Below are 115,343 nucleotides of genomic sequence, written 5' to 3'. Positions count from 1 at the left end.
GATCACCGAATGAGGTCACTTACCACTCATTTCTGATATATTTTTTGCGCATCGTCTGATATCTAGTCATACATCGCTGGGATTTAATACTGCATAATGTGATCGAAGATGCATGATTCGGACAGGGGTTATCGGCGTCGGATACATGGGTCAGAATCACGCGAGAATCTATTCGGAAATTTCAGAACTTGTAGGGATCTACGACGTCGATACCGAGCATTCACGCGCTGTCGCGCGTCGCTTTGGAACCCAGGCGTTTGAGAAAATAGACGATCTGATCCGCAGGGCCGAGGCATTGAGTATCTGCGCACCAACGGCCGAACACTTTCATCTCGCACTCATGGCAATAAAAGCGGGTAAGTCGGTCTTATTGGAAAAACCGTTCACAGGTGACTCAAAAAAAGCGAGCTTGCTGGCGAATGAGGCCGAAAAACAGAGTATCGTCCTTGCAGGCGGATTCGTTGAAAGATTTAACCCCGTTGTTTCTGCGGCTAAGGAGGCACTTGAAGTCGGCAGATTTGGAAAGCTCATATCGATATCTTCGAGGAGGGTTTCCTCATTTCCATCACGAATAAGGGATGTGGGTGTGATCATGGATCTGGCAATCCACGACATCGACGTGATCAGGTATATCACCTCCTCTGAAATCAGTGAAGTTTTTGGCATGGGGGGTAAATTCGCAAATGATAAATTCGAGGATTACGTGAATCTCCTGCTCGAGCTCGAATGCGGCGTGACGGGTCATGTTGAAACAAACTGGCTTACACCTATGAAGGTGAGAAAAGTATCGATGACCTGCAGTAAAGGGTACGTTCAACTCGATTACATCGATCAGGTGCTCGAAGTATCGTCATCAGAAATCAAGGAAATCGATCCAGGTAATTTGTTCCAAGTGCCATTGGAATTCGATGTGCGCCGTATCTCATTAAAAAAGGAAGAGCCGCTAAAGAGGGAACTCCAAGATTTTCTCGCAGCGGTAAGGTCTTCAGGGAAACCGGCGGTAAGAGCAGAAGACGCAATTATGGATCTAAAGGTATGCGAGGCTGCAATCCAATCTGTCCGGGAAAAGAGAAAGATCGAGATTGCACATTAAAGGACCTAAATGGTCATCAAGTTACACATTCGTCCGAAAGATTTCTTTACGCACTTATCGTACTTGGGGTTGTGAGAGTATGCGAATCATCGATTTGCGAAGCGACACTGTGACACTTCCCACAAAGGAAATGCTTCTGAGCATTCTCGATGCCGAGTTAGGCGACGACGTTGCGGGGGAAGATCCAACCGTCAACAGATTGGAGCAGCTTGCAGCTGAGAGATTTGGCACAGAGGCGGCGTTGTTGACGCCGACCGGCACGCAAAGTAACCTTATCGCAGTGATGACTCACTGCCATCGCGGTGACGAAATGCTTGTTGAATCCGAAGCGCATATCTACTATTATGAAGTCGGCGGAATGTCGGCGATTGCCGGCGTTATTCCTCGTTTAATCAGAGGAAAGTATGGGGTGTTCACTGGCGAAGACGTTCAAGCTGCTTTACGGGGAAATGATCTGCATTTTCCACCCTCGACGCTTGTTGAGATCGAGAACACGCATAACAGGGCAGGTGGAACAGTATGGAGACCCGATGAGGTAAGAGGGGTTGCCAGAGTAGCACATGATTTCGGAATGAAAGTGCATATCGACGGCGCCCGGATCTTTAATGCCGCCATTGCTTTAGGTGTTGATGTGAGGGAGTATGCTAGACATGTTGACAGCATCAGTTTCTGTCTATCGAAGGGTCTCTGTGCGCCGGTTGGGTCCGTACTTGTGGGGAACAAGGAGTTCATTGAGAAGGCAAGGAAAGTGAGGAAAATGCTCGGCGGGGGGATGCGGCAAGCTGGTGTAATCGCCGCACCGGGCATTATCGCCCTGACGAAGATGGTTGACCGATTGAAAGAAGATCATGACAACGCGAAAAAATTGGCGAGAGGTCTTAATCAAATCGGGTCATTGAAGGTCGACATGAAAAGGGTTCAGACGAATATCGTGCTACTAGATGTCTCGTCTTTGAACATGAGATCCACGGAATTCGTCCTGAAAGCGAGGGAAAAGGGGCTGCTTGTCACTGATTTCGGAGGAACCACTGTGCGGTTCGTTACTCATTATGGGATTACAGAAGAAGACATTGATGTGGCGATCGGGATTGTCGAATCGATCTGCTGATCAACGGCCCTTGCCGATTCCTCGATAGATGAAACCTTCCTCTCTACACTTTCTGGCGTCGAAAAGATTGCGTCCATCCACGATAATTCTCGTCCGCATGAGTCGTGCCAATTCTTGAAGATCAATCGTATTATATTCGCTGTGATCTGTGACAAAGATGGCACAGTCTGAACCCCTCAAGGCCTCTTTGATGTCTCTTGTAAAATCTATGTCAGTCGGCGGCTCTGCATAAGGATCGTGGACAATGATTCTTGTATCTTTGCGCAGTATGTCGATTACAGCGAGCGCGGGAGAGTTTCTCGTGTCCCCGATGTCTTTTCTGAAAGCGAGACCGAATACCGATACTTTCGGTTTCGACTTATCTATCCCAGCCTCACAGAGTGCCTCCATCGCCAGCGCAGCGAGATGTTCAGGCATCGAATCGTTGATCGCTCTCGCAGTCGAAATCAAAGGAAGCGATCGACCGGTGATCGAACTCGCGAATAACCACGGATCCTTGGTCAAGCAGTGGCCACCGACACCCGACCCGGGCAAGTGCATATCCCTGAAAGGTGAGGTATTGACAAGCCTCCTTACTTCAAAAACATCCACTCCGAGATCTTCACAGGCCAGTGCGACCTCATTTGCGAATGCTATCTGGACGTCTCTGTAGGCGTTCTCGACGGTCTTGACTATTTCAGCCGTTATCATGTCTGTCTGATAAATTGGGGCTTCGACGATGGTTGAATAGATGTCACGAGCGAGCGAGAGCGACCTTTCATTCCGGAAGCCGATGATCCTTGCATTTCTTTTCAGGCTTTCTATAACATTCCCAGGCAGAATTCTTTCTGGGGAATAGGCGATGAAAAAATCTTTATCCGCCTGTAATCCAGAAATGCTTTCTAGGCGCGGAATTACGAAATTATTCATCGTTCCAGGAGGAAGCGTTGATTCAACTACGACTAACGTACCTCTCCTCAGCCTCTTCCCTACTTCCATCACTGCACTTTCGAGAAATGTCAAAACCGGTCGTTGAGATTCGTCTATTGGGACATCAACGCATATGAAGATAGCATCGGCCTTTGAGCAGATTTCTGGGTCTGATGTTGCGATCAGTTTTCCACTATTGACAACATTTAGAAGAATCTCCTTTAAACCAGGTTCTTTCCCTCTCAATGGACAAATGCCTTGGTTAATCGTTTCTACTTTCTTTTTATCTCTTTCCAATCCCACTGTTTCGTAACCTTTATCAGCAAACAAGCACGCCAATGGCAGACCAACGTAGCCTAATCCAACGACGCAAATCCTTCTTGAGATCATCTAGCTTCCGAATTCACTCAGCATCTATAATAACCTTCTACAATTGCTGGTCAATGTAATCCTACTCTCAGAGCAAGTACGTTCGTCCAATTCCTTGGTCGATCTCACTTTTCGCATTAGGTTCAATTAATCCAATTTGTGATTAAACTTTGTCTTTCTCATTTAGAACGATCAACGGCTCTCCGTTCGTGAGCGTTTTTAATAATTGATCAATTCCTTGCAGTAAGTTTTATATCGGTACATTTGTGATACAGGCATCACAATGTTACATAGTGACATGCTTGGCATCTCAGTAATTGATTTGACCTCGGTAGCGCGTAGCAGAGGTATGCCAGGCATGAGTATTTTGAGTATTCGAATGAATTCATGTGGATGCTGGCCGATCAGCTCTGGATCTGGATGTGGATGTGGAGGAGCATCACGGATGCCCTCCGCTTTCCCCGCGCGATCCTGAGCGTCGTGCGGTGAATTCTGGGGGGTGTCCATGTATCGCAAATTATTTACTGTAGGCCCTGTCGAGGTCCGGCGGGAAGTCCTGGAGGCGATGACAAAGCCGATGATTGTGCACCGGGGTAAGGAATACGAGCATCTTCAGGAAAGCATCGTTGAGAAGATCCGCAAAGCGCTCGAAGTGGACATGGATATTCTAATAGCTCCATCGTCATCGACTGGTCTTCTCGAATCGTGCGTGAGGTGCGGTGTCAGGAAGAAGATGGCCGGTATATCAAACGGTGCCTTTGGGGAGCGCTGGCAATCGATCGGCGTTTTGAATGGAAAAACGGTGCAAGGCATTGAGGTACCTTGGGGTAAAGCGATTAGGGGCGATTATGTGATAGATACCCTGCAGGAGGACGTCGAGGCGGTTACTATCGTTGCTAATGAAAGCTCAACTGGTGTTTTCAATCCACTTGATGAAGTCATCAATGCTATACGTTCAAAATGCGATCCTCTCATTTTTATCGATGCGGTGACCGCTGCATTCGCCATCGATCTAAAATTGAGATCTCTGGAGGCAGATGCAGTCGTGTTCGGGACACAGAAAGCACTCGCACTCCCGCCCGGTCTCGCCATAATCTGCGTGAGCGAAAGGTTATTAGAAAAAGCAAAAAGCGTGGAGAACAGGGGATATTATTTCGATTTACTGGAAATGAAGAAGTTCGCTGACAAGAATTTGCCCGTTACGACTCCACCGATTTCTCTAATGTACGCTCTGGATTTCCAGCTTGAAAGGATTTTGAGGGAAGGGATGAGACAAAGGTATGCGAGGCACAAGGCGATGGCAGATGCTGTAAGATCTTGGGCCGCTAAGAGACTCTCTCTTTTCGCCGAGGAGGGATACAGGTCTGACACTATCACTGTGATTTCAAGAGGAAGTGTAAGTTTCGATCAATTGCAGGAGGAGCTTAAAAAGAAAGGCTACGAGATTTCGCCTGGTTATGGGAGAATCAAAGATTTGACCTTCCGGATCGGACACATGGGCGACCTCACTGTGAAAGAAATTGAGGAACTCCTGAGAGCGATGGACGAGGTACTGGAGGCGTCATAATGAAGATACTCGTTACTGATGAGATTTCAAAGGAAGGGCTTGAAATACTGCGCCGAGACTCGAGTGTTGAGGTTGATATTAGGCCGAATATTAGCCACGAGGAACTCATGAAGATCATACATGAGTATGATGGGATTATTATCAGAAGCGGCACGAAGATCACGAGGGATGTAATCGATGCTGGCAAGAATCTCAAAGTCATTGGTCGTGCGGGCGTCGGCGTCGATAATGTCGACGTCGAGTATGCGACAATGAAAGGCATTCTAGTCATGAATACCCCATCAGCCAACATCATCTCGGCGGCTGAGCATACAATGGCAATGATTCTGGCGCTGGCGAGGAATATTGTGTGGGCTGACGCCTCATTAAAGAGCGGAAAATGGGAGAGGGGTAAGTTTACAGGCATTGAACTTAGTGGAAAGACTTTGGCGATTATCGGTATTGGTCGGGTCGGCGCAGAGGTGGCAAAGCGCGCCAAAGCATTTCAGATGAGGTTAGTCGGATACGATCCCTTTATCTCGCCTGAAACTGCAGTAAAAGTTGGCGTTCGGCTATTGCCGCTCGAGAAGGCGCTTGAAGAGGCTGATATCGTCACGATCCACGCACCGTTGACCCCATCAACATATCATCTGATCGGCAAGGATCAGATCAATCTCATGAAGCCAACGGCACTGCTTGTCAACTGTGCAAGAGGGGGCATTGTCGATGAAGAAGCCCTTTATGAGGCGCTGAAAACGAGGAGGATCGCTGGTGCGGCGCTTGATGTTTTCGAAAAGGAGCCACCGATCGGTTCAAAACTCCTTGAACTACCCAATATCGTCACGACACCGCATCTCGGTGCGTCAACGAGGGAAGCTCAAGAAAGAGTTTCACTTGAAATGGCAGAGCATGTGAAGCTCTTTTTGACTGAACATAAGATCACGAATGCTGTCAACGCACCAATTGGTCGGATAGAGCAGAAAATTATTCCATTCATCTCTGTAGCGGAAAAGCTCGGTGCATTCGCATTTCAGCTCGTCGACGGGCCAATAAGGAGAATCGAAGTCTCGTATTCTGGTGAGCTCGCAACACTTGATACGAAAATGTTGACAATTTCTGCGTTAATCGGTGTTCTATCGAACATCACGGGTGAAAACACGAATATTATTAACGCCCAGGTGATTGCAAAAGAAAAAGGTATCCAGGTCATCGAGTCGAGAGTGGAAGAGACGTCTCAGTATTTCAACACGATCAACGTAAGGATTCATTCGGACGGGATCAAACGGGAAGTGCGTGGTACTGCTTTCCCAGCAAATGAACCGCGGCTCCTGGGCATCGACTCATTCGACGTTGACCTACCGCTAGAGGGCGATTTCCTCATGACTACGCATAACGATGTTCCTGGTGTAATTGGTAAGGTTGGTACAATTCTTGGCAGCAGGGGAATCAATATTGCGAGGATGGGTGTCGGGCGCGAGAGCAGGGGAGGTCGGGCACTCATGTTACTCACTGTCGATGATCCAGTTCCATCGGAGGTCCTCAATGAGGTCAAGAAGCTTGGGGAGTTCCACGAGGTCAGGTATATAGCATTGAGTAAGCTAAAACCAAAGGAATACATGATCTTCTAACGAATGATCGCGTTTGAGCGCTCGATGTCGGAAAAATGTATTATGATGACGCTCATTCTTACCAATAATGAAGATCGCCTCGATCATTGGTGCGCGACCTCAATTCATCAAGATTGCACCGCTTAAAGACGAAATCTCGAAAAGGCACGAACATCTCCTGATCCATACTGGGCAGCATTATGATTACGAGATGAGCAAAGTCTTCTTTGAGGAACTCAACATCCCCGATCCTGATTACCATCTAGGGATCGGCTCAGGAAGTCACGCCAACCAAACTGGAAGAATGCTCATGGCGATCGAGGATGTCCTCCTCAAGGAGAAACCGGAACTCGTGATCGTTTACGGTGACACAAATTCAACACTTGCTGGTGCCCTCGCCTCAGCGAAACTATTGATTCCAGTCGCACATGTGGAGGCGGGTTTGCGATCTTTCAATATGAAGATGCCTGAGGAAGTTAACAGGGTTGTCACCGACCACATCTCTTCAATATTTTTATGTCCAAGTGATACTGCCGCACAGAATCTTGCTCGAGAAGGCATAGTCGAAAGGGTTCATGTCGTTGGAGATACGATGATCCAATGCTTAATGGACGTTGAACAAAAACTCTCGAAGTCATTCCTTCAGAACTTTGGAGTCACCGAGAACGATTACATTCTCGCAACGATACACCGGCAGGAAAATGCGGATGTGAAAGAGAGGCTTGTGGCGATCCTCAGAGCGCTTTCGAAATGTGGAATGAAGGTTTTGTTGCCGCTCCATCCGCGAACAGCAAAGAATATTCGGTTATGGGGCCTGGAAGATTTGATTGCATCATCTGGAAATGTAAAGATTTTGCCCCCGCTGAATTTCATCACGTTCACATCCCTTGAGAAATATGCGAGGAAAGTTGTCACTGATTCTGGTGGCGTTCAAAAAGAAGCATACTATTTCGGCGTCCCATGCATCACCGTAAGGGAAGAAACCGAATGGGTCGAGACGGTGAGAGATGGTTGGAACGTGCTCGTTGGTGCTGACGAAGAGAAAATTCTCCACGCAATCCACAGTGCGAAACCTAAGACATCGAGAATAACGAATTATGGTGATAGGAACGTCGCGCAACGCATCGTTGAGTCGCTCGAGAAAGACGTCCAAGGGCTATGCTAATTGATTTGTAAATGAGGTTCGGAGTCGCTCAGGGGTCATGAAGACTGCTTATACGGGTAGTTGTTTATTTTCGCCATTTACTCATTTACTCGAGCTTCTCTCTAACACTTCTCACTTTTTCAGTCATCGCGTCTTTCCGTCCTTTCCTATCATCGATCTTGATAGATGTCAGTGCCCGATCGCACATGCTCATAATCTTCATGTGACATTTCTTGATGACTTCCATGACATCGTCGTATTCGCCCTCGAGGATTGTGCACATCGGTGTGAGCTGATATTTAATGCCGCTCTCCTTCACGATCTTGATACATTCGGCCACGAACCCACTCAGACTCTCTCCCTTTCCTATTGGAACAATACTGAATTCGGCGATCATGATTCCCTCTTTAAAAGGAATATAGGGATACAAAAAGCTGATGGTTTTTTCATTCTTTAGCTAATCTTAATCTATATTAGTAAAGAGAACCTTTTTTCAAAGGTCGGTGTTCGCAAAATGTTTAAATAGAGATTCTCTAAATTTCAATCAACCTTCTATTTCATAGAAAGTTCTAAGAACCCGTTAACTTCGTGCGGAGCGGACCTGTCATGTCACCTAACAATGGCAACAACGGTAAGTCATCAACGTTTACTGTTGATGATTTGGCTAGGGCGATTAGGAATAGCATCGACAGGAATGGCATGCCTGAAGATCAAGCGAAAGCGATGGCTACTCACATCATGAATTTCTTCGGATACAGCGAACGGATTATCGATAATATCCTTGAGCCCGAAGACAGAGATGCGTTTTACATGCTTGAGGACACTGGCATCTTGACAACCGAGCGGGAAGAAACTACGCTATATGATGGAAGAGAATGGAGGATCCATTATTGGCTTTTCAGGAAAGAGAGGATACTCGAATTGCTTGAGATGAATGGATCGAATAAGCATTTCGATAACGAAGTCGATTCTGTGTACGATGAAATTCCAGATGATGTCTGGCAAAGAAATTGAATGATTCGTCATTCAAGTCTGACGGTTTTTGGCATCATCGATAAGTCAACAATTTCGATGACCTCTCCGAAAGGGTATTGTTTGACTCTCAAATGTCATGGATGAAATGGATCTTTTCCCGTATCGTCCGAGGCCTGGTCAGCGCGAAATCGTCGAGGATATTGTCGCTGCGGTAAGGAATAAACAACACATTATCATCGAATCCGGTACGGGGAGTGGAAAGACGATCTGCGCGCTTGTAGGTTGTTTGAGTGCGTCCCTCGATACTGGAAAAAAGATTCTGTATTTAACGCGGACAAACTCTCAGCAACAGCAGGTGCTGAAAGAGCTCAGGCGAATTAACGGGATACGCCCTGTCTATGGTCTAGGTCTCCAGGGGAGGCAAAGTACGTGTCCGCTTGCTCGGCGGGACCCTGAATTGAGGTCTGGTACGCCGGAGGAGCTTTCGAGGCTCTGCGCAGAAAAGAAGAGGCGCACGGTCGATGAGCTCGAAGGCGGGTGCAGGTTTTACGAAGAAACAATCGCGACACCTTTTGATGAAATCGAGAGATATGTGTTTTCTGAGATACCCACTGTGGAAGAATTTGTGGATTACTGCGACGGAAGGGGTATCTGTCCGTACGAACTTGCGAAAGAGCTAGCATCAAAAGCGGTGGTCGTGACAGCGCCTTATGCGTACTTCTTCGTTCAATTCATCCGGGATGCACTCCTCGACTGGATGTCAGTGCCGATTTCTGATTTGGTTGTCGTTGTTGACGAAGCTCATAATCTGCTGGATTATGCGAGAGAAGTGAGAACGCTGAATCTATCAAGGAAATCGTTACGGCATGTGGAGAGGGAAGTGGATGAGTTTGGGGACCTCGAGATTCTTGACGGGGTCAGCATCCTTGACATCGTGTCAGTAATGCACGAAGCCCTCGATTCAGCGGTCGAAGAGTATCTTCTTGATGAGGACGGATTACTGCCAACGAATTTTCTTGAGGAGCGTCTATTGCATGCCTTCACCCTCACATCAAAGATGTTGGAGTTGGCAACAAGAGAGTTAATGGTGCAGGGAGAGATAATTAGGGAAAGGAAAAAGGAAGCAGGGCGATTACCAAGGTCCTACATCTTCTCGCTCGGCGCCTTTCTCAATTTTTGGATGAATATTGAGGAGCGTTACTACGTAAAGCTCATCCTCGGTGGTGACAACCCATCATTTGAGAGCTATTGTCTGGACCCATCGATTGCGTGTGCTCCTCTCCTCGAATGCGCCGCTACTGTTCATATGTCAGGTACGCTCTCCCCTCTGAATGAATATAGGGATTCTATTGGCCTTCCTCTTAATTCGCCCATGAAGTCTTTTCCATCCCCTTTTCCTAAAAGGAACCGTAAGATTCTTTTTGTCGATGACGTAACGACTAAATACGAAGATCTCGCGCAGGACCAGGAGATCGTGGAGAAGATTGAGGATTATATCGTGAACATCTGTAACGGGGTAAGACGGAATACCGTCGTCTTCTTTCCTTCTTTCAACCTTCTGCAGCGTCTTCTCTCGAATGGAATCTTGTATCGAATCAAACGAAAGGTTCACGTCGAAGAGCGTGGCATGAGCCAGAGTGAGTTGATGGAGACGGTGACGCGGTTCAGGGAAGGCGCAGAGCAGGGCGCCGTGCTTTTCGCCGTTGTTGGGGGGAGGGTTAGCGAAGGTCTCGATTTTCCAGATCGAGAGCTTGAACTCGCATTTGTCGTAGGAATTCCTTATCCCAAGCCAACGGCTAAACAGAGAGCCCTTCTCCATTATTATGAAATGAAGTTTGGTCGAGGGTGGGAATACACGGTGAGGGCGCCTGCCTATCGCCGGATGCTTCAGGCCATTGGAAGGTTGATCAGAACGGACACGGATATCGGCGTTGCCATCATACTCGATCGAAGGGCAAGACAATTTTCTGACCGTATCGAACTCGAGCTCACGCAAGATCCCCTTGGTGATGTACTCCGCTTCTTTGAAGAAAGAGAAAAGGAACGAAGAGTTTCAACTGAAGCCACGAAGATGCGAAAAGTTGATACGAAGAGTTCGGGATAAACGGCCTGATGGATTTGTTGCATGTCGCCCTGAGCGGCCTGTGGTTGATGCTCCCCTCTCTGATTCCTAACCCCGCCGCAGTGGTCTTTGGTGGTGGGCCTCCCGTTGATTTTGGCAAGAGTTTCCGCGGGAAGAGAATCTTCGGTGATGGTAAAACGTGGCTCGGCCTCATCGGTGGCGTCTCGGCCGGGGTGTCTTTGGGCATTCTCATGCTTATGATCGCATTCAGTTTCGACCCGCAGAACTTTTGGGGTTTCGAGTCTTGTTCAAGAGGTCTTGGCATCATCTTCCTACTATCATTAGGCTCCCTGCTTGGCGATATGGGGGGATCGTTCATTAAACGGCGTCTCGGCATTGAAAGAGGTGCGAAGGCGCCAGTACTCGATCAATATGACTTCCTCGTTGGGTCGATCGTCCTCGTGGTCATCTTTTATCCAGATTGGTTCATCAATAACTTCATTGCCGGCGAACGCATTTTATCGCTGGTCGTGTTGATCGCTGCCGTTCCGATTCTTCACAGAGTCGTCAATATCATAGGGTACAAATTAGGTAAGAAGAGTGTTCCTTGGTGATTTCATGCAGGGAGTCAAGGATGCATTGTTAAATTGCGGAGCCCTTATGTACGGCGATTTCACCCTCGCGTCGGGGAGAAAGAGCGGATATTATATCGACATCAAAAAGGCGACTACAGACCCTTCCGTCCTTTCAATTATCGCGGATGGTATGTATTCAGTTTTGACAAAGCGAAACATAAAATATGATAAGATCGCGGGTGTAGTACTTGGATCGGTACCTCTTGCAGTCGCGCTCTCTCTCAAAACAGGTGTCCCCTTCCTCATGGTCCGGAAAGAGAGGAAGGATCACGGTACTGGGAAAATGATTGAAGGATCTATTGAAGTAGGTGATCGCGTGGTTGTTATTGAGGACGTCGTCACCTCCGCTCGTTCGGCTGCGGAAGCGGTGATGTTACTAAGAGAGAACGGGGCAGTTGTTGATTTTGTTATTGCCGTCGTCGACAGGGAAGAGGGTGGGAGAGATTTTCTGAGCTCGATAAATGTCGAACTCATACCCCTTCTCAGTTCAACTGATTTGCTGGGGAAACAACATGCGTTTTGACCCCCATTGTCGGCGCTGTCGCTTGTCATCATCTCGGACGCAGGTTGTTCCACCAGAGGGCGATATGAATTCGCCGATATGCTTTCTCGGGGAGGCACCCGGGGAAAAGGAGGACAAGACTGGTAGGCCTTTCGTTGGCAGGGCTGGCAAGATGCTCGACCGCATTATGGAAGAAGTTGGACTTTCGAGGAAAGAAGTCCTGATCACGAACGTTGTGAAATGTAGGCCGCCAAATAATAGAAGGCCTAAAAAGGATGAAATGAGCGCCTGCCTCCCATTCCTTATGGAAGAACTGGTCGGGAAGAAAGTCATTATTGCGATGGGCCGGACTGCATGTCTTAATCTGCTTGGTCGAGATGTGAAACTAGAAGAAGAGGCGAATAGGATTCTGCAGGTGGCAATCGGAAACACAATGTCACTCGTTATTCCGACGTATCACCCGGCCGCTTGTCTTTACAGCGCGCGTGCAAGAGAAGCACTGAGGAGGAGCGTTGAAATTGCAAAGGAGTATTTGCCAGAAATGGTAAATGATGAGGATTAATGTCCAGAGAACCTTTTTCTGAATAGAAACGAGAGATTCTGCCAACCATCTTTCCACGATGAAAGTTTAACCTCTCCTATCCTTTTCCTGTACTCGATTGGCAATTCTATCGCACGGGTTTTCTTGAACGCCTCGATCTTGATCTCCTCAGAAAAGGGCATACCGTCGCTGGTCAAATTCATCTTGCTCAAGCATTCCTTTCTGAAGACCCACATACCTGATTGTGAATCTTTGACGCGGATTCCGAAAAGAATGTTCGTCGTGGCTGTCAGAATCCTGTTTCCAATCCGGTGCTTAAGGCTCATCGCACTTTCCTCCATCTTACCAAACCGGTTCGTTGTGATAAATTCAATGTTTTCCTGAAGGAGAGTACCAATGAGTCGAGGAATCATTTCTGCGGGATATGAGGAGTCGGCGTCAAGTGTCACAAGGATATCGCCCTTCGCCATTTGAAAACCTGTCTTGTAAGCTCTACCATATCCTCTTCTAGGTTCCTCGATAACAACTGCTCCTTTGTCCATCGCAATCTCTCTTGTTCTGTCCCGTGAATTTGTATCAACCACAAGGATTTCGTACTGATAATCCGTGTTTCTCATTGCTAAATGGACGTCATCGATGACTTTGCCGATTGATTCTTCTTCATTCATCGTCGGGATGATGATCGAAACTTTCAGCTGAGCCCCCCGGCCTCTGATTTGTCTTCTCATTAAAAATAAGTTTTTATTTCAGTGTTTGCAGGGTAATCGCCTCTTATTTCTTTCCGTATGGGCCCTTATCGCCAAAGAATTTGAATGCGATATAACCCATGAGGGCGCATGTGAGTCTCATCAATGACCATGCGTTAACTTTTTGTTTGAACATTTTGATTGGATCATAGGAACTCCAGAGTCTGCCGTGCTTGAATGTGAGCTGTTTTCTACCGACACCGTTCCAAAAAGCCTGTCTAAAAAATTTGTAGACAGTGCCTTTCGTCCTGTGGTAAACAATCGCATTGGGGTTGTATCTAATTGAGTATCCTGCTTCAACGGCTCTGTAATTCAGATCAATGTCTTCTGCTGTGATGAACCAGGGATCAAATCCGCCCACTTTCTCGAGAACCTCTCTGCGAAATGCCATATTGCAACTTGGAAAGGAAACATCAAATCCTCTATGATATAATTCGACACGTTCTAAATCCTCCCACGCTTCAGGTCCCAAATTAATCGTCCTCCCTGCGACGATATCAGCCCCTTCTACAATCGTTTTTCTGAGTTCTTTGACCCAGAAAGGATTAACAATACAATCACCCCCCGTAAATGCGATAATTTCTCCAGCTGCCTTCGAAATGCCGTAGTTCGTACTTTCCCCCCTTGTCCCCCACTTAACGTAAAGTTTGATGAATGGATACCTCTCGGCGTATGCCTTCACGATTTCTCGCGTTCTATCCTTGCTGTTTGCGTCTACTACAATGATCTCTACCGGCATTTCTTGAATTACGAGGCTGTCCAGAAGATCGGATATGTTCCTTTCCTCGTTCATTACATTAAGAACAACGCTGACAAGCATCTATCGCTGGATAAGCTCTCAGAAGCTTATCACAATTTCGATGAACTCTATTGATCGTTGATTTGGTGGCAGGTTGTTTTCGACAATATAATTTAATTTAAAGACTCTGGTCGCATAGTTCGACAATAAATATTAATGCCCAGATTGCATTGGTCGATGAAAATGAAGCTCTTTGCCAAGTATTATTCAATTGAGGATTGCACGATCGGGGAAGGAACAGTTGTAAGGGAATTTGTAAATCTTTACGGCTGTACGATCGGTCGAGATTGCAAGATCGCTGCATTTGTTGAAATTCAAAGGGGGGTGAAAGTCGGGGACAGATGCAAGATCGAGGCGTTCTCTTACATACCTTCAGGTGTTGTGATCGAGGACGAAGTCTTCATCGGGCCACACGCTGTTTTTACAAACGACATTCGTCCGAGAGCAGTTGGTGAATGGAAGATTATTCCAACGCTCGTAAAACGCGGTGCATCGATAGGAGCTGGTGCTGTGATTATTTGTGGGGTTACCATCGGCGAAAACGCGATGGTTGGTGCGGGAGCTGTTGTTACAAAAGATGTCCCCCCAAATACGCTTGTAGTCGGAAACCCAGCCAGAGTGGTGAAAAAATTGGAAGATCGTAATGGGGGTGGGATCGACGAATAGAATACCATTAAGTAAGCCAGTGATCACGGATGAAATGATCGAAGCGGCAATTTATGCGCTGAGGAACGAGAGACTTGTTCTCGGAGAGAGTGTTTATCGCTTCGAGGAAGCATTTGCTAGGTACATCGGAACCGATTATGCGATTTCAGTTTCCTCTGGAACCGCTGCACTCACTCTCTCACTTCTCGCACTTAACATTAAGAATCAAGAGGTCATCACCACACCCCTTTCTTTCATCGCGACGGCAAACTCGGTTGTCCACGCTGGTGGAATCCCAAGATTTTCCGATGTTTCAGACCAGGACTTTAACCTCAACCCTGACGAGATCCCAAAGACGATTTCCAAAAAAACTTCGACGATTCTTCCAGTTCATCTTTTTGGATATCCATGTCAAATGGATGAAATCTGTGAGATTGCGCGAGCGAGAGAACTGAGGATTGTCGAAGACGCCGCCCAGGCGCATGGTGCTATATATAAAGGGAAAAAGGTGGGCTCAATCGGGGATCTCGGTTGTTTCTCTTTTTATTCTTCAAAGAACATGACTGTGGGGGGAGATGGAGGCATGGTGACGACCAACGATGATTCCCTGGCAAAAACAATCGCCAAACTACGGGATTGCGGGCGAACCTCCCGATATCTTCACGATGTTTTAGGGTTCACCGCGCGTCTTAATACGGTTAATGCGGCGATTGGTCTCGTGCAACTAAAATATCTGGACGAATGGAATGAGAAGAGGAGGGCCATAGCAAGATATTATATGAAACATCTCCAGGATTTACCGGAGATCAAACTCCCGCCGATGGGTACAAACGATGTCCAACCCGTTTTCCATCTCTTGGTGATACGGTGCAAGAAAAGGGATGAACTGGCAAGACACCTCGAGTCTAAGGGAGTTGAATGTGGGATCCATTATCCAGTTCCGATCCATCTCCAGCCGATATATGTTGAGGCCTTTGGCTACTCATCAGGGATGTTCCCTGTGAGTGAAGCTCTCTCAAGGAGTCTTTTATCTCTACCGATGTTCCCAACCCTTTCCCTTGATGATGTCAAGTATGTGTGCGAGGAGATTTTCAATTTCTACGGAGGATCAGGAGCATGAGACGATTTGAAGTCGGGGTCATCGGCGTCGGATATTGGGGGAGGAAGATCGTCGACGAGTACAGCGGGATACCAGGGGTAAGGGTTCGGGGCGTCGCCGATATTGATGAGAAAAACCTGGAATATTGTAAGGATCGGTACGGTGTCGAGGTGGTCACTCGGGATTATCACGAGATACTCGCCGATGATTCAATCGTCGCCGTGAACGTCTGCGTACCCAATGCTCTACACTACCAAGTCTGTAAGGACGCACTTGAGGCTGGCAAACACGTCCTTGTAGAAAAACCGATGACTTTGACATCTGTAGAAGGCCAAAAACTCGTTGAAATCGCGGAGGAGAGGAACCTGACGCTCTCTGTAGGACACATTTATCGGTTCAACAATGCACTGCAGGAGGTGAAAAGGCTTATCGGAGAGAGATTTTTTGGGCGTATTTTCTTCATGAACCTCTATTGGGTGAACTTCGAACCTCCTTATCCGGATCGGGACGTCATCGTCGATCTGGCCCCTCATTATTTCGACATTATCAACTTCTTATTGGGTGTTTGGCCGAAGAAGATCACCTGTGTTGGTCGCCCGTTCAGAAGAAAAGAGATGGAAGAAACGGCATACATCATCTCAGAGCTGCCTTCCGGTGAGATTGCGAGCGCTTCACTGAGCTGGCTAGCACCAAAGAAAGTGAGGCAGATCGAGATCGTCGGTGAAAGGCGTTGCTGCGTCATCGATGCGGTCGGTCAGGAAGTGACGGTCTACGAGAGTGGATACTGGTACAAACTTGGAATCGAGAGGAATAATACGATAAGGACGGAACTCTTGCATTTTATCAAATCCATCGGTGACCCGCATACTGAGACAATGAATAGTGGATTCGTTGGCGTGAAGACAGTAGAGATGATCGAGAAAGCGAAGCAATCGATGATGGAAGGGAAGACGATTGACACTCACGTATAGGAGAAAGGCGCCGGCCGAGAAAACCGTTCTCATGCTTCTATCAAACGAATACAGGCCAGATCCAAGAGTTGAGAAGGAAGCACTTACTCTCTTGGGTGAAGGATATAGAGTTAGAATAATTTGCTGGGATCGCAGGTGCAAGCAGGCGATAAATGAATCTTCCAATGGAATCGAAATCCGAAGGATTAGGACCCTGCCAGTTAAGGACATTGGATCGCTCGTTCTCAATTTCCCATTCTTCATGGTGAAGATGATTCTTAGAGCGTTGAAAACGAGTTGTGATATAATTCATTCCCACGACTTTGATACGCTCCTCCAGGGCATGATAGTTTCAAGACTCAGGGGTGTTCCACTCATTTACGATGCTCACGAGCATTATGCGAGTATGGTTTTCGAAGATGTCCCACCTTTTTTATCAAACCTCCTTGATTCAATGGAGAAATCGCTCATCGGCAAAGCGGATGTTGTCATTACTGTGAATGAAAAAGTCGCGGAAATCCTTCGTGATCATTCTCACGTTGAACCAGTGATCGTCATGAATTGCATCGATCTCCCCGATTTTCCCAACAACGCGAGACGCCCGCCAGGAGAGCTTGAAAAGCTCGTTGTTTTTTACGGTGGAAGCTTGGAACCACTTAGATATTTGTTAGAGGTCGCCAATCTTGCAGTTTCCTCTCAGTCTTTCATTTTTAAGATTGCGGGATCTGGCCGTCTTGCAAGCCAGCTCGAAAAAATATCTCAAGCGTCCTCGAATGTTGAATTTCTTGGATATTTGCCGCATGATAAATTGTTGGACGAACTGAAAAAAGCTGATGTTGCATTGTGTCTTTTAGATCCCAGGAACAGGAACAACAGGATTGGAACCCCCAACAGGTTGTTTGAGGCGATGGCCCTGGGCGTTCCTGTTATAGCATCGGAGGGCACACTGGCAGGAGATATTATCAGGAAATATTCATGCGGGATTGTCATCGAATGGACTGAGCAGAATTTCCTTCAAGCGATCAATGCGTTGAGGGATCCCATTGTCCGTATGAAGTTTAGTTCTAACGCTCGCGCAGCGGCTGAAAGAGAATACAACTGGGATTTAATGAAATCCCGTCTCATCGAAGCTTACTCCTCTTTTTAAATAAGAAGGTCGATTTTTAATAATCATCGATTTTTCCTGCGAAGCTCCGAGTTAAGGTATTCCTTCATCCCGCTGGGACTCACAACACTTAGGAAGTAATTGATATCATCTCTGGTGAATTCCCTCAGTAAGAAGAGAATTGTCACAAATATACCAAACGACACAATCCCATATCCGACGAGATCATACCATCTCATCAGCGGCCAAATGAAATTCACAAAATAGAGGATACAACCTGTGATAATCCCAGCAACGATGTGGAGAAGGATTCGTGGATTCGACCGTGTGTTCGTCAGTCTTTTCACAACTAGCCTGGTCACGACAAACACGGTGCCGACTGTCACCACATTCGCAATCGCGGCACCGGTCGCTCCCAACCCAAGCATAGTGATGCCATTTATACTTGGGGGGACTAGGATTAGGAGCATTAATAGATTGACGGAGAGTGACACAAGTGTCAGCTTTGCAGTAATATCGGGCCGATCGACAGCGTTAATCTGGCTTGCGTAAACGCCATTTAACAATCCAAGCAGCATGGATAACGATAGGAATCTCAGAGGTCCGCTCGCCTGGACAAAATTCTCTGCAAAAAGGATCAAAGCGATTTCGGAAGGGAATAAGAAAACGACAACGACTATAGGAATCGCGATCATCGAAATGTATCTCTCCGCCATCTTTGTCTTTTTTCTGACTTCAATGAGATTGCCAGCTTTGTGCATTCTGGAAAATGTTGGGAAGGTGATCGTCGAAACAGCAACGCCAATTACACTGAATAGACCAAGAGTTGATTGGCTGGCGGAATAGAAGCCGACATGTGCATCGCTCCAGAACAATCCGATCAAGAGTTTGTCTGCGTTGGCAGATATCGCTCCCATTATCGAAATCAGTGCGATTGGAAAAGCAAATTTAACGTAGGATTTGAAGAGTGTGGGTTTTACAAATCGATACTGTCCCCTCATGAGGATCGCGAGGCTGGTGATTGCAACTGTCAGCCCACCAAGGACGTACGCATAGGCAATGTAGGTGGCGTCGAGTCTGCTGATCGAAATGATTGCAATAAGTGGGATTCTTACCAATGGGTCCATTATCACAGAGACCTGCGTTTTCGCGGTTTCGACCCTTCCATCAAATGTCGTAGTGGCGATTGAAGCAAGGTCGTAAAAGACCGAATAAAGGATGAATAACATGATCAGTTCGAGGGTCGACTGTGAGAATCGTTCGCCAGAAAACGACGACCAAAGTAGTACTGATGCTATGATCGTCAATATCATTATACTTGTCAAGATGGTCTTCACTACGAGAAAAGTACTCAAGCAGTCGTGGATGTCTTTTCCTTCTGATACGCGCTTTATGTGTGCAGCGTTGAAGCCAAGATCAGCCACTGCATTGAATGTATTGACAAATGAGAGGGTCCACGCAATGCTCCCGTAAACATCGGGCGCATAGTACCTCGTCATGAAGTAAAGACCCACGAACGCGAGTCCTGCCGAAGCGAATCGTGAAAGAACGATGAGGAAAGATTTACGCCCTATCAAGATATCATTTGACGGGGATAGGCTGGTCTCTATTTAACATTGTTCCTTTCAGCACTTGGAGAGATCAAAATCGAGTTAAAAATCATTAAATCAATCTGATCTCCATTTCTATTTTTGATGGTTAGTCGATGCCCTGGACGTTACCATTCTGCTTTTTTTTGAACTTAATCCTTCTGGTTAATTATTTAACGGGCTCAAACTTTCTTGAGCTGGACTCGTTTTAAAAAACCATTTTAAGGGATGATTCATCATACTTGGAAAATAGTCTCTGACTGGGATTAGTCCCTCCCCCGTGCGATTCTCATAGAATTCTGGAACGAGGAAATCACACTGCACCAATTAATACTGCAATCCCAATCGTCAGCAAGATAAATAGTGAAATGCTTGCATACCGAAAGTCCTTTTCCAGGAGGAAAACAGCAAGAGCTATTATGACCCTCATCAGCGGCGTTGCGATGAGCAGTACAATGCCTACATTCAAAATTGCGACAGGGTTCCCTTTTAACATTTCACCGGGAATCTGATCAATTGGTATCGTGATATCGTTCCAACCGGATGGGGAGACAAAGAGGGCGGCAAGGCCTATAATTAGTAGTGAAACGCTGAGGACCATACCGCTTAGTAGAACCCCTCTCACGTATGAATCCAGTTTCCCCCTATCTTCCATCGATTTCTCACCCCGTCGGTAGGATTCCCATGCCGCGAAGGAACATGAGTATCGCGATTGAGATCATCACGACCGCAAAAAATTTCCTCAAACCCGTTCCGGTCGCCAAATAAGCGATGCGCGATCCTATAGTTGCCCCAAAGAAGACGCCAACTGCGACGATCGCACTAACGGTCGGCGACAAAAAGCCATAGCCATAATAGATCAGCGCACCTGTGAGGGCTGTGACACCAATCATGAAATTGCTCGTCGCGGTAGCTGCTTTCATCGGGACACCCATCCAAATGTTCATCGCGGGAACCTTGACCAAACCTCCGCCGACACCGAGAAGACCAGACATGATGCCGGCTCCGGCACTCGCCACTAACCCCCGATCAATGTTTTTCACTTCGTATGTGACCTCTTTGTTCAGCCTGCGATCAAAAAATCTACCCCTAATTCTGAAAGATTTTTGTCCAGCTCCGTCTGGAGCGGGTGGCGTCAGACGCTCTGGCCTGCGAATCATATAGATCGCGCCATAGACAAGGAAAACTCCAAATGCAATCGCAAGAAGATGCTGATTCGCATAAACGGCGACAAGGGCACCGATGATCGAGCCCAGTGTTGTCGCTGTTTCCAAAATCATCCCGAGTCTGATGTTCGTCAGCCTCTCGTGAACATAATGTGATGCAGCGCCTGTCGATGTCGCAATGACACCGATGAGGCTTGCCCCAATTGCCACTTGGATCTGATAACCGAAGACAAGTGTAAGGGCCGGAATGATGATGATGCCCCCGCCTAGACCTAATAAAGACCCGAGAAGGCCTGCAATAAGTGCGAAAACGATCAGTCCGACGAAGACGATTAATTCCATTGATAACCGCCTAACAATTCTCCGACATATCAATGTCTGATAGATAACTGTTGCTTAGCCATCTGAAGAGAAGGGATCATTCCTGCTGGTACACGGACGCTGCTCAAATATAATCGTATGTGCTTCACATCAAAATGATGTCGCTCCTCCTCGTTCGTTATGCTGAGGTCGGTCTCAAGAGTGAGTCGGTCAGAAACCAATTTGAGCGGATTCTTGTCAACAACATCCTTGACTCCTTTGCAAAAGAAGGTATTGAATGTCTCGTCGAGCGAGAGCGGGGGAGGATTTTTGTTGAAACCCGCGATATCGATCGCGCAATCAAGTGTCTGAAGAGGATTTTCGGAATCGCATCGATTAGTTCTGTTACGAGTTGTAGCAGTGAACTCGAAGAAATGCGATCATTTGCCGTTGAATATTCTGCACCTCTTCTCACGCAGGGGAGCACTTTTGCGCTGCGTGTGCGACGTACTGGCAGCCATGATTACAGCAGTATGGATGTTGCCAGAGAACTTGGGGCTGCAATCCTTGAGTCACATAAAGATAGGGCGATCAGTGTCGACCTCGCTTCGCCTGATATCGAGATATTCGTGGAGATTCGTGGAAGTAGAGCCTATTTTTTTTCAGAATACATCCCTGGTCCAGGCGGTCTTCCTTTAGGTTCCCAGGGAAAGGTTCTAGCCATTGTTAATCGAGAAAGAGATGTCGTGGCCGCGTGGCTTATGATGAAGAGGGGCTGTCGCGTGATCGTCCTGTCTGATTCGAGGGAATTGATAAAAATTCTCGAGGCTTGGAGTCCACGTCTTACGATCGAACAATCTGGCCAAGTCGAGCAATGTGTCCGGAAGTACAGGGCACTAGCGGTCGTTTTTGGCTACGGCAGCAGTGAAATGGAAGAGATAAAGAAGGTCAAATTATCAGTGCCTGCTTTCTTTCCACTGATTGGATTTGATGACCAAGAGGTTGGGAAGAAATTTAAGGAGATCAGCGCCTGATTTTACTTACCCTGTCTGTTATGGGCGCCGATTGATGGTCTGACTTTCTCCGCACCTCTGCCTTTGTGTCTAAGCCCTCTTCCTTTCTTTCCAGCCGAGGTGAGCCCGCGATACACTCTTCCCTTATTCGCGGGGTCGCATATCCAGTTGATTTTTGGATCACTCTTTATCACGGGGTGATGTGGATCGACCATAATGATCTCAAACCATTCGTGCTTGCCGTCACTCCCGACCCAGTATGAATTCAGAACCTCAAGGTTGGGGTATTTCTTTGCCGCTCTCTCTTCAGCAATTCTCTGTAAGCTCTTTCCAGCTGTGATCTTCACAATCCCGCGGCGCTTCGCCCTTCTTCCTTTCCTTATCTTTCTTTTTTGAAGCGCACCTTTTCTCACTCTGCCTCTGACGAGTACATAGCCTTGTTTCGCTTTGTAACCGAGTTTCCTTGCCCTGTCCAGTCTTGTTGGATAATCAATCCGACAGAAATTCTCTTCTCTTCTCCACTGTATCAACCTTTCGAACTGTAGTTGTTTGACATACGATTCATCTGGATCGTTCCACGCTTCGGCGATATAGTGGTAAATGCTTTTACCAGAAACGAGCTGGGGGGATTCGCTCCCCTCGCCAGAAGATTCCTTTTCTTCAAAATTTCCATGATTCTCTGCCATGTCGTCACCTGCCGTAATATGCGGCGTTTACGGATTCACCCAGAAGGGCACATCTCCAGCGCGACCGCGTCGCGCGACTTGATGCCGCAGACGTGATATCGATATATAAATTTTTGTCTGAAATGCACATTGATCAAACCATAATGCCAAATGCCAGCGACGTCACATGAAGTCTTCTAGACTAAGTTTTCTTTGTGTCTTCTTCGGTTGTTGTCTTTCTTTTTCTTCGCGTTTCGCTCTTTCAAACGACTCGTCGAAGAGTGTGAACTGCTGCGACCCCATCATCAGACTCCGCTCGTCCCATCCAAATACTTCAGTTGCGCGTGCAACGGTCTGAGCAAGTCTCTCCGCGTAGTAGCGCCAGTCGGGTGTCCCAGAGAATTTCTTGCCGCTAATGTACGGCTCGACCTCCTGTGGGGTCTTGTTGGAGTCGGTGACGATCCAGGAGACTTTCATACCTGGAACGAACTCATACCCTAGGGCCATGAGTTTCTTAGCCGCTTGAACCGTAGCCTGGCTATCCGGGTCTTTATATTGGTTGAAGGGTTTGCATGATCTCGAAATGACAAGCTTCTCAATCGGGACTTTCCCCGTCAGTGTATCTGCGACCGCCTGTCGCGCGACTTTCACGGCCTCTTCTGGTTTTCCGTCGAGAATCTGCTCAAAAACGCGCATGAGAACCTCGCTTTGAAGGTCGAAAGAATCGGTTCTTCTCACCTCGTACCCTCTGATCAGTATTTCTTCATTGGGCCAGATCACTCTGCCTACGTACCTCTTTTTCTTTCCATGTGTGAAAAGCGGCTCGATGATTTTTTCAAATTCAAGCGATCGACCTTCGTTCGAGAATCTCGCCGCGATTTCCTGTCCGAATTTAATCGTCTCTTCGAGGTTCTGATATGGAGATTGGACAAAGATCGAGTCCGTGTCAGAATAAATGACCTTATGCCCTTCCCTTTCAAGCTCCGCGATGATACCCTTGATTGTTTCGCGCGCAAAGGCTGTAATCGAGCCACCGATCTTCCGGTCAGTGAACCTATAGAAGGAGGAGGCGAAGACGCCATAAAACGCGTTCATGAGAACCTTGATCGCAGCTTGCAGTCCATCGTAATACTTGTATTCTTCAATGCTCTTCGCTTCCTTCATTCTTCTTTTGATTTCATCACGATCTTTCATTAACTTTGTTAGTATCTGGGGGAGCAAACCTTCTTTCTGCTCTTTACTGAGAAAGCGAACACCTGTCGGACTGACGATATCTCCGTTTTCATTCAGTGTTGTGAAGCAGATGTTTTTTGAGATGATGAGCGAGGGATACATTGATTTGAAGTCGAGTATGCATACCCAGTGGTATATTCCCGGCTCAATTGTATGGACATACCCACCTTCGATCGTCTCCTCGTCTTCAGAGCTTCCAGTCAAGGGAACTCCAACAGGAGGGCGCTGACGATCAGCGGCCCTGATGAGTATTGAGTCGATAAGTTGCGAAGCACCGGAATTGAGTACGTCATCAACTGGCAGGCGCGAAACGGTGGCGAGGTCCATGCTTTTCCTCAGAATATCAACGGTCTCCAGAATGCGCAATGACAGTTCAGCATCTTTCAGACAATACTTAAGGACTTTATCTCTATTGGATATCCATTCCTCGTCGATCTTCCTTGGGTCAACATCGATCTTCTCCTCTCCAAGTAGTAATTTGGCGACATGATTGAGTGTTTCTTGCTTAGGTTTGAGTTGTATTTTTGTTGCCCACCATGCATCCGCAACCAATCTCCCAGTAAGTCGCCAGAACCGGTTCATGATCGATCTGGGCTCACTCAGATCCCTCCCCCACTGTAGTCCCGGAATACCGTGCGCTTTCGCCCTCTCAATGATAATTGGGATATCATAGCCGTCGATGTTGTACCCAGTCACCACATCTGGATCCTCACTCTGCATCACTTTGGAAAAAGATTCAATGATCTCTTTCTCCTCTCCAGTCAAGGGTTCTCCGTGACGAATCTTTCCGTTCTCCTTGATCGCGTAGCAAATTGTATAAATATGATTATCTTTGATGCTGTTCTCAACATCGAAAGCCAGTATCTTCAATTTCGGGTTAAATGACGGAATTTCTTCGAAGCGCGGCCTACCGTCTACCCGATCCATGTCGACAACGATATCTGTTGTGTAACCGGTCTTATCCCTTTCCTGGCCGAAAACGCGGATGCATGCGGGGATGTCAAAGTCATAAATAAATCGGTTGTGGAAGGGGATATCAGCTGCGAGGACTTCGAAATTCATGCGTTTCAATCGTGATCTGTACTCGGGGACAGTCCAGGGAAACTTGAGAACGACCTTTGCAGCCTTGTTCACCTTCCCCCTGTGGAAAAGTTCTATATCTTCGATATCGACGACATTAGGATCTTTTTTTAGTGATTCAATCACTTCTCTCGTTGGTTCGATGACATGAAAATATGGAAGGAATCCAGTAAATCTGATGGCAATCGACCTGCCCTCGGTCGTCTTTCCATACATCTCAATCGTGATGTTGTCGTCTGCGTTCCTTCGGTACGACGCCGTAAGAAGTCTTACGTCCCAGCTACCCACATCAATCACTTTCTCGCAACGATAGTTATTACATCACCATTTTGCAATATATAATCATGACCAACTGTCCTATGCGTTCTCGCATTAATCGCCCTCACGAAATTGTCACCAAGTTCTGTATGTATTTTATACGCGAGATCTCTCGCATTGCTCCCTCTTTTCACGAGGTACGCGTCTGGTAGGACATTTCCATCATGATCAGTGAGCTTGTTATCGTCTTCGACTGGATAGACAACGATCATGTCGAGAAGGTCGTATACCGCTTTTTCTAGGCAAGTCTGTACACCGGTTCCATGACCGCACTTTTTCATGACCTTTGCGAAGTAATCGAGCGCCTTTTTTTGGCTCTCGTTGAGTTTCTGGGGATCGACGATCGTGAAATCTTTGTCACCAGGTATATATCGGACCAGTCCTGCCTTGGCGGCTCTCTTAAGTCCGAGTTCCGATTCTGCGCATACGGGGATCGTGATGTAGCCCTCGAGATTCATCAAACGCGATAGCTGGACCTCGTTCGCAACATCGGCTTTGTTAAGCGCGATGATCATCGGCTTACTTTGTTTCCTTATTGCGTCTGCTAATCTCAGAAGATCTGCGTCTTGCCAGTACATGGGGTTGTCCGGCAATCCTGCGTTCTTTATGGCCATGATGACGTCAGTCTCTGATACCCCGAGCCCCGTCAATCGCTCATGAAGGGCCTTCTCAATCTTCATGCCTTCGAGGTGCGCTTGTCTCGCCACCTTCGCAAACCCTTTTTCGAGGATTCCTTTTATCCAGTATGCTATTTCCCGCTCAAGGAATCTGATGTCTAGAAGCGGGTCGTGAGAACCAGGTGGGAGTTTATTCCCCTCCTCATCCGTACCGCCGCTTGCGTCAACAATATGAATGAGGGCTGCTGCCTGCCGTAAATCGTCTAGAAATTTATTACCTAGTCCCCTGCCCTGCCATGCATCTGGTACAAGCCCTGCCACGTCGAGAAGTTCAATTGGTACGAGCCTAATTCCGTTTTCGCAGGCAGAATTTCTCGGATTGCACTTGATACCAAACTCAGTGTGGGGGCACTTTGCCCGGATGTAGGCAACTCCCCTGTTCGGTTTAATAGTCGTAAATGGGTAGTCTGCAATCTCCACCGTCGCCAAGGTTGCCGCAGAGAAGAAAGTTGACTTCCCCACGTTAGGTTTGCCGACGATACCGATTTGCATGTTATCGGTTGCATATAGATGCCCATGTAAAAATCATTATCTCTGATAGCACAACTCTATAAGTGAAATCTTTTTGCCTGAAAGAATGAGCCCTTTTAAAAGTTTATGCGACAGCGACAGATCCAGTATTTAGGCAATGCGATTCCTCATAGCGAAGGAATTTTTCTGCCCTTGTTTCACCTAGCAAGAGAAAATATCGCCACGAGAGGTTGATGATGCATGCATATTGTGAACGAACAAAGATCAATAAACGGGAGCTCTCAAACCATTTGAGTAATACAGTGGAACTTGAAAATCAAGCATTGTGAGGGGGGATAATTATTTATAAAATAACCTCATAAATAAAACAACGAAGTAATTTCGCAGCGCAGGGTTGATTGCAGATATCATCGGGCATTATTGGTCATGTAGTATCTTTTTCCGCCTGCGTGTTCAATCGCCTCGGTGGTTGAAATGTCTGATGAAGATCTCTATCAAATTGAGGAAGCGCGCTCAGATCAGGTTGAGCTTGGCGAACCTTCTGTCACTGAGAAAATGCAAGTAGCAACACCTCGCGTCCTTAGGGTTCATGAGCTGTTTGAAACGGACCCTGAAATGTACAGGGAAATTGAGAACAGTGAAGATATTGAAGAGGCTCGCGAAAGGTTAATGCAGTTGACGGAGCGCAGGGAGCGACTCTACTTGGACCGTGATTGCTCCATTGAAGCTTTAGAGCGGGTGACTGCTCTAAGTTGCGTTCGTGTCTTGAAGAATTTCCTCTCAAGGAGGAACGAGCAAGTTGCTGGCTGTAGCACATTGAGAGTTCTTTACAATCTTGTCAAGCGCTACGACATTGTCCCCCCTGCTTTCCATGCCTTTTTCCTCGATGTGCTTCACATTGCCAAAGGGTCTCTTGGCAAATCAGGTATTTATAAGGAAGAAGCACCACCGTTTCTCGAATTTGAGGGGCCTGAAGCTGCTCGGGTCCGATCCGAATATCTTGATGAACTGGCAAGGCGTTGCTTTTCACGGATCAATTCATATGCTCATGGCCTTGATCCCAAGGTCATTGAAATCAGAGAGGCTAATAAGAGGCGAATACTCGACGTTCTCGGTGGGACAGAAGACGACTGGCAAGATTATCGGTGGCAGTTAAGGAATGTTTTGAGGGATGCCGATATAATATCGGAAATTATTGACCTCACGATATCTGAAAGAGAAGCGATTAGGCTAGCTGTTGAGAACGGAATCCCGCTTGGTATCACACCCTATTACCTCTCTCTAATGGACAAGGATGCAAGTCGTAAGAATGATCATGCTCTACGAGCTCAAGTGATCCCCTCACTCGATTACGTAGAGGCGATGATCTCATTCAAAGACAAGCGCAATGTCGTCTTCGATTTTATGAAGGAGCGACAAACTTCACCGATTTCTCTCATCACGAGGCGCTATCCCATGATTGCAATATTCAAGCCCTATAACGCGTGTGCCCAGGTGTGTGTATTGTCAGAGGAACTGGGAAATTGATGGGGTTCTGAGTCCTTGCGCGTTAGCGACGAGACAGCAGATCAATGATGCGATCAAGTGGTTTGAAGAACATCCTGCGATCACGGAGGTTCTGATCACGGGCGGCGATCCAGCCGTTCTACCTGACGACCTACAGCGGGAAATTATTGAACGTTTCGCGGCTATGCCACATATACAGAGGATCAGGATCGGTACGAGACTACCAGTCGTTTTGCCAATGCGATTCAACGATTCATATCTCGGAGTTCTTGCTGATGCGCACAATCCGCCGAGTAGGGAACTCTGCATTGTAACGCATTTTGAGCATCCGTACGAAATCACACCAGATGCTGCGAACGCTGTGCAAGCAATCAGAAAAAAAGGAATAATGGTTTACAATCAACAGGTTTTCACTTTCGAAAATAGCAGGCGGTTCGAGACGGTGGCGCTTAGAATCCTGCTCAAGAGAATCGGCGTCGATCCCTATTACACCTTCAACACGAAAGGCAAGGAAGAAACTCGCTGGTTCAGAGTTCCAATTGCGCGAATTCTGCAGGAGGCAAAGGAGGAAGCGCGCCTTATCCCAGGACTCTCAAGAACGGATGAACCCGTCTTCAATATCCCTGCGCTGGGCAAGAACAATCTCAGGGCTTGGCAGCACCATGACTTGATTATGATCACTTCGGAAGGTGAGAGAGTTTACGAGTTCCATCCATGGGAGAAGAACATCGCCATCGCACCTACCTATATCTACAGGGATGTTCCGATTGCGGAGTTCATCGATCGCCTAGCTTCAAGGGGAGAGAACGTCGAGGATTATGAGAGTATCTGGTATTACTTCTGACCAAAATCGTTCTCCACACCATGCACCGTGTCTTTCGCTTGAATAAATGACTCGGTATGAAGGCGGGACTATCATGGTCATCAACTCAGCAATAGCGACAATAAGTCCAATGAATTTCTTTTGATTTAACTAGAGTTATTGTCCTCGGCAATCAATAAGTGCTCCATGACATCCTTGCGTGATATCATACCGACGAGTTTACCTTCATTGTCAACAACTGGTAAACTCCTCAACTTGAATTCAACCATGTATTCAATAGCCTTCTTCAAATCGTCATCAGCGTTGATTGAAATGACGGCTTTTCTCATGATCTCTCCGACCTTTTCAGCGAATAGTTTAAGAAGATCCGTTTTCGAAACGCTTTTCCCAGTTGAAAAGGTCTTCAGTAAGTCCAGTTTAGTGACGATGCCGATGAGGTAACCGTCGCGCACAACAGGGAAACCGTTATAGTCATATTTGTCGAAAAGCGCCTTGAGCTCCGTGATCGACGTGTTTTCGTGAATCGCGATGACATTCTTTGTCATTACGTCCTTAACCCGAAGATCTTCGATAGCTTTCCTAACGGTCATTGCAGCCCTCATTATTCTCAATGGAAGAGGTGATATTGAATGTTAACGATTATGATGAAGTCTCCATTCATATGGGCGTCTCGGTAAAGAAAGCATTATTAATCGGTTTTTCTATAAAAACAAAAAACCGGCTCAAATTAAGTTTTTTTTTGAGCTAGCCCGCTTGTCGATTTCAAAGGTTGGTCACAGATGAAAACGCCCAAAAAAAGAAAGAGATCCAGACTTATCCGCGGGTATCGACAGCAAGGCGAATCGCCGGAAGCAAGCAAACCAGCGAATTCAATCGTATGGCATTCGATTTCGGAGGCAGAGCTTTTTGAAAGACTCAAGACAAGCCCAGGGGGGCTTTCCGTAGATGAATCTGAGAGGCGATTGAAAGAATTTGGTCCCAATGTCCTACCGATGAGGAGGCCACCGTCCATCATCGAAATATTTGTCCGGCAATTTCTTAGCCCCCTCATTTATGTACTCATTGCAGCGGGCCTTGTTGCGCTCTTTCTCGATGAAACGCTCGATGCGACATTTATTTTTATTGTTGTCATGATCAACGCGATTATCGGGACCCTCCAAGAAATGAAGGCGGAGAAAAGTGCCGAACGCTTGCAACAACTCCTAAAAGCGAGTGCGAGGGTGAGAAGGTCAGGGAAAGAATTCGTCATTCCAGCAGAGAATCTTGTTCCCGGTGATCTCGTAGTTTTGGAATCTGGAAACAAGGTTCCAGCCGACATCCGTCTGATCTCGTTGTCGAATTTCACAGTCGATGAGTCTTTACTCACAGGTGAATCGATTCCCGTTGAAAAAGCAGTGACCCTGTTGCCGGAAGAGACTGTTGTGAGCGACAGGAAAAATATCGCATTCGCTGGTACGACGGTCAGCAGTGGTCGTGCGCTAGGAATTGTGGTCGCAACAGGTATTGAGACAGAGATCGGACGGATTGCCGAGGTCGTTACTTCCACTGAAAGTGCAAAACCACCGCTTATCCAGCGCCTCGAGCGCTTCTCGAAACAGATAAGTTTGATCGTCGTGGGCGCAGCGCTTCTTCTTGCAATCGTCGCTGCGGTAAAGGGCATGCCTCTGGATGAAGTCTTCTTTTTAGCTGTTGCACTCGCGGTCTCTGCCATTCCAGAGGGGCTCCCGGTGGCTGTGACAGTTGCACTTGTTGTAAGAGTCACAAAGATGTCAAGGAGAAATGTGCTGGTGAGAAGGCTCGCAGCGGTAGAGTCCCTAGGAAGCTGTACATGCATCGCAAGCGACAAAACAGGAACATTGACGGTAAATATGCAGACAGTTAAACTAGTTTACCTTCCAGTTGATTCAAAATTTCACGTCACAGGCGAGGGCTATTCGGTGAGGGGCGAGGTGACCCGTCTATCGGAAAGTCCCATCGGGAGCGTCGATATGGAGAGACTCAGAGAGTTTGCCGTGGCAAGTACTCTCTGCAACGATGCCTCACTGACTATTTCAGGTGACGATTTGGCTGCGACGGGAGATGCCGTTGATATCTCGTTCCTTGTTTTTGCGCACAAGGTCGGTATCGATCCTTCGGATTTGAGAACGAAGTTCCCCATCATCGGGGAAATTCCTTTCGAGTCCGAGAGACGCTACGCTGCTAAATCCTACCTTATTGATGGAAAGGTACGCGTCTTTGTTAAAGGGTCTGTTGAGGTGGTTCTGGATTTCTGCAAGATGATGAGGACCAATAACGGAATCAGTCAAATTGACAAAAAGGTCATCGAGGATGAAGCGAGTTCAATGGCAAGTAATGGGTATAGGGTACTTGCAGTCGCGTCCGGGGAAACTGAAATCAACCCAGATGGCAACCCTCTCGGAGAAGAAGGCATTCCTCCACTCACATTCCTCGGACTCGCGGGGCTCATTGACCCCCCTAGACCAGAGGTCAAGAAAGCCGTCGAGACATGTAAATGTGCAGGAATTGACGTGGTCATGGTCACAGGGGATCATCCCTCAACCGCACTCGCAATCGCAAGAAATCTTGGGATCGCCGAATCTGAAAACGAAGTCGTCACAGGCAGCCAATTATCCCAGGTTAATTCATCAGATGATCGTGAATTTGTCGATTTAGTTAAAGGGAAAAAGGTGTTCGCGAGAGTGACGCCTGTTCAGAAGCTGCAGATTGTTGACGCGTTGATGAAGATAGGCCATTTCGTGGCTGTCACTGGTGACGGAGTCAATGATGCACCCGCACTCAGAAAGGCCAATATCGGGGTGGCGATGGGATCTGGAACCGATGTAGCAAAGGATGCGGCATCGATTATTATCACCGATGACAACTTTGCGTCAATCGTCGCTGGGGTGGAGGAAGGCAGGTACGCGTACGAGAACATCAGAAAGGTCACATATCTGTTGGTCTCAACAGGCGCTGCAGAAATCCTGCTCTTTATTCTCGCAATTTTCATTGGCATCAAGGCTGAAGGCGTTCATCTTGCGATACCATTACTAGCTATTCAGCTCTTGTGGCTCAACGTGGTTACGAACGGGATCCAGCATGTTGTCCTTGCAATGGAGGCCGGTGACCCTGGTGTGATGAGGAAACCTCCGCGCAATCCATCAGAAGGCATCTTCGATAAACTGATGATCCGACAGGTCGCCCTGTCCTCTATCACAATGGGGTCGCTCGCTTTTATTCTATTTTACTATCTAATTGTGGTCGATGGTCGCTCGTATTTCGAAGCATCGAATCTCACGTTCCTCTTCATGGTGCTCCTTGAGAATGTTCATGTTTTCAATTGCCGTTCAGAATATGAGTCGGCATTCAGAGTTCCGATCAGCAAGAATTATTATCTCCTATTGGGTGTGTTAGGCGCCCAGGGCATTCACATCCTGGCGATGCATGTACCGGTAATGCAGGAGGTCTTGAGAATCGAGCCCGTATCGATGGAAGAATGGCTCATGTTGCTTTCGCTCGCGGTGATCCTCCTCCTAGTCATGGAGGTATTCAAAGTCTTTGTGAGAAAAAAGCAAAAGAGGATCAGTTGCCAGGGATGATCTACCCCTCAAAAACATTCTTTCCAATGATGAAGAGTTCCAGACTTATAACCTCACCAATGAGTCTCCCCTGGTCGTCGACAACTGGAAGGTCATTGAGGTGATTCTCAATCATCAGTTGCAATACATCTGTTAGCCTCGTCTCCTTCTTGACAGCAGTACTCTTCTGCATCACACTCAGGACATCTTCTTTAAGGGCGTCTCTGAGAAATCTATAAAATGATATTGCACCCCCCTCCCTCACACCAACGCGATAGCCCAAAAGTCTGAGTATCGTTTCAGTGGTTACAGTTCCCATGAGTTTGCCATCATCATCGACGACGTATACCTTCCTCGAGATAGGATTTTGAAGCATTTCTTCTATTGCGTCCCTAATTTTCGCGCTCGGCTTGACGGTTGATGGCCGTTTCACAATCTGGTCATAAACATCGCCAACTATCGTATCCATGAACCGCTTTGATATCCGATCCATGTTTTAGACGATTGAAAACTGTAGTAATTGATGTTTTTGTTTTATGATATCAGCTTGGACAATTTTTATTAGCCATGCCGGCCCTTTGTTATCTGGGAAAAAATGGAAATTGGGACTTTGGAAATAATTGCGGTGATTCTTGTTGCCCTCACTCCTTCTGTGTTGTATATCCTTTGGATCCGGAATACAGAAATGTGCAAGCGCGAACCCCTTTCTTTCGTATTCCTGGTACTTTTTTATGGATCAACAGCTGCTTTTGGAATCGCTTTCGTGATTGAAACTTCGCTTATTTACTTATTGTTTGAGAATGGGAGTTTGCTCAACAGATTCATATGGGGTATTGAAGGCCCTAGCCCACAGGTGTACCTTTTTCTCCTTGCAGTGGTCATTGCACCGATAGTTGAAGAATTCGTCAAGGCGAGCGGTGTTTTTCTTGCTTATAGGCGCTTAGCAGAACTCGAAGACGGGATGATCTATGGCGCTGCCGCAGGCCTTGGGTTTGCGGCGGCAGAGAACGTCATCTATTTCGGAGACGCGTTGCTCGCTGGCTTCGAGGTCTTCTTAGTCACTGCGGTCTTAAGAACCTTGACTTCGACGGTCCTTCACGCAAGCTCGACCGCGATTTCTGGATATGGAATTGGCAAGGCTAAACTCTTCAGACAGATCGGACGTCGTTCTCGATGGTTGCAGTATGTGATCCTCGCCGTAATCATTCATGCTCTGTTCAATTTCTTCGCCATATTGGGAGTGATCTTTTCACAGGGAATGGAAATTTATTTCGCTGGTCTAATCGCAAGTTTTGCTATCGCAACGATCGCTTTCAGGATCATGAAATTGAAAATTCGGGAATTCGACATGATGTTTCCTGGCGAGAAAAAATAAGGCCGAAAGGTTGAGTTTTTTAACTTTAAGAAATAATGATTAGTTTGCGCATATCACCAATGGCATCTATGTTCTCATCCATTGATACAAGTGAATTACTCGACGAACCTCTATGCGCATTCATGATAATCTTCATTGGGACATCCTGACAAATCAATCAAAAGGAAATGGTATATTTTTCGCCGTCCCCTGTTCATCTGAGGAGCCATTCATTTCCGATATTGACACGTCTAAGGCCGGCATCTCTTGCGGCTTCAAGACATCTTTGAGCGTGCGCTCTTGATGTCGTTGGCAAATCGGACATCAAATATTCTGGGTGAAACGCCAGCAGCGAATATGGAATATCTCGATCAAGATCAGCAAGAAATGATGCAATGGCTGATATTTCTTCCTCATCGACATAACCAGGTATGAGCGGGGTTGAAACGATCAGGAGCGGTACTTCTCTTCTCGAGGACGCCATCTGAGAAAGTAGTTCAATATTTTTTACGGTCCATTTATTCGTTGTTCCACAGAGAACGCGGTGAAGGCTCTCATTCCATGCTTTCAGATCTATCTTCACGCAGCCACCCGTTTCAAGGGCGACGTCTCCAATTTCTTTGGCATGGTTGACTCCCATTGAGCCGTTACTTTCCCAGCAAATCCGCAGAATGCGACGTGAGTTGGCGAGGGCATGTCTTGCTGTTGAGATCGAATGATCAATAAAGGGCGTCGGATCACCACCGAAAAAGCATATGCAGGACGTTTCGGTATCGACCATTGAAGCCAGCCTTCTTGCATCCAATCTCGGTGAAGAGGATCGACACAAGTCCTTGTAATGCCAGTTTTGGCAAAAAAGGCAATCAAATGTGCACGCCCCATAGAAAACGGCGAGATTTTTGTAACCGATTTCTGGCCCTCTTTTATATGAATACCTGGGGAAGCCAGCGCCGGTACCGCCAGGACATACCCATGAAGCTACACAATTCGTCGGCAATGGGTCATAATAGGCTATCGCAATTGCCTCGTCACCTGTCACATTCTCAATCTTTCCCGATACGTTCTCTCTAACACCGCAGTATCCTCTCTCTCCATCGGGTATGCAACATTCATTGACACAACGCCCGCATTTCTTGCCATCAATCGGCGGGAAAATGGGGAGACCGTATTTCCTCCTGACATTTGATCGAGCGACGATGACGTGATTGCATTCATTTGAGTTTATGATACATTCTCTACACAGTCCAATACTTTTTGAGATTATGGCAGTCTCAGTTCCGCACGATATGCATTTCGCCATTTTTCCTATCGTCCAGGTCTTTATTCAAAATATGACTTGCTTTACTTCCGTTGGCAGAAAATTAAGAAAAGATAAGATTTTGCAGGATACAATGCTCGCAAATGAGTTTACCGAAAGTATTTCTCAGCGCCCTGTGATAGGTTCAACAAATACTCTGACAGATTCTATTCGTCTTTGAGACCCTTTTTAATGCCCTTTCCAAGCTCTTTGGTCACTTCGACTCCCTTTTTAATGCCTTTCCCTATCAATTTTCCGGTTTTTTCTGCAGCTTCTTCAGCTTTTCCTTTCTTCTCCTCGCTCATTCCAATCCTCCTTTCTCTGTTGATAAATGATGGTCATGATCATTTATATTTTTCTAGCGGGAGATTGCGCTCATCCCGTCCGTTGTTTCTTTAATGGTTGCATTATGCCTGAGATAAATTCTATCCATCTTGAATATATCAAATTCCAAATATCCCGTTGGTGGAGTGTTAAAATGATACTGAAAATTCTCAGACATCCGTTTGACATAATTCTTGGGTCGTGTAGGATGGAATTTAATTAGCGGCGTCCGATGGGATGACCATAGCCTGACGTGAGGGCGTTTGATTAATTGCATAATGTCGGTCTTGCGAACAGCGTTTCGAGTATCTTTCAGCGTTATGAGTTATCTCTCTAAGAACAGATAATCTTCTTTGCGACTGCAGCAGCCTCAAAAGCATCTTTTCCATACGCATCCCCGCCGATCATCCTGACAAAGGATTCGTCTACCGGGGCACCACCGACCATGATCTTGATGTTACCACGAATTCCATCTTCGACTAGCTTGTCGATCGTACGCTTTGCATTGATCATTGTTGTGGTAATGAGAGATGACATTCCGAGAATATCGGCCCTAAGATTTTTCGCCTCATTGGAAAAGCGATCTGGGGGGACATCTGGCCCTAAATCGATGACCCTGAATCCCGCGACTTCAAGAGCTATACCAACAAGTTTCTTTCCGATCTCATGGATATCGCCCTCAACGGTGCCTAAAATCACGACGCCACGGAGCTTTTCACTGGATCCTGATTCAATCAAACGCGGCCGTAGGATTTCTAGGGATCTCCTGAACGAGTCAGAGGCAACAATGAGATCAACGAGATACCTTTCTCCCGATTCATACAATCGACCGAGAATATCCATTCCGCGTGCGAGTCCGTTCTTGATGATCTCGGAAGGTGGTTTGTTTTCTTTATTGAGTGCGACATCTACCAAATTCACTACTTTATTGCCATCGCCTTCAACCATTGCTTTCGCGATCTCGTCGTAAATCAAGGGGAAACCTCCTGTTTTTACCTCGATGCCTCTCATCCTTATTCATATTACCCTTCGATTTGATAGTCTTGGTGCATCAAAATTTAAGAAGCTATTAAAGGATTATTTTTGGGACGCCATAATGAGATTACGCCTAGTTCGATAGGTGGAATAGGTGGATCAGTGTCGGGCAATCTTTTTGCGGTTCGATGAGTTTACATGAGAATCGATGAACGATGCAATTGTGCTCTGCGAAGGCAAGCTCGGAATGACAGCGGGTAAGACAGCGAGAGGGCTGGTCAGATATTCGAAGAAATATCGGATTCTCGGCGTCATCGACAGCATGAATGCTGGCAAAGACGCAGGAGAAGTGGTCGACGGCATCAAAAGAGGCATTCCCGTTTTCTCATCCTTTTCAGAGGCCCTCAAGCGATGCCCTTCGAAGCCAGACTACCTTATCATTGGCGTAGCTACAATTGGTGGCATGCTCCCCATTGAATACAGACAGACAATTAAGGAAGCGTTGGAGAACGGCATCAGCGTGATTTCCGGTCTTCATGAATTCCTCGCAGAGGACAGGGAATTTCTCGAAATCGCGAAACGGAGCGGTGCATCGATCGTGGACATAAGAAAGGAGCCACCACTTAATCAGCTGCATAAATACAGGAATCTTGCGAGTAAAATTGATGCGGTGAAGATTCCCGTTCTCGGTACTGATGCGGCGATCGGAAAGAGAACGACAGCGATTGAAATTACTGAAGGACTTAATCGACTCGGCATTAAATCGGAATTCGTTGCGACCGGTCAAACAGGGTTACTCCAGGGAGCTAGGTACGGCGTCCCTCTCGATGCAATCCAGGGCGACTACATGGTCGGAGAGCTCGAGCATGCGATTTATCAGGCCTGGCTGAATGAAAAGCCGGATGTCATTGTTGTAGAGGGGCAAGGTTCTTTGACACATCCAGTTTATGTCTGCGGGACACGTGCGATTATCTCTGCAACGAGGCCAGATGCAATCATCCTCCAGCATGCCCCGGGCAGAAAATTTAGGACTTATGACCCCGAGCTGAAGCTCCCGATGCCAGATCTGCAGCGAGAAATTTCCCTTTACGAAGCATATTCTAACGCACCAGTCATCGGGCTTGGTATTAATCATGAGGGTCTATCGATCAATGAAATTAAGGACGTTTGCAGGAAACTCGAAACGACATTCGGGATCCCGGCTGTCGATGTTTTCTTAGAGGGGCCAGAAAGACTTGTAAGAGCGATTATTGAGCGCTTTCCTTATTTGAGGAAGTAGAAGTGGAGATTAGATCAGAAAGGACTCCGATTTCATGTGGAGCAAGGGTATCGACTCTGCGATCTGTATATGGAAGGTGTTCAATTGCTTTCGCGTCGATCCCACTCATTCTCAGCACCGTTCCGATCTTTTTTCGTCTATACTTGAAAAGAAGGTCAACGAGCTCAAAAAACGCTTTCTCATCTTTCACTCTGAATGGGGGGTCGCGGGGCACTAGACAGATAATCATCGAATCGACTTCGGGGGCTGGCCAGAATCTCGATCTGGGAACGAACTCGAGAAGCTCGCAATCAGCTCGGTAATAAGTACCAACTGAAAGTCTTGAATACCTTTTATCTCCAGGTCGGGCGACCATTCGCTCTGCGAACTCCTTCTGTATCATGATGACTGCGAGTTTGAATCGATGTTCAAGTATCTTAAAAATCAGCGGGGAGGATATATTGTAAGGAATATTCGATACAATCTTATCAAAAGGGGGAAAAGGGATCACGAGGGCGTCCCCTTCAATCAATTCCAGTTTCGTCCCGAAACGTTCTCGGATATATTTGGCGAGCCCACGATCATACTCAATTGCGACCACTCGCCCCGCTCTTTCTACCAGTCTGGACGTGAGGATTCCCAGCCCAGGCCCAATCTCGAGAACGGTATCCTCTCTGGTGATTTGAGCGTACTCGATTTCCCTGTTTGCAACTCTCTCATCAACTAGAAAGTTTTGTCCCTTGCGCTTCCGGGGGGTTACGCCATATTTCCTAGTTATCTCAAGGATCTCTGATATCCTCATATTGACATCATTTTGCTACAAAAATGTGGTATTTCTGCGCTGGATCAGATAGCTCTATTTCGATTCTCTTCGCAATAAGCTTCTCTGGATGTTTGATCGACGGGATCCTCTTTGCAATATCTTCAAAGCTTTGGAAGCGACCCTTCTTGCGCTCTTCCAGAACTGCCCACATCGTCTTCTTGCCGAGGCCTGGAAGTAATTCGAGCATGTGGAATCTTGTTGTGATCGCCTGTGCATCATTAAAGAACTGGACGAATTTCTGTTCATAAGCTTTGACTATCTCTTCAATGACGAATGGCAATTCCTTCTGGGCGGCAGTTGTAAGTTCACTGTAGCTAACTCTCCTTTTAACATGGAGAATTTCAGTCCTTTTAGCGATGTCTTTGCCTATATAGACTCTCTGGCCGATCATGATTTGTGCGTTAGCCTTTGGCACAAGCTCAAATAGCTTGAACTCTGTTTCCCCAAGGCCATAGGCTATCGGCTCTCTTTTGAACGATTTCTCTGATGGAAGTCCCTGGGGTAAATAGTCAAGTATGCGAGCGTAGTCTTCCAAAAAGATCACCCCAGGGCTCAGAGATACTTCTCCACGACTTTGAGTATTTGGTCGATGTGCTTCTTCTCCAGGACAAGCCTTTCCTTTGTGAAGAGAATGCGAATGTCATCTGGGTGGGTTGGAAGTATATCGACTAGTTTGCACGCAATAGCGGGGGAAACAAAATCGATCTGTTCCAATTCCTTTTGCATGGCCTTAGCCTTGTCAGCTGGCAATTTTTTCAACCGGGTTGCGTGATCGAGCGCGAGCTTCTGCTCTGAGCTAAGCTCCCTCAGCTTACTTTCCTCCATGAGAAGCTCTTCTACTTCAGCAAGGGTGACGAAGCGTTCATCGGCCATGACAACACCGCCTACGCAGCCTTTTTCAGGTGTTCGGGTCTCGCGATAACTGTCTTGTATTTATCTCCATCTTTAACTTGCAAAATGTATGCGCGACCTCTGCTTCCTATGACGGTGCCTGTCTTTCCGTGGAATCTGATGTCAGGGGCGCCTTTGTGAACACTGGAGTCAATATGAATACTTACTTTGTCCCCTTCCTGGAACTTCTGAAACTCGCGTGTAATCGGTGACAATCCTCTCTCTCTTGGGCTTTTCCTGAGTATGTTCCTTGACTTACACCTCGACCCTTTTGACGCTTTGACCATATCATTCCTCTCCAGTGTTGTCAGCGACCTCTATCACATCAAGAGATTTCACCTCACAGGGTACTCCCAGCAAATCCGAAAGGCTCGGCTTAGTTCGTCCACCATCACCATGGACAAACTCCTTGATATATGTCCCAGCCTCAGCCCTTATGACAAGAGTAATCGAATCGTCGTCGATTTTTTCGATAGTGATGCTGACGATCTTCTTCTCTCTTGTCTTATCCGGTCTTCTGTGAGCAACCCGTGTTGGTGTTTGCTGAGTGATACGAGTATTTTTGAATATTTGCAGTACCTCATTAATCTTTTCCTTATTAACTTTGCCATTGAGGAGGATCTCTGCCCTATAAATTTTTTCGGGCGTAGCGGACTTGATTTTTTTCACTTCGGAACGTGAAGACGGTCGGAGTGCAGAGACCTCGACAATCCCCTTACCTAATTCGTTGATCGTTTTTTCAAGTGATCTTAGATCAAGCATTCTCTTCTTTGGTTCCCTGATCTCGATGACGAAGGGTCTTCCGTTGCCGAGCATTCTGACATCGATGTCTTCACGCCCCATGCCATGAAAGAAATGGTCAACTCCATTCGCTGCTCTCATGAGAGGTTCTCCAATGATTTCTTGGACGCTCGTTTCGTACATTTTTCCTTTGAAATTGCAGCGTTTGCACCCTCTTCCTTTGCAGACAGTGCAAACCCAGCGGGTCTGGGGTATCTCCCTCGAATACTTTCTGTAACGGCCGTAAATGAATAGGGGGGCGATTTCGAGCTCGACTGACGCGAACCTTGTATCGACGACTGCTACGACATCAGGGTGGCTGAAATCGACACATTTTCCTGTCTTCGCCTCTACGATTTTTCCAATCTCCCTATTCAGTTCGCTCTTGATCGATTCCGCGTAATCGCCGCCAACCTCCCCCCAAAGCCTTTCCTCCCTCTCCAAAATCTCAGGGTCAATCTTAGACCCAATGAGGAATGTATTATACTCAAGAGTCGACAATTTTGCGACAACGGCGTCCGCAAATCTTTCCACTGAATTGAATAATCCCTCACAGACCCAGCACTTTTCATGCAATGGCAAGGGCTCGCCTTGCAGAACCCGCTTGAGCGTAACACCAAGTCGAAGCGATTCGCCCCTTTGCTTATTGGTCAACCCAGTACCAATTTGAGCGAATATCCTGCCTAGGCAATGATCGCAAAGATCTTTTTTCAACGCAATCTCGGCCTTAGAGATGAGATCTTGCATGTAAAGGCTAAATCGCAAGACTCTTTTAATATTATTTCAAGGAGCCTTGGAGACTTCGGTCACGTCATAGCTACCTATCGCAGAAATTCCCATGGTATCTTTCTGGATTACAAGTTCTCTTGCAGCACTCCTGGTGATGTGATCAATAATCGAAACCCATTTCAGCTATCCGCAAGTAAGGTCTTGATCTCTCCAGATATCTGTAAACAGTTGCGTGCTCGCTCCCTCTCAGTATCATCTCGATCGCGGTCTTTGCGATCGGCATTTGAACGGAATTTGCGATAATTGATACAGTGTTCCCGTAGATGGAAATTGAAGCACCAGTGAGATCCTCGATTATCCTGCGCGTCTTTCCCTTTGTTCCGATCAGTCTTGCCCTCATCCTGATCACATGATTTGGTTTCTTTCCGACAAAATCTCTAATGTCGATTGTTTCTATGTATTCGTCCTCCTCGAGCAGACGGAAGGCTCTTTCCGGAGAAAAACCACGACCGATCGCCCTCACAATGTCGACAGCAACGAGTGACATGAGCGGGTCTTCTACTCCGCTATCATCTAGAGTCACTTCGCCATCGGAGCTGATATTCATCCGAACTTTCGTCTTCTCTTCCAGCAGTTTCTTCGTTTCGCCATCCCTGCCTATAAGCACTCCGACGCGGTCAGTAGGGATTCTGACGATCTTCATTTCTTCACACCTGTAACGATATTGAGGACTTCATCGTTATCTATAACTTTAACACAAAGCGACTTAAAATATTCGTTAATATTTGTGATGTCCCGCTTCAAATAATCGAGTGCATTTGGATGATCAGTGACCATCGCTTGGCCGCAATCAATAATCACCGGTTTTCCTTCATGCACGAGTACGTTGTATTCGCTTAAGTCGCCGTGTACAAGCTCTGCCTTCTGAAAGGCGAGCATCATATAGTCGATGATAAGGTTATATATTTCTTCTGGATTTTCGAGGGTAACGTCCTTCATCAACGGTGCTGGTGCTTGTTCTGTGCCAATGTATTCCATCGCAAGCAAGTTCTTATGAAACTTGATCGGACGCGGAACCCTCACACCGGCTTCGCTGAATCGTTGAAGATTTCTAAATTCTTTTGAAGCCCATGCATAAATTATCTTTCGATAATTTCCAGAAAGTCCCTCGAATCGAGGATCGCCCTGAATATACTTCGAAATCCTTCGAAATGTCGCTGTGACGATCCTATAAATCTTCAGGGCGACATAACCACCATCTACTTTCTTGCAGAGAAATACGTTTCCTTCCTTGCCAGTCGAAATCGGGAACTCGACTGTTTCTATGATCCCGTCCGTCATCATCTTGTAAATAGCAAGGAGCGTTTCTCTGTCGAAGACCTGGTCCAGTACCTTCCGGTCTTCGACCCCTTTTTCTTTTACTCGAAGCCTTTCTAGTTCCCTCTCGATAGATTCGATTGAGTCTCTTCTTGCCATATATATTTGGCTCCGCCAATTAGAAAACATCCAGGTTCTTTGGCAAGATCTTCTTTCTGCTCAGGTAGTTAGCTTGAGTTTTTGTATAACGATAGATTATATCCGCTTTATCGTCCTGAAATTCCCATGGCTTGACGATGACCAGGTCGCCTTCCCTGATCCACATTCTTTTTCTAATTTTGCCTGGAATGCGCCCCATCCTCGCTTTTCCGTCTGCGCACATAACCCTGATTCTCGACGCTCCGAGTAGCTGATCAGCTATGCCGAACATTTCACCCTCTCTCCTATTCGGGAGGGGAGATCGAAGCACATCTTCGCTTTGTTCATCTTCCAGTTCTTCATCCTCCTCGAGATCTTGGTTATGGCGGTTCAAATGAATCCTCCACTCCAATTTTCTTGAGATGTCAGCTGACATAATCATTACGATTATATAATGTTATACTCCCGCCCAAATCCATATTTAAATATTGCGCATAATGAAGGGTTATTGTTGATCGCGTTATCAAATGACGTCTGTTGTATATCTTGTAGATTCGCTCATCGATGCTAAGCTGTATTTCCGAAACCCATTTTTGCTAAGCTTTAAGTACAAATTTCTGCATGAACGCATGCTTCGTGCTCCGGTAGTGTAGTCCGGACAATCATCTCGGCCTTTCGGCGGATCGATTCCGGGAGATAGCCGAAGACTCGGGTTCAAATCCCGACCGGAGCACTTCCCATGTTTTGGCCACCGCTAATGGGATAATTGAATCAGGGGATGAGGATCCTGAAAGAGCCCTTTTGGGACATTGATGGTTGGTGTTCAAGGAGCTAGTAAGGTCATTGGGTTGAATGGGAGTTGTCGGTTTTTCACAACACAGCGAGTGGCTGATGCTCAATTTATATGGATTCCAGAATGTATCCTTATTGAAGATGAATTTATCGCCAGAACATTGAGATCCGCCTCTTTAATATACCTGTTGAATTTTAAATGATTAGCTGGAACTTCTTGAGGGTGTCTATATTGAATGGCGTAGCGAATTAAGGAGTATATTCCGAGACGGCCCGCGGAATGAAATTTTTCCTTCACAAATCAAGGTCAAATGAAAAAGTGATCAGCCTAGTGCACCGATTGCCTCGCCCCTCACCGTTTTCCGAAATTTGGAGCTCAACTCAGCGATTTCTCCAACGTTCTTTGGAGTTACCTTAGTGACGATTGGAAGTTTGTCAGGAAAAACTCTTGTCAGTTCTTTGACCAAATAATCATGTACATACCCAACTTTTTTGATGTAATCGAGGCTCCAGTTTTCTACGAGATCGATGACCGATTCTCTTCCACCTTTGTGAAAAGTCTCCGCGATAACCGAAGTCACAACGGTATCTGGGGAGAGGATAGCAATCTCAGCGCTCCTTACGGCATAGGAATTTCCATTGAAAGAAATTGCGACCCCGCCCCCTTCCTTAACCATTTTCAATGCCTCGACGTCGGTAATGCTGTCTCCGATATACATGGTCTCTTCAATCCCGATGCCAGTTCGCCTGCAAATATCAAGAATTGCTGCCGCCTTCTCGTCCCCACCAACAGGGTTGACTTCAAGAATGAGTTGATAGGATGAAAGATCCGTCATTTCCTCCCAAAAAATCTCATCAAGGCGCCTTATCGTCCTTTGATCTTTTGGTTTAAAGTCTTCGATTCTCTTTGCGTTGACAGGGATCTCGATGATGTCCATCGCCGCAATTTCTTTGGCATAATTCCTAAGAGTCCTCTCTTCCCATGGGTCAATACGGCAGCATTCAAGATTGACTCTCGTGCAGTAAGTGTTCTCGAAAGGAAAACCTATCGCGTCGCATACCGCACTCACGTATTGTTCGTAGCTCGTACTCACAATAAAAGACTGCATGAGTTCTCTCACAAAGCGCATCGTGCGTTTGGCACCTGGAACGAGGAGAATATTCGATCTCGAAAACTCGATCATCTTCTGATTCGTTACACCAAACGCTTTCAGAAATGGCAAGATGAGTCGCAGGGTGTCACCTGCCTTATATCCTTCGCGATGTAGAACATCGCTCAAAACATCGTCGTACTTGCTGACAACGCTAAAGAATTTCTCACCGTTCTCAATGAAAGCGGCGCACAACTCGAACGCATTATCATTCTTTGTAATCGGCCCCTCTCCATCGCTTATAAATTGACGACTTTCACCAGGGATGAAATCGTCGAGCAAATCGAACTCCAAGGATCACACCTCAAACTCCTTTTTTCTGACCGCTTCATCAACCACATTTGTGAGATCGTATGGTTCCGTGAGAGGTTTTTCTTTTTCATAAAGCATTCGATTAACAATTCTTAACTTGCCATCGGCGAGGAATTTTATCGTATATGCAAGCAGCGGAATTTCGCGGACTTCTCCATCTGTTCTGATTTTTCTGAAGAGCGGCTCGTTTTCCCCCTCGCTCTTGATGATATCCTCAATACTCATTGCGGCTAGTTTCTTCTCCATTTGTTCCCACAGCGATCGATACTCAGGGGTTCTGAGAGAAAAAGAACAAAAGGTCAGTGGAGGCCCCTCATCCCACTCGCGCGTGCATAGATGGATCATCGCTCCTTGTCTATCCGCTCTTGAAACAATTAATTCCCAGATCACTTGCTGCCAAGTACCCTTGGGGCCCCCTGGAAGTGCTGGGTGCAGATTAATCAAATTGAATAGGTCACACGACTCATTGTCCATCCAGAGCATATAGCCTGCGAGAACACCGAGATCGAACCGGTATGAAGAAATCATTTCTCTCATTCTGGCGCCGTAGGCGCTACGCCACTTCTCTTTATCTTTCATTCGAAGATCTGGCATGAATTTTTTCCAGGAGAGGCAAACAAGTGGGATCCCGTATTCATGGACGAGGGCACAAAACTTACTTCTGTCGTCATACGTAGGGTGATCTGGATCTTCCCCTTCCTCCCAGTTGGAAAAGACAAAGCTAATTTCTATGTCAAGAAGCCCCTCCTCCTTTTTTTTCATAATCGCCGTAAGTAGATTCCTTGCGGCCTGATCTCTACCTGTCGAAAACCAACCGAGCTTTAGAGCCATCAATATCCCCCCTCATAAATCGCAATCGACCTCTCATCCGGATATCTATCTCTACCATACCCCGCTATACTTTTTGCGGCAACAAGGGACGCAAAGTTGCCGCATTTTTCTAGTGGCCAGTCCTTAAGGATGCCAGCGAGAAATCCGGCGTTGTAAACATCGCCAGCACCCGTCTTATCAACAACATTTGTTTCAACTGGCTTAATTTTGATCTCGTCCGTGTCAGTTAAAATCACTGACCCCTTTTCACCCATTTTGCAGACGACGATTTCTGGTCCAAATTCGAGAAGTGACCTTGAACCATCGATTGGATCAAGGGAAGTAAGCATTTCAACCTCCCTTGTGCTAAGTAACATGATGTCACACCTCTTTAGCAAGGATTCTATTGCCTTGAGGCCCTTCCTTGCATATATTTCTCCTGGATCAAATGAGAGTATGACATCTGCGTCGATTCTTTTGGTAATCCTTTCCTGCTCTTTAAGCGCGTTGTCATGCACGAAAGAGGTCAGATGTACAATTCTTGAGTCGTTGAGATAATTGATATCCTCGTCAGAGACTTGAAAAAAGTCGTTTGCATTAGGAAAAATGATCAACGAACGGTCTTCGCCCGAGATGAGAGAGACACAGACGCCAGTCGCATCTAATCTCCTCACATGTGTCTTGTCAACTTTTCCCATAGATTCGAGAATGAAATCACCATGATCATCGTTACCAACAATGCCTAATATCCCCACATCAAACCCCATTCGGGCCATTGCATACATCGTGTTGGCCGCCGAGCCTCCCCCACTCTTCTTCATAATTCTTCCGATGCTGTCCAGTTCGCTCTTGATTTGATTGAACTGATTTTCATCTTCAAAGACTTCAGCACCTGGGATATATTTCTTACCAGCAATCTTCAATTCCGGTACGCTATAGATCAGGTCAACATTGAGCGCTCCGACACCGACCGCGTCCCGCATCATTTCAATAATCGAGTTCAATCATGATAAATATAGTTGAAAGGTTTGCAATTATGAACGCCAGAATATTAAGAATTCTCTCTGACACATCCTCTGCGCCTTGTTCTCGCAATTGTGGTGATTCACATACTTCAAAAGGTTAGTGACTGTCGCCGCGGGCCGACCTTCTCTATCGCACCGCTGTTTTGGTTGCGGAACAGTGGCCAAGAATGCCATATAAAAATAAAAAAAGGGAGGAGTTAAGCCATGGGTGATCTTTTTTGAATGATTAGAACATCATTTCGATGATGTCTAGGGCGGTACATTAATAGTAACAGCCCTTCGTCATTCGATGCTGTTCTGTGAAGCCTCGTTATAGAGGGTATCACTTGCATCGCTCTCCTGTCCGGATCTTTACCGCTTCTTCGACGGGGAGGACAAAAATCCTGCCGTCACCAATTTCCCCTGTTCTCGCTGCAGTCATTATCGTTTCGATGATTGTTTCGATATCGCTATCTTGCGCTATGATCTCAATTTTTGTTTTTTGCAACAGATCTACCCTGTACTTGCCTACTCTGTGACTGAATTCTAAACCCCCTTGTTCCCCCCGACCGAGTACATCTGTGACAGTCATGCTACAGAATCCCTTTTTTTCGAGTGCTGCCTTTATTTGATCAAGCTTCTCTGTTCTTACGATTGCTTCAATTTTCTTCATTCTCTCACCTGAGACTATAAGCTTCTTCTCCATGTTGAATTATGTCTGCACCTATCCTTTCCTCCTCCTTGCTCATTCTCAATGGCACTGAAAGCGATATTGCCTTTAATATGGCAATTGTGAGAAGGAACGCGAATGCCCAAACCACAACAACCGAAATCAATTGGGCTACAAAGAGGTCTAGACCACCACCATACAACAACCCATCAGCACCAGCTGGATTGATCGCCGTCGTAGCCAGAAGGCCAGTAGCTAAAGGACCAAATGTACCACCCAGTCCGTGTACACCCCAGACATCGAGAGCATCGTCGAATCCAACTTTTTTCCTGATCATAATGCCAGAATAGCAAATAACAGCGGCACCAATACCGATGACAATTGCACCGATTGCGTCGACGAATCCCGCAGCTGGAGTGATAGCAACGAGCCCAGCAATACTTCCAGAAATAAGACCGAGTACACTTACTCTTCCAGTGTGCAGCCAGCTTATCAGTCCCCATATGATCGTGGCGGTCGCCGCTGAGATGTGGGTTACCACGAGCGCATTTGCGGCGAGTCCGTTAGCGGCTAGTGCGCTTCCACCATTAAATCCAAACCAACCGATCCATAATAATGCGCCTCCGAGAACTGTCATGGGGATGTTGTGGGGTGGCGACTGGAATCCTTTTTCAACTGTAATCCTTTTTCCAAGGACTAAAACGGCCGCAAGGGAAGAAACTCCCGCTGTGATGTGCACAACAGTACCTCCTGCGAAATCGAGTGCCCCGAGATCAGATATCCAGCCTCCTCCCCACACCCAGTGTGCAACCGGAACATAGACAGCGACCGTCCACACGCTGATGAAAATGACTAGAGATAGCAGTCTCATTCTTTCTGCTACGCTACCGATAATCAAGGCGACAGTAATTACAGCGAACATCCCCTGGAACATCATGAACAGGATACTCGGGATCGTCGGAGCTGTTTCATTGGGTGTTAGTCCGACACCTTTGAGGAAAGCGTGATCCAGATTTCCAATCAAGCCAGAATTGTCAGCACCAAAACTGAGTGAATACCCGCAAATGACCCAGATTAAGGTCACGATTCCAACAATTATCAAACTTTGTCCGAGCATCGAGAGAAAGTTGGCCTTGCGCAACATGCCACCGTAGAAGAACGCAACTGCGGGGGTCATAATGAAAACAAGACCAGTCGATACGATAACCCATGTCGTGTCACCGCTGTCAATCTGATTTCCATCCGTCGCACTAACCTGACCGAGGTCAATGTGAATAGAAGCAAGACCACGGGGACAAGGAACCCCAATTTGATTCCCAACGAACTTTTCAACATCTCTTTCGTTCACCTCTTCAATGTTTATTCGCTACAATTGTATCATTATTTTGCATATTGATATACAAATAACTAGAATAACTTTGCGTAAATAGACTAATCATCGATATTAGAAACATTTTTAAGACATTTGTACAATCGGAATCAAATGATTCCAAAACGGATAAACGATTCAAAAATCCCAGTCGATTTGTATTCCGGTTCGAGCATATGATACAAATTCCGAGGAAAGCAAATAATCAAATCGAGAAAATGGATCGAGTTATTTGATCTCAGCTAGCAGAGAACGAATCTTTAACTCGATTCAATGTGCACCAAAAAACATCGTATCAAACGATGGGAAATACTCAATCAAAATTTCTGAAGCTCTAAAAATGATGTATATACTTAATCTCAACATTAGGCAAAGCCTGGAACTGATTGATTGAGTCGTATTTTTCGCCCGTGGAGGGAGTGAGGCCGTAATTCTTCCTCTTGCATTAAACAAAGATTCGCGTAAGTTCTCGAATTGCCATGTTTAGATCATGGCGCTAATGTCTCTCTTCTGGCGACCTCAAGTCATCTCTCTGTTGAACCACAAGCCAAGATTTTTGCGCATCCAAAATCGGCGATCAAGAGTTGTCCGCGTTGAGTCGTATGGGGTTTAATGTCCAATCGGGTTGCGAAAATTTATCTAGCCACACGTTCATATGAAAATTCAAGATCTACTGACTCACAATGAAATAATTGATTCTGTATCTTAGCTTATTGTGGATCCCTTAACATTTGAAGCGATCATCGCGTTTACCATCATCGCGGCAATCGTTTTCGCATTTTCTAACGGCGTCAATGACGTGAGCTCAGCTGTCGCAACGCTGATTGGGTGCAGGGCTGCCACTCCACTTAAAGCGGTCATTATCGCATCAATCGCTAATTTTCTTGGTGCGCTCCTCGGTGGTAGCGCAGTCGCATACACGATTCAATCTCTCATTTTCATCAGATCGACAGAAGCAATCATTCTTTCATCGTTTACTGCAGTATTGAGCGCTCTCATATGGAATCTTATAACCTCTCGATACGGGCTTCCCTCTTCGTCGACCCACGCCTTAATCGGAGGACTTGTTGGTGCGGCGGTCGTTGCCGAAGGCTTAAATAGCGTGAACTGGGGGGTGAGTACAGTCCTTGCCCCTCAACCCGAGGTTGTTGGTCTTCTCAAAATTATTGTCTTGATGGCCATTTCCGTGTTTATCGGTCTCATCGGCGGATATCTTCTCACGAAGTCTTCAAAGATCTTTTTGCGAAATGCGAGGCGTGTTATCAACAAGCCCATTAATAAGATTCAGATTGTCACGGCCGGCCTATTATCATTCAGTCATGGTGCGAATGATACCCAGAAGCAGATCGCTGTCATCATGATCGTGCTAGTGGCGAGTGGAACCGCAACGGCCTTTGATTTGCCACTTGTTGTGAGAATCTCATGCGCTGCTGCGATGGCCCTCGGTACACTGCTGGGCGGTTGGAAGGTCATGAGGACGCTTGCCGGAAAACTCTACCGTCTGCAACCGATTCATAGTCTCAATGCCCAAGTGGTGTCAACAGCCTCCGTCCTTTTTTCGACGGCCGCGGGAGCTCCCGTATCCTCGACACACGTCGTCTCATCAAGTATCATCGGCATCGGAGCTGCTGAAAATGTGAAAATGATCGACTGGACCCTTGGGAAGGAAATCTTCGTTTCATGGATGATAACATTGCCCTTCACAATGTTCATCTCAGGATTCCTTTATTATATCCTTTCAATCATTTTGAAATAGTGACGCTGATACTTGAGACTGGAAAACGATTCGAATTAGCGCAGAAATGGGGAATCTGTCATGAAATCAATCGATCGCTCTGATAGGAACAAGGTTGGCGAGAGGAAGAAAGCGAGAACTACCCGCCTTATTGACATCATCTTTCCACCTCGATACGACTTTTATGGAATGCTCCAAGATCAAGCGAAAATAACAGCAAGGGGTGTCAAAGCGCTCCTCGAATGGCTTAAAACAAACGATCTCCGTGAACCTCAAGCGCTTATAGCCATAGAAGAGGAGGCCGATCAGATGAGGTATGCTATGGAAAGCAAGCTGCTTGAGGCCTTTGTGACACCATTCGATAGACAGGATATATATAGTATTTCCAGACAGATGGATTACATACTAAATTATTCTCTATCGACAGCCCTGGAAATGAAGGCATTTGGTGTGAAGGTTGATGAACCGATTATGAAGATGGCAGGGGCTCTCTGCGAGGGTACAACAATCCTTTCAGCTGCGATCGATAGTATGAAGTTCGACAAGAAAGCATCCGAATCGATGATACAGGAAATAAGAAAAAGAGAACGTGAGATTGAATCGATATACATTGAATCGATGAGGCACATCTTTGCCTTAAACGATCCGATTACGATTCTGAAAAAGCGAGAAATTTATCATCATCTGAAAGACGCAGGGAGAACGCTCGGCATCACTATCGACATTCTACATAGAATAATATTGGGCATTGATTGAGAATCCTCACAAAAATCTTTCACGCTTAAGAAGGAATTCTCATGTCGGTCACAAATGAATTGAGATATACTTAAGGGACCTCTAGATGTCCAAAAAGTCTCATTATTTTCTTTTCAAATTCTAAGTCCACATGTATTTTTAGACTGAGGATTTAGATGACATAATCCGCCTCTTCCTCGAGGAGTTTGAGGTTATGTGGCTCAACCGTTAACGGATTAAAGGAGATGAGTAGAACTGCGTTTTTTATGGCGACCTGATCCCTCAGCGATTGGACGAATTTGAGAACTGTTGTGAAATCATTGTTTGTAATCATATATTCGAGGCCATCTATGATAACGAGAGCGCTCTCATTCGTCGATATGAATTTCTCGAGCTTGAAGCTCAGTTCTTCAAGATCTTTCGGTCTAATTGCATTATCCATTCCGACATTTGTAAGCCAGTAAATCATTGAGTTGCGAATTTCATATTTTTTCTTAAGCTTTGGAGGATAGGATCTAGTGACGATTAGTCCACGCGCTCCTCGATTGATTGCGTCAGAGAAGATGCTGTACGCTTTATTCGGCACCTTCTCCTTGATGATATATGTGCATCCCTTTTCTAAAGCAAAACTTTCCGATTGCATTGTCCCGCTCTCCCCCTAGCGCGAGTTCAAGCCCAGCGGTATGATGAGTATTAAGTCATGTCAATCCCCATGTTCTGAGAGTTTTGCGTTATCTAGCATTTCCGCCTCGGATTACCATGCGTGAATGACCTACAAAGGAAATATGAATTGAGGTTTAAGTTAATAGTGCTGTAGTTGTCTTTTTGGAATTCAAATTGAAAATTGTCTTCAAGCGCCGTCTCATTTAAACAGTACAATATACCGTCTGGGAAGATTTGATACTTGGTGGTTGATTTTCTCATAGAAGGAAGTTCACGTGGCAGAAATCCACCGTCCTCAAACTGCACCAAATAGGAATCGACTACATGATGAAAATCAATGAAACGGCATCAAATGGATATATGAAGAAGTATTTTCTAGGCCAACCGGATTGGTGATCTTATTGCTGGATGAAAACGCAAGCGTGAATCATGCGATGGACTGTTGGTCAAAGGGATTTAATTGCGCTGAGTCTGTGTTGAGAGGAGTTTGTTTCGGATTTGGAATCGATCTTCCGCCCATTGCAAAAATGATGGCAACCCCCCTCGGAGGAGGCATGGGTCGTGCAGAAAATGTTTGCGGAGCGTTGTCTGGTGGTGTCATTGCGATTGGTGCAATACTAGGGAGAACTGAACATTTCGATGACAAGTTCAGGAGTTATATGGCTGCGAGAGAGCTTCACGATGAATTTTCGAAGCGTTTCGGCGGAACTCAATGCCGCGAGCTCAATTTCAGTGATTTCATTACAAGTCAGCACAAACGCAGATGTACAGAGTTTGTTAGGGAGGCAACTCGACTCACTTTCATCGCAATTTCAAAGCGCTTGTGATCCTGCACTTAATCTCGAATGCTTGCCTCAGGAACCGAATTTGTTGCATCGAAATCATCCACTTCGTTTCTTTTCTGGAAGATAGGAAAAGGTCATCTCAAAGACTTCTTCATACCTCGAGGCAAGGGTATATCTTGTCAGCTCCAGCTCCTCTTTTCGTTTTTTCCATACTATATCGTTTCTCCAGTCATTTATTGAGCCATTAACTTCTTACAATGTATAGAGTCGAGAAATTCAGAATTTGCGTTTCAAGAGGCCCCTTCTTTTAGTTATATGTCAAATAATACTGTGGCTGAGTGCTCAACTTCATCGACCTTCAGCATGTGATAAGTGACGGCTTTAATCTCCTTTTTTGGTGAATGTTTCTTCGGGTCAAATGCCTCCCCCCATGCCGTACATCTTAGGACGTTCCCTTCGATCGAAATATCGAATTTTGAGAACAGTAACCTCTTTGCGTCAAAAAGGTAGAGCAATTCTGATAAGAAATTATAGAGAAGCGATTCTTTGTCTTCGCCATCGACGCTGAACGTGTATTGAATTTTCGGCTCAATCTTTTCAGCATCAACTATCTGGTCGAACATTCCGTAGGCTGCGTTCGCGAAGCACTCCTCGATATTTGAGCCAAATGCCTTTATCATCGTATCTGCTGTATGGCCGATAACCGTGTATCTCATGTGTATGATCAATAATGGGTGCTGTATTAAAAATAATTTTGACGCATTGCTTGGGATATGAACTGGCAACTTCAACTGAGATAAAACTTCCCAGCCATGTGCGAGGATTTGGAGTCTATTAATCTCAAACGGAAGGATTTCCTCATAGGGTCAGAGACAACTCAGTACTGTGTTTATTGTTTGAGATTTGATATCATAAAAATATTTGAACAGGTTCGGCTGATTGTGAGGTTGCAGATTATTCTGATGCGGGTGGGTAATATGACATATAGGATTCAGCTTCCCGCCGTGCTTGAGGCCAATGCGTTCTCTTCACTTTTGATGTCAGTCGTCGAGATTCCTGGAACTGAGTCAATGGGTTTGCTATTGGGACATGAGGATAAGAGATTCATCGTCAATAAATTCAGGTCGTGCGTGGCGATTGATCTCGCTTATCCAATTCAAACTGCAGAGCGCGCGAGGACTTCGGTAACTTATGGAAACCTCGCAGCAAGGAACAGGCTCCACAGCACTGTGAGCGCAGTTGGATTTGCGATCGTCGGCGGTTTCCACTCGCATCCAAATACGAACACGCGGTTGACAAAGGAGGATAAGGATTTTATTTTCAATGAGCTCTCCCTCCTAAAATCTAAGCAGGGACTAGAGAAATGGCTTGAGATTGTTGTAAAAGTGAGTCGAATCAAGAATCCGTCAGCATCAAAACATCTATCGAGAATGTATAAGAACGAAAAAATGCCTGAGCCTGGTTTCTACCTACTTAACAATAATCCTGAGATAACGGGTCATCTCATCATCGATCCCTCGAATGTGTATCGTCTCGAGATGAAAGGATACTGGTTTTCCGGAAAACGGATATCTGAAGCAATGCTTTATTTGTGACAATTGGACACCCAATTCTGATGGTAGACTTCCTAATCTTTTATTTCTCACGCTCTCTCGTTCACTTTTAGGAAACAGGAGCCCGAAAAAGGAAGTATATCACTTAAGACGCCATGCTATTGGTGGTATCACAAGTATCAGACTGCGTCCCAATTGTTCTCACTCGTGTGAATATTTAGCATCCAGCATACCGAAGATCAGGTCAAAATGAAAAAGAATTCTTGATAGCCGTCTCTTGATTGATTAGGAAATCGTGTTGAATGAATATTCTTGAAATCGCAACGAATCAGCGGAATTTGTTGCCAATACTAAAATATGTCGGCATCCAAATATGAGGTTGTGATGAGTGCCAATGGCGATTTGAAAGAGATTCTTGCATATCAAAAGAATGAAATTACGCTATCTCGGTTCTACGCTCGTTTGGCTAATATTATCAGAGGAAAAGAAAATAAGGAAATTTTACGCAAGATTTCTAATGATGAATTGGCTCACTATGAGTTCTGGAAAAAGAAGTCTGGACGTGATGTTAAGCCGGATAGAATAAGAATTCTCTTTTATCTTTTGCTTTCAAGGTTGTTTGGCATCATTTTCGCGATCAAGTTGATGGAACAGCACGAGGCTCGAGCCCAGAAAGTATATGGTACTCTTACTAAGGACTACTCTGGAGTCGAACGGCTCGTTGAAGACGAGGTGTCCCATGAGGAAGAATTGATTGGTCTGATCGACGAGAAGAGACTTCATTATACTGGATCCATTGTGCGGGGAATGAATGATGGCATCGTTGAAATAACTGGTGAAGTAGCGGGTCTCTCTTTCGTTTTCAATGAAAGTCTTATAATCGGCATCGTAGCACTGATCACAGGTTCCGTCAGCTCATTGAGCCTGGCCAGTTCTGAATACCTGGCGGCGATTTGGGAGAAAGGGCATCAGACGCCTATCGGTTCCGCTGCGTATACCGTTGTCGCATACATGCTCACGATACTCATATTGATATGGCCACTTCTGATAGGAATCCCGCCGATCAGTGCGCTTGCGATCATTATTGTCAATGCTGTTATCCTCATCTTTATTTTCAACTACCACCTCTGTGTCGCTAAGGATTTGAAGCTCGGTAGGCGCTTTGGGCAGATGCTTCTAGTGAGTCTTGGTATCGCACTAATTTCCTTCGTTCTTGGATATGTAATCAAACACCTTCTCCATTTGGAGGTCTAGAGCAGAAGATCTTACTGGGGATCCGCAAGCAGATAGGAGTCTACCCTTTTCGTTTAACCCATTTTCTTGGATCATATATATTTCAAATCTTCTGAATTTTTTGTGACCACGAAAAAATTTTGTAGTGTTAAATTAAGATTATAATGTAAGTGGAGATGAATGGATGACGCCTGCCGAAATCGCAAAGGATAGGGAAGATGTGAAGAAGAAGGATATTACCCTTATTTCGTCTGTCCAGACGACATGGTCGAGAAGAAAGGTTCTTGACGTGCTGGAAAGTATTGATTGGAAATCGATTTTTTTACCGCTCCCTCGAGCGTGGGAAGATGCGATTGCAGCGCTAAGGGAGGGATTTGAATTCCAGTATGTCATCGAGGAGATGGAGAGCTCAGGTATTATCCATTTGCCGGAGGATAGACAGATCGTGGCGTCCTGGGAACCTTTGATTAAAGGGATCTCTCATGCTCCTCCCGAAAGAAAAGTTAGGTGTTACAGGGACATCGCTTCCTTCGATTCTGAAAGACAGATTGCAATGGAGTACGTGATATTGGCACTCCGCGCAAGATCTGGAAGAATCGAGATCTCTAAATGGAAGGAGCTGTTGTGCGAGGAAATAGACCTGGCTCGAAAGGAGTCGGAGTCAGATGCAAGGAGATTGAAGTCTGAATTAACCGGTCATTCGGTTTGTGTCGATTCTTCTGGGGACCTCGAAGAGATGCTGAGGTCCGAGGGGATAGAGGTGAAAAGGGTTATTGTCGACTCGCCAGTGCTCCCCCTTGATGTTCTTAGATCGGAAATGAGATGGCATATGAAGCAGGGACGTGAGATGCCAGATGATGCGATTTCAATGAGAATCAAGGAACATCTTGAATTCCTCGATTTATTGATTAAGAGCCGTACTTTCGACGACGCCTATGCTGAATGGAAAACCATTTATCGGCGCCAGAATTAAATCTGCTGGCTCAAGTACAACGACAGATGGGCCATTAAACGAAATTTTTATATAGAAGAACAAACACATAAGGGGTAACGACATTCGGGCATCTTTCGAAAGCAATTCCCTAAGGAGGTGGGTTTAATGGGAATGGCTGGAACACCGATACTTATATTGAAAGAGGGTACCAAGAGAGAAAGAGGTCGTGATGCTCAGTACAATAACATTATGGCCGCAAGGGCCGTTGCGGATGCTGTGAGAAGTTCCCTGGGTCCGAGAGGAATGGACAAGATGCTGGTTGACAGCATGGGGGACGTCGTCATTACAAATGATGGTGTGACAATTCTCAAGGAGATGGACGTCCAGCACCCAGCTGCAAAAATGCTAGTTGAAGTCTCGAAGGCCCAGGACGAGGAGTGTGGCGATGGCACGACAACGGCTGCGGTTCTTGCCGGTGAGCTTCTGAAGAAAGCCTTGGACCTGATCGATGCTGATGTCCATCCGACGATCATTGCGCAGGGTTACAGGATGGCCGCACAGAAAGCCACGGAGATTCTCGATTCACTTGCCATCCCAGTGAGGCCTGATGATAAGGATACTTTGAAGAAGATCGCAATGACCGCGATGATCAGTAAAGCCGTTTCGGCCTCGAGAGAACACCTTGCAAATCTCGCAGTCGAGGCAGTTGCAACGGTCGCAGAGCGGCGCGACGGCAAGTGGATTGTCGATTTGAAGGACAATGTTCAGATCGTTAAGAAACAGGGCGGTTCGATGGAGGACACAGAGATTATCAAGGGAATAATCGTCGACAAGGAGCCTGTACATCCTGCTATGCCAAGAAAGATCGAAAAGGCAAAGATCGCGCTCGTCAACGGAGCGATGGAGATCAAAAAGACAGAGGTCGAGGCAAAGATTCAGATCAGTGATCCTTCTCAGATGCAGGCATTCCTTGCCGAAGAAGAAAACATGCTAAAGAAGATGGTCGAATACGTCAAGAAAGCCGGTGCAAACGTGCTGTTCTGTCAGAAAGGGATTGATGACCTGGCTCAGCACTTCCTTGCAAAGGAGAAGATCTTCGCGGTCCGAAGGGTGAAAGAGTCGGACATGGAAAAGTTGGCGAAAGCGACTGGCGCGAACATTGTTAACAAGTTCAGTGAGCTAGAACCCTCCGATCTCGGTACCGCTGATCTCGTAGAAGTCAGAAAGATCCAGGAGGACGAGATGACCTTCGTCACGGGCTGCAAGAACCCGAAGGCTGTCTCGATTCTCATTCGCGGTGGGACCGAGCACGTCGTCGATGAGATGGAGCGGTCACTCGATGACGCGCTGAATGTCGTCGCGGTTGCGATTGAAGACGGCAAGATGATCACTGGCGGCGGGTCTACAGCCGTCGAGCTCGCAATGAAACTGAGGGAATACGCGGCCACCGTGAGCGGTAGAGAGCAGATTGCGATCGATGCGTTCGCGGCAGCGCTCGAGGTCATCCCGACCGCACTCGCTGAAAACGCCGGCCTGGATCCCATCGACATACTGATCGAGCTTAGAAAAGCTCACAAGAGTGGCGAGAAGCACGCGGGTGTCAATGTCTTCACAGGCAAAATAACTGACATGCTCAAGGAAAACGTCATCGAACCCTTGCGTGTTGGGAGACAAGCGATCAACTCTGCGACCGATGCCGCGGTCATGATCCTGAGGATCGATGACGTCATCGCTGCGAAGGGTGAGACCAAATCAGGTACAGCTGGTAAAGGAAAAGAGGGTGGCGGCGAGGAGGACCTCGGTGACTGAGAACTGAAATAACCCTCTCTTTTTTTAATTATTTTGCGTGCTTTATTGAAAAGACAACACAGAAAGTCTTCAGTTTTTTATGATAAGTCTACAATACAATATACTACTCTGTTTCACGAATCTTCCCAAATGTTCATTTAGGAATGCATATGTTTTAGCTCTCAATTCGGCTATTATTGGATCGGGTATGGGGTTGAATTTTATGAAATATTGCGAAGCGAAGCAGGGGCGTATCTTCGTTATCCGACTCGAAGACGGCGAGATCGTTCACAAGTCATTGGAAAAATTTGCTATGGAACACGGCATTTCTTCTGCATTTATCATCCTCGTCGGAGGGGCGCAACGCGGGAATATTGTAGTGGGCCCCTCTGATTCCGATACCCAGTCAATCGTCCCGATGTTGTTACCCTTTTCAAATGTGCATGAAGTGCTCGGCATTGGAACCATCTTTCTTAATGAAAGCGGTTATCCAATATCGCACATACATGGTGCCCTGGGGAGAAATAATGACGCAGTTGTTGGTTGCCTAAGAAAGGGTGTTGAGACATGGAAAGTGATCGAGGTCATTTTGATCGAGTTGAAAGAAGCGGACGCGATCAGGAAGAAGGATCAGAATACTGGTTTTGAACTACTCGACCCTGGGAAAACTTGTTCTTATAATAATAAAGACTCGCACCTACAGGACTAGGACCTACTTGAGGGCTTGCCAGAGATACCGATCACCCTATTGTTCCATATTGATCTCTTATTTTTATAATCCAAAGGTTGGTAATCAGGGGGGGGTAAGCCAAGAAATTGGACTTTATCCTCAACAAGAATCACTCCTATAGCAAGCACTGGCCCGGTTAAGAACGAAGGACTGTTTCAATGATTTCATTTAGGATCTCGATCTTGCGCGTTCATCATGACGTCTCGGTCATCGGGATGTTGGAGAATGTGCGTGTTGAATTCCTTTGCCAGTTATATTGGTCAGTCAAAATTGATGAATACTGAAAATTCCCCTTTGGTTTAACTAAAATAATCGATAATATCTATCAGGTGTAGATCCATGAGCAGGAGACCACCTTTCATCGTTTCTATCGTTTCGTTCTCTTGATTCTGTGGCCATTCAACCAAGGAATCCGCGAAGATGGGCAGCGCGTACTAGAATCTCGCTCATATCTTTTCCCGATCGATGTCTCAAGATATCCACCATTTCACGCGTGAGTTTTCGATGGGTTTCATCAATTTCATAGTCAAGATCAAGTCTATCGATAGCCTTCTTCAAATCCGCGTGCACGAGACCGAGTGAATCAGGGTTGAGATAGCGCAAAGCATCTCTCATACTATCATCAAAATGAACGAAGACTTCGCGGATGAATTCTAGATCTCTGTCGTCAAGAGCGTTAAGACCGAGCACTTCTGGAGGTAGCCCTATCGAGTATAGTGCTGAGGTAAATGTGATCGCTCTCGGGAGTTTCACACCCCCTATACTGCGGGAATAACCGAAAAGTCCGATGTGGAGCTTCCTTTTTCTCCTACTCGGTACGAATTTTGCCATTTCGTTGATCAACATCGCTAGCTGTGTGACCTGATTCCTATATTCTTTCGAGTATTTCTCGACGATTTCAAGGCATTTCTTTTCGTCAACTTCGTGAGCCTTGTTGGGTTTCCTCTCTTTGATCTTTTCAATCGCGTTTTTGACCTTTTCAGGTGGATTATCGTATTTGAACGATGATTGTACTGTAAATGTATGCACGGAAGGATATTCGTCCATTACTCTCTCCACTGTTTCAGGTCTGAATCCCCCCCTGAAAGGAACGGAGCCGATACCAATAATTGGATAGAGTCGGACAGTGCTCTCCTCCTCAAGACGTTGCAGTCTAAATAGAGCCACTTTGTTGATGAGCACCGCACTGATAAATCCATAGTTCATTGCTGGGTCTGACCTCGCCAGGAAGACCCTCTGGTGAAGAATTTCCTTATCTTCGAGGTATTCGCGTGTGATTTTGTGTGCATTCAGCATGTGGTCAAGTTCCTCAAAGAGCGGAATAACGTTAATCCGTTCGGGTTCGAACCTTCCAATCCACTCAGCAATTGTGATATCGCCTTTCTTGAATGCCTTTACCTGTTTTCCAACAACAAAATCCCTATAGTAGCGATATACCCTGTCCAAGCATTTCGCAGATGCCGTCATCGGCAAAATGACTTCAAAAATCGGCGGGATGTCATCGCCATAAAAAAGTTTTGCCGTGTCGAACGATCTGGGTATGCTTTCTAGGGTTTCCAGCAATATTTTTGCTTCTTCTTTTTCTACAGTCGGATTCGGCACCCGCGGAGTGATGAAAACATCTTTTCCAATTCTGTGATCCTTGAAGTAAAGATCATATTTCGTTAGTAATTTCTTCACGACGAAATTATCGACTTCTTTTCCCTCACAATCCCACATCTGCTCATCGCATCCAAGATGTGAGAAAACGTAATAGGCTTCCTGGATTTCGTCCTCCCCTCCCAACTCCGCGCTCTCCGCGAAGAATGGGACGTTAACGTTGTCGGGATGCTGAGTGCTCATACATCTTGGAATCTTCATGCCCGTTTGCATTCCCTTCCCCTTACCATGGTATATTAAATAAACCTTGCCCTCTTTCTTCGGAGCTTGTCAACATATTCGGGTTAATTTTGCGAAAAAAAGGGTATTTTGCAATAAATTTGGCGGCATTTCGTATGCTTATTGTTCACATCGTTGAATCATGGTATAATTTCAACGCTTTTCGTTATTAGCTTGATCATAGCAATTCTTTAGTATGAGCACCTCCAATAATAAATAAAAATCATTGATGGACACTTGAGACAATGCCAAGTGAATTATCTTTTGACCAATGCAGAAATGTTTGTCCAGAAATATTTTTTGAATGTGAATCCTCGGCTGATCTCACTCCTCTTGTTGGGATTATTGGTCAGGAACGGGCAGTTAAAGCGCTTCAATTCGGGCTCAATATCGAGAACAAAGGCTTCAATATTTATGTTTCTGGGATCCCTGGAACGGGTAGGCGCACCGCAATCGTTGATTTTGTCAAAGAGGTCGCGAGATCGAGACCTGTTCCGAATGATTGGTGCTACGTCAACAATTTTAAAGATCCAACAAGACCGAAAGCGATAGGTCTCCCGCCAGGCAAGGGGAGCAAATTCAAGAAGGAAATGGAAAAATTCGTTGCTGGAATCACAACTGCATTAAAATCAGCATTTGAGAGTGATGATTATATTAACAAGCGGACAGTCTTGCTTAGATCGATCGAGGAAGAGAGAAGTGAGCTTAGCAAATCTGTCAATAAAATCGCGGAAGAGGGCGGGTTCGTAATACAACAGTCTCAGATTGGGTTAATATTGATTCCAGTTGTCGATGGGAGGCCGATCACCGATGAAGAATTCCTTCATCTGCCACCTGCGATGCAGCAAAGAATACAGAAAAAAAGGGAGGTAGTTCAGAACAAGATTTTCGCCGTCTTCAGGTCTCTAAGAGACTTGGAGAGACGAGCAGAAGAGATTGTTAGCGATTTAAACAAGCAGGTAGCGAATTTTGCTATGGAGCCCTTTCTTACGTCATTTCGTGAGGAATTTGGTGACTCAAAGGACGTGCTTGAATTCTTGGAGGAAGTGCAGGAGAACATAATCGAAAATCTCCCCGTTATTCTTCAGGGCCAGCAGAAAGAAGCTCAAATTCCTTTTCTCACGCCACCGGCAGACCCTATGAAGAATTACGCCGTCAATCTCATTGTCGACAATTCAAATCTTCAAGGCGCACCCGTGGTGATTGAGCTCAATCCTTCATATGGCCGTTTGTTCGGCGTCACGGAAAAAGAGGCCAAATTTGGCGCTCTTGTAACTGATTTTACGATGATCCGTGGTGGCGCTGCGCACAAGGCAAATGGCGGATTTCTCGTGTTACCGGTTGAGGAGCTCCTGAGGGACCCTCTTATTTGGGAGAGTCTTAAACAATCATTGGCAAATGAAGTTCTCGAAATCGAAGAGCCTGCTGTGAAATTTGGCTATGTGGTCACAAAAACTCTTAGGCCAGGACCGATCCCCTTTAGGACAAAAGTCATTCTCATAGGCAATCCGATATTCTACGATTTGCTCTATTCTTTGGACAAAGATTTCCGGGAACTTTTCAAGGTAAAGGCAGATTTCGATACGACCATGGAGAGAAATGACGAGAATACTAGAAAGTATGCGTCGTTCATATGCACTCTCTGCGAAAAGGAACACCTCCTACACCTCAATCCAAGTGGACTTGCGGCTATTGTTGAATACGGCTCGAGACTAGCAGAGGATCAGAACAAGTTATCGACTCGATTTTCTGAAATATCAGATGTGATCCGAGAGGCGAACTACTATGCACGCCAGGACAATGCAAGACTGATCGGCAAAGAACATGTTGATAAGGCCCTCGAGGAAAGGGTCTATCGCTCAAACATGATTCAGGAAAAGATACGCGAGGCCATTATGAAAGGTCTCCTCTTGATAGACACTGATGGTGAAAGGGTCGGACAGGTGAATGGTCTTGCGGTGATGTCTGTTGGGGACTATACATTTGGCAGACCGAGCAAAATCACAGCAAGCATTGGTGTCGGTCGTGAAGGCATTGTTGATATTGAAAGAGAAGCGCAAATGGGCGGGCCAACGCACACGAAAGGCGTGATGATACTGGGCGGTTATCTCAATGATCGATACGCACGTGAGAAACCTCTAAGTCTCACCGCAAAGATTGTTTTTGAACAGAGTTACAGTGGAGTTGATGGTGACAGTGCATCGAGCACCGAGCTTTATGCTATTCTTTCAGCTCTTTCAGGAAAACCGATTAAACAGTACCTTGCTGTCACAGGATCAGTCAACCAGAAAGGAGAGGTCCAAGCGATTGGTGGCGTCAATGAGAAAATTGAGGGATTCTTCGAAGTGTGCAGGTTCAAAGGTCTCACTGGGAAGCAGGGTGTTGTGATACCTCAAAGCAATGTTCAGAATCTCATGCTGAAGGAAGAAGTTGTCAAGGCCGTAAAGGAAGGCAAGTTCCACATTTATCCAGTCAAAACAATTGACGAGGGCATAGAAATCCTGACGGGTGTCAAGGCTGGTCAAAGAATGCCAGATGGAACTTTCGAAAAGGGGTCGATCAACGACCTAGTGCAGAAACGACTATCGGAAATGGCTGACAGGATCAAAGAATATCGATTGTAGAAATGGCGTGGTAACCCGGCTACAATGTTGAATTAGACCTTTTTCTACTGCATTGGTCATTTACTGATCGAGTTATAATATGCCGTGAGACTCGTTTTGTAATAGAATTGGAATTCGATAATTTTCTCCGAATTTCCAGGAGGTCTTTCCTTCGCCGGTTTCGTTTGTGCAATAAAATTATATCGGAGCTGCGTATAGGTAGCGACTCGCATGCGGCTCCTCATCATCGGGTGTGGATCGATCGGCACTACATTGGCAAAAGCCGTTGACGAGATGTCTGAGGTCGATACAATCTACATCACAGACAAGAGTAAGGTCTGTGCCGCCCATTTGGTTGAAAGATTACATAAAGTCAAATATGTCGACAATAGCAACGAAAGTCTTTCTGCTATTGTCAACGATCTCGATTTAGTTGTTGAAGCTGCAAGCCAGGAAGCAGCAAGGGACTTTGTCCCCTTTTTCCTTGAGAAAGGTGTTGACGTAATGATGATGAGCGTGGGTGCCCTTGTAGACGATGAATTTAGAGAAAGATGTTTCAGACTCTCGAAGGAAAAGGGAAGCCGTATTTTTGTCCCCTCAGGAGCGATAACTGGCACTGACGGTCTCCGATCAGCTTCTGCAGGTCAAATCGACGAAGTGACACTGATAACTACAAAAGGAGCTAAGAGTCTCCGCTCAATTGAATACTTTAGAAAAAGAGGAATCGATATCGACAAGATCAAGGAACCGACGGTCGTTTTTGAGGGCTCAGCACGCGAGGCTGCTCAGATTTTTCCGAGGAATATGAATGTCGCCGCGACAGTGAGCTTATTGGGTATAGGATTTGACAGAACCAGAGTGAAAATCGTGTGCGATCCCAACGGGGATAGGAACACGCACACTTTGATTGTCAGAGGCCCGTTTGGTGAGATTACCTCAACGACAAGCAACATACCATTCCCACAAAATCCATCAACAAGTTATCTTGCTGCGCTTTCCGCGATTGCAGCCCTAAAACGAATTATCAGCAATGTTTGGATCGGTGTGTGAAACACTTTTTCCTGGCGCTCCAGACTGCACAGAAAAAGTCAATTCGTAGGAATAGTTATAAGCGATTATGTGACTTCTCATCCCCGAGTGGTCCCATGAATGGAAGGGTGAAGCGCGTTTTTGCGAATCTTGTCGAAGAAGTCGACGCGATTTTGCTCATCAATGATGCTGAACCAAATATCGATCAGTCATTTTTTTATGTGACAGGACTTGAATCAGGACTTTTTGAAGGTTGCTTTGTAATATTATGGCCAGATGGCGGTTTGGATCTTTTTTCGTCGAAGCTGGAAGAGACCAGTGCGAGATCAGTTCTCGATAACGTGAGAGTATTTAATAAGGGGGCTGACAGGGAACAGATGTTGAAGGATTCTCTCCGAGGCGTCAAACGACTGGGAATTAATGGTGCAGCGATCACGTTGAGGAACTTTCGCGAAATTAAGAAAGCCGTGCCAGGGATTGAAGAAGTCGATGTTTGGAAAGCGATTGAGAAAGCCCGTTTGGTGAAAGATAGCAATGAGGTTGAAAGGATTAGGAAAGCATGCAAGATCGTTTCTGTTGTTGCAGAAGAGATCCCACATTTTCTAACAGAAGGAATAACAGAATACGAAGCCGCTGCTGAGATCGCATATCGGATGCAGAAGAAAGGGGCAACTTCACCGTCGTTCGATCCCAATGCCTCTTTTGGAGCAAATTCAGCTGAACCTCATCATGTACCCACGGATAAAAAACTGTCAAGAGGCGAATGCGCTCTCTTTGATTTTGGCGCAAAGTACCGGCGCTATTGCTCTGACATCACTCGCACTTTCTTTTTTGGTAAGCCGCATCCGGATCTTGAAGAAATGTACTCAATCGTGCTTGAGGCCCAGGATGCTGCGATCAGGATGATGCGTGCAGGTGCTAGGGCAAAGGACATCGACGCCTGTGCTAGAGATATCATAGACGCGACTCGATTCAAGGGAAGATTCATTCACTCGATTGGCCATGCGATAGGTCTCTCTGTTCATGATGGGGGTAGAATCGCGGCCGAGGACGGTTTCGTTCTGGAAGAGAACATGGTCCTTACGGTCGAGCCAGGCATATATGTTCCTGGCATTGGAGGGATCAGGATCGAAGATGATGTGCTCGTTACGGCAAGTGGATGCGAATTGTTAACGACCGCTCCGAAAGAATTGATGGTGATCTGAATGGAGGATATCCTGAGCGAAGCCGTCGATCGCATGTTACGAGAAGGTGCGGAGTTTTGCGATACCCGATTTCAAACTATACATTCGTGTCAGATCAGGATTGTTGACGGAGGGATTAGAGCACTTAATGAGGAAAGGATTGGAGGACTGTGCTTCAGGGCGAGGATCGGAGGATCATGGGGGTACGCCTCTACTGTCGCCCTTGACAGATCTTCCACCATTGCTTCATGTATTAATGCTGTGAAGAATGCAAAATTAGGTGGTTCGGCTGGACAAAAAATTATGGAAATGCCATCACTCGAGAGGAAGATCAGAGCGGATCTCAGGATACATCCTATCGATGTACCGATCGATGAAAAAATTAAGGTGGTAAAGGAGCTCGAATCGTCTCAACGAGTCGATAAACGCATCGTCAATACGAATGCGAATTATAGAGACGAGGTGAGAACGAATTTTTTAATGAATTCTTTCGGCGCCCAGATCAAATGGGAGGAGGTTAGAGTCCGTCTCATCGCTTACTCAGTTGCTTCTGAGGCTGGCCGACAAGAGATCTACTACGAAAGCGTGGACGGAACAGGAGGGTTTGAAATCGCGAAAAGTAGCGATCTCGAGTCGATTGGTAGAAAGTGCGGTGAGGAAGCCATTAGAATGCTCGAAGCGAAAAAGCCGCCATCTGGTTATTTGACATGTATCTCTGATCCTCAGATAACTGGCCTTCTCGCTCATGAAGTGATCGGTCACGCAGCGGAAGCCGATGAGGTCGTCAAGAGGAGATCTTTCCTGACAAAAGCCGTCGGAGAAATAGTTGCGAGCGAAGCTGTCACCTTGGTGGATGATGGGACGATCAAAGGCGCCTATGGATCAATACCTGTGGACGATGAAGGCGTGCCGAGCTCGAGGACACTGATTATTGATAGAGGGATTTATCGAGGGTATATGCACAATCTTGAAACCGCTTCTCAAATGGGTGCGAGACCTACTGGGAACGGTCGTGCTCAAGATTTCAGCAAGCGAATCTGGGCCCGAATGACGAATACGTATATCGAAGGTGGGGACTGGACTCTTGAGGAAATGATCGAGGACATCGATTATGGTGTGCTCGCGGAGAAAATGATCAGCGGTATGGAAGATCCTGTCGGAGGAGGTTTCGAGGCAAAGACACTCCGCGGATATCTCATTGAGAAGGGTGAAATCCGGGACTTACTGAGATCGTTTACATTGACTGGAAATGCTTTACAGATACTCAAAACGATGGACGCCGTTGGCACAGAGGTTCAGCTGGATGGTGGTACGTGTGGTAAAGGGACGGAGGATTTTGTCCCCGTCTCATCCGGAGGGCCTTATTGTAGATCCAGGCTTATCGTTGGAGGCGGTTAATTGAATCTCGAGAGGATTGTCGAAATTGCGAGCAGAACCGCAAGGGGGGAAATTGGAGTAAATCAGTTCGAAATATTCGGAACAGAGGCAAAAATCCTGAGTGTCTACGTTGACGACGGATCGATCAAGAGTGTAGAGGAGAAGTTCGATCGGGGGATAGCTGTCAGAATTGCGAAGGGAAAGAGGATAGGCCAATCCGCATCAACATGTGATGGAATCAAAGATGCAGAGAGGTGCGTTCGCCTCGCTAGTGATTTGGCGACAGTTTCTCCCGAGGACAGAAATTTCGAACAGTTCTCTGCTGGAGGGCAGGCAGTTTTTTCTCCAAAGGTCTATGATGAACAAATCGAATTGGCAACTCCTAGAGAACTAGCAGGGATCGCAAGTTCCATTGTGGGTTGCTGTACTGAGAAGGGAAAGGTCGAGGTGCCCCTCGGTTTACTGAGGATCTCTACAATCGAACTGAGGATCGTGAACTCAAATGGTGTCGACGCTTCTCACAAGAGTACGATGCTTTATCTAAGATTTACCGCCAAGGCAAATGACAAAGCTCCTGGAGAAGGCATCGAAGAATTTTATTCAACGCATTTGAGCGACGTTGATCCCTTTTCGATCGGAAAATCTCTCAAAGAAGGAGCTAAGGCGTCTGCCCGGGCGGTGCCTTTTAAAGGGCGATTTATTGGGGAAACGGTGTTGACCCCCGCCAACTTCGCAGAAATGCTCCTAACATCTGTCGGTCATGCGATTGATGGTGAGAATGTTCACAGGAAAAGAAGCGCGTGGGCAAACAAGATTAACGACGCAGTGGCGTCCTCGCAGGTCACAATTGTTGACGATCCAAGTGACGGAAAAGGAATTCTCTCGGCACCGTTTGATGATGAAGGTACACCAACATCGAAAAAAACGATTGTCGAGAAAGGAATTCTCAAGCAATTCATTTATGACTTTTATACTGCAACACTAGAAGGCGTCAAGTCTTCAGGCAACGGGATGAGGAGAAATCCCACGGACGCTCATGGCATTTACAGGACACCTGTGTCGATCAGTCCTATCAACCTTGTCCTAGTGCCAGGGAATAAGAGTAGAGAATCTCTCATTTCTTCGGTCGATGATGGCATACTGATCGAACGGGTCGCGGCTCCAGAAGTTAATCCGATCAATGGCGCATTTGCAATGGAAGTGAGATGCGCGTCCGTTATCAAGCAGGGGGAGATCATCCAGAGGATCAATCATGCGCTACTTGTTGGTAATATGTTTGAAGCACTGCGTAAAATTGGGGACATCGCCAATGATTCAACCGTAGTCAAGTCATGCATTGTCCCAACAGTGAGTATTGAGTCCCTGGAACTAATCGGCGGAAAATAGATCTTTAACAATTTTTTGATGATTAGGCCCGGTCGAGTGTGACCTTCATCCGGTCACCAACTCTTCTCAGATTCTTTGGATCCCCTAATACCCTACCAACTGGTGTGACGGGCGAAATCGCAACTGGAGAGTCGTCGCTGCTTATGGGTGTCGGTCCATAAAAGAGGCAGAGGGCGTTTCCATCAGGCCAGTACGCAACCTCGCCGATTTCCATTACCTTCTTGCCGCGCTCCAGTTTCATTTTTACTGGAATCTCAAAGTAAATCTCTTCACCCCATATATTTGTGTAGGCATCGAAAGGAAGGGCGTTCCAGATAGCTTCAGCCGTATTCGTATCGTTTAACTCAATAAGGAATTCATCGTGTGGCGTGGTCATTCTCACCCGTCTCGTCACTTTATCACCGACCGTTATAAAGTTACGGATTAAATATTATTTATTACGACCAAAAAATAAGGAAAGGGGATTGTTTCTAAGAAATGTGGCAAAAAAATCAATCGTTTGTTTTCTTCATTTCAAAGAGTGATCTGATTTCTCTGCCAACAACCTCGATCAGCCTTTCCGACTCTTGTTTCTCCAACTCTTTCATTCTCTTGAGACCGTTCTTCCAGTCAGCAATCCATTCTTTGGAAAACTCGCCAGAGAGAATCTTATCGAGCATCCTGTCCATCGCCTTTCTCGTCTCCTCGGTAATAATGTAATCTCTCTGCGTGAGTCCACCGAATTCGGCCGTGTTGCTGACGTTCTTCCACATGTGTACGAGTCCACCTGCTTGGATTAGATCCACGATGAGTTTTAGCTCGTGAAGGCATTCGAAATACGCCAGTTCTGGCTGATACCCTCTTTTCACAAGTGTATCGAAACCAGCGAGAATCAGCGCAGTGACGCCGCCGCAAAGAACCGCCTGCTCTCCGAAGAGATCAGAAGTGACCTCTTCATGGAATGTAGTCTCGATGACGCCTGCTCTTGTCGACCCAATGCCCTTCGCGAGCGCAAGAACGATCTCCTTCGCGTGCCCAGTGTAGTCCTGCTCTACTGCGATGAGTGCAGGTACGCCAAATCCCTCTAGGAAGACCTCTCGCTCTCTCTTACCAGGTGACTTTGGCGCGACCATGATGACATCAACATTTTTCGGCGGTTTGACCTGGCCGTAAACAACGGTAAACCCATGCGCAAAATCGAGTGCACAACCTTCCTTCAGGTTCGGGAGCACATATTTGTTGTAAACTTCTTCCTGAACTTCATCTGGAAGGAGCATCATAACAACATCCGCGTTCTTGACAGCGTCCGGAATCTCGGCGACGGCAACGCCATCCTTTTTAGCTTGCTCCCAGGAATTCCCACCTTTTCTCACACCTACGACTACATTTAACCCGCTGTCTTTTAGGCATAGGGCTTGGGCTCTACCCTGGCTGCCGTAGCCAAGGACAGCGATTTTCTTGCCCTTCAGTACATTTAGATCCGCATCTTTATCGTGATAGATTTTCGCCATACACATCTCACCTATCCAATTTGATTTGCGACCTTAAAGTATGTCAAATATAAACAAGATTCGCTTCAACTTTCTCGTTAATTATCTTTGCGAAGTGATGCCACGAATGCCGTTTGGCAATTCTCCTCAGGCGAAAGCTCTAGGCGACAAATGCACTTTTCCTTTAGGTACTCGACGGAAATGACGTCCTGAAGGTTCCGGAGTGAGTGAAGCAGTTTCCCGTTGAGAGAAGAATTCCTGATTTCGAAGACCATTTCGACCTTACCATCGCTCCTTTCGACGAATGCTCTGTTCACTTCGACCTTTCTTCGCACGAGCTCTGAGAGAACCTTAGGAAGGACTCCCTGAGTATTCTCGCCAATAATTCTTATGACCTCCATTTGCAGCGCCCCCTCACAAGATCCTTACCGCCACCAGGCGGAATCATCGGAAGAACATCTTCTTCTGGATCGACGTGGATGTCGACGATGAATGGCACATCAGATCTCAAACCTCGTTCCAGTGCTTCCCTCAATTCTGATGGCTTCTCCACTACGACACCATCAGCTCCGAAGGCCTGGGCAAGTTTCACAAAATCGGGATTATTCCTTAACTCTGTGCCACTATAACGCTTCCCCCAAAACAGCTTCTGCCACTGCTTGACCATCCCGAGCCACCCGTTGTTCATGAGGCAGACCATGACGGGAAGATTCTCGCAGACCGCTGTCGCGAACTCTTGGAAAACCATCTGCAAACTCCCATCACCTGCGATGTCGATAACGGGCCTATTTGGAAAGGCGACCTTAACTCCCAGAGCAGCAGGGAATCCAAATCCCATTGTCCCAAATCCACCGGATGTTATGAATTGTCGCGGATGTCTCACTTTGAGGAAGTGTGCGGCCCACATTTGGTTCTGTCCAACCTCTGTAGTAACAATCGCGTCGTCTGGCAAAATCTTGTTGAGCTCATGAATGACTTTCTGTGGCTTGATCGGGTTGCCACCAAGATCGATACAGCATTCGCACTCCTCTCGTAGTGCTTTTATACGAAGAGACCAGGGCGTTTCCTCTCTGGAGGCATTGAGCCGATCGATTACTGTCCTCAGTATCTTTTTTGCATCGCCAATCAGTTTAACTCTCGTATGCATGCCCTTTCCAACTTCGCCAGCGTCAATATCGATATGAATGATTTTAACTTTATCAGAAAGGATGCTCTGATTGCCTGCGCTCCTGTCAGAAAATCGTGTGCCGATGGCGAGGAGGACGTCGCAATCAAGGAATGCCCTTCTAGCAGCTTCTCGACCGTGCATGCCTATGACGCCGAGGCAGAGAGGGTGGTTCTCCGGAACCGCCCCTTTGCCCATGATCGTCGTCACAATCGGTGCCATGAGAGTCTCTGCGAGTTCAAGCACCTCAGGAGAAGCATTAGCCCAAATGACACCTCCGCCCACAAGCAACAGTGGTCTCTCGGCCTCATGCAACATCCTAAGCGCTTCAGGGAGATCGGATAGATCCTCTAACGGCTTTGCCACATGAAACTCTCTTTCGAGTAATTCATCCGGTACGTCACCGCGCATCACATCAACAGGCAAATCAACGTGTACCGGACCATATCGCCCCGTTGTTGCGATCTTGAACCCCCGTTTGATCGCCTCGGGGATGTCTTTTGGATCGAGAACTCTGAAGTTGTGTTTGGTGATCGGCATCATTAGGCTGAAGGAATCAGCCTCCTGAAAAGCATCATTACCAATAAGGTGGGTGGCTACTTGACCTGTGATCACAAGCATCGGGGAGGAATCGACAAACGCTGTGGCTACGCCTGTCATGAGATTCGTCACGCCCGGTCCCGAAGTTGAGGTGCATACGCCAGGTCTTCCTGTTGCTCTTGCGTATCCGTCGGCCATATGTGCCGCGCATTGCTCGTGACGGACTAGCACGTGACGTATTTTTGAATCCAGGAGGTCATCGTACAGGGGAATTGTGGTGCCTCCCGGTAATCCAAACATGACCTCGACGCCGTGTCGTTCAAGTAATTCTAAAACTGCCTTTGATCCTCTCAAAAGCTACCCTCCATACTCCAACAATGGGTGAGGACATCCTTCAACGAGGATGCCTCTAACTAATTATGATCACCACTGCGCTAATACGAGAAATCACCGAAATATCAAAGCGCGTGGTCATTCTAAACACAGTCAACCTTTATCTCAGGCCGAGTATTTAACGCTTGCTAGTGATTCACACAATGATGCGGTGTAATGGATTCGAGAAAGTTCAAGGATGCTCTTTACCCGTTTATTTGTTCTTGAGGCAATCTAACCACACGCAGTCAAGAGAGTGTTTTTAATGGATAATTCTCTTATACTGTCTAGATGACGATCGTCTTTCACGAAAGATATCTTGATCATTTTCAATATAGTGGCCATCCTGAATGTCCAGACAGACTTGTTTTTGCAGTAAGGAAGATGTTGGATACAAGCGTGTGGAAGGATGTCATCAGACCCGAACCAGCCTCCGACACAGACCTTCTGCTTGTCCATACGAAAGACCATATCGAAAGAATTAAAACGGCGAAAGAAGGATTTCTCGATCCAGATACTTATATCCGTAAGGAAACATATGAGATTGCCCTGCTTGCTGCAGGAGGTGCGATTGCCGCTGCAAGGATTGCCTACGATTCCTGTCGACCAGCTCTTGCCTTGGTAAGGCCGCCTGGACATCATGCGGGGAAGGACTTCTGTGGGGGATTCTGTTACTTCAATAATATAGCGATCGCGGCCAGAAAACTCTCCCTCGATAGAATCGCGATCGTTGACATCGATGTGCACCACGGAAATGGTACCGAAGATATTTTCTTTGACGATGACAAGGTACTTTTCATCTCAACTCACCAGTATGGGATTTATCCTGGCACTGGTGCCGCTGAAGATGTCGGCACAGGGACAGGTGAAGGGTATACAATCAACATTCCATTGAGAAGTGGCGTCGGAGACGAAACCTATCTTTTCGCGTTTGATAGGATTATCAAGCCCGTAATCGAACAGTACGATCCTGAATGCCTGCTCGTCAGTATCGGAATTGATGCCCATTATGCCGACCCAATTGCTTCGCTGAGGCTATCAACGATTGGTTACCTCGAACTTTGTCGCAAATTGATCGATATATCTCCTGATCGTAAGATTGCATTCATTCTCGAGGGAGGTTATGATCTTGAGGCAACAGCGGAGGTACTCGCAGGCCTCGGTGGTTTAATTTGTAATAAAGAGATTCCTATGAATAGAGAACAGCCCAAGAATGTCGAGACGATCAACAGAGAATCTGTCGAGAGGGTCATTAACATTCAGAGAAAGTACTGGGATCTTTAAGTTGTACTAAATTGCTAGAACCGCGCAGATTCAAATATTGCGATTTAGATTCCGAAAACGGGAGATCGTATCAGAATATTGGTCCCCAGCAGTTTCAAGAACGGCGAGGAAGAGAAACATGAAGGTGAAAGTTGGCATCAATGGTTATGGAACAATCGGCAAGAGAATAGCCTTCGCCATTGCCAAACAGGACGACATGGAAGTCGTGGGTGTTACAAAAACGAAACCGAGCTATGAGGCACGGCTTGCGATCAAGGAAGGAATCCCCTTATATGCCGCCAGACCCGAGCATATTGAAGCATTTGAGAAAGATGGCATAAAGGTCGCGGGGACTCTAGAAGACCTTCTCTCAAAGGTGGATATCATCGTTGACGCGACACCAGGCGATGTCGGTGCCGTCTACAAGCCGATGTATGAAAAAGCTGGTGTTAAGGCAATTTTCCAAGGCGGTGAGAAGCACGGTGTTGCTGGTATTTCATTCAATTCCTTCGCAAATTATCACGAAGCCTGGGGTGCGCGCTTCGTTCGCGTCGTCAGCTGCAATACCACTGGTCTAATACGGACACTTTACCCGATCGACAAGGTCTTTGGCATTGAAAGAGCATTCGCCGCCCTCATACGAAGAGGCGCGGATCCCGCAGATCGCAAAGGAGCAGCTCTCAATGCAATCGAACCTACTCTGAAACTGCCAACGCATCACGGACCAGACGTACAGACCATTATGCCTTGGCTTAATATCCAGACAATGGCGGTAGTGACGCCGACAACACAAATGCATGTCCATTGCCTCGCCGTCGACCTGAAGAAAAAAGCAAAAGACGAAGATATCCTGTCGGTTTGGGACAAGGTTCCTAGAATTAAATTTGTGAGCGGCAAACACGGGATTAAATCATCCGCGCAGATCATGGAACTAGCTAGGGATCTCAATCGGCCCCGTGGAGATTTCATGGAGATCATCGTTTGGGAAGACGGGGTCAAAGTGGTTAACAGCACGCTTTACTACTATCAAGCGGTGCACCAAGAAAGCGATGTGATACCAGAAAATATTGACTGCATCAGAGCCATGATGAAGCTCGAAAAAGATCCATTGAGATCAATCAGGAAAACTGATAAGACCCTTGGTATAGGCAAATGAATAAGCTAATCAATAAGGGGCAACCCTTTTTACCCTTTTACCTCCCTTTTATTTGCGTATGACGATTAGAGTCGCTATAAATGGTTTCGGCAGAATTGGTCGGTCATTCTTCAGATGTGCTATCCAGCGAGAGAATTATCTCAGGGATTTTGAAATTGTTGCGGTGAATGATCTTGCCGATGCTAAGACACTTGCGTATTTATTGAAATACGACAGCGTGCATGGGATGCTTGATGCAGTAATTCGGCCAAGTGGTGGCAATCTAGTAATCAATGACCAAATCGTCAAGTTCACTTCTGAAAAAGACCCTTCGAAACTACCATGGGCGCGTGAGGAGGTCGATGTTGTTATTGAATCGACAGGTTTCTTTACAGACAGGAAAATGTGCAAACTCCATCTAGATGCTGGTGCAAGGAAAGTTCTTATCACCGCACCAGCAACCAATCCGGATATTACTGTCGTTCTCGGTGCAAATTTGGAGGATTATGATAAAGGCGAACATCACATCATTTCAATGGCATCATGCACAACGAACAGTGTTGCACTCCCTGCAAAAGTCTTGAACGACAACTTTGGAATAGTCTCTGGCCTCATGACGACGGTTCACGCTTACACAAGTGATCAGAGGCTACTGGACTTCCCGCATACTGATCTGAGAAGGGCGAGGGCAGCCCCGCTTTCTATCGTCCCCACAACAACTGGTGCTGCTAGAGCTGTCTCTCAAGTCTTGCCAGAGCTCGAAGGAAAACTCAACGGCGTTGCTCTTCGGGTGCCCGTCCCCGACGGTTCAATTACGGATCTTACTGTCATGGTCATGGAAAGTGTTGATAGAGACACGGTGAACGAGGCGTTGCGAACGGCTGCCGAAGGTTCCATGAAGGGTCTACTAGGGTATTCTGAGGAACCGATCGTCTCCGTCGATGTTGTAGGTGATCCCCGCTCATCAGTTGTCGACGCTCCAAGTACGATGGTTGTGAAGGAAAAAGGTAATTTAGTCAAGGTGCTATGCTGGTACGACAATGAATGGGGATACTCAAGTCGACTTGTCGATTTCCTTTCGTATATCCTCTGAGGTATGGCTATGAAAGAGTACAACACTCTCGATGACTTCGATGTAAGGCACAAGACTGTGTTGCTTAGGGTCGACATCAACTGCCCGCTTAAGAGAGATACGCTAGAGATCGAGGACGACAACCGCATCAGACAGATTGTTCCGACGGTGGGAGAGTTGCTGAGTAAGCATGCCAAAGTGGTCATACTGGCTCATCAGGGGCGACCTGGTGACTGGGACTTTGCCCCCCTCGATAAACATGCTGCTGTCCTCAGCAAACATCTCGGCAAAGAGGTCCGTTATGTAGACGATCTCATCGGCGAGAAGGCGATTAAGGCGATTAGAGAACTCCAGCCAGGTGAAGCGATCATTTTGAAGAACGTGAGAGAATTGCCGTATGAACAGGAAAAAAAATCGCAGGAGGAGCACTCAAAATCAGAACTTGTGAGTGTCCTCGCGCCGCTCGTAGATCTTTACGTTAACGATGCGTTTGCCGCATCTCACAGGGCTCATTGTTCGCTCGTTGGTTTCCCAGCGGTTCTCCCGTCTGCGGCAGGACGATTAATGGAAAAGGAACTTTCTGCACTGAAGAAATTATTCGAGAATCCCATGAAGCCATCTGTCTTCGTGCTTGGTGGGGCAAAAGTGTCCGATATTGTCCCCGTCGTCACTCGACTGGTTAGCAAAAAGATTGCGACTATGGTTATCCTCGTCGGTCTATCTGCGAATGCTTTCTTAAAAGCAAGAGGAGTCGATCTTGGGGAGGTAAATGATGCCCCCCTTTCTAGTAACTTGACTCAGGAAGATCTTGAAGCGGCGAAGAAACTCCTAGAGGAAAAGGGCGAGTATATCCTACTGCCTCACGATGTTGCAATTGAGGTCGACGGTAGACGTAGAGAACTATTTGTCGGAGACCTCCCATCGGAATACCCAATACGGGATATTGGGAGAGCATCGATCGAGAAGTTTGTCAAGGTGATTTACAATGCAAAGACCGTCTTCATGTCAGGACCTGCTGGCATGATCGAAAAAAAAGAATTCTTGATCGGGACGAAGGAACTTCTGACAGCGATGGCCGCATCACATGCTTACACGGTCATCGGAGGTGGACATACGGTGGGGGTTGCTGAATCTCTGAAACTCGTCGATCGGCTTTCTTATGTGAGCACAGGTGGGGGAGCACTCGAGACATTTCTAATGGGGAAACCGCTTCCAGCTGTCGAAGCGCTAAAAGCAGCTGTGAACAGGAAACTATAAAACCCGTTCCATCCGTTCAAGCGCTTCTTTTATGCGACTTACTGGTTGTGTGAGAGCAACACGAACATATCCTTCGCCGTATTCACCAAATCCGACTCCCGGGGTTACGACGACCCCCACGTCTAGAAGCTTTTTCGAAAACTCCATCGATTTTCCTTCGACTGGGAACCAGAGATAAAAGGTTCCGAGCGGTGGCTCCACGTTGAATCCCAGTTTCCGAAGACCTGTGACGAATGCATCCCTCCTGCCCCTGTAGATCTCACAATTCTTCTCAACAGAGGCTGGTCTTCCGATACACTCGTACTCTTTCAGGGCTTTGATCGCCGCCTTTTGGATGAATTTTGGAACGCCAGAGTCGACTTGGGATTTCACTTTTTTCAAGCCAGCGATAAGATCCTCGCTACCGACAGCGTATCCGATCCGGTACCCCGTCATATTGAAGGTCTTCGAAAACGATCCAAATTCAATGCAATCTCTTCCAAATTCCAAAATGCTTGGTGCGGTGTAGCCATCGAAGGTGATCTCCGAGTAAGCGTTATCATAGCAGATGATCGTCCCCGTATCTCTCCCCCATTCCACGATCCTTTTCAAAAACTCTTTTGTAGCGACAGCACCGGTTGGATTGTTGGGATAGTTGATAAAAAGCATTTTTCCGTTTCTAGGCAGACTCTCAATATCAACAAGAAAGTTATTCTCAGCGAGCAACGGGATTCTCATGGGAATGCCCTCTGAGAGTAGGGTACCTCCTTGAGCGTAGACTGGATATGCGGGGTCAGGAACGAGCACCACATCACCGGGGTTAACAAATGCTCTACAGATATTCACGAGGCCCTCTTTGCTTCCCATCGTGATGACGACTTCTTTCTCAGGATCGACATCGACGCCGAACCTCCTCATGTACCACTCAGCAACGGCTCTCCTTGTCTCAATTTCACCAGCACTCGTTGAATACTGATGATTGACGGGATCCCGCGCCTGTCTGATCATCTCTTCCACAATCTCATTTGGTGTCGGAATATCTGGGTCTCCAATTCCAAAGTCGATGATGTCAACTCCTTCGGCTTTCTTCGCTCTGACCTTTGCTTCGATATCAGCGAACAAATACGGAGGAATCTTTTTCAGTCTTTCTGCAACCTCATGTGCCATATTGATCACTCCAACTCAATCTCCCCAGAAAAAACTCGGACAGCTGGACCACGCATTGTGACCGATGATAGGTCCTTTGGGACAGTCACCCAGAGACCTCCTCCTGGCAACCGCACCTCAGTCTCTTCATCGAATTTGACAAGTCCAGCGATCGCAGCCGCGACGGCAGCCGCGCATGCCCCAGTACCGCAAGCAAGTGTCCACCCAGCACCCCGTTCAAAGACGTCGACGACGATTCTCTTCGCATCGATTCTCGCGAACTCCACGTTCGTTCTTCTCGGAAAAACGGGATGTTTTTCAATCAAAGGACCTAAAATTCTCATTTCATCGGGACTAAAATCCTCAAAAGTCACGAAATGAGGATTACCCATCGATACTGCTGTCCCTTGGATCTGCCGTCCACCCACATCGATAACCTTCTGAATAAATTGACCCTCACATTTCATTGGAATTGACGAGCAGTCAAGAGAGGGTCTGCCCATATCTACAATGACCTCGTCAACCTCATCATTTTGGACGATGCATCGCACTTCTTTAATACCGCTTAATGTTGCAATTCTCATTTTTTCCTTCCTGACAATCGAAAAATCATAGAGGTGCTTTGCCATACATCTGATCCCGTTGCCACACATTTCTGCCTCACTGCCATCTGCGTTGAAAACCCTCATTTTGGCATCGGCATCACGTGACTGCTCGAGGACAAGGATCCCATCTGCACCGATTCCATAGTGTCTGTCGCATAGGTCTACAATTTTCTTTTTCGAGAGTTGTAGCCGACACTGAGAATCGTCGAATAGTATGAAATCGTTGCCTATCCCATGATACTTCCAAAACTTCAAACCATCAGCCTCGAGGGTACCTTCTGATGCCGCAATATGTCATCAATAGTCTCCATTTCTCGAATTATGTTCACGGTTCCGTTGTAGATCAGTAATTCACGGCACCTCGGCCTTGAGTTATATTGGGAGCTCATTGAAAAACCGTATGCACCTGCGTCATATACAGCGAGTAAGTCCCCCTCGTCCAGTTTCGGCAGAAGCCTGTCCCTTGCCAGAAAATCACCAGATTCACAAATAGGTCCAACGATATCGTAGACCACTTCCCCTGGCGCCTCAAACTTATTAGCAACAGCGATATGGTGGTATGAACCATAGAATGAAGGCCTGATGAGGATATTAAATCCCGCGTCCACGCAAGCGAAGTTCTTCTCAGGTGTCTCTTTTATGTCGACCACCCTCGTGAGCAGTACGGTAGTGTCGGCCACAATGTATCTTCCTGGCTCAATTGCCACTGTTCTAACAGAACATCCCGCTTTAATTCTCGATGTGACTTCCCGCGCGAGCAGATCGACGTCCATCGATTTTTCGTCTGGTCTGTATGGGATACCGATGCCGCCCCCAATGTCAATGAATTCGAGTTCAATTTTGAGTTTTTCCTCAAGTTCCTTCGCGATTGACACGAGAACATCGGTGACCTTGACGAATGGATCGATTTCCTGCACTCCCGCGCCGATATGCGCATGAAGGCCTACTGGGATCAACCCGAGATCGAGAGCCTGTGAATACGCTTCCATGATGCTTGTCAAGGGGATTCCAAACTTGGATTTCCTGCTTCCCGTGACAACGTGATCATGATGTCCAGCTCCTACGTCTGGATTGACCCTGATCGAAATCGGAATGCGAGACTTGAGAGCTGCCAATCTTTTCATTTCCGAGAATGAATCAATATTGATGAGAACTCCCTTCGAAGCCACAGCCTCCAGCTCTTTCGTCGAGACGCACACACCCGTGAACATGATTCTCTCGGGTGGGAAACCAGCTCTCAGGCATGTTTCAACTTCACCAATCGACACCGCATCGATGTAACTCCCCTCTTGTTTGAGTATTCTCAGGATAGCAATGTTAGTGTTCGCCTTGCAGGCGTAATGAATGTGAGTCGGCATGTGGCAGGAAAAGGCCTTGTTAATCCTTCTGAAGTTTTCCCGGAGTGCCAGTTCATCTGTTACGTACACTGGGGTACCGAACCTGTCTGCGATCTTTGTCGCAGGGATTCCCCCGATTACCATCTCCCCGTTGACGCACTCAAATTGCCTCAAATTAACCACCTATGTACCGATCGTGGAGCATTCTCACAACGTCTGGGGCCCTATCACTCGGGACAACGAAATTCAGTGCGATATCTGATGCCCCTTCGGAGATCAATTCGACGTTCGCCTGCGCCTCTTCGACGACCTGGAATATCCGTGCGGCGACGCCCATCGTGTCGATCATGTTATCACCAACTGCACAGATCAGGGACATGTTGTTCTTGACCATCAGTTTTTCCATGCGCGATTCTTTCAGTTCATTGATTTTCTTGAGCGCCTGTGGGACTTCTGAAGTAGGGATTACAACGGCAAGGGTGGAAAGTGATGTTGAGATCGCATAAGTCGTTACGCCATCCTCGCCAATCGCGGCCAAGAGATCCGATACGAACCCTGGTTGGTACGCGATTTCCGATGAATAGATCTTTACGATTGAGAGATCCGATTTGATGGCCACGCTCCTTAGTAGCGTTTTTCCTGGTGATCGGAGACTATGTATGAGAGTGCCACTACCATTGGGGTTGAAGGTGTTCTTGACGACCAATCTGATCTTCTTTCTTCTCACAGGTTCGATCGTTCTCGGATGTAGAACTTTGGCGCCAAAATATGCGAGTTCGCCGGCCTCTCCGTAATCCATTTCTTTGATTGTCTTTGCGTTTGGCACTATTCTCGGATCAGCCGTCATAAACCCATCGACGTCCGTCCAGATTTCAAGACAGTCAGCTGATATTCCATAGGCAACGACAGCCGCTGAATAATCTGAACCACCGCGCCCAAAGGTTATCGGCCTTCCGTTTTTGTCGCAACCGTAATATCCAGTTATAACAGGGATCTTTCCGCTATTGATTAGGGGCAGGATTGTTTTCTTGAAATTCTTAGCTGTTGCATCGAGGTCGGCTGACCCATTGCCGTGAATACCTAAAGCAACGATCCCAGCGTCCTCAGCACTCATCGGGACAGAATCAACACCCCGTGCATTCAACAAATACGAGAGCATGATCGCTGACAATCGTTCTCCCCAACTCGCAATCGTGTCCTGCAAGGAGTTTTCGAGATTATTTCTATATCGCTCGAGGATTTTTCTTAGCTGAAGAAGCGATTCTCTAATGTGATTTTCATATTTCTGCATCCCCGCCTCATCCAGCTTATTTATTACAGGTTCGAAATATTTCGTTTCGAGGAACGAGATGATCGAATCGATTCCTTGGGTATCGTCTTTCATCCATGCGATCAAAGAATTCGTCACGCCTGATTGCGCAGAAACGACGACAGCCTTTTTTGAACATTCGTTTGCTATAATCTCGATTACTTGGTCGAGCGCTTGTTGAGAGCCCACACTTGTCCCGCCAAACTTCATTACTTTGATCAAAGCCCCAACACCTCGCTCATCGTGTGTATCTTCCCATCCTTCCTCTGCCATATCCACCTGATCGCAGCAAGTGCCCCTTCGGCAAATGCATCCCTCGAATGGGCGCGATGGGTTAGTTCAAGTCTCTCCCTGTTCCCAGCGAATACAACTGTATGTTCGCCGACGACATCGCCCCCCCTCAATGAATGAATGCCGATTTCCTTGTTTCGCACACCCGTGATCCCGTCTCTCCCTTTGACGAATTTATTGATACCAATCTTCTCGCCGATGATTTCAGCTGCTTTCATGGCGGTTCCAGAAGGTGCGTCTTTCTTCTGATTGTGGTGAAATTCGATGATCTCCACATCATAATCTTTGAGAACTGCCGCCATCTCACCGCATAATTTCCAGAACGCATTCACACCGATTGAGAAATTCGGAGTGACGACAGCCGAAACACCGTGTCGTCTCACCGAGGCGGCGAATTTGGCCATCGTATCTGATGATATTCCAGTTGTCCCGACGACGATATTAACGCCCAGCGGCGGTACTCTTATGAGATTTTTTTCTGCGGCCGCGGGCGTAGTGACATCAACATAGACATCCGCACCTTCCAATGCTTTATCAAGTTGATCATCGCCAAGCGCGACCACGCCACCTTCAATTCTCTTTCCAACATTGCCTCCGCCCCTGGATACGACGGCGCCGTGGAGTTCCATGTCTTTCTGCTTTGTCAGCAATCTGCAAATTGCACTCCCCATTTTCCCTGTTGCACCACCAACTACAACCCTGATCATGATCCCACCATTCTTACGCTGTGATCATTAATTACTTTGAGATCACGCCGAGATCAAGAAGCGTCTTCCTAAGAATCTCAAGATTAGACTGGCTCATTTCACAGAGAGGCAATCGAAACGAACCAGCTGGTTTTCCCATCAGCCTAAGCGAGGTCTTGACAGGGATCGGATTCGTTTCGATGAAGAGGTTCTTAAAAAGGGGGAGGAGTTTGAAGTGCAGTCTCCTGGCATCTTCCCAATTGCCATTTAGGAGGAGATCAACCATTGATTTGACCATTGATGGAACAACATTTGAAGCGACTGAAACAACGCCCTTCGCGCCAAGAGTCATCATTGGATATGTAAGAACATCATCTCCCGATAGAACGACGAACCCTTTTGGGGCTTGAGCCAGTATGTTCATCACCTGAACAATATTGCCGCTCGCTTCTTTGATGCCGACGATGTTTGGGATTTCCGCAAGCTTAACGACAGTCGATACCTCAATATTTGAACCAGTCCTGCTCGGCACATTGTAGATGATAATTGGCAAATCGACGGCCTGAGCAATTTTTTCGTAGTGTTCAAAAATCCCCTTCTGTGTCGGTTTATTATAATATGGCGAAATAGAAAGGATTCCGTCGACTCCTAAGTCCTTCGCAGCTCGACTCAGAAAAATTGCCTCATGTGTTGCATTGCTGCCAGCGCCAGCGATGACCTTTGCTCTTCGCGCTTGATCGACAACAATCTTGATGACCTTAATGTGCTCTTCATGCGTCAAAGTCGCGGATTCACCGGTTGTGCCACAGGGCACGATAGCATCGATCCCCTGTTCTTCTTGAAATGACACGAGTTCTCTCAGTCCTTCCTCATCGATTTCGCCATTTTCCTTAAAAGGTGTGATGATCGCCGTTGCACAACCATAAAACATTTACGATCCTCCAAAATGATCCTTAAGGATGAGTCTTGTTCTCGTTGACTGGACGTTTTCAAATTGTCTTATTCTTTCGATGATATCGTTTAGCTGGGGTGATGAATTGACGTCAACGATAACAACAATATCCTCATCGCCCGTTACCTCAAAAACCTCAGAGACACCTTCAAATTTTGAGATTTCGCTGGCCACAACTGATGTGTTGACATTAACATTGATCTTTATCTCGATGATTGCTTTAACGTTCTTGTTGCTTGTCTTGATTGTAAAGCTTTTGATTATTCCATCATCGACGAGCCGCCTGACCCTGCTTCTCACAGTTCCTTCCGATACCTTGAGCTGATTCGCGATATCGACAAAGGGCCTTCTAGAATCCTTTTTCAGGATCTCAATGATTTTCTCATCTAGGTGATCTAACATCTTTCTCCCTTCTGGTTTTCCGTTTTTCGTAAGTCAATGACCAATAAATGGAAATAAATTATTTAATTCTTCCGAAAATTGGAAAAAACACAAGGGAAAAAGTAGGAAAGTATCAGTGCTTTATTCTCTCTATGAATTCAAGCCATCTTTTCTCATCATCGACTTTTGACATCAATGCCCTAGCCTTGATTTCAAAATCTTGACCTTTTGAATGTCGAAGATCATCAACCGCTCTTAGCAAACCGGCTATCTCTTCATATAATTCTCGCGCTCTTGATTTTGTCAATCTTCCCACTTCCAATTCCTCTTCAAGTCCCTTCGCCTTTTTCTCAAGTGAATGCGCGAGAGCAAGGGCCCCCATCACCTCCTCGTCTGTTGGCTCCTCCTTTGAAATAAAGTCAAAGACGATATCTCGAAGGGGAATTTTGTGATCATCGATCACTTCCTCATCAGGAATGAGGACACCGACCCAATAGAGCAGGCTATGCAATCGAGCCAAGATCCTCGAACGTTCTTCAGGAGTCAGTCTCTCATCTTTTCTCTCATCCATGTTAAGAGCCTAGAACAACTATCCGTACGGGAACGAATGCAATGGGCCACCACCAAGGATCGTTCCGCCCATAGACCTCGCTCTAATCACACCTCTCAGCGGTACTCCGTCAATCTCGTTCAGGCTGCTTTTATTGACAATGACAACCGCCAGAACGGGGTTTCCACCATTTTCTCTGATGTCCTTGATTGCTTCTTGAAGAGTTGCGCCTGTCGAGATGACATCATCAACGATGATCACATTCTTGTTCTCCACAGATGCATAATTGGAGCTGAAAGCCCCGCCTTTCTTTCCTCTTTCTGCTGGTGGCTTATATACTGCAAGCTCCATTCCAAGTATGTCTGAAATCACAGTCGCGAATGAGACACCGTTAATCGCAATTCCAAGCACGACATCAGCACTGAGATTTCTCTTGTCAAGCTCTTCGATAATGATATCCGCAAGGATATCACTCATCATGCTAATACGGCTTCCATATACTCCGATACTCCTCCAGCCGATTTTGACATCCGAAGGAGGAAGAACACCCGCCCCACCTTCTTCAATTAAATACTTGACAGTATCGATCGAAAGATGCAATTCATCAGCGATTTCCCTTTCACTCAAGCCCTTTTCCTTATATGCGAGCGCTTTCTCAGCTAGCTCCCTGACATCTACCATGGAAGATCACGCAAGAAAATCAGGCTGCCATGATATTAATCTTTCTAAAGGTGTCAGTCTGGATGGATCGCACTTCCAGAGGGGGATTTTATTTCACGCTCAATGCCCGCACAAGCTTCCAAATAGTCTCGTTAACTGGGACGTCGATGCCGAGTTTTCTAGCCTGGGCAACGATCGCTCCTGTGATTTCGTCGATTTCCGTTTTTTTCCCTCGCTCAATGTCCTGCAACATGCTCGAATAATTTTCTTTTGTCGACGAGGCCACCTCCATGACTCGTTGAAACGGATCGGCAAGCGGAAGCACGATCCCAGCGGCTTGCGCAACACCCGTCGCCTCCTCACAGATCTTCCTTGCAAGATCTCTCAATTCTGGCTCAGTCACAATGCATTCGTTTTTCCTCCTGAGGATTGCGGTGATGGGGTTTATTGAGGAATTCACGATAGCCTTTAGCCAGATCTCGCCAATGATATTCTCGGTGTAACGGCTCTCGATTCCTGAGCGGTTGAAGAGTTCAACGATCGCTTTCACTCTTTCGTGATATCCTCTTAGTGAACCAAATACAGTGTCACCTTTACCAGCGAGGCGAATATGTCCTGGCGAGACGTGTGTCACGCCGATCGATGTGACACCGCCTACGACCCGATCTCCAAACTTTTTATCGAGGGAATGCAAATTATTGAGGCCGTTCTGGATCGTCACAACGGTCGTCTTTTCCCCAACGATCACGGACACCGCTTCCTTTGCCTTCTCAGTATCATACGCTTTAACCGTGATGATTACGACATCCTGTTCTTTGAGGTCTGACAAATCTGTGGCAGCGCGAGGATAAACAACTTTCTCAAGCATTCCCGAGATTTTCAATCCAGATCGGTTAATCGCCTTAACATGTGGGCCCCGTCCGACGAGGGTAACCTCATTTCTGTCCGCCAGCAACCCACCGAGGAAACTGCCGATTGCGCCAGCTCCGTAGACTGCAATTTTCATACGGAATCCTTTTCCTCTTTCATGCTTTTCTTTCTGTGCCGATTGGCGAGTTCGTGTGCTCGACTTAATGGATCCTGGATACCGCAATCAATAAATCTTCTGCAGATACGACAAGCTGTTTTTAGTGAAATTCTATGTCCAACGGATACGAAAAGGCTCTTTTTTACACTCTTTTTTATTAAGTATCCTTTCACTTCGCCATCGACGGTGATCGGGGATATCATTGCGTCACTATTCTTCACCTCGCCGACGAGCAACTTCTTGGCGACACCGATGGTCGGTATATCAAACTGCACACCTATCTGCGATGCTATTCCAAAGCCACGCGGATGAAGAATCCCGTGACCATCTATCATGTATATTGTATCATTCTTCCTATCGATCAGATCACTAATTACTGGAATCTCTCTAAATGCTAGATACGTCGGGATATAAGGAAAGTCTGCGCATTTCTGAATCACTCGCTCTTCAACAATATTTCCTGTTTCAAAGTCGGAAACGGCAATGGCAGCGAAAGCTCGATCGTTATGATATGAAACATCGACTCCCGCAACGAATCTCACAGACCTGAAATCATCGAAATCGACCACTTTCGATCTCATCCTCTCTTGTTCCTTTTTCAATATACTGAGTACTGGTACCACATTGAAATCAGAAAAGCGTATCTGTTCGAAATTAGCAACCCTATCCCCGACGATCTCTACCCCTTCACTCCGCAAGAGTTCCTTCTTCTCTTCTTTCCCCTTGTTTTTTCCTCCATACCATCCGATATCTCCATTTGAATAAACCACACGGTGGCAGGGGGTAACAATAGGCATCGGATTTCCCGAAACAATCTCACCGATAGCCCTCGCGGCGCGAATATCTCCTAGTGCTTCAGCTATATCGCCATAAGTCGTGACCATTCCTTTCGGAATCTGACGCAACATCCCGTAGATCAGATCATTGATCGACCCACACGGCAATAATGACTCGATTTCCATGTCCTCAGGCATACTTTCATTCCTGCAACTCAACGATTGTGATAGACTTATTAAGGGGTAACGAAACATTGTAAATTGGAACGGGTTTGAACTCATTCTCAATTTCATCCAATCTTCTCTGTTCCCTTTTCAACACCGCATGTCTCGTTCCCTTGTGAGCATGTGCATGAAAAACGATGTCGGGTCTCTTTTCTTTTATGATTGTTTCATACTTTTCCGAGGCCATTTCTGGGTATCTTTCTGGTCTCTCTCCCATGAGGGTTTTATAGGTTGGTGCATAATGCATTAACAAGATGAGAAAATCTGAACCATCGCGTATTAGCAATTGGGAAACCTTTTCGATGCGTTGCTGATATCTTTTCCAAATATCGGGCAGATTCATTCTCTGCCACCAAGTTGGTCTATCAAGGGAACCCGTTGTCCCAACAACTTTAACATTCGCATCCCTGATTTTGAATGTTGTCGCGCTATCGCTCAAGAAAATAACCTCACTTCTCTTTTTGTATTCAGTGTGTGTATCTTCATATTCTTCGTTTCCAAAAACAGCGACTAGTTTCGCATGCGTCAATCCTTTGAGCTTTTCAAGAACGAGATCAAACTCTTCAACGCTATTGTTTTCAGTGATATCACCGGCCAGCAGCAAGAGATCTAGATCAGCGTATTCAGGTTTATTCTCCAAGAATTCAATGTATTTCTTGCCGTGCAGGTCGCCAACCGCTCCGATCTTCATCTTCTCGCATTGCCCTTTGCGATAGCGATAGAGTAGTCTCTCTTGTATAAAATTTTCATTTTTTTAAAAGAAATAATAGGGATTTACGGAAAGAAAAATCACCAAAGACGACGGTCAGTATTCAATCGCATTAGGAAATTCTAGTGACAAAAAGTTCTCGATATGGCTGCATGGTCTTTTGCTACGAGGTTCCACATTTCTGAGTTCTGGGTATCAGTCTTTGGATCGAAATGTTACTTAAATGGCATACGAATCATCGCACCACCACAAACGGCAATGGTATGCCAGAATGCTTGCGCTAAGAATAAAGAACATCTCGGATTATGACGATGCTGCTGGCTAACCAAATGATGAAGTCAAGAATTCGGTTTCATAGTTTACGAACTATCTCTCAAGTCAATGGGCAGGAATCGACGCAAAACAATTCTCCATCCCCTGTTCCCTATCTTCTCAAAGATCTCACTATTGATGAATATGTGCCATTTGATAATTTTATTTCTGGCTCCAGTCGAGAGTAGTAAAAATAAAAAGGCTCGATCGAGCCTTTTTTTTGACGCATGTTAGATTGCTTCCTTAATGGGGTTTACTCGAGGATTGGGAACCTCTTCACTAGGGATGTATTTGACCACCACTTCCCTAGTCCCCAAGTATGGCCCGCTTTGACGTTTGCAATCCCTATGAGCACGATCAGATAGATGATGTGTTCGTCGATCAGCGGATTGTGCAGAGGAGGTACATTTGTAAGATAGAGAATGAACATGAGAAGTGCGCCAGCGTAACCAGCAATTTTCGTTCCGATGCCTAGCAAAAGAGCAATTCCGATTAGCAATAGGCCTGCCATGAACAGAACATCGACTAATATATTGCCTGCCATCGCTTTGAACAAATCTGCAAAAAGCCCTGAGACGCCAAATTTCAGAAACCCTGAAGTTGGTGAAGCTCCAGAAAGCCACGATTGCTGCGGTGTCGTGCTAAACCCGAGCCCAAACACTTTATCGATAAAGGCCCAGAACAACATCCATCCGAGGGCTATTCTTGCCGTCGCCCATATGTATTCTTGCTTGAGATATCGTCCAATTCCTGCGTTCATGATTTCACTATCGTTAAAAATATAACAACCAATTATAAACTTTGTCCCTAATGAATTGGAAGTGTGTTTCTGCCAATGCCTGTGTAGATCATGTATGCAAAAGATTTCTTAATTGCATCTAAAGGGTGCACTTTATCACCTGCAGCAATTTACATATTACGAATCCAAACACGCTTTAAGCTCTACATTGGAATTCCTGAGTATTAGGTGTATCTCCTCTTGCACCCAATGAGGCGAACGATCAAGACGATCTCACTTTTCTAGGTGAAATTTCTCAAGGGAAACGCAACTCAATCATCCTTACTCTCTCTCCTTCGGATTCAAAATAATGCTCTTCATCAGCATCAATCATGATAAAATCACCCGGCTTAAATCGGTGTCTTTCAATGCCATTGGTGACAACCCCTGTCCCATCAATTACAAACATCGCCTGGCGTAGCGGATGATGATGCGGGCGCTTTGGAGCAATCGAATTCGGTTCAATCTCTCTTAAACCAAATACGATGTCCCTTTCGTTTATGCAATCAGTGATAAAAACTTGACCTCGTTCGCCGGGTGTGGCGACTTCGTTCAGACCACTCACATTAATGACTTTCATGCTTTCTCTCCATATTTTTCCCAGAATACCAATTCTTCAAGTGATTTCCTTGGTCTTGGCTCTGGAGATTCCGCTGGATATCCTAGCGTCATGCAAACCGTAATTACCAACCCCTTCGGTACACCCAGATACTCAGCAACCTTCTCAGGGTCAAATGCGCCGATCCAGCAAGTTCCTAAGCCCTTTTCAGCTGCTGCAAGAGATAGGTGGTCGAGGGCGATGGCGACATCGACTCTATACCACTTCTGACTCGGATCATCGACAGCAGCGATGAATGCCGAGCAGTCTTCTATGAATTTTTGATCCCTACATAGGGGAACCAGTCCTTTTTTCCTCTCCTCATCGCGGACAACAATCAATTTCCAAAATTGTCTGTTAGCTCCTGAGGGTGCAAGACGAGCTGCCTCTAATATCTCTATCAATAAGTCCTCTGGAATCGGTTTTTTCTTATATTTTCTAATACTTCGTCTACCCCTGATTACCTCCATTACTCCCAAGCCTACACCTCCAATCACAATGGACTTTGAGTCCTTTTTGTAAAATGAGAGTCCGCCTTATAAAATAATTTTTAACCCCCTATTGCATGAAAAAATCTCTTCCGTTAAATGATTCTTCCCACTGGTCCAAGTTCTACAGAGATCCATGTCTTAGTAAATGGCGTTCTGTACATATCTTCGCGCTGGATCGAATTCAATGCAACGACCTGCCCACCAATCAGAAAAAGAAGCGATAACCGGGAAGTCAGAGAAAAAAGCCTTAAACGATATCGCTGTAAGTATAATCAGATGAAGGAGCCATTGGCGAGATATCATTCTATCCTAGACGGTAGGAGCAAGGCTTATTATCTCCTCGCGAAGGACATGCATACAGATTTTTCTCCGTCGCTAACGGACGAGGAACTCTGGAAATTGCACGCGGATCAAATTGCCGCCTTTCACTCGCATGTAGATGTTGAAGAGTTCAAACGAGGAAGCAAAGAGGGCTTGAGCGCACCAGCAACATCATTGCTCGATCTAAAGTTAGAACTTGCAAAAAGGATGCTAAGTCGGTGTGAGATCTGTGAATGGCGGTGTCAGGTCAATAGAAACAAAGGTGTTAAGGGCAGGTGCGGTGTTCTTGATCCGCGGATAGCGAGTGAATTTCTGCATTACGGGGAAGAACCTCCTCTTATTCCTTCTTATACAATTTTCTTCAGCGGATGCAATTTCAAGTGTGTCTTTTGCCAGAATTATGACATCAGTACGCATCCAGATGAAGGCATCTGTGTACCCCCGCAGCGTTTGGCAGCAAAGATCGCCGATAGATTCGGCGGGAGAGCTTGTTCCAAAGTAATTTCTGCGATGAGGGTCTGGACCCCCACGTCCGCTGTCAATGTCAATTGGGTCGGGGGAGACCCGACACCAAATCTGCATTATGTTCTCGATGTTCTCAAGTATTCGGTTGTTAACATTCCACAGATTTGGAATTCGAATATGTTCCTAACTGAAAAGTCAATGGAGCTTTTGGACGGAATTATCGATGTTTACCTGACTGATTTCAAATATGGAAACAATTCGTGTGCCAAGCGTCTATCAGGTGTACAAAACTATTTCGAGATTGTTTCCCGCAACCACTTACTCGCCGCAAAACAGGCTGAGGTCATCGTGCGCCACCTCGTGCTCCCAAATCACATCGAATGCTGCACGAAACCAGTATTGAAGTGGATTGCCGAGAATATACCATCGGCTTTGGTCAATGTAATGGATCAATATAGGCCGGTGCACAGGGCATTTGAGCATCGTGATATCAATCGGCCCCTGAAGCCGTCGGAATTTCAGGAAGCTTATGACCTCGCCCAGGAACTGAATCTTCATTTGGTTTGAGCGTCCTTCTCAAGTTGCCTCAGCCATACAGTTCTCTGTGGGAATGGGATCTCGATGCCCTCCTCACGGAATTTCTCATCGATTTTCTTTCTAATATCGGAAGTGGCCTTCCATTGGTTGCGTACATCGTCGACCCAGAAGTAAATGGTGAAAATAAGAGCGGAGTCCCCGAAATCTTCAAATCTCACAACTGGCGCATGTTCCTCGTCCTTCAACACGTTGGGGTGTTCGAGCGCCGCTTGCAAAAGGATCGATTCCACTTTTTTGACGTCTGAGCCGTAGGCGACGCCAACAGTGACGCTTTTCTTGTACTTTCTATCCGGCTGAACAATGTTGATGATCTTCTTATTCGCGATCTCATTATTCGGTATGATAACATTTGAGTGCTTGAAAATATCATAGAGCGTGATGCTTCTCATCCCAATCTTACGAACCTCACAAACTTCCCCGTCCTCCATCAAAATCAGGTCACCAACCTTGAATGGTCTGTCCACCAGTAGCTGCAATCCCGCAAAGAGGTTTGATAAAGTGGATTGAGCCGCAAGACCAATTACGAGACCGAGCACTCCAACGCCAGCAATGATCACCGTCACATCAAAGCCCAGAATGTGTAAAATGGCGGTAAATCCCAGCAAAGGTATGATAATCATCCCTATCTTTTCAAAAAGAGGGACGAGTACATCGTCGATCTCCATTTCCGTTTTCTTGGCAAAGGATTTCGCGTAATAGATGAGAATATTATCGTATATTCTGTATGCCAGCCAGACAATGATGATAACCATTGAAATGCTATAGATGAGTTCAATTGTTGCAATGATATCTATTGGTATATTTAGGATCTCGAGCGAATTGACGATTCCATAGAGGACGATGATGGCAAAGAGCGGGCCGTGGATAATCTTCAGAAGGCGATCATCGAGTTCTGTCTTCGTTTTTCTTGTAAATCTGTGAACGATTGGATCAATGACGAAAGCGACAACCAATGCGATTGCTATCCATCCAATGAGTGTAAAGATAAATGCGCCGTAGTTTGTATCAAAAGGCGATGGAAGAAAGTTGTCCCATATTCCGAACAACTTGTTCTCTCCAGCTCTTGATCCAAAAAGGGATACAATTTTCAAATGAATGTTCTGCGTAATTTGATAAGTGTTTGTTGGTTCGCTCATTTCCGTGACATTGAAAACAACGACTAAAGAGAGGTCTTTAGTCCCCATTGTTCGTGACGTCGTAATATTCAGGATGATAGTTTCGTCTTGGCCTGGACTCAATGTGATAACATCCTCGTCAAATGCTGCATGCCAGTCCTTATCCGACAATGGGTTGACAGAAACGTGAATAAGATACGCAGAAGAAGCGTTATTGAACAGGACCCACCTATAGCTTGCAATTTCGCCAGCGTTGATCTGCTGATCATGCGGATCCATTGAAAAGATATTGATCGGCTGAGATGCCGATGCATGCAAAAAGCCGCAGGGCAAGAAGGTAATGATTGCAATACTGAAGATCGTTACAAGCACGTGTCTCATGAAAGTCCCTATCGATTTTGATTTCGTCTTCTGTTCTCTCCACTCCACGCTACCATGCATTGATTCGTGGTATAAAATTCTATCCCACTGATTCTGGCTTTTCTCCGAAAATCTCCAAAATCAAGTGGACAAAGGTTTTATTTCTTTATATGAATGCTCCAATATATGGAGGAAATGGAATACATTCGAGTCTTTGCCTCTTTTTTCATACTTTTATCTGCATCAATCTCTGATTGGAAAGCTAGGTTGGCGGCAGATATGCACTGGATATTGCTTGGGATCATCGGCCTCGCCATTCTTGTGATTGATCTCTATCTTTCCGGGGCCTCACCTATTTACTATTTATTTATCATCCCCATTGCGATTATTTTTTTTGACATCTTTTGGGATCGAAAGGGGATCTTGGAAGACGGAATCAATATCATACCACTTTTTCTCTACTTGATTGCATTGGCTGTTCTCATATTTCTTGCTATCAACTTCTGGGATCAGCTTCTTTATTGGGAATTGATGACGATTATCATCATGTTTGGAATTATTATTTTATTCTATAATTTGAATATTATTAAAGGTGGTGCTGACGCAAAAGCGCTCCTGGCCCTCTCTATATCCTTCCCGCATTATCCAGTTATCGGTCAATTCCCAATTATCGACATCCCAAGCACATTGAATGAGCTTCTGTTTCCTTTTTCGTTATTGATCCTTTTCAACGCCGCTCTGTTGTCTGTCGCCGTGCCCATCGCCCTCTTCTTTTTCAATTTTTTTCGGGGAGACAAAAGAATTCCCGTGATGTTTTTTGGTTATCGTGTGAATATCAATGAGGTCCAGTTAAAATTTGTCTGGCCGCTGGAATATTTCGATGGCGAAAAGATCAGACTGACAATCTTTCCTAGAAGTGACGATTCTGTTGAAACTCAACTCAGGAACCTCAAGCAATTGGGCTTTGAGAAAATATGGGTCACGCCAAAGATTCCATTTCTGATACCTATTACCATCTCATTGCTTTTTTCGGTCGTGGTTGGGAATCTCATTTTCCTTATGATTGCTTAAAGGAACAAATGTCTTCAAGTGGACAATCTTTGCATTTGGGCTTGTTGCGGCAATGGGTCTTCGAAAGCTGGACGAGAAGGGCATAGAGTCTCGCGTAGATCTTTGGATCTGGAGGGATGCTTTGCTCGACGAATCGCTTTACATCATCATATCTATCCGTTTTGACCAAGCCTACTCTCATGAGAATCCTGCAACAATATTTTGCAGCAACAAACGTTTCTTTGTGGCCAGCGTAGAGAAGAATTGCATCCGCCGTCTCTTTGCCGATCCCCTTTATCGTCAAAAGCTCGTTTCTTGCCTCCTCAAGAGGTTTAGTCAAGAGCAAAGATGGGTCTGATCCATAATGATTTTGGATATACCTAGCTAGGGATTTAATCCGTTCAGCCTTTTGTCGGTAGAATCCCAGCGGCATAATTATCTTCTCTAGCTTCTCTTGATCGATACTCGCAAGTGTTACTACATCCAGAAGGCCTTGCGCCTTCATCTCCCTAATAACTTCTTCAACCTTCTCCCACGTCGTCTGCTGCGTGAGGATCGCTCCCACCATGATTTCGAATTGAGAGTCTGCAGGCCACCAATTGTCGACGGCGAATTTTGATAGCAATCTGTCGTAAATCTTCTGGAGGTCCATCATTCGCTGATCAGGCAACGAGGTTTAAGAAATTGATGTTCATGAAACAAATTTTAGGAGGATCGGATCGGGTGGAGTAGCGGCGATCACATCACGATATTAAGCGGTTCTCCGCAATTTTTACATCGTCCGTTCTCAACCTCGATTCGTAAGATGTAAAACCCCTCCCGCTCAATGGCAAGCTGTCCACATTTTGGGCAATATGTGTTTTCACCCCTGTGGCGTGGTACATTGCCGAGATAAACGAACTTCAACCCCTCTTCTTTGCCGATCTTTAGTGCCATCTCCATTGTTCTCATTGGTGTAGTCGGCACGTCCGTCATCATATAATCAGGATGAAATCGTGTGAAATGAACAGGAATTTCCGGCTTGAGCGAGTCCCTCACCCATTTCGCAAAATTCCTAATCTCGACGTCTGAATCGTTCTTCCCTGGAATAATGAGATATGTAAGTTCCACATGAATGCCAAGGTCGACCGCCAATTTGGTTGCCGTGAGAACTGGCCCAAGAGACGCCTTGCAAATTTTCTTATAAAATTCCTCGGAAAATCCCTTAATATCGATATTCATTCCATCGACACACTGAGAGAGCTCCTTTAATGGTTCTTCCTGAATATATCCGTTGGTAACATAGAGAATATAGAATCCATGTTGCTTTGCAATTCTAGAGGCATCATATGCAAACTCATGCCAGATGATCGGTTCATTATAGGTCCAGGAGATGCCCCGGCTCCCTGTGTTGCGACACATGATTGCAACTTCTTCAGGCTCAATTGGTTCGAGTGGAAAAGCATCTGGACTTGCCTGAGAAATGGTGAAGTTTTGACAATGTTGACACCTGAATGTACACCCAACGGAGCCAAGTGAGAGCACTTTGTCGCCTGGTCTGTAATGGAAAAATGGTTTCTTCTCGATCGGATCAACATGAATTGACGACGCTTTTCCATAAATCAAGGAATAGAGTCTCCCATCGCGGTTCTGCCTGACACCACAAATACCCTTTTTTCCTGGAGCAATAACGCACGAATGGGGACAAAGGCTGCACTGCACTTTACCATCCAGTGATTTCCAAAACCGGGCTTCCTTCAATAAGGGGTCACCTGAAATGTTCATATCCGCGGTCCTCGAGTTTAACTTTTGTGTTGTTTCTTATTAATATATTCTCATCTGCATCAATGACTTTCCCAATGACTGATATTTTAGAATTGAGGCGCTTCTCCAATATTCTCCAGCCATCTGGATTGATCGTGAATAGAAGTTGGTAATCGCCACCGAAATAGAGTACCAGTTCCTCCTCATTGATTTTCGAAGCTTTCGCGATCTTATAGACATGGGAATCAACAGGGATTTTCTCCCACTCTACCTGGAACGAGACGCCACTTGCCTCCGACAAGTGCTTCAATGAGAACGCAAGTCCGTCAGAAATATCGATGCAAGAGGTCACAAATCCAGATGACGATAGTGTTAATCCCTCTTCAACTCTCGGCAACGGTTCGAATAGCGCTTTTAGACATTTGGCACACCTCAAACCGTTCTTCAAAGCGAAGTACCCTGCTGCTGCCAGTCCTAGGGTACCAGTGACAGCGACCAGATCTCCCAATTTGGCGCCCTTCCTCAATAGAATCTCATCCTTTCCGACAATACCGATTGCGGTGCCTACCACTGTGATCTCCGATGTTTCTTTTGTATCCCCACCTAGGATTGTTGCGCCCACTAAGTTGCAGCACTCCATGGCGCCTCTCATCATTTCTCTCAAGTTCTCGTATCTTAATCTCTTCGGTACTCCAAATGAAAGGAGGATACCAATCGGTTTAGCCCCCATCGCCGCAATATCGCTGAAGTTTACGGCAGCTACTGACCAACCGAACTGTCGATATGTCATTTCCTTAGGTTTGTGTGTCTTCTCAGAGAGTAGATCAGTGCTTATGACGAGGTAATAATCGCCCATATCGATCGCAGCAGCGTCATCGCCTGGACCAACGGCGGCCGTGCTACTAATCTCATTTATCAGGCGCCTGACAACCTCTTTTTCTCCGAGATGTGCGAGAGAAGTCATCGGCGTGATATCAGTATGAGGGCCTGTTAATAATTTCCCTTAATCTCGTCGTTTCATCGATTACTTACGGTCCGTTTCAGTCTCGATTATCGACTCCTTTTTAGCACGTTCGGGGTGCATTCTTGATTGAAATAGTTCGAATTTTCCAGAGATGAAAAAAATGTGGAAAAAAGGGGAGAGAAAAAAGACCCAGTGCCTACTCTGGTCTTGCGCTGATGTTTTTCGAGATCGCATTTCTTGTGTCTGAGGTCATTTCGGCTTTTTGGCGTGCAAGTCGATCTTCAATTTCTTCAAGGCTTCTTTCTCGGTCAAGGAATATTACGACGTATGAAGCCGTACCTTCAATGACCAGGAGTGCAACCTTCTCGTTCTCATTAACATCGTGGCCTTCGTAGGCTGCTTGGAAGTTAATGAATCCCTTCAAATTATCTGGGACGCTGCCTGCCGTCGTGATTGATACGAGGTGTGCCCTGTACAAATCGGCACCTCAGAGATTAACTGGCACGATGTGCGACTCGAATCCCATATTCTCCCTTGGAAGCCCAAATGCCATTCCATAAAGCTGTGAAAGATGGACAACTGGTATGTTGTAACCGGGAACATCCTTCTGTGTTCTGTCGTATTGCAGATGACAGAAAGGACACACATCAATGATAAACTGTCCACCTGCCTTCTTGATGTTTGCGAGCTTTTCCTCGGTCATTTTCATGGCTATCTCGTTCGCCCTAGATCTCAAACCGCCACCAGCGCCGCAACACATCATTTTGTCACGGTAGTTGATGCTCTTTGGGCCGACAGCTTCGACTAATTCGTCTAGAATGCTCGGCCTCTCTGGATCATCGAGCTGCTTGATCTTGCTGGGTTTTGCAAAATGGCAACCGTAGTGCACTGCAGCCTTGAAATTCAATGGATTGACAACTTTCGACTTGATTCTCTCGATCCCGATATCTTTATGGAGGACATCCGCAAAATGGCGTACCCTGATCTTATCGCCGACATACTCAAGATTGACTTCTTTCAGAATTCTGTTAACTTCCTTGGCCTTTTCTTTGTCTTCATGAAGTAAATGAGCCGCATCGAAGAGCGAACCGAAGCAACCGTTGCATATTGTGATGATGTCCAGTCCTTTCTTTTCAGCAAGGGCCAGGTTCCTTGCCGCAAGTGCGAGCCACGTCTTTTGGTCAAAAGATCTTATGACACCTGGTGCGGGACAGCACCCTGCACCTTCGAGATCGACGAGCTCAACATCGAGGGCTTTGAAGACTTCCCTTGTCGCTTTCTCAATCCCAGGATATCTCAAAGGGGCGATACAGCCAAGAAAGAGCGCGTATTTTTCTGTCATCTAGTTACCTCCTATGAGCTTATCAAAACCCGTAATCCGCATGATCTTTTTCCAATCCTCGAGCGCCTTAGGATCGCTCAGAACAGTCGGAGGTTGTTCAGATAAGCCAAGGCGTTGCCTCATTTCCTTGTAATCGCTGGTCAGTGGAATCGTATGACCGGTGTTCATCATCGATGAAGCAGTTTTCTTATGAGTCTCTGCCATGTACCCCTCTTTAACTGCAAAATTCCTTAGTATCATGATGATGTCCGTGATGTCGACTTGACGAGGGCACCGCTCCACGCATGTGTAACAGGTCGTGCACATCCAGAGATCATCAGAGGGAAGTATGTCTTCCTTGAGTCCGAGTTGCGCCTTTCTGATGAGCTTCCTCGTTCTGAATGCTGTCTGTCTGCCAGATGGGCAGCTCGCCGTACATGTCCCACATTGATAACAGAGGTTCAGCGTCTTTCCGCCGGCCTTAATTATGCTTTCGGCAAAAGCTGGATTGGGCTCTTTAACGGTGGCCAATTTATCACCTGACGAATTGATGTTCTTTTTCTTATATAATGGATATGGAAAAATCGTTCGGCATTTACCCTTTTTGGTCAATCCCTAACCGTATTTTTTGCATCGACAACTCCTTGACAAACCGGAGAATTTCGTCTTTTTCTTCCCGGTAGATCGCAATGATTTTGTGCTTGAGTAAATTCGGTGGTGTTGCGCTTTTGATCTTCAATCCCCTTCTCGCAAGTAGGCTTTCATTAATAAAGAAGCTAAACGGCGATTGGACGAGTGCTGGAAGATACCTTGTAACTCCCTTGACCTCATATGGTACTCCACTGCTCTCAAGGTGTTTGAAGCCGATCCGTTGTGCGCCGTACATGAATTTCATGTAACGGCTACCACGGTCGACATGGATTAATCTGTCTTCTCCTATTTCTTCCCATTTGACGTTTTCCAAGTCGTAGACATAAAGAGGATCGTCAAGGACGACGAGGTCCATCAGTCCCGCTTTGAAGTCCTGGATGTTTCGTTCATCATTGGAAATAATAAGATCAATATCACCTTCTTTATCAAAATTTGTTAGTGCCCATAGCAGCAAGTCTTCAGTGATAATTGTCCCACCGACGACAAGGCGGTTCGGACGCGCCAGTTTTGATTTTAGAGCTATATACTCCATCACTATCTGTTTTCCCTCGTCGGTTAGCTCCGTTCCGATGTGGGTGGTCTTCATAATAGCTGTGCCGAGGTTCTTCTCGAGCTTCTTGAGGTAGCGATGCAAAACAGGTATGGAGATGTTTAGCATCTTGGCTGCTCCTTTTTGACTCCCCTCCTTTAATATCGCCATGAGAACCTCAATGGTTCTTGTTGTAACATGTGCACCGTCTACAATGAGCGACACCTGGGGCTCGATTTTCATAAGCCTTCTTATTGATATAGGAGAGCATATAGATGTCCCCCTTAGACCCACCTTTCTTAAAAAATCCCATATACCGATACATCTCAAATCAGTGAGTGAAGAACTTCTGAGGTAAAGGGGCTGGGGCGGAGTCCAATTCTTCGTTGTTCTTGGATAGTCGGTCAACCCCCTTTCGGTTGTCTGTCAAATGGCGTCTTATCCTTAATCATCACGGGTCTTTCGACCGTAAGCTAAAAGTGCACGATCGGAATTCATGTCCGAACGAAATGGTTTCAAGTGAAAGGAAAAAGCCGATTCTTGTTCTCGGTATCGGGAGTCCTATCGTTTCTGATGATTCTGTTGGTCTGCGTGTCGCTGAACAGATTGAGTCTTTTCAATTTGATGACGTTGAAGTGAAGGAAGTAAGCACAAGTGGATTGGATCTTATTGAAATGATGTTAGATCATGAAGTGGTGGTCATTATCGACGGCATCGTGACAAATATGAAACCACCAGGATCGATTTTCATCCTTTCAGAAGAGAATTTTGTGTCGACGATCCATGGCACGAACCCTCATGACGTCAACATCGCAACAGCAATTGAACTGGGAAGAATGCTAGAACCCCTTAGAATGCCGAAGCGAATATCATTTGTCGCAATTGAAGTCATAGACACGAGAACGATAAGTGAAGAGATCTCGCCAGAGGTGGAGAGGGCAATACCTGAGGCGATTGAGGTTGTTCTGCGGCTCGTGGGCAAGCGCAGATAAGTGGATAGAAATTCAAATCTAGAAGTCAAGACAATCGATTCCTTCCCGAGTACTGTTGTTACCATCAGGTGATCCGTAAATTGCAACGCAGGTTTTGTTCCGGTCGAGCAGTTTTTCTGCTGCTCGTGCAATGTCTTCTTCCGTAATCCTTTCGAGATTGGATAAAATCTCAGCTTCGGTCGGGATTTTACCTGTAAGTACGAAGAATTCTCCCAAATGGAACATTCTCGACTCAGTTGATTCGAGCTTCCTCACGAGCATTCCTTTGATAAAGCGCTTTGCCCTCGTTAATTCATCGCCCTCCAGGCCATCATTCTTGAGTTTGCCTATCTCTTCGCCAACAGCTCTGCAAACGGTTTCTGTTCTCGATGATTTCGCTGAGAAAAAAATTCCAAAGAGTCCACAATCACTATAAGGTTGCGAAGTTGTGTAAATTGAGTATACGAGACCTCTTTTCTCTCTGATGTTCTGGTAGAGCCTCGAGCTTGTACCTCCACCGAGAATAGCGCTAAGAAGGGTCTGTGCAAATCTATCAGGATGCCCGGCAAAATATCCTGGGAAGCCAATTCCAACGTACGTTTGTTCGCCCTTTCGAGGAAATAGTTCGACGCACGATCTAGGAGTTGGAGGTATGCGATTTTTTGTCGTAGTTTTCGTAGCCCCTTCATCAAAACTTTCCGCAGCCCACTCCAAGATTTTTTGGCTATTTACTCTTCCACATGCGGTAATGACAAAATTAGACGGCCGATAGAATCTTTCATAAAACTCTCTGAGTTCTCTATCTGAAATAAGGTTTACACCGTCTATTTCGCCCGCTTCTGAAAACGCCATAGGATGTCCATCCCAGATCGCGCGTGTCAGCAGGTAGTGAATATAATCGTCTGGCTCATCTTGAAGCATTCTGATTTCATCGGCGACAACATCTTTCTCAATTTCAATAGCATCCTTTTCCAACAGTGGATTAAGAACGGTGTCTGCGAGAATTCTCTGCGCTGTTTCAACAGTTTCAGATAAAGTCACTGTATAATAACAAGTCATCTCTTTACCCGTATATCCGTTGAGTTCCCCGCCAGCCGCCTCAATGAGCTCTGAAGTTTCTTTCGATGTCATGTTCTTAGTTCCTTTGAATATCACATGTTCCAGTAGATGGGCAATGCCTTCTCGTCCTCTTGGCTCATCTCTGGATCCTACCGTGATATAGATTGAGAGTGCCACCGTCCTTGCATAAGGTCTTTCTTCGATAACGACGGGAATCCTTGCGGGCGTGTAATGAAGCGATACCTTTTTTCCGTACACGGGAATGGAAGTGCATCAACCACCGTTTAGACTTTTCGAAAGCTTGGTCATTCGAAATGATTGCATCAACTCAATTTAGCAACTCTGAAGAGATGTCTCTTCCCGTACGAATCCTGTGTGTGCAATTCCCGAAGTGGACATTCCTCTTCAAGAAAAAGACGACGGGCCGTCGTCGTCTATTAAGCCGCTGGTGATCTATTCCCAAGAGTTTTATGAACGATCGATCTCAATTTGATAAAGGCAAGAATTAAGTAGGAACGCAACTCTTATTCGGATAAGGGAATGAAGATTATGGAACCAGATCCTTTCATCAATGAATATAAATACGGAAAATATCCGAAGGCAATGGCGGTTATCGGATTTCCAAGTGTCGGGCTTGTTGGCTCGATCGCTGCGAATTTTGTTTCGAGAACGATGAAGCTCGAGAGGATCGCCACAATGATTTCCAAAGATTTCCCTCCATATACGATCGTCCATGATGGTATTCCCTCCTCCCCTGTCCGCATTTATGCAGGAGAGAGGGCGTGCGATGATGGAATTCGATGCGACCAGCTCGTTGTGATTATGTCCGAGTTTATTCCACGACCTGACCTCATCAAGCCCGTTGCGGACCTAATACTCCAATGGTGTAAGGAAAAGGAAATCGGCACGATTCTCACTCTTGAGGGTATAAATATTGGGGAGGTAGAGGGGGAAGTCCCGATTTATGGAGTCGCAAGTACGCCACGAACTCGCGAGATGCTGGAGAAGTATGGTGTCAAAGAGATGAAGGAGGGAATGGTTTCTGGGATCTCCGGTGTCCTGCTGTATGAGGGAGAACGCCTCGGGATCGATGTAATATGTCTGCTCGGTCCAGCGCGGCTTGATTATCCTGATGCGAGAGGAGCGGCACGGCTTCTCGAGATAGTTGCAAAAATGCTCCCAGAACTGAAACTCGATCCCGAACCATTATATAAGGAGGCGGAGCAGATCGAACAACAAATGAAAGCGGCGCTCGAGAGTGTAAGACAGCCGAGAAGGATTGGAGATGAGTCTCTTATTTATGGTTGAGGACTAAATATTGACTGACTTCCATGTGTATTGTAGTACATCGATGTTTGATCTGGAGCCTTCGATTGACGGTCAATCATTAAATAGAGTGGTACTGATATCGACTCAAGTGTGATGAAAAAGAAGAAATTCATCCGTAAAATTTGCTTGCTTGGCGATGGTGGCGTAGGAAAGACAAGTCTAGTCCGCAGATTCGTGTATGATTTCTTCAGCGATGAATATATCACGAGCTTCGGCACAAAGGTAACGAAGAAAGTCCTTGACCTTGGGGAAGTCGAGCTCACCTTGATGATATGGGATATTCTTGGTCAAAAGACGCATCGGACGCTCCATCATGCCTACTATAAGGGTGCAAACGGGGCATTACTCGTTTGCGATTTGACGAGAGAGGAAACGATAAGGAATTTAGTCGAATGGCGAGACGATTTTTTCAGAGTGGTTGGATCTGTTCCAGTTTTGGCAATTGCGAACAAGAATGATCTTGAGAATCAGGTTTCTGATGTGACGCTTGCTGAAATTGCGAATGTGCTTGGCCAGGGATTTGTAAAAACGAGTGCGAAAACTGGCGAGGGCGTTCAAGAAGCATTCATTCGCCTGGGCAAAGCACTGATGGAGGGGGAGAGTTGAAGCCTTTTTATGTGTTGCCGGGTTCTTCGTTATTAGATCTAAGGGAGGAATTAGAGCTTATTGAGGGCGACGTTGCAGGTGAGACATTAGAACGCTTTGGATTCAGGGCGGGAATGAGTCTTGTGCGAGAACTGGATGTTGCGGCAAAGGACCTCTATGACTTTTCTGAGATTCTGCCGCAACTCTGGTCAGAAACAGGATTGAGCCGAATGGTCATGGAAGAGATAACTGAAAGCGAGATCGTTATTACGTTCGAAGAGTCGATCGAAGCATCACACGGCCGAGGCTGCGATTTCACGCGTGGCTACCTCGCTGGGATCGTCAGCGCTCTTTTGAAGACTCGCTATCGAGCGAAGGAAAGGGCGTGCATATCAACTGGAAGTCCGTGCTGTGTCCACGTCCTCACACCGGTCGAAGAGGTGGTCACACCACAGGAAATAAGAACTACTGGGGAAGCAAGCAAGTATGTTCTTGAGGAGGGTTATTCGTATCTGATCGAATCAGAGGATCCCTCAATTGCGTTCGAAATCTATGTTGATCAGATCACTCACGGAAAGCCAGGTATGTGCGTCGTAAGGGAATATCCAGAGAAGCTACGAAGTCGATATGATCTCGGGAATTCAACAATCCTCTGGCTTTCCTATGAAAGGGATATCAAGTACGCACGGGAGCCGACGAATATCCCACTCATATACAGCGAAATCAAGAATTTCTTTGACTCGGCCAAGTGCGGAATCGTACTGATTTCCGGTCTTGAATATATGATCAGCCAGAGTAACTTCGTTAAAGTCCTCAAGTTTGTTCAATTGCTCAACGAGAACGTTGCTATTACCAATTCGATTCTTTTGCTTCCTGTAAGCCCTCAAACGTTGACATCCCGCGATCTTAAGTTGCTGGAGAGGGAACTCCGTGTCTTAAACCCCGAAGAGTGTCGTAGGGGACAATAGAAATCCTTAAATTCTGTTGTTTGTAATACGACGCTTAATGCAAATCATTCCAAAGAAATTCTTCGTAACATCAGGTTGCGCGGTCAGCAAAGTATCTGACCTTAACGCGTTCGATGAGGCTCTTTTGAAAGCGAAAATCGGGGAACAGAACCTCGTGTCCGTCTCTTCTATCCTCCCAATCGGGGCGAAGCAAGTCCCGCAGAGGGCATTGCCGATGGGGGCAATCACTCACTGCGTCCTCGCACAGATGAGGGGCGGAGAGGGAGAAATGATCTCAGCTGGCATTGCCTATGGCTTCCGGAAGGATGGGAAAGGTGGATATGTGGCAGAGGGACATATGCACGGCACAAAGAAAGCGCTGAGAGAAGTCCTCGAATGGAAAATGCACGAGATGGCTAAGTTGAGAGGCGTCGAATTTAAGTCAATCCGTTATAAAATCGAGGAATTGTCCGTTCCGATGGATCACTATGGTGCTTGCATTGCCGCCCTCGTATTCGTAGAATACTGATGTTTGGCGTCGTTATCTGTCCGAATTGCAACCGGCCTCGCGGGGTTAATCTCTCCGCAAAAAAAGTGATGTGTCCAGCCTGCGGAAAACATATTGATCTCAAAAGGGCGAGAATCTATTTCGAAACTGATTCTGAATCCGAGCTCGCAGAAGCCGTTCGAAAGCTCGGGGAACAGACATCAGCTGGTGATGGTTTTACAGATTCCGTCACAAGAAAAGGGAAGAGGCGCGATGACTCGCAATTCACTTCAATTCTCAAACCTTTGAAAGCAAGTGATGACGAAGATCAAGCGAGGACCCTCGTGAAGGAGCTATCTACGAAAACTGGCGAATTCACACTTGAGGACTTGTGTCGAATCATCGGTGATGAGGAAGAGGCGATGAACCTACTTGAGAAATTGTTATCGGCTGGAATCATTTTTGAACCCCGGCCCGGCAGATATCGACCCGTGTGATACTAATAATGAGCGGAAGCTAACGAATGTGTAATGGCGGGGAACTGCATAAGAACTCATCGGAATTTTCGACGGACAGATTTTATTCAATTTGCTGAATTTTTTCATGTGTCCAGACTATTCATTGATGGGATTACCTTTGAGAATGCAAAAGCGATCGAAAGGACGAATTGATCTCATATCTGATGCTCAATCGTATTGGCCATACGGTATAGAAGTCGATGAGAATACCTCGTGTCCATTTGCTTCGGATTCAACAATAGCGAGGCCGAAATAATTCGACCCCCTCACAATGGAGTAATCCCAATCTATGCATATACCCATACACTAATCCAGCTCTCTACAATAAAGTGCATTTTGTTGTGACTACGAAAACATGCCAGAGCATGCGGTGAAGTGAGGACCAATACTGTCTAACATTCACAATCACGCAATCTCAAGGAAGTGCTTCAATATCCATTCGCATCTCCGCTCATTTGCGAGAGGATCTAAGGTAAAGTTCAGTCTATCTTATATTTACTCATAAGTGTAAGAATTGTTAGCGTGCCTTTCTGGTTGTCCCCTCCCCCAGGTGCACCTGTTTAAATCAACATTTGTATACAACGATTCTGCGTCTCTGAATTGGTTTTCATAATTCGGAAGATGAACACAAATTAATGTTTTGATCTCGATTCGAACTTTGAAATCAGTTCGAAGACGAAATCTGGTATAAGGCGATAGTGGACATATAAGTAATAAGAAACAAGAAAGATGAAGGCGATAATGAAAAGTAAGGCACCGAAAGTGAATTCAGACATATAAAATGGGATCATCATTAAGTTGTATACGAGATGTACGAGTGCAGCCTGCGCGAACAGGCCCCATGGCGTACCCCTCGCAACACCAATGCCGATCGTCGCGCCCGTTGAACCGTGAAGGAAAACAATCTGCAAGGCGAGAATCATTGTTGTGCTAGCGGCCCATATGTTGATCTCGTCGATAAAAGATAAAGTGAGATAAACCGCTCCAAATGCTATCGTGCTTCCGATACCAAAACCAAGTGCAAGTCCGTAGAAACCAGTATCAGGTTTCTTCTGAAATTTTGGAATATTGAGGATTATCAATTTGATGAGTTCCTCAACAAGAGCGAAGGCTAGCGCAACGACAACAACAGCAAGTGGGAAATAGGTTTGAGCGCTAAAGATCACGATGCCAAGGACGAGCCCAAGAGCGAATAAGCCGAAAACTTTTCTGTCGTCAAAAAAAGGTTTCTCAATTCTTGGATAGGTATAGTCTCTCAAAGTCCAGAACATCAGGGCCATTGATGAAGCAAATCCAATTGCACCTGCAATCAGTAAGTTCGTGTTCATGATCGTTTTGAGGGATTTATTATAACTATTTAAAAATAGGGCTTTCAGGAAAATTCGCAGCGTTGAGTGGAATCGCCTGGCAACCGTTGTTGATCTACTCAATTATCAATAAGCAAAATAATCGCTTATTGAGAGACAAGCTTGTCATAGTAGTGTGCAATGACGCACGCATCGGCGCATTTGCCGCAGTGGCTGCATTTATCTTCAATTATTATCGGGCCATTGTCTAGCTTGATCGCCTTTTTCTGACAATTTTTAATGCAGATTCCGCATTCGGTGCAAAGTTGTGATCGGAGAAGGGCTTTAACAGCCATTTCGAACAATCGCTCTGCAACATCAGGGGTTGGGCTAGTCACAACAATTTGGCCGCCACCAAACACTTTTACAGTCCCGCCCTTCGTCTTCACCATTGCGATTTCATACTCTTCTGAATGTTTAACTGATCCAATCGTCTTCATCATTTCGGCGACCTTTGAGAAACTCCTCCTCCTGGGAACTGATACGACTCCTTCTAGCGAATACCCTCCTGCAGCGCAGGGAGTTGCTCCTTTGACCATTTTCATCTGGATGCCATCTAGTCTGACCATTGGAATGCTCAGTCTAATGTTCGCTGCGAGCTTTCTCATCTTCTTCGGAAGAACTTTCCATCTCCAGAATCCATATCTGACGAATTCTTCAGGCAGATTCATTTTATTTGCCCAGTTGTGAAGGTATTCTTCCCATCTATTACTGAGTTTTGGATGAAGGATTTTTGTTCTCTTCCACTCACTTGCAAGGCATGCTGGGCATAGATAACATCCGATCCTCTCATACCCCTCCTCATATAGTGGGTTGTATTCGAAATTCTTCCACCAGAGATATCCCCACACTTCGACCGATCTCCATTCTCTGATAGGATTAAGAATGACCTGGTTTGGAACAAATGGATTGTTCTCAACAAATGCAATGTGGGCCCTAGTAAATGATTCGAATGTTCTGTTCCCTTCGATCGTTATCGTCCCTTTTGGGAAACGATCTTCTATTAGAGCGGTGAGGGGCCCAAGCTTGCAGACCTTACAGCACCATCTGAAATCCTTGGCTGGTGGACCAAAAAAGTCGACATTGTTCCAGAATCCGTCATTTGCATCAGCCACTAGTAATTCAAGTCCACGCTTTTCTGCGAAGCGTTGGACATAGTCAGTCGTCTCAGGAAATTCGAGACCTGTGTTAACGAAAATCATTGAGAAATTCTTGGTGGCCTTCTCCAAAATGCCAAAACAAACAAGGGAGTCCTTGCCACCACTGAAAGAAAGCGTCACTGGCAGATCTCTTCTGCTGTTGACGTATGATTTCACATCGCTCACTGCTTTTGCTTCAAGTGATTTGAAATGGCTGATATTAGCCTCTACAAATCTTGACCAGCATCTCTTTTTTCTAGAAATTCTAAAAGGTCCTTTCCCTACGTCTCTGATGCCAATCGCCTTGTCTGAATTCTTTGCTTGGTCGCTTGGGACTCTTGCTATGCCATTGCAAACAAGATCACCGGCAAGGACGATAAGTGGATCATTGACATTGAAGGAATCTGCGATATGCTTTATCAACGCACCTGAGACATTTTTTCCTTTAAGATGGCCTTTCGGCATCTCAATTTCGACGACTCCTTTCTTCGCGATGTCCGCAAGGGCCCGCGCACCATCAATTCTCAACTCGAGTCTGAAATCATTGGAAAGGACATCGAATGCGAGAACGCCGAGGACTCGGCCGTCGACAATGATCTCGTCTGCCCTGTCCTCTCCTGGTATCTTATTTAGAAATATCTGAACCCCCTCGAGAAAATCTGAGACTCCGAAATATTTGTTGAAGATTTTCTTTAGGAGGTCGGCATCTGCTTGGAGGCACGGTCTGAGATCCCCAGGGGCAGTGACGCAAAAAGGTCTTCCCATGCTTCCACAAACATCACATTTCTCGCCGAGTACGACCGTTCCACAATCTTCGCACCATTTGAAAACGACCTTACCATGCCTAAATGAAGCTCCTTTTTTCGAAATCCTCACCGCCTTTTCCTGCAAATCCTAACTCGCCTCCATTGGAACCGGATCAATGACTTGAACTACTAGTTGGTCGGTCATTGCAAAATATGCGCCGCATCCATTTCGACTGTCAATTGAAATCTCGTCTGCATATTCAACTATCATTTCGTGCGTAATCGAAAGCTAAGGTATATTAAATTGTTTTTCAGTAGGTAGAGCGACCTTGCCATGATCGAAGATCACACTATCTATCTCTACCGCGGATATCGTAGGATCAGATTTGGAAAGCTGGAAACGCTTCATATTCTGCTCGCAGTCATTGTTTTGACCTTCGCTTTTGCCATCGTATTGACGGCTTCAACAGCCGCGCAACTGGACCTCCCTTATTTGGATGCTTTTGGTTATTCGATTGGCATTTCGTTTCTGATAGTCCTGACTGGGTTCCTTCTCCACGAACTCGCTCACAAATTCGTTGCCCAGAGAAATGGAGCGTGGGCCGAATTCAGAGTCTACCCTTTTGGTCTAATCCTTGCACTAGCATTCGCGTTCCTAGGTTTTGTATTTGCTGCACCAGGTGCGGTATATATCCAAGGCCATATCTCAAGACGGCAGAACGGCATTATTAGTATCTCCGGACCATTGACAAATCTTGTGGTAGGTGCGATGTTTCTTGCATTCTGGTTTTTGGCGCCGCCCTCATCGATCTTTGCGTTCATCTTACGCTGGATTGGTACAATTAATTTATTGCTCGCTGCTTTCAATCTGATCTCCGTGCCGCCACTTGACGGCTCAAAAGTGATCAGGTGGAGCGTGCCAATTTTCGTCGTCGTCTTTGTAATCACTATCGCGCTTCTTCTAGTTGGTTTGGAAGTTATTGTTGTGTGAAATGTTGAGTCCTGGAAATGTCCATAAGACGATATGGAACGGACTAGGAGCTCAAGCGAAATCCCTGCACGGATAGCGAAGGTATTTGATGATTGATCCTTCCCATTCCATCAGTTTTCCTGGGTTCAAGATGTTGTTCGGATCAAGAGCCCTCTTGATCGCCTTCATCACACCCAAAACGTTTTCCCGCTCCTTTTGCATATACGGCGCCTTTGAAATCCCAACACCGTGCTCCCCTGTAACCGTTCCACCAACAGCGATGACCGCATCGAAAATCTCTCCCACCGCTCTCTCTCCATTCTTCCAAGATTCCTCTGAAAGCGGATTTAGCAACATCTTCGTATGAAGATTCCCATCGGCTGCATGACCGTAAGTGCCAACAATCACATTGTTACGTTCAGCAATCTTCTGGAATGCTACAACAGTTTCTGGTATTTTGGAAATCGGCACTGACATGTCATCTGCAAGGGAAACAGAAACGTATTCATCTCCATACCTGCTGAGTGCTGGAAGAACGGCTTTTCTGCCCGCCGTCCATTTTGCCATCTGCTTAGGGTCGGTTGAGAATTCAACGCCGATTGCACCGACTTCTTTGCAGATTGCATGAACTTCTTTCACTTCATCCTCAACGACCTTTGGATCACCATCGACTTCGATGAGGCAAAGTGCCTCGCAATCCGGAAATCCGACGTGCATCGTCTTGTTTACCGCCTTGATGCAGATGCGATCCATCAATTCTATAGCTGAGGGTATGAGCGGTTTGGCGATGATTGCAGAGACACATCTCCCAGCTTTTTCTAAAGAATCGAATGCGGCCACCGCCATTGCGGACTTTTTTGGCTTCGGCGCTATTCTCAATGTCACCTCTGTTATAACACCTAATGTGCCCTCGCTCCCAACGAACAATCTCTCTAATTGATACCCCGATGAATTCTTAATCGTCCTCGTCCCAGTTCTGATCACATCGCCATTTGCGAGAACGACTTCGAGTCCAAGGACGTAATCTCTCGTTGCTCCATATTTTATCGCGCGCATGCCCGAGGCGTTCGTCGCAACCATTCCTCCAATAGTGCATGCCTCACCGCTTCCAGGTGTCGGCGGAAAGAAAAACCCGTAGGGTGCGAGCGCCTCGTTTAGTTTATCGTAGACAACGCCTGGTCCCACAACGCAATAGAGGTCTTCGACGCGTATTTCTTTGATCTGGTTCATCTTCGTCATGTCCATGACGATCCCGCCCTTGATCGGGACAGCGCTCCCGCATAGTCCCGTTCCGCCCCCTCTTGCAAGAACGGGTATACGGTTCTCATTTGCAAGCCTTAGGATCTGGGACACCTGTTCTGTCGTTTTCGGTTGAACAACAACGTCGGGTGTTCTATGATGTATTGATGCGTCGAAGCCGTAGGTGTAGAGATCAGCGATTCTTGTGGAAAAGTTCTCCTCACCGACGATGGATTTTATCTGTGCCAGCAATTTCTCTTCCAAACTGTCACCGAAATTGGGAATAATGGCTCATCCTAAAAATACTTGTGCTCCGTCAATCCCGGAAGCAATCTGGGAACGAAAATCTTCTGCGTAATTAGAAGCGACTAGGAAAATTGTATAAGTAGAAAGAGCATTTGGCGGTTCGTGATGCACGCACTGGTCTTACTTGGCCCTCCGGGGTCTGGAAAGGGGACTCAGGCCGCAAGACTCGCTGAGGAATTAAAGCTCATCCATATCTCGACTGGTGATATGCTTAGAGAGGCGATTCGGAAAGGCACAACCATCGGGCTAAAAGCAAAGAACTACGTCGATAGGGGAGAGCTCGTCCCTGATGAAGTTGTCACCGAATTAATTCGTGAAAAAATCTCAGGTATGAGTGGCGTCTTGCTGTTTGATGGGTATCCAAGGAATTTGGTTCAAGCAAAAATGCTCGACGAGATCGTTCTCGTAAAAGCTGCAATTAATCTGGATGTGGATGAGAATAAGATCGTAGAGCGTTTAACAAAACGAAGAACATGCAAGCAATGCGGTGCAGTCTACAATCTTGAAACTAATCCACCAGCTATCCCAGGGAAATGCGATAAATGTGGAGGAGAACTTTACCAGCGCTCTGATGACACAGAAGGTGTTGTCCGACAGCGATTACGCATTTATAAAGAGGCGACATTGCCGCTGATTGAGTACTATCGAAAGAAAGGTGTCCTTTTCGAGGTTAATGGCGATGGAAGTATCGATGAAGTGTTTGAGAGGATAAGAAAGGAATTGAAAGGTGTGATCTGAAGGCAGTTATCTAAGTAACATATTTTTTTACAAATAATATATTAAAGAACCGTTCATGACATGTTGATAATTATTCGGTTGAGAGATACTGCAAAAAAATTAAATTCAAGCAAACTTTTCGAGAGAATGCATAGCCCCGTGGTGTAGCGGTCAATCATGCGGGACTCTGGATCCTGCGACGGCAGTTCGAATCTGCCCGGGGCTACTATACATTCTTTTTCCAGTGAATCCAATGAGTCACTTTCCTCTCTTACCATGAACTTCCGTCATGCTTCCAAATTCTCGTCAATCTTCGTTTGTTCCTTCGTTTGTTCCAGCAGCTAAACACTTAAAATATTCCTCACCGTCTGGAGGGCCTCTCGCTATGAGAACGTCTTGAGGCAAGACAATGGTATGTTTGTCCGGGCCGTAAATATACTTCTTCCCCCTTTTTATTGCGACGAGCCACATACCGCATTTTGATGGGAGTTTTATATCACCAAGCGACTTATTTGCCAATTCGGAATTCTCGCTGACCTTGGCCGTTGTGATAATCACATCAGATTCCCTCATGCTCATCTGAATGACTGGATGCGGTCGAACGTCTCGGAGGACAACATCCGCGATCTGCATTGCCGCATCGGAAATCTCTTCGATCGAAGTAGCTAACCTGATTACAGCGAGCGCTTTGTGGACGTTTTTGTCCTCGATTGCTCGTTTTATCGCCTCTTCCTGCAGCTGGCTTGTCAATTCATCAATCATTTCTTCCATGATGAAGACTTCTTCTGCAATGTCTTTGTTGTTGTAAATCAAGGAGGAATACGCAAGGTCGATCATCAGCTCCGAAGTGTCCTTTACTTCGAGGAACATTTTCTCTATGTCTTGCATATTATTCGCCCTCGGGATATTCTTCGCTCGAATCCACAGGCCACTTTTTTTCACCGCTTGCATATTTGTTGAGAGTCTCGTAACCGTCCTCTGTTCCTCTGACGATGAGAACATCGCCAGCTTTTAATCGAACGTGATCCTCAGGGTCGTAAATCCATCTCTTGCCCCTCTTGATTGCAATGATCCTCATTCCGGTCCTACATTCGATGCCGAGCTCATCGATTGTCCTATTCACCATATCCGATTTTTCAGATAAATTGATCAGTCTGATCTTCTCCTCCGCATCACGCAGAACAAATGATAGGAAAGGGCGCTTTTCGATGTCGAGATCGAGTAGCTTGACCATATCGGCTGCGGCATGAGAAATTGAAGCTGCTGCAGACGCAATTTGAAGAAGGCCAGAAAGTTGAACCGCATCATTCTTTGTTCTTGCTGCGAGCATCGCCCTGATTCTGATTTCGTACCTCAATGTATCCATCTCTGCCTCTAATTTCTTTACTTCCTCAGCGATCTCTTTGCTGTCGAATATAAGCGCTGCGTATGCCAAATCGACGATAACCTCTGATGCATCTTTCATCCTTGTGAGCAACTCTCTGACTGTTTTGGAAACTCCTTCGATTTTCTCCGGTGCGTGTTCCTTCACCTTAAACCTCACCTCATGAGCTCCAAATTTCGATTTTATTGAGCAATGATCGATCTTCACCGCATTTCATTCAAAAGATCGATACTCACGTTCCATAACTTATGTTTGATCTTTATTAATATCACTCTTTTGCTTATCAAAGCTTTCAGCAAGTCTTCCATCGGATGACATGACCCGCATTTCCCTTTTCTCCGTATTCGTTTTTTCATTATTGAACTCGTAGGTATTTATCTATTATGAGGAACCATCGTGAGGAAAGAAAGGCATGCAGCCATTTAGAGAACCTGGATCAACTCCAATTCCGAAATCACTTAACTCCAAAGTGAGCTATTTTATTATATTTTCAATTTCGTACGGTATCTATTGATCTTCATGGGGGCAAGCGTTATCATAAAGATGTTTATCACGAGGAACAGGGAGGTTTTTGCGCATGGCTTAGTGGCGAATATGATTTCTTCCATGGGAGACCTCCTCGCTGGTGCAACACTCGGATTCATGACCAATACGCTTGCTCTTCTACCAGGTCTAATGGTTCTTATTCCACCAGCTATCGGTATGAGAGGGAATATCTTCGGTGCCCTCGGAAGTAGACTCGGGACTGCGATGCATATCGGTACTTTTGAAATGACCATCAAGAAAGGCAGCGTTCTTAGGCAGAATATCGAAGCCTCGATTTTTCTCACAATGATAATCTCCCTCCTGATGGGTTTATTTGCGAAGCTAATCACTGATCTGATGGGATTCCCTAGTATTTCTGTCTGGGACTTCATTTTCATATCCGTTCTAGGCGGGATGCTAGCAGGCTTTGTCCTTATTTTTATTAATATTTTGGTTGCTTACATAGGCTTTAAAAAGGGGTGGGATATAGACAACTTCTCAGCGCCCATTATTACTGCGGCTGGAGACATCGTTACATTACCGATGCTCTTCTTGTCAGCAATCATAGTCCTCAATTTTCCTGAGGTTATCATCACTTTGTTTTCCATTCTTTTTATTATCCTAACCCTTGTTGTGTCATTTTTCGCAGCCAAAAGCAAAGAGGAATTAATGAGAAGGATCTTAATCGAATGTATTCCAGTACTTATTCTTTGCATCCTCCTCGACATCGGCGCTGGCATGACGATCGAGCACAAGTTGGAGGAACTTGTGGCATTTCCGGCAATTCTTGTTATGATCCCGCCGTTTCTAGAAGATGCAAATGCGCTCGGAGGTATACTTACTGCCAGACTAGCATCGATGCTTCACATGGGTTTGATCAAGCCCAGGAGAATCCCTGGCCGCATCGAAATCGAGAATTTTGCAATCATTCTGATACTCTCCTTGTGGGTTTTCACACTCGTTGGTATTTCTTCGCATTTTGTTGCGGAGTTGCTGGGGTTGAGCTCACCTGGACTTTGGGCTATGTTACTGATTTCCCTCTTAGCAGGCCTTTTGACCATTTTGGTACTCGTGATTATTTCTTACTATATTGCCACATTAACTTTCCGTTTTTCGCTTGATCCAGACAATCATAGCATTCCGCTCACATCATCAGCGATCGATTTCGTCGGAGCGTTTTTCCTCATGGAAACGCTGTTATTGATCGGCATCGCTTAAGTCTCAAGCGAACCGAAAGGGGATAACATATATTGATCGTTGAAGATTCCCTTTTCACAGGAGGATTTTGATGATCAAGAGAGAAGCGGTATTCGCCCTGATTGATGACTACAATGTCGAGAAGATCAAGATTGGAACGCTCGGCTCTCATTCCGCCCTAGACGTCTGTGACGGCGCTGTGGAGGAGGGATTTGAGACAGTAGTTGTTTGCCAGGAAGGACGAGAAAAGACTTACTCGAGGTATTTTAAAGCACTTCGAAATCCAGAAGGCACAATTCGTCGTGGAATCGTTGATAAAATCATTTTGCTTAGGAAATTCAAAGACATTATCGATCCGAAAATTCAAGAATCGCTAGTCCGCGAAAACGTCCTCTTTGTGCCGAATCGTTCGTTGACAGCCTATTGCGGAGTCGATACAATCGAGAATGAATTCATGATCCCCATTGTTGGCAGCAGAAATCTTTTACGAACGGAGGAAAGGGGGGGCGAAAAAGATTACTATTGGCTTCTTGAAAAAGCCGGCTTGCCATTTCCAAGAAGCATTGCCGATCCAAACGACATCAATTCGCTGACGATTGTCAAATTGCATCATGCGAAGAAAAAACTGGAGAGAGGGTTTTTCACCGCATCCTCCCCGAGTGAGTACAAGAAAAAGGCGAAGCAATTGATTGAGCAAGGGGTGATCGATGCGGATGATCTTTCGCGGGCAAGGATGGAGGAATATATCATCGGCCCAGTTTTTAATCTTGATTTCTTTTACTCCCCAATCGAATCGGAGGGTGAAAAAATCGAGCTTCTAGGTATTGACTGGCGATTTGAAAGCTCGCTAGACGGCTATGTAAGGTTGCCAGCCGCGCAGCAGCTTTCGCTGGATCAAGAACACATTCTCCCGGAATACACCGTTTGTGGACATAATTCTGCCACATTGAGGGAATCTTTGCTCGAGGACGCCTTCAAACTCGCTGAGAAATATATTAAGGCTACGCAGGAATATTTTCCGCCGGGGATAATTGGGCCTTTTTGTTTACAGACGTGTGTCGATAAGGATCTTAGATTCTTCATATACGATGTCGCACCACGTGTTGGGGGAGGGACGAATATACATATGTCAGTCGGTCATCCTTATGGGAATACTTTATGGAGAAGGAATATGAGCACTGGGCGAAGGCTGGCAATGGAGGTCAGGAGAGCAATCGAGGAGGGCAAGCTTAAAGAACTTATCACATAAAATCATCGAAAGAACGATCAGAAATCCTCAGGGGTATCTATGACAAGCATGGTAATCAGATGAAACGATAGTCCTATTGTAACATCGGTCTGAGACATTGAATTAAGTGAGCGAAACTCGAAATGCCAGCTATTATTATCGTTACAATAACCTTTATAAAGGACTAATCCATTCGCCACCAATACCCTAGTCTCAGGGGCACGTTTTTGTGCTTGGGCCATGAGGAGGGAAAATGGTGCATAAGAACAATGGAGCAAAGGTCATAACCGGATTGTTGGCTCTATTACTTCTGCTTTCGTCTCTGGCTTTCTTGCCGGGACCCAATGCAGTCGCAGCCAGTATGTCGAATCAGATATCGTTCAACGTTGTTGACGGAGATGGAAAGCCTGTCGGTGGAGTTCAAGCGACCCTGAGGGAGGTTCACACGCTTAAAAAATATACCAATGTGAGCGACTCAAGCGGTCTTGTCACTTTTATTCCCTTGCCAGGATATTATGAACTCAAGATTGTCAAATCTGGGTACTTCGACTACCTGTATCCCCAGATTATTAGATTTGACGGCATGGCTCC

Annotated in this window: 116 protein-coding genes and 2 tRNA genes; 53 read left to right on the top strand and 65 right to left on the bottom strand. The window is 46.1% G+C overall.

Going from position 1 to position 115,343, the window contains the following annotated elements; all coding sequences use genetic code 11:
- The first annotated feature begins 112 nt into the window (after positions 1-112).
- Both QHH00_02170 and ltaE read left to right on the top strand, forming a co-directional pair.
- Positions 113-1,093, top strand: a complete 981-nt coding sequence (locus tag QHH00_02170) for a Gfo/Idh/MocA family oxidoreductase (protein MDH7508189.1) — start codon at positions 113-115, stop codon at positions 1,091-1,093.
- Between the two features lie 79 nt (positions 1,094-1,172).
- A complete protein-coding gene (gene ltaE, locus QHH00_02165; protein ID MDH7508188.1) occupies positions 1,173-2,201 on the top strand; it encodes a low-specificity L-threonine aldolase in 1,029 nt (342 codons plus the stop codon).
- On the opposite strand, the gene QHH00_02160 is transcribed toward ltaE, so the two are convergent.
- Both QHH00_02160 and QHH00_02155 read right to left on the bottom strand, forming a co-directional pair.
- Positions 2,202-3,500, bottom strand: a complete 1,299-nt coding sequence (locus tag QHH00_02160) for a nucleotide sugar dehydrogenase (GenBank protein MDH7508187.1) — start codon at positions 3,498-3,500, stop codon at positions 2,202-2,204. It lies immediately after the preceding gene.
- A gap of 198 nt (positions 3,501-3,698) precedes the next feature.
- Complete coding sequence (locus QHH00_02155) at positions 3,699-3,986, bottom strand: hypothetical protein (GenBank protein ID MDH7508186.1); 288 nt, start codon at positions 3,984-3,986, stop codon at positions 3,699-3,701.
- On the opposite strand from QHH00_02155, the gene QHH00_02150 reads away from it, so the two are divergent.
- The 3 genes from QHH00_02150 (at position 3,985) to wecB (ending at position 7,797) form a co-directional block, all read left to right on the top strand.
- The gene (locus QHH00_02150; GenBank protein ID MDH7508185.1) at positions 3,985-5,046 is read left to right on the top strand and encodes an aminotransferase class V-fold PLP-dependent enzyme; all 1,062 of its coding nucleotides are present in this window, start codon (positions 3,985-3,987) and stop codon (positions 5,044-5,046) included. The genes QHH00_02155 and QHH00_02150 overlap by 2 nt on opposite strands.
- Positions 5,046-6,653 (top strand): phosphoglycerate dehydrogenase, encoded by a 1,608-nt coding sequence (gene serA / locus QHH00_02145; GenBank protein ID MDH7508184.1) that lies wholly within the window; start codon positions 5,046-5,048, stop codon positions 6,651-6,653. The genes QHH00_02150 and serA overlap by 1 nt, the downstream gene beginning before the upstream one ends.
- A 67-nt stretch (positions 6,654-6,720) precedes the next feature.
- The gene (wecB, locus tag QHH00_02140) at positions 6,721-7,797 is read left to right on the top strand and encodes a UDP-N-acetylglucosamine 2-epimerase (non-hydrolyzing) (GenBank protein ID MDH7508183.1); all 1,077 of its coding nucleotides are present in this window, start codon (positions 6,721-6,723) and stop codon (positions 7,795-7,797) included.
- 85 nt (positions 7,798-7,882) lie between these two features.
- On the opposite strand, the gene QHH00_02135 is transcribed toward wecB, so the two are convergent.
- Entirely contained in the window at positions 7,883-8,173 is a 291-nt protein-coding gene (locus QHH00_02135) for an MTH1187 family thiamine-binding protein (protein ID MDH7508182.1), read from the bottom strand.
- A gap of 209 nt (positions 8,174-8,382) precedes the next feature.
- Here QHH00_02135 and QHH00_02130 point away from each other — a divergent pair, with 209 nt between their 5' ends.
- The 5 genes from QHH00_02130 (at position 8,383) to QHH00_02110 (ending at position 12,512) form a co-directional block, all read left to right on the top strand.
- Positions 8,383-8,790 (top strand): hypothetical protein, encoded by a 408-nt coding sequence (locus QHH00_02130; GenBank protein MDH7508181.1) that lies wholly within the window; start codon positions 8,383-8,385, stop codon positions 8,788-8,790.
- Between the two features lie 106 nt (positions 8,791-8,896).
- A complete protein-coding gene (locus tag QHH00_02125) occupies positions 8,897-10,855 on the top strand; it encodes an ATP-dependent DNA helicase (GenBank protein ID MDH7508180.1) in 1,959 nt (652 codons plus the stop codon).
- A gap of 8 nt (positions 10,856-10,863) precedes the next feature.
- Complete coding sequence (locus QHH00_02120; protein ID MDH7508179.1) at positions 10,864-11,427, top strand: CDP-2,3-bis-(O-geranylgeranyl)-sn-glycerol synthase; 564 nt, start codon at positions 10,864-10,866, stop codon at positions 11,425-11,427.
- Between the two features lie 4 nt (positions 11,428-11,431).
- Positions 11,432-11,971, top strand: coding sequence for an orotate phosphoribosyltransferase (pyrE, locus tag QHH00_02115; protein ID MDH7508178.1), 540 nt, complete (start codon positions 11,432-11,434; stop codon positions 11,969-11,971).
- On the top strand, positions 11,961-12,512 hold the full coding sequence (locus QHH00_02110) for a uracil-DNA glycosylase (GenBank protein ID MDH7508177.1): 552 nt from the start codon (positions 11,961-11,963) through the stop codon (positions 12,510-12,512). The genes pyrE and QHH00_02110 overlap by 11 nt, the downstream gene beginning before the upstream one ends.
- On the opposite strand, the gene QHH00_02105 is transcribed toward QHH00_02110, so the two are convergent.
- Entirely contained in the window at positions 12,509-13,219 is a 711-nt protein-coding gene (locus QHH00_02105) for a glycosyltransferase family 2 protein (GenBank protein ID MDH7508176.1), read from the bottom strand. The two genes, QHH00_02110 and QHH00_02105, sit on opposite strands and share 4 nt — an antisense overlap.
- Positions 13,220-13,262: 43 nt before the next feature.
- The gene (locus tag QHH00_02100) at positions 13,263-14,057 is read right to left on the bottom strand and encodes a glycosyltransferase (protein MDH7508175.1); all 795 of its coding nucleotides are present in this window, start codon (positions 14,055-14,057) and stop codon (positions 13,263-13,265) included.
- A 162-nt stretch (positions 14,058-14,219) separates the two neighbouring features.
- Between QHH00_02100 and QHH00_02095 the strand changes: the two genes are divergently transcribed.
- From QHH00_02095 to QHH00_02080, 4 genes are read left to right on the top strand one after another with little or no spacing between them, the layout of a single operon-like run.
- Positions 14,220-14,702: an acyltransferase gene (locus QHH00_02095; protein ID MDH7508174.1), complete on the top strand. Its 483-nt coding sequence runs from the start codon at positions 14,220-14,222 to the stop codon at positions 14,700-14,702.
- Positions 14,680-15,801 (top strand): DegT/DnrJ/EryC1/StrS family aminotransferase, encoded by a 1,122-nt coding sequence (locus QHH00_02090; protein MDH7508173.1) that lies wholly within the window; start codon positions 14,680-14,682, stop codon positions 15,799-15,801. The genes QHH00_02095 and QHH00_02090 overlap by 23 nt, the downstream gene beginning before the upstream one ends.
- On the top strand, positions 15,798-16,751 hold the full coding sequence (locus QHH00_02085) for a Gfo/Idh/MocA family oxidoreductase (protein ID MDH7508172.1): 954 nt from the start codon (positions 15,798-15,800) through the stop codon (positions 16,749-16,751). Before QHH00_02090 ends, QHH00_02085 begins: the two co-directional genes overlap by 4 nt.
- Positions 16,735-17,877: a glycosyltransferase family 4 protein gene (locus QHH00_02080; GenBank protein ID MDH7508171.1), complete on the top strand. Its 1,143-nt coding sequence runs from the start codon at positions 16,735-16,737 to the stop codon at positions 17,875-17,877. The genes QHH00_02085 and QHH00_02080 overlap by 17 nt, the downstream gene beginning before the upstream one ends.
- A gap of 23 nt (positions 17,878-17,900) precedes the next feature.
- On the opposite strand, the gene QHH00_02075 is transcribed toward QHH00_02080, so the two are convergent.
- From QHH00_02075 to QHH00_02065, 3 genes are all read right to left on the bottom strand, one after another.
- On the bottom strand, positions 17,901-19,412 hold the full coding sequence (locus QHH00_02075) for a flippase (protein ID MDH7508170.1): 1,512 nt from the start codon (positions 19,410-19,412) through the stop codon (positions 17,901-17,903).
- 325 nt (positions 19,413-19,737) lie between these two features.
- Entirely contained in the window at positions 19,738-20,079 is a 342-nt protein-coding gene (locus QHH00_02070; protein MDH7508169.1) for a DUF1634 domain-containing protein, read from the bottom strand.
- 7 nt (positions 20,080-20,086) lie between these two features.
- Positions 20,087-20,932, bottom strand: a complete 846-nt coding sequence (locus QHH00_02065) for a sulfite exporter TauE/SafE family protein (GenBank protein ID MDH7508168.1) — start codon at positions 20,930-20,932, stop codon at positions 20,087-20,089.
- A gap of 119 nt (positions 20,933-21,051) precedes the next feature.
- Between QHH00_02065 and QHH00_02060 the strand changes: the two genes are divergently transcribed.
- Positions 21,052-21,924 (top strand): THUMP domain-containing protein, encoded by an 873-nt coding sequence (locus tag QHH00_02060; protein ID MDH7508167.1) that lies wholly within the window; start codon positions 21,052-21,054, stop codon positions 21,922-21,924.
- 2 nt (positions 21,925-21,926) lie between these two features.
- Here the strand turns inward: QHH00_02060 and QHH00_02055 are convergent, their stop codons facing one another.
- From QHH00_02055 to QHH00_02045, 3 genes are all read right to left on the bottom strand, one after another.
- Positions 21,927-22,589: a 50S ribosomal protein L15e gene (locus QHH00_02055; GenBank protein MDH7508166.1), complete on the bottom strand. Its 663-nt coding sequence runs from the start codon at positions 22,587-22,589 to the stop codon at positions 21,927-21,929.
- A gap of 162 nt (positions 22,590-22,751) precedes the next feature.
- On the bottom strand, positions 22,752-25,178 hold the full coding sequence (locus QHH00_02050; protein MDH7508165.1) for a DNA polymerase domain-containing protein: 2,427 nt from the start codon (positions 25,176-25,178) through the stop codon (positions 22,752-22,754).
- Entirely contained in the window at positions 25,175-26,368 is a 1,194-nt protein-coding gene (locus QHH00_02045; protein ID MDH7508164.1) for a redox-regulated ATPase YchF, read from the bottom strand. Before QHH00_02045 ends, QHH00_02050 begins: the two co-directional genes overlap by 4 nt.
- Before the next feature lie 453 nt (positions 26,369-26,821).
- Here QHH00_02045 and QHH00_02040 point away from each other — a divergent pair, with 453 nt between their 5' ends.
- Together QHH00_02040 and QHH00_02035 are read left to right on the top strand one after the other, a co-directional pair.
- Complete coding sequence (locus tag QHH00_02040) at positions 26,822-27,874, top strand: hypothetical protein (protein MDH7508163.1); 1,053 nt, start codon at positions 26,822-26,824, stop codon at positions 27,872-27,874.
- Positions 27,846-28,697 (top strand): hypothetical protein, encoded by an 852-nt coding sequence (locus tag QHH00_02035; GenBank protein ID MDH7508162.1) that lies wholly within the window; start codon positions 27,846-27,848, stop codon positions 28,695-28,697. The genes QHH00_02040 and QHH00_02035 overlap by 29 nt, the downstream gene beginning before the upstream one ends.
- A 125-nt stretch (positions 28,698-28,822) precedes the next feature.
- Here QHH00_02035 and QHH00_02030 read toward each other — a convergent pair whose 3' ends face one another.
- Entirely contained in the window at positions 28,823-29,266 is a 444-nt protein-coding gene (locus QHH00_02030) for a CBS domain-containing protein (protein ID MDH7508161.1), read from the bottom strand.
- Between the two features lie 189 nt (positions 29,267-29,455).
- Here QHH00_02030 and QHH00_02025 point away from each other — a divergent pair, with 189 nt between their 5' ends.
- Positions 29,456-32,272 (top strand): HAD-IC family P-type ATPase, encoded by a 2,817-nt coding sequence (locus QHH00_02025; GenBank protein MDH7508160.1) that lies wholly within the window; start codon positions 29,456-29,458, stop codon positions 32,270-32,272.
- Between the two features lies 1 nt (position 32,273).
- Here QHH00_02025 and QHH00_02020 read toward each other — a convergent pair whose 3' ends face one another.
- Positions 32,274-32,744, bottom strand: coding sequence for a CBS domain-containing protein (locus QHH00_02020; protein MDH7508159.1), 471 nt, complete (start codon positions 32,742-32,744; stop codon positions 32,274-32,276).
- A 102-nt stretch (positions 32,745-32,846) separates the two neighbouring features.
- Between QHH00_02020 and QHH00_02015 the strand changes: the two genes are divergently transcribed.
- A complete protein-coding gene (locus QHH00_02015) occupies positions 32,847-33,626 on the top strand; it encodes a PrsW family glutamic-type intramembrane protease (protein MDH7508158.1) in 780 nt (259 codons plus the stop codon).
- A gap of 193 nt (positions 33,627-33,819) precedes the next feature.
- Here QHH00_02015 and QHH00_02010 read toward each other — a convergent pair whose 3' ends face one another.
- The 3 genes from QHH00_02010 to QHH00_02000 all read right to left on the bottom strand — a co-directional run bounded on the left by QHH00_02010 (position 33,820) and on the right by QHH00_02000 (position 36,237).
- Positions 33,820-34,905 carry a radical SAM protein gene (locus QHH00_02010; protein ID MDH7508157.1) on the bottom strand — a complete coding sequence of 362 codons (1,086 nt, stop codon included), beginning with the start codon at positions 34,903-34,905 and terminating at the stop codon, positions 33,820-33,822.
- Positions 34,906-35,069: 164 nt separating this feature from the next.
- Positions 35,070-35,207 (bottom strand): hypothetical protein, encoded by a 138-nt coding sequence (locus QHH00_02005; protein MDH7508156.1) that lies wholly within the window; start codon positions 35,205-35,207, stop codon positions 35,070-35,072.
- A gap of 352 nt (positions 35,208-35,559) precedes the next feature.
- Complete coding sequence (locus tag QHH00_02000) at positions 35,560-36,237, bottom strand: corrinoid protein (protein MDH7508155.1); 678 nt, start codon at positions 36,235-36,237, stop codon at positions 35,560-35,562.
- Positions 36,238-36,409: 172 nt separating this feature from the next.
- On the opposite strand from QHH00_02000, the gene QHH00_01995 reads away from it, so the two are divergent.
- The gene (locus QHH00_01995; GenBank protein MDH7508154.1) at positions 36,410-37,480 is read left to right on the top strand and encodes a DUF1611 domain-containing protein; all 1,071 of its coding nucleotides are present in this window, start codon (positions 36,410-36,412) and stop codon (positions 37,478-37,480) included.
- Here the strand turns inward: QHH00_01995 and rsmA are convergent.
- The 8 genes from rsmA to eif1A all read right to left on the bottom strand — a co-directional run bounded on the left by rsmA (position 37,449) and on the right by eif1A (position 42,531).
- Positions 37,449-38,261 carry a 16S rRNA (adenine(1518)-N(6)/adenine(1519)-N(6))-dimethyltransferase RsmA gene (gene rsmA, locus QHH00_01990; GenBank protein MDH7508153.1) on the bottom strand — a complete coding sequence of 271 codons (813 nt, stop codon included), beginning with the start codon at positions 38,259-38,261 and terminating at the stop codon, positions 37,449-37,451. The genes QHH00_01995 and rsmA overlap by 32 nt on opposite strands.
- 7 nt (positions 38,262-38,268) lie before the next feature.
- Entirely contained in the window at positions 38,269-38,826 is a 558-nt protein-coding gene (locus QHH00_01985; protein MDH7508152.1) for a DUF655 domain-containing protein, read from the bottom strand.
- Between the two features lie 8 nt (positions 38,827-38,834).
- Complete coding sequence (locus QHH00_01980; protein ID MDH7508151.1) at positions 38,835-39,155, bottom strand: RNA polymerase Rpb4 family protein; 321 nt, start codon at positions 39,153-39,155, stop codon at positions 38,835-38,837.
- 11 nt (positions 39,156-39,166) lie between these two features.
- Positions 39,167-39,460: a 50S ribosomal protein L21e gene (locus QHH00_01975; protein MDH7508150.1), complete on the bottom strand. Its 294-nt coding sequence runs from the start codon at positions 39,458-39,460 to the stop codon at positions 39,167-39,169.
- A gap of 1 nt (position 39,461) precedes the next feature.
- Positions 39,462-40,700, bottom strand: a complete 1,239-nt coding sequence (locus tag QHH00_01970; protein ID MDH7508149.1) for a tRNA pseudouridine(54/55) synthase Pus10 — start codon at positions 40,698-40,700, stop codon at positions 39,462-39,464.
- 142 nt (positions 40,701-40,842) lie between these two features.
- Positions 40,843-41,385, bottom strand: a complete 543-nt coding sequence (locus QHH00_01965; protein ID MDH7508148.1) for a KH domain-containing protein — start codon at positions 41,383-41,385, stop codon at positions 40,843-40,845.
- Entirely contained in the window at positions 41,382-42,158 is a 777-nt protein-coding gene (locus QHH00_01960; protein ID MDH7508147.1) for a serine protein kinase RIO, read from the bottom strand. The genes QHH00_01965 and QHH00_01960 overlap by 4 nt, the downstream gene beginning before the upstream one ends.
- A 19-nt stretch (positions 42,159-42,177) precedes the next feature.
- On the bottom strand, positions 42,178-42,531 hold the full coding sequence (gene eif1A / locus QHH00_01955) for a translation initiation factor eIF-1A (protein ID MDH7508146.1): 354 nt from the start codon (positions 42,529-42,531) through the stop codon (positions 42,178-42,180).
- 244 nt (positions 42,532-42,775) lie between these two features.
- Here eif1A and QHH00_01950 point away from each other — a divergent pair.
- Positions 42,776-42,870 (top strand) — tRNA-Glu (locus QHH00_01950).
- A gap of 382 nt (positions 42,871-43,252) precedes the next feature.
- Here QHH00_01950 and QHH00_01945 read toward each other — a convergent pair.
- The 5 genes from QHH00_01945 to QHH00_01925 all read right to left on the bottom strand — a co-directional run bounded on the left by QHH00_01945 (position 43,253) and on the right by QHH00_01925 (position 48,224).
- Positions 43,253-44,374 (bottom strand): HAD hydrolase family protein, encoded by a 1,122-nt coding sequence (locus QHH00_01945; GenBank protein ID MDH7508145.1) that lies wholly within the window; start codon positions 44,372-44,374, stop codon positions 43,253-43,255.
- Positions 44,375-44,377: 3 nt separating this feature from the next.
- The gene (locus tag QHH00_01940; protein MDH7508144.1) at positions 44,378-45,223 is read right to left on the bottom strand and encodes a formyltransferase family protein; all 846 of its coding nucleotides are present in this window, start codon (positions 45,221-45,223) and stop codon (positions 44,378-44,380) included.
- The gene (locus QHH00_01935; GenBank protein ID MDH7508143.1) at positions 45,223-46,188 is read right to left on the bottom strand and encodes a carbohydrate kinase family protein; all 966 of its coding nucleotides are present in this window, start codon (positions 46,186-46,188) and stop codon (positions 45,223-45,225) included. The genes QHH00_01940 and QHH00_01935 overlap by 1 nt, the downstream gene beginning before the upstream one ends.
- 361 nt (positions 46,189-46,549) lie before the next feature.
- Complete coding sequence (locus QHH00_01930; GenBank protein MDH7508142.1) at positions 46,550-46,879, bottom strand: P-II family nitrogen regulator; 330 nt, start codon at positions 46,877-46,879, stop codon at positions 46,550-46,552.
- A 4-nt stretch (positions 46,880-46,883) separates the two neighbouring features.
- Complete coding sequence (locus tag QHH00_01925) at positions 46,884-48,224, bottom strand: ammonium transporter (protein ID MDH7508141.1); 1,341 nt, start codon at positions 48,222-48,224, stop codon at positions 46,884-46,886.
- A 736-nt stretch (positions 48,225-48,960) separates the two neighbouring features.
- Here QHH00_01925 and QHH00_01920 point away from each other — a divergent pair.
- Both QHH00_01920 and QHH00_01915 read left to right on the top strand, forming a co-directional pair.
- Entirely contained in the window at positions 48,961-50,001 is a 1,041-nt protein-coding gene (locus tag QHH00_01920; protein MDH7508140.1) for an inorganic phosphate transporter, read from the top strand.
- Positions 50,002-50,061: 60 nt separating this feature from the next.
- A complete protein-coding gene (locus tag QHH00_01915) occupies positions 50,062-50,736 on the top strand; it encodes a DUF47 family protein (GenBank protein MDH7508139.1) in 675 nt (224 codons plus the stop codon).
- A 151-nt stretch (positions 50,737-50,887) separates the two neighbouring features.
- Here the strand turns inward: QHH00_01915 and QHH00_01910 are convergent, their stop codons facing one another.
- Positions 50,888-51,358 (bottom strand): DUF835 domain-containing protein, encoded by a 471-nt coding sequence (locus tag QHH00_01910; GenBank protein MDH7508138.1) that lies wholly within the window; start codon positions 51,356-51,358, stop codon positions 50,888-50,890.
- Positions 51,359-51,779: 421 nt separating this feature from the next.
- On the opposite strand from QHH00_01910, the gene QHH00_01905 reads away from it, so the two are divergent.
- Positions 51,780-52,205, top strand: a complete 426-nt coding sequence (locus tag QHH00_01905; GenBank protein MDH7508137.1) for a C-GCAxxG-C-C family protein — start codon at positions 51,780-51,782, stop codon at positions 52,203-52,205.
- 269 nt (positions 52,206-52,474) lie between these two features.
- Here the strand turns inward: QHH00_01905 and QHH00_01900 are convergent, their stop codons facing one another.
- Positions 52,475-52,879, bottom strand: coding sequence for an archease (locus QHH00_01900; GenBank protein MDH7508136.1), 405 nt, complete (start codon positions 52,877-52,879; stop codon positions 52,475-52,477).
- A gap of 261 nt (positions 52,880-53,140) precedes the next feature.
- Here QHH00_01900 and QHH00_01895 point away from each other — a divergent pair, with 261 nt between their 5' ends.
- The 6 genes from QHH00_01895 (at position 53,141) to QHH00_01870 (ending at position 58,685) form a co-directional block, all read left to right on the top strand.
- Positions 53,141-53,758, top strand: a complete 618-nt coding sequence (locus QHH00_01895) for a hypothetical protein (GenBank protein ID MDH7508135.1) — start codon at positions 53,141-53,143, stop codon at positions 53,756-53,758.
- Positions 53,759-54,178: 420 nt separating this feature from the next.
- Complete coding sequence (locus tag QHH00_01890) at positions 54,179-54,970, top strand: VIT1/CCC1 family protein (GenBank protein MDH7508134.1); 792 nt, start codon at positions 54,179-54,181, stop codon at positions 54,968-54,970.
- A gap of 163 nt (positions 54,971-55,133) precedes the next feature.
- Positions 55,134-55,922, top strand: a complete 789-nt coding sequence (locus QHH00_01885; GenBank protein MDH7508133.1) for a hypothetical protein — start codon at positions 55,134-55,136, stop codon at positions 55,920-55,922.
- Between the two features lie 132 nt (positions 55,923-56,054).
- The gene (thsB, locus tag QHH00_01880) at positions 56,055-57,692 is read left to right on the top strand and encodes a thermosome subunit beta (GenBank protein ID MDH7508132.1); all 1,638 of its coding nucleotides are present in this window, start codon (positions 56,055-56,057) and stop codon (positions 57,690-57,692) included.
- A 202-nt stretch (positions 57,693-57,894) separates the two neighbouring features.
- Positions 57,895-58,380 (top strand): DNA-binding protein, encoded by a 486-nt coding sequence (locus QHH00_01875; protein MDH7508131.1) that lies wholly within the window; start codon positions 57,895-57,897, stop codon positions 58,378-58,380.
- Between the two features lie 179 nt (positions 58,381-58,559).
- On the top strand, positions 58,560-58,685 hold the full coding sequence (locus tag QHH00_01870) for a hypothetical protein (GenBank protein ID MDH7508130.1): 126 nt from the start codon (positions 58,560-58,562) through the stop codon (positions 58,683-58,685).
- A gap of 115 nt (positions 58,686-58,800) precedes the next feature.
- Here the strand turns inward: QHH00_01870 and ppcA are convergent, their stop codons facing one another.
- Positions 58,801-60,273: a phosphoenolpyruvate carboxylase gene (ppcA, locus tag QHH00_01865; GenBank protein MDH7508129.1), complete on the bottom strand. Its 1,473-nt coding sequence runs from the start codon at positions 60,271-60,273 to the stop codon at positions 58,801-58,803.
- Between the two features lie 251 nt (positions 60,274-60,524).
- On the opposite strand from ppcA, the gene QHH00_01860 reads away from it, so the two are divergent.
- The 5 genes from QHH00_01860 to QHH00_01840 all read left to right on the top strand — a co-directional run bounded on the left by QHH00_01860 (position 60,525) and on the right by QHH00_01840 (position 67,858).
- Positions 60,525-62,903, top strand: coding sequence for an ATP-binding protein (locus QHH00_01860; GenBank protein ID MDH7508128.1), 2,379 nt, complete (start codon positions 60,525-60,527; stop codon positions 62,901-62,903).
- 210 nt (positions 62,904-63,113) lie between these two features.
- The gene (locus QHH00_01855; protein ID MDH7508127.1) at positions 63,114-63,932 is read left to right on the top strand and encodes an aspartate dehydrogenase; all 819 of its coding nucleotides are present in this window, start codon (positions 63,114-63,116) and stop codon (positions 63,930-63,932) included.
- Between the two features lie 95 nt (positions 63,933-64,027).
- Positions 64,028-65,116 (top strand): Xaa-Pro peptidase family protein, encoded by a 1,089-nt coding sequence (locus QHH00_01850; GenBank protein MDH7508126.1) that lies wholly within the window; start codon positions 64,028-64,030, stop codon positions 65,114-65,116.
- On the top strand, positions 65,117-66,493 hold the full coding sequence (locus QHH00_01845; protein MDH7508125.1) for a TldD/PmbA family protein: 1,377 nt from the start codon (positions 65,117-65,119) through the stop codon (positions 66,491-66,493). It begins immediately after the preceding gene.
- Entirely contained in the window at positions 66,494-67,858 is a 1,365-nt protein-coding gene (locus tag QHH00_01840) for a TldD/PmbA family protein (GenBank protein ID MDH7508124.1), read from the top strand.
- Positions 67,859-67,880: 22 nt separating this feature from the next.
- Here QHH00_01840 and QHH00_01835 read toward each other — a convergent pair whose 3' ends face one another.
- The 4 genes from QHH00_01835 to ilvB all read right to left on the bottom strand — a co-directional run bounded on the left by QHH00_01835 (position 67,881) and on the right by ilvB (position 71,386).
- A complete protein-coding gene (locus QHH00_01835) occupies positions 67,881-68,252 on the bottom strand; it encodes a cyclophilin-like fold protein (GenBank protein MDH7508123.1) in 372 nt (123 codons plus the stop codon).
- A 97-nt stretch (positions 68,253-68,349) separates the two neighbouring features.
- Positions 68,350-69,348, bottom strand: a complete 999-nt coding sequence (ilvC, locus tag QHH00_01830) for a ketol-acid reductoisomerase (GenBank protein ID MDH7508122.1) — start codon at positions 69,346-69,348, stop codon at positions 68,350-68,352.
- Between the two features lie 77 nt (positions 69,349-69,425).
- Positions 69,426-69,728 (bottom strand): hypothetical protein, encoded by a 303-nt coding sequence (locus QHH00_01825; GenBank protein ID MDH7508121.1) that lies wholly within the window; start codon positions 69,726-69,728, stop codon positions 69,426-69,428.
- Entirely contained in the window at positions 69,716-71,386 is a 1,671-nt protein-coding gene (ilvB, locus tag QHH00_01820) for a biosynthetic-type acetolactate synthase large subunit (GenBank protein MDH7508120.1), read from the bottom strand. The genes QHH00_01825 and ilvB overlap by 13 nt, the downstream gene beginning before the upstream one ends.
- 309 nt (positions 71,387-71,695) lie before the next feature.
- Here ilvB and QHH00_01815 point away from each other — a divergent pair, with 309 nt between their 5' ends.
- The 4 genes from QHH00_01815 (at position 71,696) to QHH00_01800 (ending at position 76,131) form a co-directional block, all read left to right on the top strand.
- Positions 71,696-72,688: a histone deacetylase gene (locus tag QHH00_01815; protein ID MDH7508119.1), complete on the top strand. Its 993-nt coding sequence runs from the start codon at positions 71,696-71,698 to the stop codon at positions 72,686-72,688.
- Between the two features lie 118 nt (positions 72,689-72,806).
- On the top strand, positions 72,807-73,823 hold the full coding sequence (locus QHH00_01810) for a type II glyceraldehyde-3-phosphate dehydrogenase (GenBank protein MDH7508118.1): 1,017 nt from the start codon (positions 72,807-72,809) through the stop codon (positions 73,821-73,823).
- A 58-nt stretch (positions 73,824-73,881) separates the two neighbouring features.
- On the top strand, positions 73,882-74,895 hold the full coding sequence (gap, locus tag QHH00_01805) for a type I glyceraldehyde-3-phosphate dehydrogenase (GenBank protein MDH7508117.1): 1,014 nt from the start codon (positions 73,882-73,884) through the stop codon (positions 74,893-74,895).
- A 9-nt stretch (positions 74,896-74,904) separates the two neighbouring features.
- Positions 74,905-76,131, top strand: coding sequence for a phosphoglycerate kinase (locus tag QHH00_01800; GenBank protein ID MDH7508116.1), 1,227 nt, complete (start codon positions 74,905-74,907; stop codon positions 76,129-76,131).
- Here QHH00_01800 and QHH00_01795 read toward each other — a convergent pair.
- The 15 genes from QHH00_01795 to QHH00_01725 all read right to left on the bottom strand — a co-directional run bounded on the left by QHH00_01795 (position 76,126) and on the right by QHH00_01725 (position 88,922).
- Complete coding sequence (locus tag QHH00_01795) at positions 76,126-77,277, bottom strand: aminotransferase class I/II-fold pyridoxal phosphate-dependent enzyme (GenBank protein ID MDH7508115.1); 1,152 nt, start codon at positions 77,275-77,277, stop codon at positions 76,126-76,128. The genes QHH00_01800 and QHH00_01795 overlap by 6 nt on opposite strands.
- Before the next feature lie 5 nt (positions 77,278-77,282).
- On the bottom strand, positions 77,283-78,116 hold the full coding sequence (gene dapF / locus QHH00_01790) for a diaminopimelate epimerase (GenBank protein ID MDH7508114.1): 834 nt from the start codon (positions 78,114-78,116) through the stop codon (positions 77,283-77,285).
- On the bottom strand, positions 78,113-79,381 hold the full coding sequence (gene lysA / locus QHH00_01785) for a diaminopimelate decarboxylase (protein MDH7508113.1): 1,269 nt from the start codon (positions 79,379-79,381) through the stop codon (positions 78,113-78,115). The genes dapF and lysA overlap by 4 nt, the downstream gene beginning before the upstream one ends.
- Positions 79,374-80,780: an aspartate kinase gene (locus QHH00_01780; protein MDH7508112.1), complete on the bottom strand. Its 1,407-nt coding sequence runs from the start codon at positions 80,778-80,780 to the stop codon at positions 79,374-79,376. The genes lysA and QHH00_01780 overlap by 8 nt, the downstream gene beginning before the upstream one ends.
- A complete protein-coding gene (dapB, locus tag QHH00_01775) occupies positions 80,726-81,505 on the bottom strand; it encodes a 4-hydroxy-tetrahydrodipicolinate reductase (protein ID MDH7508111.1) in 780 nt (259 codons plus the stop codon). The genes QHH00_01780 and dapB overlap by 55 nt, the downstream gene beginning before the upstream one ends.
- A 31-nt stretch (positions 81,506-81,536) precedes the next feature.
- Positions 81,537-82,415, bottom strand: coding sequence for a 4-hydroxy-tetrahydrodipicolinate synthase (gene dapA / locus QHH00_01770; protein MDH7508110.1), 879 nt, complete (start codon positions 82,413-82,415; stop codon positions 81,537-81,539).
- Positions 82,416-82,838: an Lrp/AsnC family transcriptional regulator gene (locus QHH00_01765; protein ID MDH7508109.1), complete on the bottom strand. Its 423-nt coding sequence runs from the start codon at positions 82,836-82,838 to the stop codon at positions 82,416-82,418.
- Between the two features lie 112 nt (positions 82,839-82,950).
- A complete protein-coding gene (locus QHH00_01760; protein MDH7508108.1) occupies positions 82,951-83,388 on the bottom strand; it encodes a DUF5788 family protein in 438 nt (145 codons plus the stop codon).
- Between the two features lie 18 nt (positions 83,389-83,406).
- Positions 83,407-84,048, bottom strand: a complete 642-nt coding sequence (locus QHH00_01755) for an orotate phosphoribosyltransferase-like protein (GenBank protein ID MDH7508107.1) — start codon at positions 84,046-84,048, stop codon at positions 83,407-83,409.
- Between the two features lie 88 nt (positions 84,049-84,136).
- Positions 84,137-85,033, bottom strand: a complete 897-nt coding sequence (locus QHH00_01750; protein MDH7508106.1) for a 2-dehydropantoate 2-reductase — start codon at positions 85,031-85,033, stop codon at positions 84,137-84,139.
- Positions 85,030-86,028 (bottom strand): endonuclease V, encoded by a 999-nt coding sequence (locus QHH00_01745; GenBank protein MDH7508105.1) that lies wholly within the window; start codon positions 86,026-86,028, stop codon positions 85,030-85,032. The genes QHH00_01750 and QHH00_01745 overlap by 4 nt, the downstream gene beginning before the upstream one ends.
- 4 nt (positions 86,029-86,032) lie before the next feature.
- A complete protein-coding gene (locus tag QHH00_01740) occupies positions 86,033-86,746 on the bottom strand; it encodes a metallophosphoesterase (protein ID MDH7508104.1) in 714 nt (237 codons plus the stop codon).
- Between the two features lie 583 nt (positions 86,747-87,329).
- On the bottom strand, positions 87,330-87,836 hold the full coding sequence (locus QHH00_01735; GenBank protein ID MDH7508103.1) for a hypothetical protein: 507 nt from the start codon (positions 87,834-87,836) through the stop codon (positions 87,330-87,332).
- Positions 87,837-88,110: 274 nt separating this feature from the next.
- Positions 88,111-88,434 carry a cupin domain-containing protein gene (locus QHH00_01730; protein ID MDH7508102.1) on the bottom strand — a complete coding sequence of 108 codons (324 nt, stop codon included), beginning with the start codon at positions 88,432-88,434 and terminating at the stop codon, positions 88,111-88,113.
- A complete protein-coding gene (locus tag QHH00_01725) occupies positions 88,431-88,922 on the bottom strand; it encodes a nitroreductase family protein (GenBank protein MDH7508101.1) in 492 nt (163 codons plus the stop codon). The genes QHH00_01730 and QHH00_01725 overlap by 4 nt, the downstream gene beginning before the upstream one ends.
- Before the next feature lie 297 nt (positions 88,923-89,219).
- Between QHH00_01725 and QHH00_01720 the strand changes: the two genes are divergently transcribed.
- Positions 89,220-90,296 (top strand): radical SAM protein, encoded by a 1,077-nt coding sequence (locus tag QHH00_01720; protein ID MDH7508100.1) that lies wholly within the window; start codon positions 89,220-89,222, stop codon positions 90,294-90,296.
- Here QHH00_01720 and QHH00_01715 read toward each other — a convergent pair.
- Positions 90,284-91,870 carry a mechanosensitive ion channel gene (locus tag QHH00_01715; protein ID MDH7508099.1) on the bottom strand — a complete coding sequence of 529 codons (1,587 nt, stop codon included), beginning with the start codon at positions 91,868-91,870 and terminating at the stop codon, positions 90,284-90,286. The two genes, QHH00_01720 and QHH00_01715, sit on opposite strands and share 13 nt — an antisense overlap.
- A gap of 117 nt (positions 91,871-91,987) precedes the next feature.
- On the opposite strand from QHH00_01715, the gene QHH00_01710 reads away from it, so the two are divergent.
- Positions 91,988-92,872, top strand: a complete 885-nt coding sequence (locus QHH00_01710) for an A24 family peptidase C-terminal domain-containing protein (protein ID MDH7508098.1) — start codon at positions 91,988-91,990, stop codon at positions 92,870-92,872.
- Here QHH00_01710 and QHH00_01705 read toward each other — a convergent pair.
- The 7 genes from QHH00_01705 to QHH00_01675 all read right to left on the bottom strand — a co-directional run bounded on the left by QHH00_01705 (position 92,859) and on the right by QHH00_01675 (position 98,302).
- Positions 92,859-93,521: a hypothetical protein gene (locus tag QHH00_01705; GenBank protein MDH7508097.1), complete on the bottom strand. Its 663-nt coding sequence runs from the start codon at positions 93,519-93,521 to the stop codon at positions 92,859-92,861. The two genes, QHH00_01710 and QHH00_01705, sit on opposite strands and share 14 nt — an antisense overlap.
- Positions 93,522-93,589: 68 nt before the next feature.
- Complete coding sequence (gene amrS / locus QHH00_01700) at positions 93,590-94,591, bottom strand: AmmeMemoRadiSam system radical SAM enzyme (GenBank protein MDH7508096.1); 1,002 nt, start codon at positions 94,589-94,591, stop codon at positions 93,590-93,592.
- Positions 94,592-94,598: 7 nt separating this feature from the next.
- Positions 94,599-95,558: a thiamine-phosphate kinase gene (gene thiL, locus QHH00_01695; protein MDH7508095.1), complete on the bottom strand. Its 960-nt coding sequence runs from the start codon at positions 95,556-95,558 to the stop codon at positions 94,599-94,601.
- A 196-nt stretch (positions 95,559-95,754) separates the two neighbouring features.
- A complete protein-coding gene (locus QHH00_01690) occupies positions 95,755-96,036 on the bottom strand; it encodes a DUF749 family protein (protein MDH7508094.1) in 282 nt (93 codons plus the stop codon).
- A gap of 9 nt (positions 96,037-96,045) precedes the next feature.
- Positions 96,046-96,900, bottom strand: coding sequence for a CoB--CoM heterodisulfide reductase subunit B (gene hdrB, locus QHH00_01685; protein MDH7508093.1), 855 nt, complete (start codon positions 96,898-96,900; stop codon positions 96,046-96,048).
- Positions 96,901-97,410, bottom strand: a complete 510-nt coding sequence (hdrC, locus tag QHH00_01680) for a CoB--CoM heterodisulfide reductase subunit C (protein ID MDH7508092.1) — start codon at positions 97,408-97,410, stop codon at positions 96,901-96,903. It abuts the gene before it with no gap.
- A 64-nt stretch (positions 97,411-97,474) separates the two neighbouring features.
- A complete protein-coding gene (locus QHH00_01675; GenBank protein ID MDH7508091.1) occupies positions 97,475-98,302 on the bottom strand; it encodes a LysR family transcriptional regulator in 828 nt (275 codons plus the stop codon).
- A gap of 266 nt (positions 98,303-98,568) precedes the next feature.
- On the opposite strand from QHH00_01675, the gene QHH00_01670 reads away from it, so the two are divergent.
- Complete coding sequence (locus QHH00_01670; GenBank protein ID MDH7508090.1) at positions 98,569-99,051, top strand: hydrogenase maturation protease; 483 nt, start codon at positions 98,569-98,571, stop codon at positions 99,049-99,051.
- A gap of 18 nt (positions 99,052-99,069) precedes the next feature.
- Here QHH00_01670 and QHH00_01665 read toward each other — a convergent pair whose 3' ends face one another.
- A complete protein-coding gene (locus QHH00_01665) occupies positions 99,070-100,347 on the bottom strand; it encodes a pitrilysin family protein (protein MDH7508089.1) in 1,278 nt (425 codons plus the stop codon).
- A gap of 282 nt (positions 100,348-100,629) precedes the next feature.
- Here QHH00_01665 and QHH00_01660 point away from each other — a divergent pair, with 282 nt between their 5' ends.
- From QHH00_01660 to QHH00_01640, 5 genes are all read left to right on the top strand, one after another.
- Positions 100,630-101,397, top strand: a complete 768-nt coding sequence (locus QHH00_01660) for a PAC2 family protein (protein MDH7508088.1) — start codon at positions 100,630-100,632, stop codon at positions 101,395-101,397.
- Positions 101,398-101,511: 114 nt separating this feature from the next.
- Complete coding sequence (locus QHH00_01655) at positions 101,512-102,024, top strand: Rab family GTPase (GenBank protein ID MDH7508087.1); 513 nt, start codon at positions 101,512-101,514, stop codon at positions 102,022-102,024.
- Positions 102,021-102,971: a DUF835 domain-containing protein gene (locus tag QHH00_01650; GenBank protein MDH7508086.1), complete on the top strand. Its 951-nt coding sequence runs from the start codon at positions 102,021-102,023 to the stop codon at positions 102,969-102,971. Before QHH00_01655 ends, QHH00_01650 begins: the two co-directional genes overlap by 4 nt.
- Positions 102,972-103,008: 37 nt before the next feature.
- Positions 103,009-103,479, top strand: a complete 471-nt coding sequence (locus QHH00_01645) for a pyruvoyl-dependent arginine decarboxylase (GenBank protein ID MDH7508085.1) — start codon at positions 103,009-103,011, stop codon at positions 103,477-103,479.
- On the top strand, positions 103,479-103,934 hold the full coding sequence (locus tag QHH00_01640) for a DUF1922 domain-containing protein (GenBank protein ID MDH7508084.1): 456 nt from the start codon (positions 103,479-103,481) through the stop codon (positions 103,932-103,934). Before QHH00_01645 ends, QHH00_01640 begins: the two co-directional genes overlap by 1 nt.
- A gap of 653 nt (positions 103,935-104,587) precedes the next feature.
- Here the strand turns inward: QHH00_01640 and QHH00_01635 are convergent.
- A complete protein-coding gene (locus tag QHH00_01635; protein MDH7508083.1) occupies positions 104,588-105,283 on the bottom strand; it encodes a hypothetical protein in 696 nt (231 codons plus the stop codon).
- Between the two features lie 125 nt (positions 105,284-105,408).
- A complete protein-coding gene (locus QHH00_01630; protein MDH7508082.1) occupies positions 105,409-107,331 on the bottom strand; it encodes a phosphoadenosine phosphosulfate reductase family protein in 1,923 nt (640 codons plus the stop codon).
- Positions 107,332-107,520: 189 nt separating this feature from the next.
- On the opposite strand from QHH00_01630, the gene QHH00_01625 reads away from it, so the two are divergent.
- Positions 107,521-108,177 (top strand): site-2 protease family protein, encoded by a 657-nt coding sequence (locus QHH00_01625; protein MDH7508081.1) that lies wholly within the window; start codon positions 107,521-107,523, stop codon positions 108,175-108,177.
- 51 nt (positions 108,178-108,228) lie between these two features.
- Here the strand turns inward: QHH00_01625 and QHH00_01620 are convergent, their stop codons facing one another.
- Positions 108,229-109,659, bottom strand: coding sequence for an FAD-binding oxidoreductase (locus QHH00_01620; GenBank protein ID MDH7508080.1), 1,431 nt, complete (start codon positions 109,657-109,659; stop codon positions 108,229-108,231).
- 147 nt (positions 109,660-109,806) lie between these two features.
- Here QHH00_01620 and QHH00_01615 point away from each other — a divergent pair, with 147 nt between their 5' ends.
- Positions 109,807-110,439, top strand: a complete 633-nt coding sequence (locus QHH00_01615) for an adenylate kinase (GenBank protein MDH7508079.1) — start codon at positions 109,807-109,809, stop codon at positions 110,437-110,439.
- Positions 110,440-110,571: 132 nt separating this feature from the next.
- A tRNA-Gln gene (locus QHH00_01610) sits at positions 110,572-110,644 on the top strand.
- An 80-nt stretch (positions 110,645-110,724) separates the two neighbouring features.
- Here QHH00_01610 and QHH00_01605 read toward each other — a convergent pair.
- Positions 110,725-111,306, bottom strand: coding sequence for a PhoU domain-containing protein (locus tag QHH00_01605; protein ID MDH7508078.1), 582 nt, complete (start codon positions 111,304-111,306; stop codon positions 110,725-110,727).
- Position 111,307: 1 nt separating this feature from the next.
- Entirely contained in the window at positions 111,308-111,961 is a 654-nt protein-coding gene (locus tag QHH00_01600) for a TrkA C-terminal domain-containing protein (protein MDH7508077.1), read from the bottom strand.
- 360 nt (positions 111,962-112,321) lie between these two features.
- Here QHH00_01600 and QHH00_01595 point away from each other — a divergent pair, with 360 nt between their 5' ends.
- The 3 genes from QHH00_01595 to QHH00_01585 form a co-directional block, all read left to right on the top strand.
- The gene (locus QHH00_01595; GenBank protein ID MDH7508076.1) at positions 112,322-113,545 is read left to right on the top strand and encodes a magnesium transporter; all 1,224 of its coding nucleotides are present in this window, start codon (positions 112,322-112,324) and stop codon (positions 113,543-113,545) included.
- A 70-nt stretch (positions 113,546-113,615) separates the two neighbouring features.
- Complete coding sequence (locus QHH00_01590; GenBank protein ID MDH7508075.1) at positions 113,616-114,773, top strand: formate--phosphoribosylaminoimidazolecarboxamide ligase family protein; 1,158 nt, start codon at positions 113,616-113,618, stop codon at positions 114,771-114,773.
- A 232-nt stretch (positions 114,774-115,005) separates the two neighbouring features.
- Positions 115,006-115,343 (top strand): carboxypeptidase-like regulatory domain-containing protein (locus tag QHH00_01585; protein MDH7508074.1); only part of this gene is annotated, 338 nt, incomplete at its 3' end.

It is taken from the genome of Methanomassiliicoccales archaeon (assembly GCA_029907465.1).
Lineage (GTDB): Archaea > Thermoplasmatota > Thermoplasmata > Methanomassiliicoccales > JACIVX01 > JACIVX01.
This window is presented reverse-complemented; position numbering and strand designations above follow the sequence as displayed.

What these genes read in the sequence shown, in the direction of transcription:
- QHH00_02170 (MDH7508189.1), top strand. Translation starts at nt 113, where the DNA reads ATGATTCGGACAGGGGTTATCGGCGTCGGATACATGGGTCAGAATCAC.
- ltaE (MDH7508188.1), top strand. Translation starts at nt 1,173, where the DNA reads ATGCGAATCATCGATTTGCGAAGCGACACTGTGACACTTCCCACAAAG.
- QHH00_02160 (MDH7508187.1), bottom strand. Translation starts at nt 3,500, where the DNA reads ATGATCTCAAGAAGGATTTGCGTCGTTGGATTAGGCTACGTTGGTCTG.
- QHH00_02150 (MDH7508185.1), top strand. Translation starts at nt 3,985, where the DNA reads ATGTATCGCAAATTATTTACTGTAGGCCCTGTCGAGGTCCGGCGGGAA.
- QHH00_02155 (MDH7508186.1), bottom strand. Translation starts at nt 3,986, where the DNA reads ATGGACACCCCCCAGAATTCACCGCACGACGCTCAGGATCGCGCGGGG.
- serA (MDH7508184.1), top strand. Translation starts at nt 5,046, where the DNA reads ATGAAGATACTCGTTACTGATGAGATTTCAAAGGAAGGGCTTGAAATA.
- wecB (MDH7508183.1), top strand. Translation starts at nt 6,721, where the DNA reads ATGAAGATCGCCTCGATCATTGGTGCGCGACCTCAATTCATCAAGATT.
- QHH00_02135 (MDH7508182.1), bottom strand. Translation starts at nt 8,173, where the DNA reads ATGATCGCCGAATTCAGTATTGTTCCAATAGGAAAGGGAGAGAGTCTG.
- QHH00_02130 (MDH7508181.1), top strand. Translation starts at nt 8,383, where the DNA reads ATGTCACCTAACAATGGCAACAACGGTAAGTCATCAACGTTTACTGTT.
- QHH00_02125 (MDH7508180.1), top strand. Translation starts at nt 8,897, where the DNA reads ATGGATCTTTTCCCGTATCGTCCGAGGCCTGGTCAGCGCGAAATCGTC.
- QHH00_02120 (MDH7508179.1), top strand. Translation starts at nt 10,864, where the DNA reads ATGGATTTGTTGCATGTCGCCCTGAGCGGCCTGTGGTTGATGCTCCCC.
- pyrE (MDH7508178.1), top strand. Translation starts at nt 11,432, where the DNA reads ATGCAGGGAGTCAAGGATGCATTGTTAAATTGCGGAGCCCTTATGTAC.
- QHH00_02110 (MDH7508177.1), top strand. Translation starts at nt 11,961, where the DNA reads ATGCGTTTTGACCCCCATTGTCGGCGCTGTCGCTTGTCATCATCTCGG.
- QHH00_02105 (MDH7508176.1), bottom strand. Translation starts at nt 13,219, where the DNA reads ATGAGAAGACAAATCAGAGGCCGGGGGGCTCAGCTGAAAGTTTCGATC.
- QHH00_02100 (MDH7508175.1), bottom strand. Translation starts at nt 14,057, where the DNA reads ATGCTTGTCAGCGTTGTTCTTAATGTAATGAACGAGGAAAGGAACATA.
- QHH00_02095 (MDH7508174.1), top strand. Translation starts at nt 14,220, where the DNA reads ATGAAGCTCTTTGCCAAGTATTATTCAATTGAGGATTGCACGATCGGG.
- QHH00_02090 (MDH7508173.1), top strand. Translation starts at nt 14,680, where the DNA reads ATGGGGGTGGGATCGACGAATAGAATACCATTAAGTAAGCCAGTGATC.
- QHH00_02085 (MDH7508172.1), top strand. Translation starts at nt 15,798, where the DNA reads ATGAGACGATTTGAAGTCGGGGTCATCGGCGTCGGATATTGGGGGAGG.
- QHH00_02070 (MDH7508169.1), bottom strand. Translation starts at nt 20,079, where the DNA reads ATGGAAGATAGGGGGAAACTGGATTCATACGTGAGAGGGGTTCTACTA.
- QHH00_02065 (MDH7508168.1), bottom strand. Translation starts at nt 20,932, where the DNA reads ATGGAATTAATCGTCTTCGTCGGACTGATCGTTTTCGCACTTATTGCA.
- QHH00_02055 (MDH7508166.1), bottom strand. Translation starts at nt 22,589, where the DNA reads ATGGCAGAGAATCATGGAAATTTTGAAGAAAAGGAATCTTCTGGCGAG.
- QHH00_02045 (MDH7508164.1), bottom strand. Translation starts at nt 26,368, where the DNA reads ATGCAAATCGGTATCGTCGGCAAACCTAACGTGGGGAAGTCAACTTTC.
- QHH00_02040 (MDH7508163.1), top strand. Translation starts at nt 26,822, where the DNA reads ATGTCTGATGAAGATCTCTATCAAATTGAGGAAGCGCGCTCAGATCAG.
- QHH00_02030 (MDH7508161.1), bottom strand. Translation starts at nt 29,266, where the DNA reads ATGACCGTTAGGAAAGCTATCGAAGATCTTCGGGTTAAGGACGTAATG.
- QHH00_02025 (MDH7508160.1), top strand. Translation starts at nt 29,456, where the DNA reads ATGAAAACGCCCAAAAAAAGAAAGAGATCCAGACTTATCCGCGGGTAT.
- QHH00_02020 (MDH7508159.1), bottom strand. Translation starts at nt 32,744, where the DNA reads ATGGATCGGATATCAAAGCGGTTCATGGATACGATAGTTGGCGATGTT.
- QHH00_02015 (MDH7508158.1), top strand. Translation starts at nt 32,847, where the DNA reads ATGGAAATTGGGACTTTGGAAATAATTGCGGTGATTCTTGTTGCCCTC.
- QHH00_02010 (MDH7508157.1), bottom strand. Translation starts at nt 34,905, where the DNA reads ATGGCGAAATGCATATCGTGCGGAACTGAGACTGCCATAATCTCAAAA.
- QHH00_02005 (MDH7508156.1), bottom strand. Translation starts at nt 35,207, where the DNA reads ATGAGCGAGGAGAAGAAAGGAAAAGCTGAAGAAGCTGCAGAAAAAACC.
- QHH00_02000 (MDH7508155.1), bottom strand. Translation starts at nt 36,237, where the DNA reads ATGAGAGGCATCGAGGTAAAAACAGGAGGTTTCCCCTTGATTTACGAC.
- QHH00_01995 (MDH7508154.1), top strand. Translation starts at nt 36,410, where the DNA reads ATGAACGATGCAATTGTGCTCTGCGAAGGCAAGCTCGGAATGACAGCG.
- rsmA (MDH7508153.1), bottom strand. Translation starts at nt 38,261, where the DNA reads ATGAGGATATCAGAGATCCTTGAGATAACTAGGAAATATGGCGTAACC.
- QHH00_01980 (MDH7508151.1), bottom strand. Translation starts at nt 39,155, where the DNA reads ATGGCCGATGAACGCTTCGTCACCCTTGCTGAAGTAGAAGAGCTTCTC.
- QHH00_01975 (MDH7508150.1), bottom strand. Translation starts at nt 39,460, where the DNA reads ATGGTCAAAGCGTCAAAAGGGTCGAGGTGTAAGTCAAGGAACATACTC.
- QHH00_01970 (MDH7508149.1), bottom strand. Translation starts at nt 40,700, where the DNA reads ATGCAAGATCTCATCTCTAAGGCCGAGATTGCGTTGAAAAAAGATCTT.
- QHH00_01965 (MDH7508148.1), bottom strand. Translation starts at nt 41,385, where the DNA reads ATGAAGATCGTCAGAATCCCTACTGACCGCGTCGGAGTGCTTATAGGC.
- QHH00_01960 (MDH7508147.1), bottom strand. Translation starts at nt 42,158, where the DNA reads ATGGCAAGAAGAGACTCAATCGAATCTATCGAGAGGGAACTAGAAAGG.
- QHH00_01940 (MDH7508144.1), bottom strand. Translation starts at nt 45,223, where the DNA reads ATGGCTCTAAAGCTCGGTTGGTTTTCGACAGGTAGAGATCAGGCCGCA.
- QHH00_01935 (MDH7508143.1), bottom strand. Translation starts at nt 46,188, where the DNA reads ATGATGCGGGACGCGGTCGGTGTCGGAGCGCTCAATGTTGACCTGATC.
- QHH00_01930 (MDH7508142.1), bottom strand. Translation starts at nt 46,879, where the DNA reads ATGAAGAAAATTGAAGCAATCGTAAGAACAGAGAAGCTTGATCAAATA.
- QHH00_01915 (MDH7508139.1), top strand. Translation starts at nt 50,062, where the DNA reads ATGAAATCAATCGATCGCTCTGATAGGAACAAGGTTGGCGAGAGGAAG.
- QHH00_01910 (MDH7508138.1), bottom strand. Translation starts at nt 51,358, where the DNA reads ATGCAATCGGAAAGTTTTGCTTTAGAAAAGGGATGCACATATATCATC.
- QHH00_01900 (MDH7508136.1), bottom strand. Translation starts at nt 52,879, where the DNA reads ATGAGATACACGGTTATCGGCCATACAGCAGATACGATGATAAAGGCA.
- QHH00_01895 (MDH7508135.1), top strand. Translation starts at nt 53,141, where the DNA reads ATGACATATAGGATTCAGCTTCCCGCCGTGCTTGAGGCCAATGCGTTC.
- QHH00_01885 (MDH7508133.1), top strand. Translation starts at nt 55,134, where the DNA reads ATGACGCCTGCCGAAATCGCAAAGGATAGGGAAGATGTGAAGAAGAAG.
- thsB (MDH7508132.1), top strand. Translation starts at nt 56,055, where the DNA reads ATGGCTGGAACACCGATACTTATATTGAAAGAGGGTACCAAGAGAGAA.
- QHH00_01875 (MDH7508131.1), top strand. Translation starts at nt 57,895, where the DNA reads ATGAAATATTGCGAAGCGAAGCAGGGGCGTATCTTCGTTATCCGACTC.
- QHH00_01870 (MDH7508130.1), top strand. Translation starts at nt 58,560, where the DNA reads ATGATTTCATTTAGGATCTCGATCTTGCGCGTTCATCATGACGTCTCG.
- ppcA (MDH7508129.1), bottom strand. Translation starts at nt 60,273, where the DNA reads ATGCAAACGGGCATGAAGATTCCAAGATGTATGAGCACTCAGCATCCC.
- QHH00_01860 (MDH7508128.1), top strand. Translation starts at nt 60,525, where the DNA reads ATGCCAAGTGAATTATCTTTTGACCAATGCAGAAATGTTTGTCCAGAA.
- QHH00_01855 (MDH7508127.1), top strand. Translation starts at nt 63,114, where the DNA reads ATGCGGCTCCTCATCATCGGGTGTGGATCGATCGGCACTACATTGGCA.
- QHH00_01850 (MDH7508126.1), top strand. Translation starts at nt 64,028, where the DNA reads ATGAATGGAAGGGTGAAGCGCGTTTTTGCGAATCTTGTCGAAGAAGTC.
- QHH00_01845 (MDH7508125.1), top strand. Translation starts at nt 65,117, where the DNA reads ATGGAGGATATCCTGAGCGAAGCCGTCGATCGCATGTTACGAGAAGGT.
- ilvC (MDH7508122.1), bottom strand. Translation starts at nt 69,348, where the DNA reads ATGGCGAAAATCTATCACGATAAAGATGCGGATCTAAATGTACTGAAG.
- QHH00_01825 (MDH7508121.1), bottom strand. Translation starts at nt 69,728, where the DNA reads ATGGAGGTCATAAGAATTATTGGCGAGAATACTCAGGGAGTCCTTCCT.
- QHH00_01815 (MDH7508119.1), top strand. Translation starts at nt 71,696, where the DNA reads ATGACGATCGTCTTTCACGAAAGATATCTTGATCATTTTCAATATAGT.
- QHH00_01810 (MDH7508118.1), top strand. Translation starts at nt 72,807, where the DNA reads ATGAAGGTGAAAGTTGGCATCAATGGTTATGGAACAATCGGCAAGAGA.
- gap (MDH7508117.1), top strand. Translation starts at nt 73,882, where the DNA reads ATGACGATTAGAGTCGCTATAAATGGTTTCGGCAGAATTGGTCGGTCA.
- QHH00_01800 (MDH7508116.1), top strand. Translation starts at nt 74,905, where the DNA reads ATGAAAGAGTACAACACTCTCGATGACTTCGATGTAAGGCACAAGACT.
- QHH00_01795 (MDH7508115.1), bottom strand. Translation starts at nt 77,277, where the DNA reads ATGGCACATGAGGTTGCAGAAAGACTGAAAAAGATTCCTCCGTATTTG.
- QHH00_01780 (MDH7508112.1), bottom strand. Translation starts at nt 80,780, where the DNA reads ATGGCAGAGGAAGGATGGGAAGATACACACGATGAGCGAGGTGTTGGG.
- dapB (MDH7508111.1), bottom strand. Translation starts at nt 81,505, where the DNA reads ATGATCAGGGTTGTAGTTGGTGGTGCAACAGGGAAAATGGGGAGTGCA.
- dapA (MDH7508110.1), bottom strand. Translation starts at nt 82,415, where the DNA reads ATGTTTTATGGTTGTGCAACGGCGATCATCACACCTTTTAAGGAAAAT.
- QHH00_01765 (MDH7508109.1), bottom strand. Translation starts at nt 82,838, where the DNA reads ATGTTAGATCACCTAGATGAGAAAATCATTGAGATCCTGAAAAAGGAT.
- QHH00_01760 (MDH7508108.1), bottom strand. Translation starts at nt 83,388, where the DNA reads ATGGATGAGAGAAAAGATGAGAGACTGACTCCTGAAGAACGTTCGAGG.
- QHH00_01755 (MDH7508107.1), bottom strand. Translation starts at nt 84,048, where the DNA reads ATGGTAGATGTCAGGGAGCTAGCTGAGAAAGCGCTCGCATATAAGGAA.
- QHH00_01750 (MDH7508106.1), bottom strand. Translation starts at nt 85,033, where the DNA reads ATGAAAATTGCAGTCTACGGAGCTGGCGCAATCGGCAGTTTCCTCGGT.
- QHH00_01745 (MDH7508105.1), bottom strand. Translation starts at nt 86,028, where the DNA reads ATGCCTGAGGACATGGAAATCGAGTCATTATTGCCGTGTGGGTCGATC.
- QHH00_01740 (MDH7508104.1), bottom strand. Translation starts at nt 86,746, where the DNA reads ATGAAGATCGGAGCGGTTGGCGACCTGCACGGCAAGAAATACATTGAA.
- QHH00_01735 (MDH7508103.1), bottom strand. Translation starts at nt 87,836, where the DNA reads ATGAACGCAGGAATTGGACGATATCTCAAGCAAGAATACATATGGGCG.
- QHH00_01730 (MDH7508102.1), bottom strand. Translation starts at nt 88,434, where the DNA reads ATGAAAGTCATTAATGTGAGTGGTCTGAACGAAGTCGCCACACCCGGC.
- QHH00_01725 (MDH7508101.1), bottom strand. Translation starts at nt 88,922, where the DNA reads ATGGAGGTAATCAGGGGTAGACGAAGTATTAGAAAATATAAGAAAAAA.
- QHH00_01720 (MDH7508100.1), top strand. Translation starts at nt 89,220, where the DNA reads ATGAAGGAGCCATTGGCGAGATATCATTCTATCCTAGACGGTAGGAGC.
- QHH00_01710 (MDH7508098.1), top strand. Translation starts at nt 91,988, where the DNA reads ATGGAGGAAATGGAATACATTCGAGTCTTTGCCTCTTTTTTCATACTT.
- thiL (MDH7508095.1), bottom strand. Translation starts at nt 95,558, where the DNA reads ATGACTTCTCTCGCACATCTCGGAGAAAAAGAGGTTGTCAGGCGCCTG.
- hdrB (MDH7508093.1), bottom strand. Translation starts at nt 96,900, where the DNA reads ATGACAGAAAAATACGCGCTCTTTCTTGGCTGTATCGCCCCTTTGAGA.
- QHH00_01675 (MDH7508091.1), bottom strand. Translation starts at nt 98,302, where the DNA reads ATGAAAATCGAGCCCCAGGTGTCGCTCATTGTAGACGGTGCACATGTT.
- QHH00_01670 (MDH7508090.1), top strand. Translation starts at nt 98,569, where the DNA reads ATGGTTTCAAGTGAAAGGAAAAAGCCGATTCTTGTTCTCGGTATCGGG.
- QHH00_01660 (MDH7508088.1), top strand. Translation starts at nt 100,630, where the DNA reads ATGAAGATTATGGAACCAGATCCTTTCATCAATGAATATAAATACGGA.
- QHH00_01655 (MDH7508087.1), top strand. Translation starts at nt 101,512, where the DNA reads ATGAAAAAGAAGAAATTCATCCGTAAAATTTGCTTGCTTGGCGATGGT.
- QHH00_01645 (MDH7508085.1), top strand. Translation starts at nt 103,009, where the DNA reads ATGCAAATCATTCCAAAGAAATTCTTCGTAACATCAGGTTGCGCGGTC.
- QHH00_01640 (MDH7508084.1), top strand. Translation starts at nt 103,479, where the DNA reads ATGTTTGGCGTCGTTATCTGTCCGAATTGCAACCGGCCTCGCGGGGTT.
- QHH00_01635 (MDH7508083.1), bottom strand. Translation starts at nt 105,283, where the DNA reads ATGAACACGAACTTACTGATTGCAGGTGCAATTGGATTTGCTTCATCA.
- QHH00_01625 (MDH7508081.1), top strand. Translation starts at nt 107,521, where the DNA reads ATGATCGAAGATCACACTATCTATCTCTACCGCGGATATCGTAGGATC.
- QHH00_01615 (MDH7508079.1), top strand. Translation starts at nt 109,807, where the DNA reads ATGCACGCACTGGTCTTACTTGGCCCTCCGGGGTCTGGAAAGGGGACT.
- QHH00_01605 (MDH7508078.1), bottom strand. Translation starts at nt 111,306, where the DNA reads ATGCAAGACATAGAGAAAATGTTCCTCGAAGTAAAGGACACTTCGGAG.
- QHH00_01595 (MDH7508076.1), top strand. Translation starts at nt 112,322, where the DNA reads ATGGGGGCAAGCGTTATCATAAAGATGTTTATCACGAGGAACAGGGAG.
- QHH00_01590 (MDH7508075.1), top strand. Translation starts at nt 113,616, where the DNA reads ATGATCAAGAGAGAAGCGGTATTCGCCCTGATTGATGACTACAATGTC.